We start from the raw sequence: 115,343 nt of genomic DNA, 5'->3' as shown, positions 1-115,343 counted from the left end.
CCGGCGGGGTGAACGTCATGGCTTGGAACACCTGTGCGATCACCGGCATCTCATACAACGCGGCGGGGTGGATTTGAACTTGGCCTTCGCCGGCAATTCGGTTTGGATCGTGTGTTTGATTCGACAGATTGATCCAACCATTCAACACGCCACGCAAACTTCGTACGCCGGGCAAATAGCGTTTGGAATACTGTTCCAGATCACCATTCCGCATGATTGCTCGCAGCCGCCATGCAACCGGGTCAACCACGTCGGCTTCGCCATCCAAGAGCAGCAAACCACCGATCGCTTTCGCGGTGAGGCGTTCCTCATCCGGCACATTCACCTCCGTCGACTGCAACAACGACGGCTTCCCAAAGGTGACTCGGTATCCGTTCACGCTAAACGGTCCTTTTGCCTCCATCAGTTGGTATCCCCAAACTTCACAGGAACACCGATCGATTCGGCCTTCGCTGAGAAGATCCTTCCCATTCCATTTACCACGGTAGTCGATTCGCCCGTAAAGTTTTTCGATGTCCACACCGACCGTCACACGATTACCGTTGAAGGCGAATTGAAGATCCCACCCCGACCTGATCACCGCGTCCGCTCCGCCGGCGCTTGCGAGCTGCACTTGCCCGGAAACGGAAACCAATCCTTGCGGATCCAGTTCCTCGACGACCGACCGCAAGTCCGGTGGCAACGCGCGGCGAAATTGGCGAGAGGGGTTGAGATCATCGACGTGCAAATCGTTCAACTGCAATCGCCACTCGCCTTGATCATTGATTTTTGCCCAACCCTCGCAGCGAACAAAGGTCTCGTCGTGCTTGCCGACGAAAGAGTCGATCGTTACCGATGTGCTTGTCGCGGAAAACTTCGTTTCGACGTCGGAAATCAAGTACGGAAACGCTTGGAGTTGCAGGGCTCCGCCATAGACTCGGGCGTAAGGCAGCTTGACGTCCATTTCGCCGTTGGGCACCCATTTCAGAGTCGCGTACGCTTCTGCCTGACCGTTGGGCCGGAGTTCGTCCCAAAGCGAACGGAGTTTCTCCGGCAGTGCTCGTCGGAGTGACTCATCCAACGGCACCTTGTCGGCTTGGAAGCTCATTTGCAAGAGTCCCGGATCATCGAGACTCTCGCGACCAAACGCCCCTTGGGCCGTCAACGTCATGGCACCATGTTCGCCGCGGAAATCGTCAAAACTCCAGCGGTCCGTACGGCTGTCATGGGTCAACTGGCCCGAAACTTCCGAAAGTCGATACGGAAAACACTCGGGTTGGATCTCGCAATGCGATAACCGGGCGTCGATCGTCAGTTCGAACTTTCGATCTCGACCTGGCGGGCGGTGCATCCGCAAATCGACGTCGGTCCAACCGGTGAGATGCAAACTCTCAACCATCTTCCGAAGACCATCGGGAGCCGCTTGCAGAAATCGATTGTCGATTGGAAATCGCTGAGCCCGCACATCGACAATGACTTCCGAATTCGCTGACGGGGAGCGAATGATCCCTGTGATGACCACCGGTTGCCGGGCCGCGTGGCCGACAAGATCGATCACCCAGTCCGAATTTTGTTGTCGCAGCGTGCCCGTGATCCGTTCCACCGGATACGGGAACTTCGCGTTCGTGATTTTGCATCCGCGAGCGGTCAACAGAAGTTGATCAATCCGCCACCGACGTCCGTCAAGCGTCCCGAGCGTGATTTCCGCATTGATTGGCCCTTCCGGATGAATCAGATCGTACTTGTCGCGATACTCCAACGGCAACCGAGACCGCAACCGTTCATCGAGCAGGAGATCCGTCAATCGGACTTCCATCCGTGCGGGTGTATTCATCGCCTGACGTTGAATGAGCCCGTCGATTTGCAATCGCGTTTCCCCATTCCGCGCCGACAAGTCACGAAGAATTACCTGTCGATTGTCCCAGTAGACTTCTCCCGACAAGTCATGCAGCGGGAACGGCAAAACCGGATTGGAAATCTGGCCCTGTTGGATTTCGATGAGCGTGCGAAATTCCATTTCCTCGATGCTGGAATCCTTCGCAAGATGGAACTCCATATCCAACGCACACTCCAAACCGAAATCCGGGACGGTCACGGGACGAGCGGCGGACATCGGCGGTGGCGTATCGGTGGAACTTCCGGCGTGCGGGATTGATTGAGCCGGTTCACGCGAGGCCACCTGGAACGGCTCGCGAACCGGCGACGGTGGCAACCCGGCCAACTTCGTGTAGGCGTCGGCAAGGTTCTTGTCGACCTGTGCCAGTTGCGTTCGTAGCTCCGGAGATGTTCCAGCGGCAAGATTCAGTAACGCACCATCCGCAACGAGGTTCTCCATCCGCCCCGTCACGGACCAACGATGTGCGTCGATATCGAGAAAACCTTTGGTCTTCAGCGTTCCAGCTTCATTGACGTTCGCTTCACTATGAAAGCGGAACTGACGTTTGCCGGAAGGGATCGCCTGGACGGCAATTTTCTCCAAACGGATGCGACCCGGTTGGGCACCGTCCGCTTGGTCGAGACGCACAAACACTTGCCCTTGTTCGATCGTCCATTCGGGCATGCTCTTTTCAGAAGGTGGCAATCGCAGCAATTCTTGCCAATTCCAAACGCCTTGGGCATCGCGAACCAGATCGAGTTGCGGGCGAATTAGCCGCACACGATCAACCACGATCTGCTGTCGTTTTTTGAAGACCTCGTGATTGATTGTGACAACGACTTCCGGCAGCCGAATCACGACTTCCTTTCGGCCGCGTGGACGAATCGACATATTGTGAATGCGAATTCGTCGATGCCAATCGAAGTGGGCACGATCGATTTCCACTTCCCAATCCGGCAGCACTTCCCGTTGTTTTTCCAGAATTTTCTGGACAAGAAGCTCGTCGGTCCGAGTGTACATCCAATAGGCGAATGCTCCGCCACTAAGTAGTGTGAGCAACAGCAGGCCGACAGCCCATTTCGCGGTTCGTCTCATTGGGCGACCTCCGGTTGTCTCTTTGGGAAGGAGCAATATACGGATTGCACTCCAATCGCTGCCAAGACGGCGAGGGGGAATTCCATCGGCAATCGATAGCGAACCGACCCCACAAAAAGCGTATGAACCGCAGTCAGGAATAGTGCCGGACCGACGGTGATGCCCAGGAGCAAAAGATTTCGCCGCTGATCCCAAAAACCGACCAGGCCGGAACCAAACAGGAACAGGGTAGTTAAGACGACCGGAACTTGCACAAACCAACGTTGTGCGGCTTCGGCGTTTAACCACGGACTCCAGAGTCGTCCCACTTTCCGAAACGCCAAAACAACGCTTCTGCCGGGATTCTCTTGCGCGTACTGCCAAGCAGCTTGCCAATAATGACGATTCAATTCGTCTTCGCTCAAACTCTCAAGCAAACCATCATCTTCGAGGAACCGCATATCACTTGCGCCGGTTGCATGCGGATTCAGCCCGTCATACAGACTCGGACCGGCCCAGAGTGTCGTCATGATGGGGCGACCAGTCACCTGCCAATTCCGGATCGTCCAGGGCAACAAAACCAACACGGTACTGCCGATGACGACAACGCCGTGAAGCAAGCTCGACGGCCGAAACCGTTTCGTCAGTACACAGACACCCGCGAACACCAACGCCATTGGCAACCACGTCGGACGAATCAACACCGCCAAACCGATTGAGATTCCGACTCCGGATGCGACGAAAATCCCCCGGACCGGTTGATCACTCCAGTCGGTCCGTAGCAGAATTGTGAATGCCCACAGACTGGCAATCATGGGGACGGCGAAGGTGGTTTCGCTGAGGATCAAAACACTGAACCCAACTTGCAGCGGAGAGAGCGCAACCAACAAACCCGCGAGAAGTCCGGTTGTGGCATTGGTGAGTTCTCGGCCCAAGCAGAACGTCAGACCGCACGCCGCCGTTCCAATCGCCGCTAATACGATCCGCACAAACAACGGACTTCCGCCGCCGAGTTTCATCGCCGCCGCTAAAATCACGGGGAATCCAGGCATCCGCAAGACTCGGCGTGGCGGATCGTAAATCTCGTAGGGCTCTCCATTGACGATGGTCTCCGCTAACTGCCAATAGCCGTCCGCATCTCCGGCGATGAGATAGGCTCTGTGTGCGACATCATCAAGATACCACTGCACGCCGAACGCCGCCGTTAGTCGCAGGCTGCCTGCAACTAACAACACCGTCAGCAATGGATGGCGTTCGACCCAACGCATGACGGACCTCGACCGAAACTGTCTGCCACGACGACCAGCGCGGGATGGTAAAGCGATCTTCGGCTTTTGGTCAAGATCGATGCAGCCGATGCCCAGGTGCAATGTGCTCAAACGTCACCGTCAATGCACTTTCGATGGATCGAGTTGCGGGAACTGTAGCAGTTATGACGTCTTTGACGAACAGTGCCTCTACGGAGATTACACAGTTGGAACAACCCGCAAAGAATGCATGAAATGAGGGCATTGGCTGGAATGAGGCGTTTTCGCAACATTGCTCCCCGCCCGTTCAAAATAGGGTGATATGGTTGTCTCGACGGATCTATCGAATTTGCACTCAGGAAGAGTTTGTTTCGTCTTTGCATCGAGAGTCTTCGGACCATGCCGGCGTACTTGGTTGTCTTCCTGATCGCGGTTGCGGGGTTCACGCTGTTGACCACGTATTGGGACATCTTTCATCTCAAGATCCCGAACAAGTTTACCCTTCCGATGTTTGCAGCCGGGTTGGTATTTCAACTCATCTTCAACGGATGGAGCGGGCGTGAACCGGAAATCGGTCGGGTGGTGGTCGGCGGAGCCGGCTTGGGAAGTGCGTTGCTGGCGTTCGTGATCGGCTTCGGCATCATCTTCGTACTATGGATGATCGGCGGTGGCGGTGGCGGTGACGTGAAACTCATGGGTGCGTTGAGTGTCTGGCTAGGTTTCTGGATGACACTCCATGTGCTGGCCGTTGGAACGGCTGTTGTGATGGTCCTCTCCGTGCTGAAGCTGGTGTGGAGCGTGCTCCGTCGCGGACCACGCAAGACAAAAGAGAAATACATCGCCACCGGAAAAACCAGCAAACGGGAAGCGGCCAAACGCAAGCTGGAAACAATCAGCGAAAAGCAAGGTCGTCGCCTCATGACTTTCGCCGGTGCGACGGCCATCGCAACTTGGATTGTGGTGGGATGGCATCTGTACCGGACCAATCCCTTCGCTTGAGCGTCGTCAGCAGAAGCAATCACGATGCGAGCGAGTGAAGAAAAGAATCAAACCATGAACGTCCAAACTCTCAAACTCAACGATGGAAAACCGAAGCGGCGTCGCGGTGTGATGAGCATGGAACTGGCAATGTTGTTGCCGATTCTCATGGTCATCCTTGCGGGCATGTTCGAGTTCTCGCTGCTGTTTTACGCACGCGGCGATGCCATCGAAGCCGTTCGTTTGGGAGCTCGTTTCGCGGCCATGCCCGGAGCGACGGAAGAAGAAGTGAATGAAGTCGTCAAACGATCTCTCAAACCGCGACTGGCGGCGAACGCGATCGTGGGCGTCGATTGGGGCGAGTTCACCGGCGAACCGGTGGCCGTTGGCGTATGGATTCCATCTGCGGACATTGCCCCGAACCTACTTTGGCCGATCGGTTTCGACCTGGACGACCAACGTCCGCTGTATGCCGAAGCCCATGCGGTTATGGAATAACTTTCAAGCACTCAATAAGGAGCTTCAACTCGGAATTGTGCGGGTTGATCACGTTGCAGGGAGCGACACCGGAGCGGCTACGCCAACACGTAGCGGCAATCAAAGCCTGAGAAGGCATCTGTGCAAAACAACCGTCCGATGGCGGTTGAATTTTACCGACACCCCGGGGACCCCGGGACACTCGATGATGGCCCGAACACGATCTCGTTTCGGTTCGTCATTGCCAACCGGAGAAGCTGACCGTGAAAAAACTCACCCCAGCACTTGTGACCCTGCTCATGCTCGGCGTCGTCGGGCTGTTGATCGGGGTGTACATCTTTAAGAAACTCACCGCCGGTGATGATGTCGCCGAAGCCCCACGCACCCGCAACGTGCCAATGGCCATTGCCGACATCGAGTCGGGAACACTCATCACCGAAGCCCACTTGGGCCAAGGCCCCGTCCTGACAGATGAAATGGAACGCGACACACTGTTGAACAATCGCGTGATTGTCGGCCGCGTTGCGAAAACGGAAATCAAGCGAGCCACCGCGATTCGCTCTGGCAACTTGTTTCCGCCGAACGAAGGTCCGGCACTCGAAGTCGCCGATGGCATGCGAGCCGTCACCGTGGTCGTCGGACCGAACGATGACTTGGTCGATGGCTTGGTCCGCGTCGGAACGTACGTCGACATGCTGTTCTCTCCTGACAACACCAACGATCCACGGATGCAAGGTGGAACGACTTTGACGCTGCTCAAGGGAATCAAGGTGTTGGCTCTCAACCGCACGATGCGAAGCACTAACCGTGTGGACCGAGGCGGCAACACAGCCACTCTCGAAGTCACCCCGCAACAGGCCATCATCCTGACGGAAGTTCAACGTGGTGGAAACATCACGCTGGCTCTCAATCCAGACGGCCGCAACGGAACTGGTGTCAGCGTCAGCAGTGACGATCGGGCTTCGCTCGAGGAAATTCTCGATCTGGAACCAATCCCGGAACCGACTCCCCCATTCGCCACGGAAATCTTCAAAGGCGGAGCACGCGATGTCTTGCGATTTCGTGAAGGGGAACGAACGGATGTAAACCCGGTGGACCCACGAGACACCCAACCGATGCCACAAGACACACCACTAACGGTCAAGAACGAGCAACCCGAAACCAAACCGGCCGAGAAACCGGTCAGTCAAACCGTCGCGTTGCAACGCTTCGTTCGATCCCGCTAATGGAAGCGATCTGAAATCGTATCGTCAGAGACAACATCGGTCAGTGATCAATCGTCGCACAGGACTGCAATAATGATTTCCCTTCGTTCGAATCCGAAAACCCAAAGGCCAGCACGGCGGACCCATCACCGGTCCGGCTTGCTGACGCCGGCGGTCGGAATCGTGTTGCTCATCCTGATGATCGTCTTTGCTTTGCTCATCGACAGCATTTGGTTGGACAACGCGCAGTTGGAACTGCAACAGTCCACCGATGCGGCAGCTTTGGCCGCAGCCGCGGAGTTGGCTCATGATGATCTCCTTCGGGACGATCCCAATTGGGTCACGCGGTTGGAAGCAGCAAGGCAGTCGGCCGCGGAAATTGCTCGGTTGAATCTGGTTGGTGGCCGATCACTTCGATTGGATACGAGTGAAGACGGCGACCTTTGGTTCGGTCGGCTTGTCACGAATGACGAAGGCCGAACGACTTTCATCAGCACGGACACCGCACCGCGGACCGTCGTGGTGAATGGTCGGCAGTCACTCAAGAAGGGCAACCCAATTGGTTTGCTGCTGCAAGATGCGGTTGGCAATGCAACGGGCGAACTGAAAATCCGGTCCGAGGCGAGCATCGACAACTTCGTAATCGGTGTTCGACCGCTCCCCGCGACTACAGTGCCGGGGCTGCCATTGGCGATCAATTTGAATGCGGAATACGACGACCGACTCAGCTGGGAATCGGCAATTGATCTCGGTCTGGGTGAAGACAATTGGAGTTACGACCCGGTCACGCGGTCGGTCTCCAACACACCGGACGGCATCAAGGAAATCATCATCCGCAGCAAAGCCAACGATGAAGATGCCACCGAAGCCAACCTTCAACTCGTTGACTTGAACACCGAACTGAGCGACCTTCCGCTGTACCACCAAATTCAAGATGGTTGGACGGCGAAGGCGCTGGAACAGTTCGGCGGTCAGTTGGTCCTCGCGGACGATACAATTGAAGCCGTTTCCAGCGCAGTCATCAACGATGATGTGCAAGAGTCGCTCGATCTGGTGAAGGGAGAAGCCCGGATCGTGCTGCTCTACGACCAAATCACCCCATCCGGCAGCAATGGATTCGGAACCGTTCGCATCGCCGGTTTTGCCGCCGGGCGAATCGTGGCGATCATCCGGAAACCAGACGACAGCTGTGAAATCACCTTTCAACCCGCCGTCATCGCAACCCGAACCGCCGTTCGCGCGGACGGCGTTTACTCGGTCGGCGAACTGACCGACGCGGAACGCGCTGCGTTGGAAAACCCGTACATCTACAAAATTTCTCTCACTCACTGAGTTGGAAACAAGACCATGGTGACTGACGTCAAAACGCCGACCAATGGCGAAACTCGTTCGAGTGCGGACAATCGTCGCGAGTTCCAAAAACTGAAAACGCGATTGCACAGCCGCATGGTGGATGCGATCGATCTATCCAAAGCGGGCGAACTCGAAGAAGAGAAGCTTCGTGAGCAACTCCGCAATTTGGCGTCGCATCTGTGTTCGCTGGAGCAGGTGCATCTGCCGGCGAAACAAAGAGAGTCGATGGTCCGCGAGATCATGGACGAAATCTACGGATTCGGCCCGTTGGAATCCCTGATGACCGACCCGGACGTGACCGATGTGTTGGTCAACGGACCGGACCGGGTGTTTGTCGAACGACGCGGGATGCTCGAGCCGACCGATGTGCGGTTCGCCGACGAAGCCCACTTGCTGCAAGTCATCCAACGACTCGTCTCTCGTGCCGGGCGACGAATCGACGAAGTCTCGCCGATGGTCGACGCGAAACTCCCCGATGGCTCGCGATTGAATGCCGTGATCCCGCCGCTGGCGCTCGCCGGTCCCACGGTTTCGATTCGTCGATTCGCCAGTCGCGGAATCCTGTTCGAAGACATGGTCGAGAAACACTCACTCGCCCAGGAGATGGCTGACTTCCTGTCGGCAATCGTAAAAGGCCGCCTGAATGTGCTGATCAGCGGTGGTACCGGGGCCGGGAAAACCACGTTGCTCAATAACCTCAGCCGATTCGTTCCCGTTACCGAACGGGTCATTACGATCGAGCAAACGGCCGAACTGCAACTTCAACAACCGGACGTCGTTTCACTCGAAATGCGACCGGCTAACGTTGAAGGACGCGGCGAAATTGATCAGCGGGAACTGCTCAAGAACAGCCTGCGGATGCGACCGGATCGCATCATCGTGGGGGAAGCTCGGGGCGGCGAAGTCTTGGACTTACTCCAGGCAATGAACACCGGTCACGACGGTTCCATGAGTACCGTTCACGCGAATGATACCCGTGACGCTCTCGACCGTTTGGAATTGATGATCGCGTTGTCCGGGGTCGAGTTGCCGACGAATGTGGCTCGCCAGTACATCGCATCCGCGATTCAGATCCTCGTGCATATCACACGATTGGCGTCTGGGGAGCGGAAAGTCATGCGGATTTCCGAACTCGCGAAATCACGTGACGGCATCTACAACATCGAAGACATTTTCGTCTACCGCATGGCTGGTTATGACGACGACGGCCGGGCTCAAGGTGCGTTTTACGCGACCGGCTACGAACCCGACTGCCTGCGACGATTGGCCGCCGCCGGGATCGAACTGCCGACCGAAATGTTCTCGCCGCGGGAACTTCGGAATGAGTCCATGGATTCATTCGATTCGGACTCCGGCGATAGCGACTCGGTCATCGAATCCGACTTCGGCGACGGTGTCGAGTAACTCACAGCGAGTCAACCACGTTGGTGATTGCACGGAAACAATCCGATCCCCCATTCAAATTGATCGTTCGAGGAGCCAGGCATGGCGACTGACACAATTCATTATCCGCCAATCACTCCGCAGCCCGGTTTTGCCGACATCGTGCGGGATGACGTGACGTACACCACTGGCGAGACACACACGACTAGCGATCGGGTCAACGGTTGGTTTGAACGACTGGTGATTCAATCGGGGCTGGAAATGTCACCGATGATGCTCCTCGCGTTGTGTGCCTTGTCCGGCTTGGCCTTAGGCGGAGCGATGTTCGTCTTCCAAGAGAACATCCTCAGCACTACGTTCGCGACGATCATCGGGCTGATCGTTCCAGTGTTAGTCACCATGTTTCTGCGTAGCCGACGCCAGTCACAAATCCTTCGACAGATGCCGGAAATGATCGGCGAGTTGGCCCGAGCGGCTCGAACGGGGCGAAGTCTGGAACAGTGTTTCGAGATCGTCGCCGACGACACGCCCGCGCCGCTGGGAACGGAAATGCGACTGTGCGACCGCCGAATGCGAATGGGGATTTCCCTGCCAAAAGCCATCGAGCCACTGCCGGAACGAACCGGTGTGGTCAGTTTGAACGTTCTGGTGACCGCCCTTTCGGTGCACCATCAAACCGGCGGTGACTTGATCACTGTACTCGAACGACTGCAAGCGACCATTCGCGACCGGATCACATTCCTCGGCCGACTGAAGACCGCGACGTCCGCTAGTCGGGCAACCGCGATTCTCATGCTGATTCTGCCTCCGGCGATCCTGATGTTCTTCATCATCCGAGATGCGGAATACTTCACCAACTTGATGGCCTCGGGCTGGGGTTGGTGGATGACTTTGGCCGCCGTCGTGTTGCAATTGCTCGGCACGATTTGGGTATTGCGAATTCTGCAATCGAGTAAACGAACGTAGTCACAACTTATACAGACTCCATGGGGGCCTTCGGTGACGCCGATGCTCCCCAAGGTGAACACTGAATATCGCCTTCAAAGGGATTTGCCATGTTACCTCCCTGGATGCTTATCGCCTTCTACGTCGTTCTCGGTTTGGCGATCGTCCTGCTGCTCGCTCGCTATTTTCGCAAACGAAAATTGCGAACGGAATCTGATTCGGCAAGCACGACCGAAGAGGTTCCCGCCGACGCAATCCAATTCGACGATCCAAACATCTCCTACGCGCCGGCTGGTCCGGTGACGTGGAACGATCGGCATTTGTTCCGAGATGGATCGACTGGAACAAAGCGAGATCGCACGGAAAATCCGCTGCCCCGACTCGAAGCCGGCGACGTACCGACATCCGATCAATCCGACTACATGCTCGGCCCGGTTACGCCCGTTTTCGCGGCCATGCTCCCCGAGAGTGATGCCAAGAAACGCACGATCAAACGGGAACTGCTCAACGCCGGACAATACAATCCGCACGCTTACGAGAACTTGGCTGCGTTACGATACTTGGGAATCATGCTGCCGCTCATCGGCATCGGGATTCTGCTCATTGTTCTGCCGACTCAGTTGGAAGTCTTCGCAATCGCGATGTTGCTCGTGATCCCATTGATGGGTTGGGCCATTCCGCGATTAGTGATTCGTGGCCAAGCTCGTGACCGCATGAGCGAAATCGCTCGTGGGATGCCGGACATGCTCGACATGCTCAATATGTGCGTGAGTCAGGGAATGACCGTGCCGGCGGCTCTCAAGCGAATTAGCCAGGAAATTCGCCCCGTGTATCCCGCCTTGTCACGGGAACTTCAGATCGTCGTGGAGCAAGCTCACCTCGGATCGCTTGAGCAAGCCCTCCGAAACTTTTCCGAACGTGTCGATCTTCCGGAAGTCCACTCTTTCGCGACGCTCTTGATTCAAACCGAGCGAATGGGAAGCAGCGTCTCGGCGGCACTCACCGACTACAGTGACAACATGCGGGAAACACTCCGCCAGCGAGCGGACGAAAAAGCCAATCAGGCGACGTTCAAGTTACTGTTTCCGACCGTGCTCTGTCTGATGCCAGCCGTGTTTCTGTTCCTGCTCGGACCGGCGATGATTTCACTCAACGACTTCTTCCAAGGCGATGGAGCCGACCTTCTCAACAATTCCTCGCAGCAACTTCAAGAGTTCCGCGAAGGTGAATAATCGCAACAGGCGATCCCAACTAACAACAGAGCCCCGCGACAACAATCGCGGGGCTTTTTCGTATTCAACCTGTCTCTCTTCCCATTCACACCTGCTCTAGTCGATCGTCCAAGACTTTCCCCGATTTCGGGAATCGTTGACTTTCGGTCGTGGTCCACGTGACTGGAACGCTTCGTAATCCGGTAGTTTATACTCGTTGAGCAATTGATTAACACGCACTTCAATGCTCGTGAGCTGACCACCTTGTTCGCGTGTAACCAGCGTGATGGCCCGACCGCGTTCCGAAGAGGATAATCGCCCCGTACGTCCGATGCGGTGCACGTAGTCGTCGTGATACTCGGGAATGTCGTAGTTGACGATATGCGAGATTCCGCTGATGTCGATTCCCCGGCCAACGACATCGGTCGCGATCAGCAACCGGACACTGCCCTCACGAAATCGCTTCATCACACGATCACGTTTCGACTGTTGCAGATCGCCCGTCATCATCGCCACGCCGGGAAGTTTGTCGGCGAAGTGCTTGTAGATTCGCTCGGTACCACGTTTCGTGCGAGCAAACACAATGGCTTGCTGCGGACGTTCCTTCAACAACAGCCGCACCAAAAACCCAAGTTTCCGTTCCTCGTCGACAGTTGCGTAGAACTGCTCGATCGTTTCGGAAGCCGAAATTCCATCCTGCGAGAGATCGACTCGCTGTGGGTCCTGCATGTATCGTAGAGCAAGTCGCTCGACTGATGGCGGCATGGTTGCCGAAAGCAAGAGTGTTTGCCGATCCGTCGGACATTGCCGAAGGATTTTCTCGATGTCTGGCCGAAAACCGATGTCGAGCATTCGGTCGGCTTCATCGAGGACCACGAATTCGATATCTCGGAGATTGAGATTGCCACGCCGCATGAGATCGATGACACGTCCCGGTGTGCCAACGACGACTTGGGCGCCACGTTGAATAGCATTGATCTGCGGCCCCATTGAACGTCCGCCCACGACGGTCACGACTTCGCAATCAAAGTCTTGAGCGAATCGCCGGAATTCCTCCGCGACTTGCTCACTGAGTTCCCGCGTGGGAGCGAGCACGATCGCTTGGACGCCTTTGAAGTCGAGGTCCAACTGTTCCAGAATGGGAATCGCAAATGCGGCGGTCTTGCCAGTACCAGTTCGGGCCTGACCAGTGCAATCGGCACCAGTCAGAGCGATGGGAATCACAGCTTTCTGAACTGGGCTGGGTTCTTCGTATCCAATCTTTGCCAATGTCTTGAGCATCGTTTTGCTCAACCCCAAAGCGGCAAACCCTGATTTGGGTGGTTTTGAAGCCGAACGGCTTTTTGGGGAGCGAGTCTTTCGCGATTTTTTGACTGTACTCACAGTGCCCTTCAAATAAACAGATGTCGGCGGTTTTACGCCATATTAAATGTAGTCTTGCAGAATAAAGAATAGAAAACATCGGTCTTGACGTCAATCGGACTTGACCGCAACGCGAAGAACGCCACCGGTCATCCGTTCACACGTTGTCTACAGGCAACACAACGTCGAAACCCAAATTATCGGAATTGTGGGATGGTTCCGCATCCAGCTTCGAGTGACTTGAGCGTTCCGAGGCGTTTTCCCGTCCCGTGTCGTCTGCCAGATCCCATCAATTGAAGGATGGAAGGCATGCGGGATCGTCGTTTTCGGTCATGAGCCCCAATTACTCATGGGTTTATGTCCGACCGCGTCACCAGACAAGTTCCGACGAATCGAATTCCATTCGAGCAAATTGATCTCCCACGATCTCTTACGATGTGAGTCTTGAAATGCTTCTTGATAGTCATCAATCAGTGCTGGTCCCCTGCCCGAGCTGTCAAAACGGTGTGGATTTCGGAACGTCCGCGGCGGCTTCGACAACCTGCGGGAATTGTGGCCATACGTTCGTCAACTCGGTTGAGAAATCGGCCGGATGCACTGGTCAGGAAACGGTTGCCGTGAGTCTTTCCAACGGCGCCGGTTTGCTCGACTCCAAAACTGCTGCCGCAGATGACCCGATCATCGATCCAGCTGCAACGAAGCACTCATCCGGTTCGGAAACGACACGTCTTGGGCACTTTGTGTTAGAGAAACTTCTGGGGGAAGGCGGTTTCGGTTGCGTTTATCAAGCTCGCGATTTGAAACTTGACCGTGCGGTAGCCATCAAGTTACCCCGCAGCGGACAACTGACCGAGAAAGAAACGTCGCAGTTCTTGAAAGAGGCACGAGCTGCGGCCCAACTTCGACATCCGAATATCGTCGGCGTGCACGAAGTCGGGATGAGCGACGGTTCGGTTTATATCGCGACTGACTTCATTAACGGCCAACCAATGGACGACTGGCTGGAGAGTTACCAACCGACTCATCAAGAGAGTGCCGAACTGTGCCGCACACTTGCGGAGGCATTGCATCACGCTCACCAACGCGGCGTGATTCATCGCGATCTTAAACCGGCGAACATCTTACTCGATGAAGACGGACAACCGCACATTGCCGACTTCGGTCTGGCGAAACGAGAGTTTGGTGAAACCTCGATGACAGCAGCCGGTGTGGTCATGGGCACGCCGGCATACATGGCTCCCGAGCAGGCAACCGGCCAGTCACACGAGGCGGACGCCCGCGCCGACATTTACGCACTCGGCACGATGCTGTTCGAAATGTTGACCGGCGAACGACCGTTCCGTGGCTCGACACAGGCGTTGTTGTATCAGGTCGTCAACGCCGAACCGCCACTGCCACGAACGATTGACGAAACCATCCCCGAAGGCTTGGAAGCGATCTGCATCTGCTGCTTGGCGAAAGATCCGGACCACCGATTCGCCTCCGCCCAAGACTTAGCCGATGCATTGACGGAGTATTTGGAAGAACGACAAACCTCGGTCTCGCTGCCAACAGCATTGACCGAGACTAAGCCGAATGCATGGATCCAATTTTGGAATCGACATCCATTCGCCGTTGCCGTTGGTGTGGGAATCAGCGTCATGTTGGCGGCGGGTGGAATCGCGGTGGCCTACAAATCGGACGCTGTTCCCCCGTCACGAACCGTCATCACGTCAACACCACAGTCCACTGTGACGCCAAGCCAATCATTGTTGCCCCAAGTTCGCCAGCAACTGCGGGAACAATCCCCAGCCAACGTCGAACTTGATCCCGAACTCGAGGCGGCCCTCCAAACGGTCGAGCAGCAGCACGCTGAGATCGGCTCGCAAACCGCTCCCGAGTTGGGAGCGGTCGGCTCATTGATCATGGGAGAAATGACCGGCGACCCCGATGGCAATTCCCTGCGTGATCAACGAATCCTGCTGCAACGCCTCAAAGGACGACTGGGGAATCTCAATCAATCGCTGAAGTGATTTCTCACTTGGACTCGATTTCCATTCCGAGGTTCTTCACGAGAAACGCCCATTGGTCAGCGATTTCCTCGATGATTTTGGAAGTCGGCTTGCCAGATCCGTGTCCCGCTTTCGTCTCGATACGAATCAACACCGGTGCATCACCTTCGTGATATTCCTGTAAACGGGCGGCGAACTTGAAGCTGTGTCCGGGCACGACGCGGTCGTCGGTATCGGCGGTTGTCACGAGGGTTGGTGGGTATTCGATTCCCGCTTTCAGGTTGTGGTACGGCGAATACTTGTACAACGCCTGGAATTCTTCGGGATTATCAGCGGAGCCGTAATCGTCGACCCAAAACCGACCGGCCGTGAATTTGTGAAACCGCAGCATGTCCATCACGCCCACTGCCGGAAGTGCTGCTCCGAAAAGGTCGGGGCGTTGCGTGATGGCTGCACCGACGAGCAACCCTCCGTTGGATCCCCCTTGGATCGCAAGCTTCGAGGACTTGGTATAGTCGTTATCGATCAACCATTCCGCCGCCGCAATGAAATCGTCGAAGACATTTTGTTTCGTCAATTTCGTTCCAGCTTTATGCCATTCCTCGCCGTATTCGCCGCCGCCCCGCAGGTTGGCCATTGCGAACACGCCGCCCATTTCCATCCAAGCGAGTCGGCTGATCGAAAAGCTCGGCGTGAGCGGAATCGAAAACCCGCCGTAACCGTAGAGCAGCGTTGGATTGTTATCGTCGAGCTCCAGTCCCTTCTTGTGAGCAATGAACATCGGGACTTTGGTTCCGTCTTTGCTTTTGTAAAAGACTTGTTTGACTTCGTACAGCTCGGGATCGAAGTCGACTTCTGCTTGCCGAAGTTTGGTGCTCTTTCCCGTGATCAAGTCGTAGCGGTACGTGCTCGGCGGAGTCGCGAAACTGGAGAACGAATAGAACGTCTCCGTGTCTCCGCGGCGTCCGCTGAATCCGCGTGCCGTCCCGATGCCGGGGAACTCCACATCACGCACATGCTCTCCTTGCATATCGTAAATCTTGACAGCGGTTTTCGCATCCTGCAGATAACTGGCGACGAACAAATTGCCGACGAGATTCACGTCATTCAGGGCATTGTCCGACTCGGGAATGATGACTTGCCAATTCTCGCGAGCCGGTTTGCGAATGTCGATTGCGATCAACCGTTTGCGGGGTGCTTCCCAATCGGTCACGAAGTAGAAGACGTGTCCGTCGTTGCCGACAAAACTAAACTCCTGCTCAAAATTATCAATCAGGTCCACCGGGGCTGCATACGGTTCGGTGAGATCCCGATACAAAATGCGATAGCGATCGTCAGTGCCTTTCCAAACGGTGAGGACAAGAAATTGACCATCTTGCGTCACCGACGTTCCAAATCCCCAAGTCGGTTCATCCGGGCGATGGTACACCAACACGTCTTGATCTTGCGACGTGCCAATTCGGTGATAGTAGATTTTTTGGTTCAGATTCAGCGATTGAAATGCTTCGCCCTCTTCCGGTGCATCAAAGCGACCATAGAAGAACCCTTTGGAATCCCGCGTCCAAGTCGCACTACTAAATTTGACCCATTGGATTCCTTCTTCCAGCACCTTCCTGGTGGCGATCTCCATGACTCGCCAGGTTCGCCAGTCGCTACCGGCTTCCTGAATACCGTAGGCGAGATACCGACCATCATCGCTAAACGCCAATCCCGCCAGTGCGACCGTGCCGTCTTCAGACCATTCATTGGGATCGATCAAGACCGTGGCTTCCGCATCAAGACGGTCTTGCATGAACAGCACGTCTTGGTTTTGTAGCCCGTTGTTCTTGAAGTAGTAATACCGTCCACCACGTTTGAAGGGTGCAGAGTATTTCTCGTAATTCCAGAGCTTCGTCAATCGGCTCTCAATGGCATCCCGCTGAGGAATCGCTTTGAGATATCCGAACGATACTTTGTTTTGTGCCTCGACCCAATCGTGCACATCTTCAGACGTCCGAACGTCGTCCTCGAGCCAACGATACGGATCGGATACCGTCACACCGTGATAAACATCAGTCTGGTCGACTTTTCGAGTTTCCGGATAACGCAACGATTCCGCAGAGGATGGGTGATTTGTCATCAAGCAAGCCACAAAAAGCCACGACGAACACAAATTACGAACAGCCACGGTGAATCCTTCCCGACGGCGATGGCAAAGACTGAACGACGCTGAGTACGACCTCAGCAAGCACCTCAGCATTCTACGAGATCCGTCCCGATTCAGCGAGCGAACCAAAATTCCCACGCGGATGGCGTGTCGTCGATCGTCTTTTAACATTCCCCCTGAAATTTCGATTCTGAAAAAATTCCAAAAACGTACCGCAAATTACTCTTGCCGACGCCGAAAGATTTGTAATTATGAAGGTGTTGGGCGTGCGAACGCAGCACGCAGGACTATCGCCCGTGAGGTGGTCAGACATGGCGAGCTGATCGAAACGGGGTGTCTATATAGAAAGGAGGTGATCGAGTGACTTGTGATTGTAGTAGCCAACCTGGAGGTGGCGCCGCTTGAACGCCGGTAACCGGCGGGTTGCCGTTCGGCAGCCACCATTCACTCGCATCCGGATCGTCTCCTTTTGTTTCCGATTCCGCGTTTTTCCTGCTGGCTTGACCAGGGAAATGGAATCGAAGACATCTCGATCTTGATACGAGACACACAAAGGCTCGGCTTTCGGTTCCAACCGGAGGCCGAGTTCTTTTTTTGCGCTAAACTCGACAATCAAAAGTCCATGGCCACGATGGACACCGTCCACACTCGTCAGTAGCCTACGCAACTAGCAGCGTGAGGTTGTGAATGAACCTCGTGTACTTCATTTCGTAGTTTGACACACTTTCTGTGAGTGGATAATGGACTGGCTCAAACGCGTCGGTTGGCTCAATGTGATGCTGGTTTTCGTTCCTGTGGCCCTGGTGCTGCACTGGGTGGGAGGGTCCGGAACTTGGGTGTTCGTGACCGCGGCACTTGGCATCATTCCGTTAGCTGGCCTCATGGGCAAGAGCACCGAGATGCTCGCGGAACGGTTCGGTCCCGGTATCGGTGGCTTGATGAACGCGTCGTTCGGGAACGCGGCGGAATTGATCATCGCTGTCATTGCCCTTCGCGCCGGGAAAATCGAAGTTGTGCGGGCCTCACTCACGGGGAGTATTCTGGGCAATATCCTGCTTGTGTTGGGGGCGAGCCTCTTCGCCGGCGGTCTGAAATACAATCGGCAGAAGTTCAATGCGACTGCGGCCGGTATGTCAGCAACGCTGCTGGTGCTTGCTGCCATCGGCCTGATTGTTCCTGCCGTCTTCCATGGCATTCTCGTCGGACAAGGCGCGGAACACCTCGATGCACTTGAACGGGATTTGAGCCTAGAAATCGCGATCGTGCTGTTTGTTGTCTACGGATTGAATCTGGTATTCAGTCTGAAAACGCACAAGCATCTTTACTCCGCGGGAGCGCACTCACCGAGCGAAGCTTCATCGGATCATCCCACCGAAGAAGATTCCGCGAACCCTGCGATTCCACATGAAGCCGACGAACATTGGTCGCAATCGGTTGCTGTCACGGTGTTGCTCGTGTCGACGCTGGCCGTTGCGATCGTCAGTGAAGCGATGATCGGAGCCATCGAAGACGCTCGGGAGGCGTTCGGATGGACGAAGTTGTTCGTCGGTGTCATCGTCATCGCGATCGTCGGGAACGCGGCGGAACACTCGTCCGCAATTCTCATGGCGATGAAGAACCGGATGGATTTGGCGGTTCAGATCGCCATCGGTTCGTCATTGCAGATTGCATTGTTCGTGGCACCAGTGCTCGTTTTGGTGAGTTATCTACCAGGCTTCCCCGCGTTGAACCTGATTTTCGCACCGTTGGAAGTTGTTGCGGTCACACTCTCGGTGCTGGTGGTGGCGTTGGTGGCGTTCGATGGACGATCAAACTGGTTTGAAGGGCTGCTGTTACTTGCGGTATATGTGATTCTTGGAATCGCGTTCTTCAATTTGCCCGAAAGTGAAGAGCATCATTCCGCCCCAACTCATACGGAGGAATCTGCAAACACGGACTCGTCTGGCAACCTCGCAACTCAAAATGTCGGCTTGGTTTCCAACTTTGACTGGGCCGTTTGTGGGTCAGGTGTGGACGGTTCGGAATCTGTGAGAACCAAACTCACCTGATCCGATTCTTGGGGCATGAATGTGGCTCGGGCGGTTGTCCAGGCCTCTTCGTTGCCGTCGTCGTAGCCAGCTTGATAACCGCTGGACCACGCCGAATATCCTGCCCAAACAAATCCAAACAGAGCAAATGCCACCAAGTTAAATCGGCTCATTGTCGCAACCTTTCAGCCCACCACGCCCCCGAAACGCTTTCTGTTAATTTCATATTAACATAGTGCCAAAAAAGTGTGGATATTGAAATTGTAGACCCAGTCGCGGCGTTCGGTCAACATAGATCGGCGTGTGCTGATCAATTCGGCGGAGGTGCATGAGCATCGAGTCCGAAAGCCCGCTTTTTCATGGTTGGTCGGGCAATGCGATACCGCGAGACAGCAGGGATTCGCCGTGGAGGCGGGCATGGCGGGAGCCAAGAACGGCAGTCACGCCCAGAGAACGGAAAATCGAAGGACAGCCGCTATCCGATTGTGGCTAGACCGTCTTCGTTACGGTCTTCGTCATCGAGTCGAGGCCAAGCCAAGACGAATTGGCACCCCTCGTTTGGTTTGCTTTGCACCGTGATTTCTCCACCGTGTTCGCGGAGAATCTTCTGGGAGACGGCCAACCCCAAGCCGGTCCCACGCGAGCCTTTGGTCGATTCAAAGAGTTGGAAAATCTTTTCGAGTTGGTCCGCCGGAATCCCCGGACCATTATCCGCAATGGCGATGAATACCGACTCACTATCTGCATCAAAACCTGTCTGCACCCGAATTGCGGCGCCGGGGCGATCTTCGACTGCATCAATTGCATTGATCACGATATTCAGCACCGCTCGATGAATGCCTTCGGCGTCGAACATGGCATTCGGCAGGGATTCGTCGAGATGAACGTCGAACTTCACACCAACTTCGTCGGCTCTCGCCTGCATGAGTTCGAGGACATCGGCCACCGTCTCGTTGACATTGGCCAATTCGAGTGCCGGTTGCCGATCCTTGCTGAACGTCAACATATCCATCACGAGGTGATAGATCTTGTTTTGGTTCTTTTCGACGATCCCCCAGCCTTTGCGGACCAAGTCCTCGTTGTGATCGTTGAGGCCGGTATCAATCAAATAACTTCCACCACGCACACCTTGCAGAATGTTTTTGATGTGGTGACTCAGCATCGCGATCGTCTGGCCCATCGCCCCCAGACGCTCGGCTTTCAACAACGCAGTTTGATACCGATTGTTCTCGACCGTCAACGCCACCTGACGACCAACAGCCGCCAATAACCGAAGCTGATCTTCGGAAAACTGGTCGCCATCGTCATAGAGAACGTGCTCGTCCGTCGACGTAATATCCACGTAGACAACACCATGCGTCGCATGATGACCAGGAACCGGCACACACATGGCTTCACGAATACCGGCTCGGACAATGCTTTCACCACGTGGAAAACGGCGATCGCGGCGGGCATCGGAGGTGCGAACGCTTTGACCTTTGCGGAGCACGTAATCAACAATACTCCGGGACACCGGCATTCTACTGGGATCAGCGGATTGCGAGCGGTAACTCAGGGCTTGTGGCTCGAGTTTCCCATTTTCAGTGGGCGAGTCGAGCAGAATACAGCCGCGATCGGCTCCGACGGCTTCCAAGGTCAGATCGAGCATCCGCCGCAACAACTGACTGAGCGACATAGAAGACTGAACGGCTTCTTCGCTAATGCGGTAGAGCGTCCGCAGATTTTGTAGCGACCGAGCCACCGTTCGGCTGTCTGACCCGCGTGCCTGCCGGAGCAATGTGTCTCCGGCATTCTGCTCCAACTCCGAAACGATACTCGATTGCGGTTCCGGCTCAGCGCGGAGATCGACCTTGAACGCACTTTCGTCAGCGGTTGTGTCTCGGAAGGCCAGTTGTGTGCGACCGATCTGCACACGGTCCCCGTTTCGTAGTGTCTTCCGTCGGATCGGCGTGCCGTTAACTAGTGTTCCATTGGAACTGCCAAGATCCTCCACCACGCACTTTTCCCCGTCGTACAGGAATTGGGCGTGCGAACGCGAGACTTCCGTATCGAGAATGCGGATTCCACTTCGGGTGCCCCGACCGACCACGATTGGTTCACGACCAACCTCAAATCGAGCCCCCTGGTCGACTCCTTGGACAACCAGTAATGTCGCTTTGGTCACGACACGATCCCTCGGTACGTTGCGATCAGCACCCCAATACGCGTCTTAGGGGATGCGAACGGCAATTCTTCGGTGTTACGAATCATCACGGTGTGACAAGTCCGAGATCGGAAGCCATGCTGGCCCAATGCATGGTGACCCATTGATGTTGTACAACTTTTGAGCAATCTCGGGGATGTAATGACTCTCTAACTGTACCAAGGTGGCCCCATGACCGCAGCGCAAGGGCGGGAAAAATACGAATTTGCCGATGAATTCGTCAATCGCCCCAATCCGCTCCGATTGGTCCCTAAGCCGCCCGTTGTTGGTCTGTGTCCGCGTCCGCGAGCAGATCCTCAATGGCTTGAACCAACTCGCCATAGTGGAACGGTTCCGAGAGGTATCGTTCTGACGAACCCGATTCCGGAGTTGGCTTCGATGCCTGTCGAGGTTGCGAACGTTCCATGCGACCGATGATCACCCGTGGCACAGCGGACCGTTGGTCATCAGACTTCGATGAGGCATCGGTCTGTTCGTGGAGCACAATTAGGTTGGCTTCTTGGTCGTTGCCGCTTACGCGGTTTGTCTCCGCCTTAACCCGGTCAATTTCCATCCCGCGTGGCTCGAAAATCGCGCGTAGAACCTCGGTGGTTTCGGCCTGTCCATCAACCACGAGAAGTCGTTTCCGCCGGTCGGCAGACATAGGGAGGGATTCTGGGGGTGGGGAGATTGCTTGCGATTCCGAAATCACAAATGACACCTTCATCATGAAGTTTCGGTTGACCACTGTTCAAGACAGCGGTGCACCATGGTGGAACCAATCCATGTTCCATGTCGCTCGCCGGTCCGGCCCCCCAGTCGTCGAGCGAGGCGGAAGATAGCGTGAAAACAAAGTTGGCTCAAGCCGAATGTTGCACCGACTCACTGCAAGAACGAACACTCAGGTTGGAACCGCAGATATCGAGCCGACGTTGACGACTTCGCAGGTGTGCTGAGTTGTTCATTGCCTTTCAACGCATTAGTCTACGTTGATGGCTGCACTCTCCCATCTTTAAGGCCTCGTGTGCGATGTTTCGAATCACTCTTCTCTCGCTGATCTTTCCCATCTCGGTCTGGTCGGCGGAACCCGCCGACTTGGTCATTCGTGGGGGGCGCATCGTTACCGTTGATGATGAATTTCGAGTCGTCAACGCGCTCGCTGTGCGAGATGGCCGCATCATTGGCGTGGGAACCAATGACGACATCGAATCCGCAATTGAACCATCGACAAAGGTGATTGACCTTGATGGTCGAATGGTGTTGCCTGGTTTGATTGACTCGCACACGCACCCGGTGTCTGCAAGCCAATTCGAGGCCGATCACGAGATCCCCACGTTCGAGACCATCGCCGATGTACTCGCATACGTGCGGCAACGAACACGTGTGGTTCCGAAGGGCGAATGGATTCGGTTATCACAGGTGTTTATTACTCGACTTCGCGAACAGAGGTACCCCACGCGGTGGGAACTCGATTCCGTCGCACCCGAGCACCCGGTTGTTTTCCGCACGGGTCCAGATGGGAGCGCAAACTCGTTGGCCCTTGCCGAAAACGGGATCAACAAGGAATTCGCAGCCGAGCACCCGGAAAACGTGATGGTCGACCCGAAGACGGGCGAACCCAACGGCATTCTGCGGCGGCTCTCTTCAGTGTTGAAATCGAAAGCAAACTCCAATCGAAAAAGGCTTTCCGAAGCCGACCGTGATGATCGGCTCGTGCAATTATTTTCCGACTACAACCGTTCCGGCATCACTGGCGTGATTGACCGGAACTGTAACGACTCTTCACGAACACAATACGAACGATTGTGGCAAGCCGACCGCCTGACAGTTCGCGTGCGGATGTCTCGCGGACTGAGTCCGAACGGAAAGCTGGATGCGATCGAAAAACGTCTCGATGAATTCGCATCCGATCCGCTGTTCCAGAAGCCCCACCCGATGCTGGGCGTGATTGGTGTCAAAGTTTTTCAAGATGGCGGCATGCTGACTGGGAGTGCATTCTTTCGTCGACCATGGGGGATCAGCACCATCTACGGCATTGAAGACCCAGCGTACCGAGGTATGCGGTACATCGAATCGCAACGACTCGAAACCCTTGTGCGAGCCTGTGCCAAACGTGGATTGGCCTTCACGGCTCATTGTCAGGGAGACGCCGCTGTGGAGGCGTTGGTGGATGCCTACGAGAAGGTGAACGCCGACATTCCGATTGCTCCAACTCACTCGTCAATCACACATTCGAGTTTCATGAGTCGCAAGGCCATTGATATGGCTGCGAAACTAGGCATTGGCGTCGACTTGCAGCCAGCGTGGTTGTATCTCGATGCCCGCACATTGGTTAATCAATTTGGTTCGGAACGGTTGTCGTACTTTATTCCGTTGCGGAGTCTATTCGATGCGAACGTCATCGCTGGTGGTGGCAGTGATCACATGCAGAAAATCGGTTCGCTCCGCAGCGTGAACCCCTACAACCCGTTCCTGGGAATGTGGGTCGCCGTCACGCGAAAAGCCCGTTGGCATGACTCTCCGATCCACCCCGAACAAGCTCTGAGCCGCGAACAGATGATCCGGTTTTACACCAGCAACAACGCTTGGTTGATGCGAGCAGAGGAAGAAATCGGTTCCCTCGAAGTCGGCAAGCGGGCGGACTTTATCCTCGTCGATCGCAACTTGCTCACGTGTTCTGCTGACGACATCCGTGACACGCAGGTTGAGCAAACTTGGCTGGATGGCAAGAAAGTCTACGACCGTCGTGCACGTTGATGGAATCAACCGGCGGAGAACATCCGCGAGTTGGAACCACTCCCATCGTTGCTGATCTCCACCCGTACGGGACGTGCACACCGCGGACACCAACCGGCGAACGCATCCTTTTGGGCATTGATGTAGATACGGGTGTAGACGTTGCAGCACCGCAAGTGCAGCCCAAGAAACGGTTTTCCATTCGCGTTTGGCTGTCGGGATGAATTCGTCATCCGGCAATCTCACTCGTCCATTGAATCCACGTCGATCGGCTCTAACAATCGAGTTTTATGCGGAGACCAATATCGCTGCAAGATGAATACCACAGCCGCGGCGAGTGTATTCTCACAATCAATTCACGACGGTGGAGCGTATCATCATGCATTAACGAATATACCGGTCGAACCAACCGACACGCGTGCCATCGACCGGGTTGAGTTGCTGGACTTGGACAACCTTCCATTGGCCGTCGGATTGCTTTTCCCACGTCAGTTCCCAACGTGTCGGACCGCTCCGCATCGCGACTTCACCACGACCACCGACAGAACCGTTCGCACGAAAATGGGCCACGGCCTCTTTCTCCTGTTCATCCGTCGTCACATAGAAATCGGTGATGGCCAAATCGTTCTCGATGTCGTAACTCGACAGCAATCGATCGAGCGCAATCTTGATTGCTGTGCCGTAAGGGTTGTCCGCAAAATACGATTGAGCCTTCTCAATGTCGCCGTCAACGACGGCTCCCGTCAAACCTTGGACATGTCCCTCGACAACCTCCCCTTCCGTGACAACAGACAATTCGACCCCGTAGATAACCAGACAACTCACCAAAAACAGGCCACCGGTGATCAGATAGATGGGTCTCTGCACGGAATACCACTTCAGTAGAAACGCAACCCCAATGGTGGCGGCAATCATAATCGGCGGCCAAGCCGTTTCGGTGAACCACATATCAGTCTTCTTTTGGATTTGGGAAAGTGCTCTTCGACGAGTAAACGGATTCTAGACGCTTCTTCAACAAATTACGTTAGGAATTCTCGTCATCCGGATTGAGTTGCTTGGCGTTTTCACATCTTCCGCCTAGAATCGGACGATCAAACAATTGGAATTTGACGTTTCTGCAATTTGCCCCAAACGGTTTATTCATGTCCACAAGTAGCGTTCCCCTCAGCCAAGTGCCCGATGCCGCTGGGCGATTCGGTGAATTCGGTCGGCGTTTCGTTCCCGAGACGCTGATGCACGCCCTTGAGGAACTGACGGAAGCTTACGCCTCCGCGAAAGCAGATCCTGAATTCAATCGGCAGTTGGATGACTTGCTGATGAATTACGTGGGGCGGCCGAATCCGCTGTACCACGCGGAGCGGTTGAGCGAGCAAGCCGGTTGCAACGTCTACCTCAAACGGGAAGACCTCAATCATACCGGTGCACACAAGATCAACAACAGTTTGGGCCAGGCGTTGTTGTGTTTGCGGATGGGCAAAAAACGTGTCATCGCAGAAACCGGTGCCGGCCAGCACGGTGTAGCGACCGCGACCGCGTGTGCCCGATTCGGGCTTGAGTGTTGTGTTTTCATGGGTGAGGAAGACATTCGACGTCAACGGTTGAACGTCTTCAAAATGAAAACCATGGGAGCAGAAGTTCGGCCGGTCACGTCCGGTTCGCGAACCCTACGAGATGCCACCAACGAAGCCATGCGAGATTGGATGGCCACCGTCGAAAACACCCATTACATCCTGGGTTCCGTGGTTGGTCCGCATCCGTTTCCGTTGATCGTTCGGGACTTCCAATCGGTCATCGGCAAAGAAGCGAAAAAGCAATGTGAGGCGGCGTTCGGCAAGTTGCCGGATGAGATCGTCGCCTGTGTCGGTGGCGGTTCGAACGCAGCGGGCATGTTCTACCCATTCATTGATGACGACGTCAAACTCACCGGAATCGAGCCCGGCGGTCGTGGACCGAACGCGGGAGACCATGCAGCTTCGTTGTCGCATGGGGAGAAAGGTGTCCTGCACGGAAGTTACAGTTACGTGCTCCAAGACGATGACGGTCAAACACTCGATGTTCATTCCGTTTCCGCCGGTCTGGACTACCCCGGTGTGGGCCCGGAGCACAGCTATTGGAAAGATGCCGGACGAGTCCAATACCTGAGCGTTTCCGATGATGCCGCCCTTGATGCGTTCCGAACGATGGCAACTCTCGAAGGGATTCTTCCCGCGCTCGAAAGTTCTCATGCAATCGCGCATCTCTTGGCGACCAAAGACCAACGATCGGGCAGTGAGAACGTCGTGATTTGTCTCTCGGGTCGAGGTGACAAAGACGTACAAGAAGTGGCCCGCGTCTTGGGACAAGAAATTTAGCGTCGTCCGAAACTCGTTTGCATCTGCTTCTATTTGTTTCCAGCGAGAGATCAATTCGTGTCATCTTCAGCGATCAGCCAGGTCTTCGAAACAACGCGATCCGAGGGACGCATGGCGTTCATGCCGTTTGTGACGGCCGGTGATCCCGACATCCAAATGACGGGAGAATTGATTCAAGAACTTTCCCGTCAAAAGGTAGATTTGATCGAAGTCGGCTTTCCGTACAGCGATCCGATAGCGGACGGTCCGGTGATCCAAGCCTCGTACACGCGAGCACTCCAAAAGGGTATTCGTGTCGGTGACATCTTCGACATGGTCTCCGCGCAAACCAAAAATGGATCAGCTCCGTTGGTGGCAATGGTTGCTTATTCGCTCGTTTTTCGGGTAGGTGTGGAACGGTTTCTCGCCGATGCCAAGTCCGCCGGGTTTGCAGGGTTGATCGTCCCAGACTTACCCGGTGATGAAGCAAGCGAGTTCGCCGAACGAACCCGTCAACACGGCTTGGATTTGGTGCAACTGATCGCACCCACTACGCCGGTCCACCGTGCTGAGAAGATCATCGAGGCAGCGAGCGGCTTCCTGTATTGCATTTCCATTGCTGGCACCACAGGGGCACGCGATCAACTTCCACCGGAGCTGACCGAGCATCTCGATCGGTTGCGTGAGAAAACGGATCTGCCGTTGGCGGTTGGTTTTGGTGTGAGCGGCCCTGAGCAAGTTGACATTCTCCGAGGGCATGCGGACGGTGTGATCGTTGGCTCAAGAATCGTGCGGTACTTGGAAAAACTGAGCGACAAATTCACGAGTCGAGACGATGTCATTCGCGAGGTCGGAGAGTTTGCGGCCGGAATGGTGAAAGCGGTCCGGCAAGTCGCGAGCCAAGCGTAATTTTTTGCGTTCAGATAATCGAAGTGACATTAGTCAATCAAAATCGAAGGGAACAACGTTGACGGAATTTGTCGAACCATTGGGGAATCGCGTTCTGATCCGTAAAGACGAAGCGAAGCAAACCACCAAAGGGGGCATTGTTCTCCCCGATGACGCGGAGATCCCCACGATTACCGGTCGAATTGTCGAAATTAGCGTGCAAATTGATCGTGACGAGGACTTTCCAATCCGAAAATACGACAAGGTCCTGTTCCACCCCAAGAACGCGATTCCTGTCGACTTGGAACCGGACAACGTGCTATTCGTGGTCCCGATTGCAGACGTTTGCGCGGTGTTCCGTCGCAACAGTGCGGAAACCCCTTCGGCGACTGCGGACGATGAACACGAGTCAAACGACGATCTTTGAGACTTGAATTTTTCTCCTGCAGAAATGGAAAGCTCGCCAATGCAAATTCAGCCGAATCGCCGTCAATTCTTGCGAACCGCTGGGCAGGGTTTCCTGGCCGCCGCTGCGATTGGAAACGGGTTGTGTCCGACGTGGGCAGACTCGAAGGAATCGGCCGGCGGTGGGCTCATCTATCACACGGAAGTGCCGCCCAACGCGGAACCGCCGATCGAAGAGTTGGTCAAGACGTGGATCACGCCAGAGAAGTTCTTCTACGTTCGAAGTCATGCGGCGTCGCCACAAATTGATGCGGATCAGTTCCGTTTGAAAATCGAAGGGATGGTGAATCACCCCGGCGAGATTTCGCTCAAAGAGTTGATGGACAAGTACCCGTCCAAGACGGTGATTGCTTCAATGACCTGTGCCGGGAATCGACGAAACGAACACAGTGCGGTCCGTGCCGTCGACGGCGTACAATGGCAATCGCAGGCGATTGGAAATGCCTCATGGACGGGAATTCCGTTGTCCGAAGTTCTCAAGGCCGTTGGCGTGCAACCCGACGCCAAACACGTCTGGTTCGAAGGTCTTGATGAGATCAAGAAAAAAGGCAAGACCATCGGTTTCGGCGGATCAATTCCGTTGTCGAAAGCGATGGACGACACCGAAGCCATGCCGGGCGCGCTGCTCACTCACAAAATGAATGGCTTGCCGCTCACGCCAGATCACGGGTATCCGCTTCGCACGGTTGTGCCGGGCTACATCGGCGCTCGTAGTGTGAAATGGTTGGGCAAGATCGTGGTTAGCAATCGGACCATGCCGAATCATTACGTCCAGGACGCTTACAAACTGGTCGAAGAGAACACGCCAACCGCATGGGCAGAAGCGGGCCCACTGTACCGCTATCCGATGAACTGCGGCATTGCTCGGATCGCATCTCGTTCCACCGACACGCAAGAGTTGATGGAGGTCACGGGATACGCATTGCCGCCCGGAAATGGCCGAACACTGAAGCGAGTGGAAGTTTCCGTCAACGGCGGAAGGTCCTGGCAGGTGGCCAAATTCGAGCGGGAACCGGACCCGTATGTATGGTCTTTGTGGAAACTGGAAATCCCGGTTCGTAGCATTCGCGGCATTGTTTACGCAAGAGCCGTCGATTCCGCCGGTGAAGCCATGCCCGAACGAGTCGACTGGAACATGAAGGGTTACATGTTCAACTCATGGTATCGCAAGGCATACAATCTTCGCTCGCTGTAATCGACTGCAATTCAGCTCGATCAAAAAAGAACGCCTCTGGAATCTCCAGAGGCGTTCTTCGTTTATTGCATCAATTGATCAACTACTTCGCGTCCCACCACCATCGACCGTCAGGAATGGCGTTGGTGTCGACTTTGGAAGTCATGCCGCTGAGTCGCTCGGCGACTCGGTAGACCGATTGGTCACGAAGAACCGATGCCAAGTCTGCTCGCACACCGCCAGCGACCTGGACGATCACATCACGTCCGCCGTACACTCGGTGATTAACGACCGTATCGACGGTTTTCGGCACGGCGAATTCTTCCGGCTGGTATTGGCCGTTGGGTGCAAACACACCGTAGCCTTGGGGGTAGCTCACCAAGTTCTCATGCTGAACCAGAGCAGCGACCAATGCCAAGTCGAAGATGTTTTGCAGGTCCGCGAAAACTGGCTCCCGTTGAGCGAGTTCCGAATAGTTGGCCGTGAATTTTTGAGCGAACTGAGAGTTCGTCGTCGTTGATTCACCCGTGTGAATTCGTTCGCCCGTCGCGGTCACGAGTTCATTTTCGGATCGGCACAACACGGACGAGCCTTGGATTTCAAAAACTTGACGATTTGGATCGTGCAAGACGGAATCGTATTTCATCGTCAGCCACCATCGCAAAGCATCCAGTGATGGGGGATTTTGCTTGACGGTCTTGGCGTCGAGCAGATCGAAGAACGATGGAATCTGCGAGCCAGCGTCCAACTTATCGATTCCGATGAGCTTCATCTTGTAGTCGGCTTCCAACATCACGCGAGCCACGCGAGAGTTGTCTGGCACACCTGCGAAGACAGCATCTTGCTGGCCGAGGGCTTCGCCACACTTGCGAACGAAGCTGCGTGTACCGGCACCTGCCGAGAGTGAACCCCGTGCGTTGGACCGTTCCACAACTTCCTTGAGCTTTTGCATGCCTTCCGCTCGCGGATCGATCGAGCATCGAAAAATGCTGCTGCCCGCTGGCGAGAACACACGAAGAACCGTAACCAAGTCGTCGAGATGCATCATCGGTCGACCGGAATCGACACCGACCGGTCGGCCGAGTTGATCGTATTCCCACGCCTCAGCTGGGCCACCGATGAGAACATCCTGGTTTTTGGAATCGACAAACACAAACTGAACCCGGGACAAACCGGCCAAGTGTTGCATCGTCTTGAGAACAGGCTCCGAGCGGTTCAAACGCCCCGCCACTTCGCGTTCCAAACGCTTCAGCGAAACGATTCGCAAGTTGCTGGCTTGAGCCATGTCGTCGTTCAAATCGGCACGGCGAGCGCGACGACCAATCTGAGCCAACCGGTTATTCGTGTCGGCCTTGCTGACCAACGCGAGCTGACCGAGCGGATCGACAGAAATCCCGCCGGAAACCATACCGAATGGTGTGACGGTTTTTTCGGGATCGTCTGGTGCCCAGGGGCCGGAAGTCGCGGTTTGGATCAACTGCAAGATTTCGCTGAAGTTCGCCTGCGAACCACCACCGGCCAAAGTTTGTTCGGTTTGCCGAGCGGTTTCCGCTTGGCCTCGAACTTGTGGCAGGGTGATGCGTCCGATGGCATCGCCTGCGGCTGCGAATTCGCCCGCTTCAAGTTGCACGTCCGCGATGCGTCGCAGTAGCAAGTCTCGCGACTTGATCTCGGCAATCGTTTGAGCGACCTCGGTGGCCAATCCGAACTCACCGGCGGCCAAATGAGCTTCAACTTGCTCGGCAGCAGTCGGTGCTTGCGGTTTGACCTCGGCGGGTACTTCGGTTTCAACGACCGCAACCGGTTGACTCACTGGTTCGGCTGGGACATCCGGTGTCGATTGTCGGGTGGCTGGAATCACTTCCGAAGCCATTGGTTTTGATTCGTCGGTGTTGCTCGGTTGCACTTGTGTGACGACTGGCTTGCTGGGAGCCATCACGAACCAAGCCGCTCCGAGAACGACCGAAAACGCCGCAACCGTTCCCAGGACGGTCAAAACGGTGTTTCCACCGCGAATCGTCCCAAGTTGGGGTCGCGGTTTTGCTTGCTGAATTTTGAACATTCTCCACTCCCATCGGGGAAAATTGGTCGAGCGGAAACTCCGCACGTCGGCGACATTTCGATTCATACGTTGATTCTCTCTCCAAGAGAATGCGGCTCAGACGCAAGATCGCGCAGCGAATTGTCGGAACACGACAAACTTGGAGAGTTTGGTCTATGATCGAGCATCCCTCGGGAATCGGGCGGCGTCAAGTGGGCCGTGAAATGGATACCGGTTTCCCAGAGAACCTGTTTTCCCGGAACTGTGACATCGTAATGAAACGTGGAGACCGTAAAATCCGCGGAATCGCTGATTTCATTACGACCACGATTTACAAGACCGACCTTCAGAAAACTTGGACTCAAACACCATGCCGGAATTGCCGGAAGTCGAAACGATGGTTCGCGGAATTCGTCCACACGTCGCAGGAAAGATCATCCGCACGGTTTCGGAATGTCGGTGTCCTTGTAAGCCCATCAGCATCACGCCGACCGTTCGAACGATGCAGCGTCGCGCCCGTGAGCAGACAATCACCAGCGTAGATCGGCTGGCGAAACGCGTTGTTTTGCACCTTTCATCCGGTGACGCCTTCGTCATCGAACCTCGCATGACCGGCCTGATGTTGCTTGCCGACCCGCCCAGCACGGAACACTTGCGAATTTGTTGGACGCTTTCGGACGGCGAATCCGAATCGAAACTTTGGTTTTGGGATCGGCGTGGCTTGGGCACGGTGCGGTTGTATCGTCCGGCGGAATTCGATGAGTTGCGTACCGTCAAACTCGGCCCGGATGCCCTGACGATCGATCGTGAGGAATGGACTCAACGTCTCCAGAAAACCAACCGTGCCATCAAGGTCGCCATGCTCGATCAGAAGATTGTTGCGGGGATCGGCAATCTCTACGCGAGTGAAATCCTTCATCTGTCCGGCATTTCGCCGTTTACATTGTGTTCGAGTTTGACCGAAACCGAGATTGATCGGCTCCACGATGCTGTTCGACAGATACTCTCCGACGCCATTCGCTACGAAGGTTCAACACTCTCCGATGGCACATATCGAAATGCATTGAACAAGGCAGGCGGGTATCAAAACGAACACCGAGTCTACGCTCGTGCCGAGGAACTTTGCCCGACCTGCCAGGAAACACCGATCCAGCGAGTCGTGCAAGCCCAGCGATCAACCTTTTACTGCCCGATCTGCCAATCATCCCCGCCGGAATCCGCTTGACCACAAATGCTATTTCGCAGCCGACAACTCCAAGCAGACGAGGTAATCTTCGCTACGCAAATAAAGCCGCCCGCGTGACAATACGGGAGCCGGCCAGGCGGGGTAATGGATCTCTGGATAATAGGTTCGTTCAAGTTCCACGTATTTCTTTGGATTGACCTCGGCTAACGAAAGCGTGCCGTATTCACCAAGGATGATAAATCGGTTCCCTACCCGAATATGTGAACCACGACCGAAGAACGGCGGGGTCACACGTTCGTTCGTGGTTCGGTTAATGACCTCACCTGTGCGACGATTGAGTGCGAGAATCGGTAGTTTGTCGAGATCACCTTCGTATCCGCTCGTGGACCATTCGACTTTCCCAGTCTTGACGGAGACGCACCGGAATTCGCCTTCATGTTCGTGTCGGCCAGAGAAGCCGTAGATGTAGCCATCGACTTCAATCGGTGTCGACCAGTGTCCTTGAAGGTTGTCGCGATCTTTCCAAAGTTCGCTGACAGATTTTCCATCCGCTGCAACTTTCAGCAAAACGGAACCGGCTTTATAGGCGGCCGTCAGAAAAATCTTGTCGCCATCAATGACAACCGGACGGACCGCGTTGACAGATTCATGATTGCGGACGCGGAACCAGTGTTTGAAGCGAAGTTCACCATTTTCAGGATCGAGCGATACCAGACCATGCCGCAACAAGCACAACACATGACGCTTCCCGTGAATCGTGGCGGCAATGGGTGAGGAGTAACTCACGATTTGTTCTTCACCGGTCCACTTGTAAGTATCGCCATCACGATAACCGGTCTCAACGCCGTCCCAAGTCGACTTGCCGACGTTCTCCCACAGCGTCTTTCCGGTCTTGGAATCAAATGCGACCACGCCGGAATTTGGCTGTCCACCGACCAAGACGATTAACCGGTCGCCTTCTAAAATCGGCGTGCAACCGATTCCAAAGAACGCCTGGGGCAATTTCCAATCCGCTTTGACATCCCGCTTCCAGAGTTGCTTGCCAGTTTGCAGGTCGGTACAGACCAGCTTGCCTTCGGCCCCGTAGGTGAAACACCGTTCCTCAGTGAGCAACGGTGTGCAACGTGGACCATTGTTGTAGCCGTAGGGGTCGGAGTACGTTGACGGATAGCTCGTCTTCCAGATTGATTCCCCAGTCGCTGCGTTCTGGCACTCGATGATTTCCTCGTCTTCTAGCCGATGGAAAATGACGAGCCGACCATTCCGAACCGAAGGCGCACTGTAGCCCGTGCCGATCTGTTGCTTCCAGACCACTTTGGGACCGCCCTCCGGCCACTCACTGAGGAGGTTCGTTTCCTGCGAAACCCCGGTGCCGTCGGGACCGAGGAATTTCGGCCAATCGTGACCGGGTCGCAGGTTCGTTGTTGCTTGCGGAGACGACGTCGCGGACGGCTCAGCAGCCTCACTCACGGAGGCAATCCCGCAAACCATCACAGCCCAGCAGAGACCGGCTCCGGCAATCAATCGGCGTCCCATGCAATGAATCCTTCCCACTCTGAAAAAACAATATCCGGTTGAAGCATCAGTGTATCCAAGTGGGTTCGGGATGTCGAAGCGATGGCGAATGAATTGTCACAACTTCCGTTGTCACGATTTGACCTGCTACGATGTTGTGAGTCCAAAACACGCCATTCACGTACAAAAAAATTAGATCTTTACGCTGATGCCAAATGTCTTACAGGATGTGCCGGAGTTGTCGCAGAGTGGGGATGATCGCGGATTGGTGCGAATTCCCGTGGAACAAGACGTCCCGTTCACGCCGCGTGTTCGAGCGCTCGTGGATACTCCGCAATTCCAACGGCTTCGGCAGATCTCCCAACTCGGACTGACCTCGCTGGTTTATCCGGGAGCCACGCATACACGGTTCGAACATGCGTTGGGTGTGTTTCACAACGCGATTCGATACCTTCGCCAACTCGGCAAAGATCCCCGATTCGAGGCCATCGCGGACCGGCACACAATCGACGTGCTGCTGGCTTCCGCCCTGTTGCATGACCTGGGGCATTGGCCGTTCTGCCATCCGATCGAGGACATGGCTCTCCCGAATCTGCCGCCGCACGAGGCCTTCGCGCGGGAATTCCTATTGGAACCGGAACTGTCGACGGTGTTGCGGGAGCGGTGGGAGATCGAACCGGAGGAAGTGTTGTCCGTGCTGACACACTCGGCGACGTCGCCCGGCTTGCGGTTGGCGGATTCCGTGTTGTCCGGTCCCATTGACATCGACAAGATGGATTATCTTCATCGAGACAGCCTGCATTGCGGCGTACCGTATGGACGGAACTTCGACCGCAACCGATTAATGCAATCACTGATGCTCGATTCCGACGGAACCGGGCTGGCGATCAGTGAGAAAGGTCGCACTGCCGCTGAGATGATGGTGTTCGCTCGATACGTGATGTTCAGCGAAGTCTATTGGCATCACACGGTGCGAGCGGCGACGTGTCAATTCGCGCGAATTTTTTATGAGCTGTCGCCACGACTCGATCTGCAGTCCTTCTTCCGCATGGGCGATGCGGAGGCCATCGAGGAACTGAAACGACACGCGAGCGAGCTTCCGAAAAACGAAATGATCGACGAACTGTTCGGCTCGCAACGCGTCCTCTACAAGCTCGTGCACGAACTCAGCATTTTCCAGCACGAGGATTTATATCGGTTGCTCGCTGGCAGACCGTTTGGCGACTTGGTCGCGGTGTGCTCGCAGGTGGCGAACGAGGCATCGAAGCAATTGGGGTGTGAAGTTCGGAAAACGGATATCGTGATCGATGCTCCGCCTGTGCATCGAGAAGTGCAATTCCGCGTGCAAATCCATTATCCGAAGGAAGAACGCGCACGATGGCTGGCCGACGTGTCTCCCGTGGTCGCATCGTTAGCACGGGAGCAGTTCGATGACTTTGTGAAACGTGTCCGTGTCTTCGTCCATCCGCGGCTACGGGACCGCTTGCGAAATTGGACGGGATTCCTTCCCTGCATACGTGTGGCGATCGAAAGTCGGATTGCGGCGAATCACTCCTGATGAATGTTGCCGATCTGCAACAAAACATCGCAACAGTTGGCTCGCGACGCGAATTTCTCACAGTCCTTGCAAAACGGGGGAAACGAACTTTTCAGTAGTCATTCTCCCTCCGTATGTTGAGTGACATTCCACGGGGACCTTGGTCTCATGTCGCTCGCGCAAACTGTGAGGAGGAAGTGATCAATGCAAATCTGCGAACCGATTGCGGATCGATCGTTGGAGGTCCGACCGACTCATCCCGAGGTCCAGTGGCTCCGTCGAATCGATACCGATCGACCACGTCGACACCTCGACGAGATCTCGACCACGACTCGTTTCTTCAAACGTGCAATTGACATTGTCCTGGCGTCAAGCATGTTGGTCGTTCTTTCGCCTGTGTTGCTTCTCGTCGCGGTTTTGATTCGACTGACCTCACCAGGGCCGGTACTGTTTCGGCAAGTGCGGGTGGGCTTGAATTCGCGTCGAGCAAGCCGGCGTGGAGCGACAACGGGCCCCGTGCCATACGAACGTCGCCGCACGGACCGTCGGCAACAATTCGGTTACGGTCGCCCTTTTACCATGTACAAGTTTCGCACGATGCGAACCGATGCCGAGCGAAATGGTGCCCAATTCGCCACCAAAGGCGACCCTCGTGTGACTCGGATTGGTCGCTTCCTTCGCCGAACTCGATTGGATGAACTTCCGCAACTCTGGAACATTCTCCGCGGCGATATGTCCATGGTGGGTCCACGTCCGGAGCGTCCGGAATTTGTTGGAAAACTGACCGCCGATATTCCCGACTATCCACAACGACTGGGACTGAAACCCGGGTTGACGGGCTTGGCTCAGGTCGTCAATGGATACGACAACGACTTGGACGGTTTTCGCCGCAAGATTCGTTACGATTTGATCTACATGGAAAATTGCTCGCCCGGCAACGATGCTCGGATTTTGCTGCGAACATTCGGGGTGGTCATCTCTGGTAAAGGGGCCGTGTAGACCGTTGGATTCCGATGCGATGAGACCTGCGTGACTCTCGCCTCGCCCCTTGGCAGTTGCTAAACTACCGGTCGTTCAGGGATGAATCCGATAGGCAACAAGTCGCAAGGGATCTGAGACGATGCTACATGCAGTAATTATGGCGGGAGGCAGTGGAACTCGGTTTTGGCCGCAAAGTCGTCACGAGCGTCCGAAGCAACTGCTGAAGTTGGCGGGTGAACGGACGATGATTCAAGGCACGCTCGACCGTGTCACGCCTTGGATTCCCAGTGAAAATGCCTGGGTGGTGACGAATCGCAGCCAGGCCGTCGAAACATCTCGGCAGCTTTCTGATGTTCCGGCATCGCAAATTCTCGTGGAACCGTGCGGACGCAATACCGCCCCGTGTATCGGATTGGCGGCGATTCAACTGCTCGCGAAAGATCCCGATGCCGTCATGCTGGTCATGCCTGCGGACCATGTCATCGGCCCTGTCGAGGTCTTCCAAGATGCCGCTCGCCGTGCGGTCTCGATCGTCGAAGCGAACCCCGACGCTTTCGTGCTGTTTGGTGTCCCCCCCACATATCCAGCGACCGGCTTTGGTTACATTGAACGTGGTGAAAGTATTCCCGCGGCCGAAGGGGCGTTCCAAGTAGCCGGTTTCAAAGAAAAACCGGATGCCGAACGGGCTGCTGAACTCGTCGCGGCGGGCAAATACTATTGGAATTGTGGCATTTTTGTCTGGCGTGCTCAGGCAATTCTCGATGCGTTGAAAGAATACGAGCCAACGATTCACACCACGTTGATGGAACTCGCCCACGCAATCGAAGGGGGCTTCGATGAAGCCTTGGAACGACTCTTCCCAGAGATGAAATCCATCTCCGTCGATCATGCTGTGCTCGAACGCACCGCTCATGCGGCTGTCATCGAAGCGCCGTTTCAATGGGACGACGTTGGCAGTTGGGAAGCATTGCCGCGATTGCTCTCGCAAGACGAAAACGACAACACCATCGACGGCCAACACTGCGGACTCAAGACGACCGGGTGCATCATTCGTTCGCTGGACCCCGATCACCTCATCGGTACCGCAGGCATCGAAGACTGCATCATCGTGCACACACCGGATGCCACACTCGTCGCGAAGAAAGACGATCCCGGTGCCGTCAAGGAATTAGTCGGCAAACTTAAGGAACTCGGTTTCGAGGGGTACTTGTAAGGATGAATTCCGAAGTCGAGACTCCCACCCCCGCTGAATTTCCCACCAACGGTCGTCTGTTAGGTGTTGACTACGGAACAAAACGCGTGGGCTTGGCGGTTTCGTCTCCGGATCAGAAATTCGCCGGTCCTCTGGAAAACTACAACCGACGCACTGAACCGCTCGATGCGAAACACTTCTTGCAAGTCGTTTCGGAGAATCGGATCAAGGCGTTGGTTGTTGGTTTGCCGGTTCATCTCAGTGGCGATGAAGGTCAAAAAGCGAAGGAATCTCGCGAGTTCGGGCAATGGCTCGCCGACCTCACTGGCTTGCCGATCCGCTATTGGGACGAGCGGTATACGTCCGCTCGTGCGGAGGAAGCGTTGTTGGAAGCCGGGTTGAGTAAGAAGAAGCGTCAGGCCCGTCTCGACAAGCTGGCGGCTCAATTCATGTTGCAGGCTTACCTGGACGCCCCCGATCGCGAGAAATCTCCGGAATCGATGTAGTCTTACGGTCGGCGGCAATCGAATGAGAGCACTTGAAACTCAATTCCCCCGGTATTGGATCGCACTAGGATCGTGTTTGATCGTGTTCGGCTGTGGAAACGGTGACGTCGCGGAATCGGTCGAGCAATTGAAGTCCCATGAGACTCAAACTCGGCAATCTGGTGCACGAACATTGGCGGAGATGAAGGGGGAACGGAAGGAATCAATTCCCGCCCTTGTTGAGTCGCTGAACGACACTGACGCAGACGTTCGGCGACTTTCCGCGGCCGCACTCGGACGACAAGGTACAACCGCAATCCAAGCAGTTCCCGAGTTGATCGAACGACTGAACCGCGAGGACGATCGATCGGCACGACTGGCAGTGGCTTACGCGATCGTGCAAATCGATCCCAGCCGAGTGGAACCTCTGGAAGTATTGATGGAGTCTGTCCGGCGTCGCGAAGTCGGTTCTCTGGTCAAACTGCAACAGATGGGGCCGACCGCGAAACAGGCCGTTCCATTGCTCACGGATGTGCTCCGAGATCCTCGCAGCATCATCCGGTTGCAAGCCGTGAAAGCCCTCGGGGCGATTGGGTCCGACGCCCAACCTGCGTTGCCGACCTTGCGTCGTTTGGCGAACGATCCCGACGTTAGTATCCGCGACGCTACAACCGCAGCGATTCAGTCCATCGAACAATCCGGTGGAGAGGAATAAGATGACGGCCCCGAATTCCGATCCCGAAACCTTCGCCGGACATCTCGAAAACGCAGTTCAAGCGGGGACTCTCATCAGTGCCGTGCTGAGTCGGCCCAAGAATCGGCAGGAATCCGCCCGCAAGATCACGGTGTCTCCGTTGAAGATCCGCGGCGAGCTGCTTTACCAATTCGCTCACCGATATGACCGTGAAGAAACTCATGAGAATGTGACGGCGGAAGCGGTTTCCGAGCGGTTGCAAGAATTGATCGGCACCCGGTATCGGGACTGTCATCTTATGACGACCACTGCCGACTACCAATTGCGTTTGAACAAGAAAGGGCATGCGAAGCTCAGTCAGTCGCCGCCGTCCCACACGAGTTCGCTGGTCACGGATCACAACCGACGCAAACAACACCTGATCCCCGATGGTGAACCATGCGACTTTCTCGCCGCCATTGGAGTCATGACCGCCGAAGGTCGAGTGAAGGCGAACCGACAACGCAAATTCCGACAAATCAATCGGTATCTGGAACTCGTCGAACATATCATTCCAAGCCTGCCAAAAGATGGTCCGTTAAATGTGGTCGACTTCGGATGCGGGAAAAGCTATCTCACATTCGCGTTACATCACCTTTTGACGAAAATTCACGGACGTGTTGTTTCCATCGTGGGCCTGGATCGCAAGACGGCTGTTCTGGCGGATTGTCAACGAATTGCCAGTCGGCTTGGACTTCGTGGGCTTCGTTTTGAAGAAGGGGACATCGCCGCGTTCGATACCAACGAACCCGTCCACCTGGCCGTTTCGCTCCACGCTTGCGACACCGCAACGGACGATGCCATCGCACAAGCCGTGCGGTGGAATGCCAACGTGATCCTCGCGGTTCCGTGCTGTCAGCACGAGTTGGCCCGAAAGATCACACCAGATTGGCTCGCGGGCATGCAACAACACGGCATTCTTCAAGAGCGTCTTGCGACCCTGTTGACCGATTCACTGCGTGCCAAAGCGTTGGAGGCAGTCGGCTATCGCACGCAGGTGGTCGAATTCATCGACATGGAACATACAGCGAAGAACGTGCTGATCCGTGCGGTGCGTCGAGAGCCGACGAGCGAGAATCAACAAGAAGCATTCCGTGAATATCAACAATTGAAGCAGACAGCGGGTCTCGACGAAATCTATTTGGACTCTGTGTTGGACTGGGCCTCTTTGTCGCTGGACTGACGATTCGGGCGGTTCGTGTTAGAACCGATTGGCTCTGCGGTTTCCCATGCGTGACGTAGAAGTTCGATGAACTCGGCACTCATCCCGGCCGCCAATCGCGGTGCGGAGTTGAAATGATTGCCAACCGATTTCTCCGGACGCAACGGCCAATTGAGATGTTCCTCGAACGCGGTCCACTCGGTTTGATCATCAGTTTTCAACTGCCGCAGCCACTCCATCCCAAAACGAACATGCTCGATTTCGTCGTCGTGAATCACTTGCATGCAGGCCGCACTCTTTTTGTCGCCCGCGACGTCGAACGCGGTCTTCCACTCCAAAGAATGGTCTAAATTCGCTCCTTCGAACGTCAATGGAATTCCGGCGAGGTAGTCCAACACGCTGCTGAACTCCAGCGACTTCTTCCAAATGTAACAGTTCACCGGCAGGGAACCGAATTCAACGCCGCACCGTTCGGCATGCCGGGCATGCATTCTGGTGTGTCGTTGTTCGTCTTGGACCACTTTCGCAAGCCCCATGCGAAATTCCGTTGGGGCGTGGGGAAACGCCACCAAAGTGCGAGCCATCACCTCACACGCTTGCAGTTCGTGGTTGGCCATGATGTGATGAGCCACTCCACGACGCTGCGGGTCACGTAACGTGTTCGGATGCGGCATCTTTGGAGCAGTCCGAGCCGGTGCGAACTGAAGATTCGCAGGGCGAACCGGCTCCGTCGGGAACCATGGTTCACCGGGTTCGCGGTCCGACAAGGGTGAATCGGGAACAGCGAGTTTTTTCTCAAGGGACGCGGACTTTAAGATCCGCTCCGCAAAATGGCGGAGTTCCATTTCAACATCTCAATTCAGTTCGTTGCATCGGGCTTCGGCGCAGAATAGCAACTTGCCAGCCGGAAACCCACGGTATGCGTTTCCAATCGACTTGAATTCTCGCCTTCGATTGAGCCTTTGTATATAATCACTCGGCAAAGCACCGTCGGAATGCCAATCTGAGAGTGAGCAGACACGATGAATCAATTGCAAGAACGCACACGACGACACTTCTTCGCGGAATGCGGAGTCGGTTTAGGCTCGGTGGCATTGGCACAGCTTCTGGGACGAGACGCCGTTGCGGATCGGTTGACGGAACCGATGGCCACACAACCCACGCATTTCCCGGCCCGTGCGAAAAACGTGATCTTTCTTTTCATGGCGGGCGGCCCCAGTCATCTAGACCTGTTCGACTTCAAGCCGGAATTGCAGAAACATGATGGGGAAGTCATTCCCGACAGCTACACGGAAGGCAAACGGTTCGCGTTTCTGAAGAAGAATGCGAAACTGCTGGGCACACGCCGGAAATTCCATCGAGCGGGGGAATGCGGCATGGAGCTATCCGAACTGCTACCGCATACAGCCTCCATCGCAGACGATATCTGCTTGATCCGCTCGATGAAGACGGACGTGTTCAACCATGGGCCCGCGAAATTATTTACCAACACGGGATCGTCACGGTTCGGCCGCCCGAGTATGGGCGCGTGGGTGACGTATGGAATCGGAAGCGAATCCAGCAATCTTCCCGGTTTCGTCGTCTTGCAATCCGGCCCGCGTGGCCCCCGAGGTGGTGCACCACTCTGGGGAAGCGGATTTCTTCCCACAACCTACCAGGGTGTTCCGTTTTTGAATGGGGCGGATCCCATTCTGAATCTTTCAAACCCGGCTGGTTTTGATGCTTCGGCTCAGGGGAAATTTGTGCAAACGGTGAATCAGATGAATTCGCTGCGTCACGAAACCGTCAACGATCCGGAAATCCGCACCCGAATCGCTGCCTACGAAATGGCTTATCGAATGCAGTCCAGCGCCCCCGAGCTGATGGACCTGCGTGGCGAAACCGAGACCACCCTCAATTCATACGGCGTCGATCCTGCGAAGCCATCTTTCGCGCGAAACTGTTTGCTCGCAAGACGTTTAGTCGAACAAGGTACGCGGTTCGTGCAACTGTATCACACCGACTGGGATCACCACGGCAATCCCGGAACCGATCTTGGTAAGTCATTGGATGCGCGATGTCGAGAGACGGATCAGGCTTCCGCTGCATTGGTCAAAGACTTGAAACAACGAGGATTGCTGGAGGACACATTGGTCATTTGGGGCGGCGAGTTTGGACGGACACCGCAAGGCGAACCACGAGACAGTCTTGGTCGTGACCATCACATCGATGCTTACTCACTCTGGATGGCGGGTGGTGGCGTGCAAGGTGGTCAAGTCATCGGAAGAACCGATGATCTCGGATATTTCGCGGTCGAGAATCCGGTGCATGTCCACGACTTCCAGGCAACAGTGCTCCATCTCCTGGGATTGGATCACGAACGGTTGACCTACCGCTTCCAAGGGCGTGATTTCCGTCTCACCGATGTAGCCGGTCACGTTGTCACGCAGGCTCTCCGTGCCAACGCGAAAACCTCGTAATTTTGAGAAACTTCAGCAACTGCCCAGATCCCCACCTACAAATTTCGATGTCGGCGGTATGATTCAAAGATTCTGAATAACCGTCGGAATCTTCGCCTCCCACTCGGTGTGGCGTGTCTCCTCTGATCAGCAGTTGCGATCGCAAAATTATGAAGGACCTCATCGATTCTATCTATCGAACAGAGTTCGAGCATTCGCAACACCCGCTGCTTGTTGTCGATTGTGCGACCAACCGAGTCGTACATTTTAACTTGCAAGCGATGATGCTCCTGCGTTATCCGGCAGGCATCCTCGTGGAAACACCCTGGGACACCCTTGCAGAATTTCCATCGAAGAGGACCAAACAATTCCCGTTGCAGCAAAGTCCCGACAGCGAATTTCAACCGGCGACAATCCGGTGTGGAGACGGCTCTCAGGTTGATGTCCAAGTCCGTTCCGAGTCCATCAGCTTTTTCAGTCGAGACTGTGAGCTCGTCCACTTTCGCTTGGGAAATGAAACCGCAATTCCGCCGATGGTCCGGGATTTGGAGCTTCCTTCGGACGAGGACCGAATCCAATTTGAGAACCTGCAAGCCGAGGAGCGTTGGCAACTACTTTCGACTGAAGTGCCCGGTCTGATCTACCAAACATGCGGACCGACCGATCGGATTGAGTTCCGTGTCCCATATATCAATGACCGAGTTGACGACTATCTCGGCTGGTCTGCGGCCGAGATTTACGAGTCGCCGCTGCGATTATTGCAGGGAATTTATCCGGAGGATTGGTCCCGATATTGCGACACGGCCCTCGCAGCGATGGGAAAACTCTCCCCCTTCGAGATTGAGCTGCGATTGTTCTCCAGACAGACCGGTGCGGTGCGGTGGTTTCGTGTTTGCTCGCGTCCTCGCGTCCTTGATAATGGTGATCAACTTTGGTCGGGATTGGCTTTGGACATCAGCGAGCAACGTTCCTCTCGCGAGTCGCTCCAATTGCTCAATCGGAAACTCGAGGCCCGAGTTGAAGAACGGTCTCGCGAGTTGGTGGAAGCGCAAACCAAGCTGATCGATCTTCAGGCGACGATGTGTCGGGCGAGCCGTTTCAATTTGATTCGGCAACTCGCCGCCGGTTGGGCACACCAGGTTCACCAACCACTGGCAGCCATCGCAAACTATGCAGCTGTCGGAAAACGGAACGAAGAGACAGGTAGTTCCCAACTGAGGCTCTTTGAAGAAATCCAGAGCGAAGCGTTGCGTGCCGGCGAGTTACTACGGGAGATTCGATCGTTTGTCTCCGAGCAACTTCGGGAACCCGGTGATCACAATCTTTCGGAGATTGTGAACCGAGCATTGGAACTTGCCCGCGTAGTCTTCCAGGAGAACAACATTGATTTCCAAGTTGATTTGCCGACACATGCCCCCACCGTCAAAGTCGATGAGAATCATTTGATTCAGGTGATTTTCGACCTGTTCATGAATTCTGTCGAAGCGATGACGGCCGCCGAAATTGAAAACCCTCGAATTTGGATCCGGCTCGAATCACTCGAGAACCGTGTGGAGTTGACCATCGAAGATGTCGGGCCCGGGGTCCCCGAGCAGGGTCACGCCCAAGTCTTCGATGAATTCTACACCACTAAAGAAAACTCATTGGGATTGGGTCTGCCGATGAGCCGAGCGGTTGTCGAGACATACGGGGGAACGCTTAAACTCATCCCGGATGCAGAACACACCGCTTTTCAATTAGTTCTTCCTCGAATTCCCACTGGTCAATCCATCGTGCCTAGCGAATGAGCCATGCGAACGCAGATTCGCATGGCTCAAGCTTCGTTTGGCATAGGCTTCTAAAGAACGCCCTCACCAAAACCAAGCCCGTCGTCGTTCGAGACTGTGTCGAGGTAGTTGCCAGACACCGCTGTTTTCTCGTGACCGTTACTCGAAGAATTCCCAAATCGAGGCCCTCCACGGTGAGGGGCATTTGGCGTGGTCTGAGCCGGTTCAATGCGGTGACGCACGTCACGGTCATCTTGAAAAGTACGAGTCGGTGTCGTTGGTCGGAAGTCTTCCGAGGTGTCCGATTCGTACTCGTAATCTTCGTAGGACTCTTCGCCGTAATCGTCGTAGGTACAAATGTAGTCCGGCGATTTCGACAGCTCAAGCTCTTCCTCAAAAGCGGTCAACACACGTTCTTGGATCAGCTCCCGACAGGCGGAATTGATCGGATGAGCAATATCGGCGTAGAGTTTCGCTCGACCTTCGGTGTTGCGAGTCGCTCGTTCTTCGTCGAGCTTGAGACCGCAATGATTGCAGTATTGGGAACGCAGATGGTTCTTGCACTGACAACGCGGGCAACGGTCCGTTAGTTTTCGGCTAGGCATCGCAACGAACGACCCCTTGGACCCTTGGATGATTTTCAAATCTCGAATGACAAAGCAACTATCGAACGTGATCGAGCAGAAAGCCTGCAAGCGATCGTTCGGGTCATCCATGAGTTTGATGCGGACTTCAGTGATCTCCACAGCCGTCCTCCTTCTCCGGTGTTCTAAAACAAGGTGCGTGCCACAAAAACGCGTCCGATGCGTTTTGCTCTGAGTCGGGCGGCCACCGTTCGAGCTTGCCGATGAGATCGGCAAATCGCGAAGCAGCTGGACCCGCTGCCACTCATCAGGTGGCCAATGACGGACTCTCGATCCAATGTTGATGATACGTCGTTGATGTCTGCATTCATCGCCCGCGCTGGGGTTTCCAGCGTGTTGTAAAGATGCGATGAAAACACAACCTCTGGTTGTTTTTTAAGTTGCGTCACAAATTCCGATGCGGATGGGCCATCTGGGTTCGGTGTGCATTGCTGAAAGACCTTCGCGGTCGACAATCCGGTTGGCGGATGGATGACGACGACCGGCCGACCACCAACTGACGGAACCGGTTGAATGACTTCGCCCCGCCCACTGCACAAAGCTGTTGATGTCGGTCCAAGAAAGAAATTGACGTCACTGCCAAGTTCGCCGCCAAGTTCGAGCAAGCGGTCCCTCGACCATCCAAGTTCCCAGATTCGATTCAGAGACCCCAGCGTTGCGGCTGCATTGCTCGACCCACCCGCAAGCCCCGCTTGCATCGGGATTCGCTTGGTCACACGAATTCCGATCGGCTCGGACCGTCCAGATTGCTCCCGAACGAGGTCGACAGCTTTGCGAATAAGGTTCCGAGAATCCGTGGGAAGCGGGTCGCCACCGATCTGAGATTGATCAACGCTAAGACGAGTTTCTCCGCTCGGAGCCGAATCGATTCTCTCGAAAACCATCGCATCAAAGAGATCGATTGCGACCATGACAGTTTCAAGGTCGTGAAACCCATCGCTTCGTCGTCCAATGACGCGAAGAAAGAGGTTGAGCTTGGCGGGTGTATCGACCGCCAATGCATGGCCAATCGACCGAAACCGCATGGCTACATCATCCTGTTGACTGCATCGATTCGCGAGATTGACTGTGGGTGTCAAAAACTAGCGTTCTGATTGAGATCGATTCATCTCCTGTGAATCAATTCAGTTTGTCTGAAAATTGATGCTATCTCCATTTGAAAATTCCGTCAAGACGGCTTCAAGACCGGACGCGGTGATCAAAGGGCCACAACCACTGTTTGTTCGCGCGGGATTGACAGAATTCGGCACACCTCGTAGAACTCGCGCCACTTCTCTCTCAATACATTCTCTCAATCTCCGCAGCTCACACCGCGTCCCGAACGTTAGTGTTCGTGGGATGTTGCGCAGTCCACCGTACTGCCAAATCCGATGAACTTGAATGTGTTTGGGCACGGCCTGAGATGCGTTAACTGTTCAGTAGGTAATACCATGCGGCAATCCGCGAGACTGCTGATCATCGCCCACGTCTTGACCTATGCGGCCACAACCTACGCGGCCGATGAATTGTTTCGCTCTCCTACGGACTTGGCAGAGGTATTCCGGCCGACCGACGAACCTTTCTGCCGATTCGACACGTCATCTCATACCGACTTGCTAGACACCGAGTCTACGATTGCCGATTCCGGCGATGAGTCGGCTCGTCGAAATCCAACGCCGCGGTTCGACAGTGCTACTCAGACAGAGATTGATTTTATCCAGGCCACGGAGCCAATCGTCATTCGCGCCCAGAATGGCAGCATGTTCGGTGCAGGAACACGTTTACGGTTCGACTACTCAGAAGATTACAACGACGAAGTCCGAATTCACGGTCAATTAATGACCCAACTGACCGGGCAATTCGGTCTCGATGCGGAATCAACGTGGTACGACAAAACACGAAACTCCGACATCGATGGCGAACTGTGGACCGGGGATGCAAACCTCGTCTACAAAATGGACGTCAGCCGGATAACGCTTCGCTTCGGTGGGGGAGCCGCGTACGCACTCAAAGATGGTCGTGCGGACGTTGGTTACAACATGACTTACGGAACCGACTTCTACATTCGCCGACCATTCCTGGTTTCCGGGGAGATCGACTGGGGAGAAATCTCAGGCGATCAACTTTTCCATTGGCGGGTCACCACTGGTTTTGTTTACGGATCGCTCGAGATTTTCGCAGGGTACGATTCTTACGAACTCGGGGAATTCGATATCAACGGGCCGGTCGCGGGTCTAGGGATTGTCTTCTGATTCGTCCGTGTTTCGAACTTGCGGCAATCGCCAACCGCTGTTGAAGATGTTCGCCCAGGCGATTTCTTCCTTGTAGCTGTCCGTTGTCTTCTCAAATTTGACGACAGCCACATCCCCAAGTCGGGGGAACAGCCACGAGTTCGACGCTTTGAAATCCTTTTCATGAAACGTGTGACCGCTGTTGATGACCACGTACCGATTCGGATTGAGCGGATTGGGGAAGATCATGCAAAGACCGTGCGTGGTCGCATTGAACGTTTGATCGGCGATTTGAATTTTCTCATCGGTCCATCGAACTGGTAGGTCCGGCAGAATTTTCGCCAGCACGGAATTCGAGCCAGGATCACCGAACAGCACGATGTTCTTCTCTTGGATCATTTCCGGCGTGAGTTCGTCATCGTTGACGGTCGGAATCTCCGCCCGCATCCACTGATCGAATTCCCGCTGGAAGCGTTCGAAAGTCCAGTTGGCCCATGCGTTCTGTGCCTGATTCCGTGGTGTTCCTGTTCCACGGACACAGACAAACGGTTGCATGAACGCATCGTCAATCGGCCCTTGTAGATCGCGGCGTTTCATCAAGTCGGTGTTCGAGTCGAAGTTGCGAGATTCGTCGTAATTCAACACTCGCCATCCTCGACCGCGATGCACATAGTACACGTCTGGCAGCAGGCCATCGGCCGCAAAACTGAGCGGCAGGGGTTGGCCGTCGATCTCGATTTGAGCCGCAACTTCCCGTGCGATTTTCAAAGCGACAACGTTCTTCGTTTTGAGCGACAGAATTCCTTCGCTATTGCGACCGCCTTCCACAATGGCCGGTTCATACATTCGCCCGAGTTGGCTGACCTCAAGCCAATCACAACGATTGTACTTCGGCGTGTAGGTGATAAAGCGAAGTTCCTGCTGCCCCGGATATCCGGGGCGTCCGGTCGCGTTTTTCTCTGCCAAGAACGCCATGAATTTCTCGCGGCTATCCTCGTCGAATTTGTGTCCCATGTTCTTGCCAACAAGAAGGTCAATTTCGATGCCGACCGACTTCGCCGCCTCCGCGACACTTTCGGCTGCTGCTCGCTGAGGATCTTTCTCGCCGCCGTAACCGATCATTGGCACATTGAAAGCATTCATGGAATAGTCGACAGCATCGTAAATGTGCAAAGTTGAATGCTGCCAAGGAGGAAGTTTTTCGGACTGTTTTTGGTACTTGTAGAAATCGACGAAACCGGCTCCCGCTCCGACGGATGCCCATTTGCCGGGATGATGCAAACCGAGATGCCAAGCCCCCGCTCCGCCCATCGAGAACCCCCACAGAGAGATTCGGCGATGATCAATGCGGTATCGTCGGCGGACATCTTCGATCGCTTCAAACACATCCGTTTCACCAGCCCATCGGTAGGCATTGTTTCCACGGCCGTAGACATCGAGCTGAATCCACGATTGCCCGTCTGGCGTGGGTTTGCCGTCATGCCGTGCAATGAAGTTGACTTCGTTCATTTGGTTGGCCCGTCCATGCAAGACAACATACAACGGCCAACGCTTCGTGCTTTCAGGGTCGAAATCGTTGGGCAGTGTCAGTGCATATGGTTGAACGGACTGATCGATCTTGGAGTAATAGCCGCGAATGGTTTTGGCTTTCACGCCATTCCAAACCGGCTTGTCGACCTTCAACCGTTCGGCCCGCATCAAGCCGGTGTGCAATGCTTTTGAAGCATCACCGAAGTAATTCTTCTTCGGAAACTCATTCCACCGCAACGCCCATTCGACGGCCTTGGCATACACTTCGACATCCGCGACAGACCGAAGATCCAATCGGGTCCCATCTTTCTCGGCAGCTTCGATGCGGCGTGCCTTTTCGGCGTCCAACACCGTCCGCAGAGTCGTCAGATGCTTACGCAGTGAATGTTCCTGCTCGGCAGTGATCTCCTGAGACCACAATGGAGCTGAGGCGACACCGAGCCAAACAGCCAGGCAGACCGGAAACGCAGTGGACGACTTCATAACTCTGAAACTCCCGAAAAAGGCGGACGTTGCAAACCAGAACCAGTCTCAGCCTTCATTCGGTGCCAGGTGTTTTGCCTCGAACCCACATGCCTTGTGAGCCCCGTCACAAAACGGCATGCGTTCCGACTTCGTGCAGCGGCAAAGCGCGAATTTTTCTTTCTCACCCAGGTTGTACGTATTTCCAAGATGATCTTTCAGCGTGACCGGTCCGGTGATCAAAATTGGACCGTTCTCGCGGGTCATCACTTCGACTTGGGCATCCGACATTGGCGTCTTCTCTGTCATTGAGTTTTGTTCTGAGGAATGATTGACGCGAGGATACCGTTCAGTCCGTTCGGACGCAAACATACGCCACGCGAAGCGACCCGCCGTCCACGTGGAAAGCATCAACCGTTAGTCGGCCCACTCTGCCGGGAATACGATGTATTGGGGCGGAACGTGGTCGGTCAGCCAGACGCCGTTCTTTGTGCGATAGAACAAGTGACCGTGCTGGCCCATCTCACGGGATGCAATCCGCAGCAACACGGGTTCTCCACGACGCGCTCCCACGATGGACGCCGTTTGTTCGTCAGCTGAAAGATGGACATGATGCCGCTGTCCTTTGAGCAGTCCATGAACGCGAATCGAATCCAGAAAACGTTCGACGGTCCCGTGAAAGAGCATCTCGGGCGCGGGCACGCTGTTGAGATCGAGGTCGACTTTCACGGAATGCCCTTGATTGGCTCGCAGACGTTGGGAATCTTCACTGACCGCGAACCGCTGCTTGTCCGACTCAGAAACAATCCGGATCACATCGTCCCGTGTGATCCGTGTCCCATGCCGGTTTGCGTGGTCAAGTAAGGTGTCGATCTCCACCCACCCATTGGCATCCAGTTCAATCCCAATCGAGCCAGGATTGTGACGGAGAACATAACTGAGAAACTTGCTCAGTCGCTTATCTGTATTCTTCATTTTCATCTCTCTAAAACAATCGGTTTGAATTGCTATACGCTTCCGACCACGGATCGATTCACCACGTCAGGCGAATTGAATGGCCAAACTCACTATGATGCGGGCGTTGTCCGTCCCGATTTCCCAACTGGCCTTGCTATGCACACTTTGAGAATTTTCACGATTGGATTCGTTGTCGCTTTTGGATGTCCGCTCTTCGGGCAAGATTCGAAAAGCACCGAACAACCACGGCGGTTGTACTTGGATGAATTCCGTCCACAGCCGTCATTGCAAGTTGAGGAACACATTCTCACGAAAGCCAAGTTCCCCTGCGTGAATGTACACACGCATCCCAAGAAGCTCACCGATGCGGAGCTGGACGCCATGGTCGATGCGATGACAGAGGCGAACATCCCGGTTTCGGTTTCGCTCGATGGCGTTGTCGGACCGGAATTCCGGCCGCATTATCGCCGACTCACGGAACGATATCCCAATCGGTTCGTGGTGTTCGCCCGCATGGATTTCATTGGCGATGGCGACAAAGACAAACCGGAAACATGGGCCGTGAACCAACCCGGCTTCGGACTCAAAACTGCGGATGCCCTCTCCGAAGCCGTCAAACTCGGTGCGTCCGGATTGAAGCTGACGAAAATGCTAGGGCTGTATCTGCGAGACGGTGATGGCAAATTACTCGTGCCCGACGATCCCCGGTTCGATCCCGTTTGGCAACGCGCTGGTGAATTGAATATTCCGATCCTATGGCACGTGGCTGATCCGATTGCGTTTTTCCGACCGACGAATGAATACAACGAACGCTGGGAGGAATTGTTTCGGCATCCCGAGTGGAGTTTCCACGGGAAGGATTTTCCGGAGCATCAAGAATTGATCGATGCCCGCAACCGCGTGATTGCCAAGCACAAACAGACGACATTCATTTGTGCTCACATGGCGGATGTGCCGGAGGATTTGAAGAAGCTGGGTTCGTATCTCGATCGGTATCCAAACATGAATGTCGAAATTGCCGCCCGCGTCGCGGAACTCGGTCGCCAACCCTACACCGCTCGCAAGTTCTTCTTAAAATACGGCGATCGCATTCTCTTCGGTACCGATGGCGTCCCGCCGATGTCCGAACTCATCCCACATTTTCGATTCCTCGAAACCTATGACGAGAATTTTCCATACGAAGACAACCCGTTTCCACCGCAGGGTCTGTGGAACATCTACGGCCTCGGCTTGCCGGATTCGGTGTTACGAATGATCTATCATCGCAACGCCGAGCGGTTGATCCCAGGCGTGAAGGAAAAAGTCGCGGCGTGGCGAAAACGCAATTAGGAGTCGATGCATCAGAGCGTTACTAAACGCAATCTACCGGTCGAACATCCGTTCCATGACGAGATATCCTGGTCGACGCCAACCGAGTTTCTCGTAAACCGTTTGGGCGGTTTGGTTGTCTTTCTCGACGTACAAACGCAAGCCGACGGCATGTGGATTAGCTTTTGCCTCGGCTTCTGCGTACTCGCATAACGCACGAAACACACCTTGCCGACGATGTTCCGGAGCGACGTACACGCTTTGCACCCACCAGATGTTGCCGTTCCGCCAGTCGCTCCATTCGTACGTAATCAGCAGACATCCCACAACCACGCCGTCCCGCTCGGCAACGAAATACTGACCGTGTCGATCGTCAGCAAGCACTGCCTGCACGCCCGGTTCGACCAACTCGCGTTTCAATTGGTGGTCCTCGGTCTCAAGAGCCATCCGGATATTGAAGTCGGCGATGGTGGAAAAATCTTCGGCGGCACCAGGACGAATCGTATAGGACATTGTTTTCGAGATGTTGGTCGTTCGGAGGATGTGGGTCAGTACAGACACCATTATGCATCGGAGCCTGAATTACCATACTGAGCCCGCAAAATCGGCAGAAATTACTTGCTCTCTCAGAAACGCCCACTTTTCACAACAGGCCGACTTGGCATTTTGGCGATACTGGGTGTGTGAGACGGAGTTTGAGAATCAGGCAATTCATCCACGCTAGATCAAGTCTAGTTGGAACATGGCGATTGGCGATGTGTCTTCGCTGAGATGACGGCTTTGGAACGCGACTGATCGATCCAATGGCCTTGAGTTGCCGATTCCTTTCCACCGACTTTTTGACCCCCTCAAGAACGGCGTTCAATTTTGAACGCCCGCCGATCCCAAGGAGGAATCGCGTGCAGTACACAGACGGAACCCGCATGACGGGAAGCGAAGAACCCAAACACCACTGGGGCATGCTGGCATTTGGCTTGTTCGCTGGTTTGCTAGGCGTGTATGTGTTGATCGTTGAGCCAATGAATCAACGGCTCGAATCGGTCAATCGTGAATTGATCCGCATGAAACGCAACATGGATTCGCTCGTCGGAGTGGCCGGCGAAACGTCGCGGACAAACAGCCTATTGTCCTCATTGAAAGAGCAAGCCGTTCGAGTCAGTCAAGCCGAACGCATCGTTCCCACGATCGCTCGCTTCCGCAAAGACGTCGAAGCCGAAGCCGCAAAAACACCAGCGGCGTTCGCGTCACTCGATCGGTTGGCGGCCTTGCAGACTTCGGTGGCCGGTCAATCCCGTATTACCGAATCCGCCGTGGAAACGCTGCGATTGATCCAGAAACTCCACGAGCAACTTCTCGCGGAAGGTGAATTCGACGAGCGAGCGACAACCGGACTGAACGAACTGATTTCGTTCAAACGCCGAGCCATGACCGCTGGCGAAGACATGAGTGAAGCCAAAGCAACATTGGCCGAACTGGTCAGCCTGAAGGATACGGTCCGCAAGCAAGCCGACAGTTTGGCTCCGACGCAGTCGGCGTTGAACGGCATGCAACGGTTGCAACTTGAAACCATCCGTGCCGGCCGAAATACCGAAGCCGCTGCAAAGTCGGCCGACGCATTGATCGAACTGAAAGACACGATCATCGTGCAATCGGTCGGAACCGACGCTGCTCAAGAACAAGCCGCCAACTTGGTCGACTTGAAAGACAATGTCATCGCGGGTTCGATCGACACGAAGGACGCGATTGGTTTTGTCGGCGAAATGGTGAAACTTCAAGACCAAGTCATCGCAAGCCAAGACGGTATCGATGCCGCTGCCGCCACACACGATGAATACGTGGCTTTGAAGAATCAAATCAACATGCAATCGAAGAACATTCCGACCGCTGCCGATTCGGTGCAGAAGTTGGTCAAAATCAAAGACACTCTGGTTTCCCAAGGCGGCGACAACGATCTCGCCGGAACCAATGCCGAAGAGTTGATCTCGCTCCGCGACACGCTCAACTATGACGGCAAAAGCAACATCGTTGCCGACCGGAACTTGAAATCGCTGATCGAGATTCAATCCGATCTGGCATCGCGATCCGAAGAAGTGATCACCGCCGTGCAGTCTCTCGAAATCCTCTCGGACTTGCGAGACGAGCTCGATGGCCAACTCCGCACGCTCACAGACCTTCGTCGCAAATTCGTCGACTTGGCTCTGAACGAAAATGCGATTAGCCGAGCAATGAACGTCATCAAACCGCTCGTCGAAGTGAGCAACCTCCGCTACATGAACGAATCCCAAGTTCGCGAAGCGGCCCGGCGTTACCTGGATCAAAAGAACGAACGAATCGCCGTCGAAGCTAACACCGTCAACGCCGTGCCAGTTCGGAATGCTTCCAGCACACGAGTGATTGAGTAGATCGACGCAAATAATTTGACATACCGGTGAGCAACCAGTATCAGAAACAGCCCCGGGGTTTTCACCCTGGGGCTGTTTTCGTTTCGTTCTTAGCCGTTACAGTATCCTTTGGCGACGGATCAATAGGTGAGAATCAACTCAACAAAGTTCGAGTACTGATTCGCAACCTTCTCTTCCCCAGCACCGGCCAGAGCATTTTGCGTGTCGGCTCGTCCGAAGAGATCGTCGAAACCGGCTCCCGGAATCAAACTCGCCAAACCCGCGACGACAATAATGTTGTCGTTGAGTAGCGGTCGATATTCGATCCCCATGCTGAGGTCGACCCCAATTTCGGGATCAATGTTGTCCTGGAAGGCGACCACTTCCAACACCTCGGTCGTATCAAACCAGAGGTAGTTGTAGTTGGTAATCACTTTCAGTTTCGGCGTGACTTCGAAATCCATCCCGAAGTTGACAATGTCGATCCCTGGATTGACGAAGTTCGTCTGCCCTTGGAATTTACTCGACCGCATGTTGGCAACCAAGCTGTTCACGTTGGTCACGTTCACGCCGAACAGTCGGATAGCCTGACGTTGCCAATAGCTGAATTCCCCCCCGACAAAGTTAGGATTGTCGAAGATCGCATCGAAACCACGAGCTTCGTCATCGAATGGATCATCGTCACCGCTCGCCCGGAAGAACGACGTACGGAACCGGACCCAGTCTCGGTCGATCGAAAGTTCGATCGCCTGCATATTGGCATTGATGTCCTGTTTCTCACCCGCAATCGGGTTGCGAGAGTCTTCCCCTGTCACCCAGTAGAACGCATTCGATACGTTGATCCGGCCGATGTGCCCATCACCCGCGAAACCCAGGTAGTGAGACGTCACGCGGTGAGGTTGGAACACCCCGATTGGGTCGGGACGCACGAGGAAGTTGTTCTTGTCGAATTCGGTGCTCGGTTGGTCGTCATTGAAGTGATAACTGAACTGAGCAGTGTAGCCGGGGAACACGAAGTCTTGTCGATAGTAGTTAGCAATCAGAGTGTTTTGATGCCGGTCTTCAAACGTGTTCAACAACGTGTTCGTGTCTTTTTCCGTTTGGTCGAACAAGATCAGGTTAAACTGATCGCGGTTCCCAAAGTTCGTCCCAAACAAGCGGACCGATCGGTTGATGTCCGCGAAGATCAAGCCACGGAAGTCTGAGTTGAAGAACTGGGAACCCGCTCGCACGGAGAGGAAGTCATAGTCGGGACTCAAGTCGGCGAGTTTGACTTCACCGAACCATTCCTCGAGTGCGAAGTCCGTCCGGATTCGCTTGCGTCCTTTGCGAACATCTGGATTCACACCGGCAAGTTCGCCCACGAACAAGTTACTTTCAGCCACCACCGGCGTGACACGCAACTGCCAATCCAACGGTTTGAAGACTGCCGTGTTACCGTGGAACAATGTGATTTGAGCCGAGGTCGTATTCAGGATGAAATCGAAATTTCCGTCACCGAAGAATTCTTCCTGACCACTCGCTCGCGTGCTTTCAAACGGTGTGGTAGCCGTCGGCACGTTGGCGAAGTTCATGATCAACCGGTTTTGCAGCGTGACATTCATGAAGGTGTGCTGCCCCATAATCGGGTAGTCGCCCTTCAGCACGTTCTGATTGTACGGGTCCCACCAGTGACCTTTCACGAATGGATAGTCGTCGGTCGTGGGATGGTTGCGTCCATAGCGGTCCCATTCGGGATACCCAAGACGCCAACGGTCTTCGACGGGCACGAAGTGGTTGCTTGATTGTCCTTCTCGTGGCAACACACTCGACGGGCCGGAGAAACCGTTTGGCGGCTCGAACGCGGTCTGCAAGAATGGAGGTTCGTCGGCGTAGACCGGATCGTAGTAGGGAATTTCGTCATCTTGAAATGGTGGAGTCAGCGGACGACCGAGCAAGTCGTCTCCGTCTCCATCGGCGAATCCGGGTGGTGGATCCGTTGCGGCGAATCCATTCGGAGCCATCAACGGATTGCCGTCGTAGTTGGAGATCGGCGACGCCTCGGCTGGATCCCAGTAACTGCCGATCCGAACCGGGCTACCATCCGCCGGACGTGCAACGCGTGGATCGTGACCGTCGGCGGAATCCATGTGCCAGAACGGTTGAACGGGCGACAACACGGATTCTTGTCGCATCGTTGGCAGATGATCGTTCTCAGCCGGGGCCACGAAACGAGGATCGATCGGAGCTGGTGCCAAAACCGCATCAGGTTGTGGAATTTCGTCCGACACCGGACGTACACTTGCGGCACCAAACGGTGACTCTTCGGGTTTATCGATGAATCGGGCCATTGGCTGGGATGCGGTCGAGCTTCCCGTGAGACCGTGTTTCATCTCCGTTGCCAGCAACCGGGCATTTCCTTTGACGAGCGGATCGGCATCCTGCATCGCCATGTGCTCGATTTGCAACTGCAACTGAGAATCCGGATGGGCCGCTCGTGCCGCTTCAATGGCCGCCAACCGTACTCGACGATCGGGATCCCGAAGCAGTTCGAGAAGCGTGGACGTTTCTTGTCCCGCAGTCAGTCCGGAGCCCGAGATGGTCTCGTTCCGGTCTGGCGATGCTGGCCATCGGTCTTCCGCGACCGCACCAGTCACGCTACCGATCGCTAGCAATCCTGCCGTGGCAGACGCAAGCCACTGACGTCGGAAGCGATTGTCTTCGGAATATGGAAGTCGGTTTGTCCGTCGCGTCTCGAAAACGCGATTTAGGAATGCTCGGATCACTGCTCGGCCCCACGAATTGCCGTTGCTTGAACGCAGACTCACATCACGTATCCGAACGGATGGGTGCAACGTTTCTCACGAACGGAGAGTGGTAGAAAAACATCTAGGAGACGAGTGGAGAGCAACGAATGCAGTTGGAAACGACGTTTCCAACCGATCCGCCTACGGAAATCTTCAAAACCCCACCAGACCATCAGTCTCAGCCGATTGCCCTGCTAAACAGGTCTTGGATCATGCCCGCAACATATTGATCGTCCGACCACGTTGATAAACTGGAGAGATTTTACCGGTTTTTCGGATTAATCCGGTTTTTTCGTTCAGTTCGACTAATCTGATCATGTCATCTGTTCCGATTACTGATCATGGGTTTTCATTTCATCCCTACGATGAGTGGACCACCAGTCGATTTCGTCACAACTGTCATTCGGGCCGCGGTTGGAGAGCCTGCGGTTTGACTCCACTTGATTGTCGAAACGATTGATTCCGAGGCGACGCGTGTCGACGTTGCCACATACTCTCTGCCGCAATCGGGAGCTTGACTCGTGAAGTGGTTGAAGAAGACGTTGAACCGCCTTGCGGCGCAGAAAACAGCCGAGGCACGACCGGACCGCGAATCGTCCTTGTCGCAAATCGAACACCTGGAACCACGTCTTTGTCTCGGAGCATTCGACGCTCCAGAGATGGGCAGTTGGACTCCACAAGAACCCGCGATGATCGCCCCGGCGAATACCAACGCGGGTGTCTCGACAACCCAACCGCCATTGAATCCCTATGGTGCGTCGCACGCATATGGCTACCCAGCGGTCGGGAACTCGGAACCAATTGCTCTGCAACCATCGACCCCGATGGTTCCCGAAACGCCGAATCCGACACCGCCTAGCGGTGCGATTGGCAGCCAAATCAACGGTGGTCTCAGCGAATCCGTCTTGCCACCGGCGATCGGTGACAACAACGGCCAATCCGAGGGGAACACGCCCAGCGGATTCGTAACTCCCGAAACGAACTCCTCCGCTGCATCGCCATCGAGCGCTGATCAGCTTGGTGCGTTTGGCGGAAACATCGGTGCGGCTTCAAACGGAGTCGCGGTCAGCGGTGGTGCCACGGGAACCGGAATCGAGAATGTCACCACGATCGACACCGAATCCGCCAACGGTGCCGGTGCCGAAGGCAGCACGGAAACCGAAGTCCGGTATCCTGCGTGGTGGGAAGACTTGGAAGAACCCGTCACCATCAAATATGACTTCCGAAGCATCGGCGATTATGAAAACTACATCACCGATGAGGAAATTGCCGTCGCCGAGCAAGCCCTAACTGACTGGAGTTCCGCGACCGGCGGAATTTTGCAGTTCGAACGCGATATCTACGCAGAGAACTACGAAATAATGAATATTGGAACCGGAGCGTTGGAAGCCTTCGGTCACAATAGCGGGCAAGGTGGAACGCTGGGTCTGGGTGGCGGTGCCATCACTCAAGTCAATGCGGATGCCGACATCAACGTGGCCGGTGTCGCTTGGCTCGATGTCACAGAGAATTGGGACACCGAAATCGGCAATGGCGATGTTGCGGAGACCGTGGACTATTACACGGTTCTCTCTCACGAAATCGGTCACGTCATCGGGCTGGAAGATGGTGGCAGCCTGTCAAACCCTGATATCATGCGGGGATATTACAACAACGAACTGACGTCGAACGCCATCGACTATGCCGCCGTCAACGGTTCGTACCACACGACAATCGAGCAGTTGGCCGCACAGGATGCGAGTTTCGAAGTCTACGCAATGTCGCTGACGCAACTGTCGGCCGAGGAAGTGGAACGACTACTCCGTCGTGCGTCGGCCGCAACTGCCAGCGATGACGCCGTGATTGCCGTGGTGGACCGTGCCGGAAGCATTCTGGGCGTGTTGGCGGAAGATGGTGTGCTGCGAAACATCAACGACTCGCAGAACACCGCGTCGTTCGGCAACGGGAACATGGTAATCGACACCCAAACCGAACGCGAAGCATTTTCCTTCTTCGTCGAAGGTGCGGTTGCGAAAGCTCGAACAGCGGCGATCTTCTCCAACGGCGATCCCAATAACACGGACTCATTCAGTCCCGGCGGAACACTGGCACCACTGACGAGTCGGCTGGTTCGATTCATCAGTCAGACCACAATCACAGAACGCGAAGTCGAAGGCCGACCAACCGTACGCGACGACTTTGATCAAACCCTCGTTGGCCCCGGTTACGTCGCTCCGATCGGTGTCGGTGGTCACTTCCCTCCTGAAGTGAACTTCACACCACCGGTCGATTTGTTCGCGATTGAACACACGAACCGCGATCGTGTTGCTGACCGAACGGACGTAAATCCGAATCAAGATGTGAACAACGCACCTGGTGCAGGAGACATTCTTCGGTTCAACATTCCTTTCGAGGCCGTCGACCCAAATTTGGTTGCTGCCCTTCGTGAACCGCTTTCCTTCGGCGAACTCAGCGGACTGGATCCGAATGCCCGTTCGCGTGGTGTGGCCACATTGCCCGGCGGGATTCCCATTTTCCGCGACACCAATGGGGACGGCGTTGGTGAAACGCTTGTCGGTGGCATCGGAGTGTTTTTCCCCGGCCGTGATGGATTTGCCACGTTTGAGCAAAACTTCATTCCCGGAATCGGTCAAACCGAGGAACAACGCACAAATGCACCGAAAGTGCTCGAAGCGGAATACATGGCTTTGATGGCACTTGGCGGTAGTCAACTGGCGGCAGCCGTCGGCATCCCATTGGCCAGCACGGATATTTTCGCAGCTGATCCCGGATTGGAAAACATCGAAAGCCTGGACTTGCCCTTTGGTCGACTGGACCTTGTCGGAATCACCCTGCAAGTCGTTGGACCGATCGCGAATCGACAAGGCGTCGGTGAAGTGATCGCTCACGGAATGTCCATCGGACGAGGTGAAGTCAACGGGACCTTTGCCGCGCCGGACGGCACACTGACCCAAGTCGACACAACACAGGAAACCAACGCTGCCAACTTTGTCGATGGTCGTGAAGTTCCTCATGGATTCATCGTGCCACCGCGGGACGGTTCTACGGCTGGTTCTGTCACTGCGGACGAAGTGCAACAGATCATCGAGCAAGCCATTGCGGCCGCCGAGCAAGTGCGGGCCGCTGTCCGATTGCGAGCAGACACCGGCGATCCGAGCAGTCGGACGCGGATGGTGTTCTCGGTCACAGACCTGGACGGCAACGTCGTTGGTTTGTTCCGGATGCAAGATGCCACGATCTTTTCAATTGATGTGGCCGTCGCGAAGGCTCGAAACGTCACTTATTACGCTTCGGACGAGTTGGTCGAAGCCGATCAACTCGAAGGGGTTCCCGAGGGAACGGCCTTCACGAACCGGACGTTCCGCTTCTTGGCCGAGGGTCGTTTCCCATCGGGCATCGATCAGTCACCCCCCGGACCGTTCTCGACGTTGAACAACTCGTTCATCAATCCCTACACCGCAGAAAACAACGGGGCTGCTCAAGCGGCGGAGGCGTACCAAGACACGGTGCTTGGGCGAAACTCGTTCGACCCCAGCGTGATCGATCAGACGACCAACTTCAATTTCGCCGATGTCCCCGGCAACGATCCGGACAACCAAAACGGCATCGTCTTCTTCCCGGGAAGCACACCGTTGTACCGGGATGGCGTACTGATCGGTGGATTCGGCGTCAGTGGTGACGGTGTGGACCAGGACGACGTGGTCACATTCCTTGGAGCTCAAGGATTCTTGCCACAACAGAACGGCGTCTTGAAGGCTGACCAAGTCAAATTCCGAGACGTCAGATTGCCCTATCAAAAGTTCCTACGAAACCCGTTTGGCTGATCCGGCCATCCGCTTCTACAACAAACAAAGCCCAAGGAGTGCACTCCTTGGGCTTTGTTCATTGAACACCTGCTTTTACTTCCGTGATGCCGTTCGTGAGTTTAACAACCGCTGAGTAATCTCCTGCCAATGACGAATGTCGATTTCGAGAGGTCCACTCGGATGCACGAAACTGCCATAGTCAGCGAGATACTGTCGCAACCGGCCGATTTTCTGTTCGGCAGAGAGTTCACCGGGATGTCCTGTTCCCGGTGCCCGACCCCAAAGGATTTCCGACCCCTGTGCCGTTGTCAGTGAGAAGCTGACGTCGTCAATCGTTCGTTCCGGTAACGGTTCGTCGGGGCAATTGACGGCGGTGAGGCCAAACGCTTCCCAGTGACAGCGATCGTGATCGTGCGACCGCATCAAATGCTCGGCCAGACGTGCAGCACCGACAACAGTTGGATCACCCCACGCCGTACCGGCTGGTCCTGCGGGCACCGATTCCACACCACGCACAATGGGGTACCGTCCAAAGTCAGCTCGTGAAAAGTCCGCGGGCGGCAGCAACACCGCATCGGAGGAAATCGGATAGTACAACCCCTGCCCAATCTCAACTAACCCGACCGGCTGACGATAGCTCAAATCGATCTCGACCACATTCGGCGGTCGTTTGCGAACCTCATTGACACGACTCACCCACGGATGACCGCCGAACGCCTTGGCAACTTCCTCAGCAAGATCGTTCTCAAGAACACTGACCTCATTTTCCTCCCAACCTTGGGCGTCCACTACTTGTCGCACGAGATCGTGAGGCACCCAATGCGGTGGTGGCGTGATGTCGATTTTCGATGCCCGCAGTTTGTACTCACTTTGCTCGGTCAGCTCTGGCAAATGACGAATCAAGCGTGGGCCGAACACCACTAACATCACCAACGACGCAGTCGCAAACAACGTTTGCGGTCGAAAGACCCGTTGGCGTAGCCGAAGCGCACCGCGACTGATTTGTCCCGATGAAGATGCAGACATATTGTTTGCGACCGAAGAAGGAATTGCAGAAAGGACCGGCACTCGAAATCGACCATCATCCATGTGATACGCACCAACGCCACAAAATACCCATCGATAACACGGGATCTTTGGAGAAGATTAGGATCTATCACGAGGACTCAATCGGTATCGGCGAATAGCCCGACTGCCGATGATGCGCAAGCGGTGAATGCTTGGCGTTCCGGGGAAGTTGGCGGTGAATCGCTCGGTTGTATGGATTACTCAACCACAACGCAGAAGGCCGGAATACCGTCTATGCCGTGTCTCTTCGGCCGGGAGCAATCCAATACAATTGTTTGTGCCCGTGCGATTCAAGTTCGTCGGCTTGCTGCTGGGCCGCGTCGTGTGGCAGATTTGATGACACAAGAAACTGGTTGCCGTTGTCGTCTTGTCGCCAAACGTCCCATCGGTCGAACGCTCCAGACAGTTCCTTTCTGTGACCATCCACTGACTCTGAACTCATCGTGCTGGAATCCAAAATGAAAAGCCCGTGGAGATCGACAATCTCCACGGGCTCGGTGCGAATCACGTCCTGATTAAAGACGACGCAGTCGAATTTTGAACGTCGCTGCTTCGGTCTTTTAATGATTGGAAAATGCAAGCTGTCTCGCGTCCAACACGGAGACAGAAAACTTTCACTTGTTTTAGCTATACAAGCTCGTCACGGCCTGGGCTTTGACGAGTTCGCGTGGTTGGTTCAGGTGATTGTAAACGATCGTTTCGGGATCGATTCCAAACGCGTGGTAAATCGTCGCCAACAGTTCCCCAGGATGGACCGGATCTTTGAGCGGAGCCGACGCTGTTTTGTCGCTTTCGCCGTAAACGTGACCGCGTCCGATGCCAGCTCCGGCGATTGCCGCAGTGTAGCAATAAGGCCAGTGATCGCGACCGTCGGCACTGTTGCCATTGCCACTGGTTGACACACCGCGTTGCGGCGACCGACCAAATTCACCCACACCGACAACAAGCGTATCTTCCAACATTCCCCGCTCGTCGAGGTCGGCAATCAATGTAGAAAAGCCAGCATCGAACATCGGAGCAGACTGCTCCTTCATCCGTTTGGGAAGCCCGGTGTGTTGGTCCCAAGAATGGTTGTTACTGTTGGCAACTTTCGGCCAAACGACCTCGACAACTCGGGTACCGGCCTCGACCAAACGTCGCGCGAGCAAACAACTTTGACCGAAGGTGTTGCGACCGTACCGCTCGTGCGTTTCGTGACTTTCGGCTTCCAGATCGAATGCCTCCCGAGCGCGTCCGGAAACAATCAGGTTCAACGCACGATCGTAATACGTGTCGAGATTGTACGAAGCGACCGCGTTGTCAATTGAAGGCATTCCCGCGTTAATCACGTCTCGCAAACGAGCGCGACGTTGAAGTCGAGTTGCGAAAACATCCGGTCGGAGTTTCAAGTCGTCCACGCGAATTTTGGACATCTTCGTCATGTCCATGTCGTCGCCTGGCGGATAGAGCGTGTAGGGATCGTAGGCTTTGCCGAGGAACCCCGCCGTTCCTCCTTTGCCGACGACATTCGACTCTTGCAACGGTCGTGGCAGCATCACGAACGGCAGCATGGGTTCGGATGTCGGTTTGAGCCGAATGATGTTCGAACCGAAGTTTGGAAAATCCTTCGGACTGGGCGGCTCCAACTGTCCCGACGGACTCACTTTGTCCGTCGTGTAACCGGTCATCATCTGGTAAATCGCGGCAGTGTGATTGAACAAACCGTTCGGCGTGTAACTCATCGACCGGATCAGGGTCATCTTATCGGTTTGCTGCGCGAGCTTCGGGAGATTCTCCGTAAATTTCACGCCAGGCGTTTTCGTGGAGATCGGTGCAAATGGACTTTTGACGTTTTCTGGAACGTTTTCTTTGGGGTCCCACAGATCCAGATGACTCGGTCCGCCTTGCAAGTAAACCAGGATAATGCTCTTGGCTTTCCCCCACCCCGGACGACCCGATGCGGGTTTCTCTTTCGCCATCGCTTCGAGTTTCATCAGCGATGCCAGCGACAACCCCAACATTCCCGAACCACCGACCCGAATGAGGTCCCGCCGCGTGAGGCCAAGCCCGTCATCACATAGGTCTTTGCCGCTAGGGCCCTGAATGGTCAACATGATTTCGCCTTCCGAAGTAAAATAAGAGAATCGGATGAGGTGTTTCCGCGGGCCGCATCTTGATCGACACCAAGACGCGGCCAGTATGCTTGACTAATGGTTGAACAAGAACGCCGGGGTGTTGATTAGCACCCAAGTCAGATCTTGTGCGGCGGTTAAACGTCTGTTTTCGAGTTGTTGACGACTCGTTTCCACAATTCGACGCAACTCGACGAGCTTCTTGTCATCTTGAACGGCCGTTTGAGCTTTCGTCAGTTGGTCACGCAACTTCTGAAGTTCGGGATCGACCGGCAACGGTTTCTTGGCCGCTTTGACAGCAGCGAGACGACTTTGATAACCGGACTCTTCCTTCTTGTAGTAGGCGAGTAGCTGGTCGGATTGCTTCTTCGACCGCTTGTCCTCCGCGACGGCCAGAATCTTTTTGATGTCATCGGGCAGACCGAAGGACAACGGTGATGGTGCCGACGTCACCGACCAACGGAATCGCCCTAACGTATGTTTCCCGTCGGAGTAGTTTTGAACCATTTTGATCGTCATCACGAATTCGCCGTCCGGGAGTTGGTCCTGGAATTCGAAGACCGCGGTATGGTTTTTTCCAGTTTGCGGTGAAATGGCCCAGCCGTTTCCGCTCGCTGCAATTTTACCATCAATGGCGGTCGCCACGTCGTAATTTCCTTGGCTAAAGTCCGCCTTCGCATTCCGTAACCGAATTTTCTTCGACTTTGTCGGATCGGATTTCGGAGCCACTGACACTTCCAATTCCGTCAGCACGAAGTTGCCGTTCGGGGGTCGGCCCGGTCCTTTGTTGGGCAGCCGATCATCCGTCAATGCTTCAAGCTGAAGCCCCGTGAGTCCGGCAGCCGGGATTTCGGCGGTGAGGGTGTACGTCGCTCTTCCTTCCGGTCCAGACGCAATAATTGCAGCGTCGTTTTCCTGTACTAATTTCGCTTTGTTGGATGACTTGGCATCTCGGAAAGCCAACGGTTGCCAACCCAGTTCGGCGGAATGGCTCTTTTGCCAAGTCGCGAACCGCTCGGGCAAGTCGGCTTCGTAACTTTTCAACTCCGCTTCGGCCTTTTGAATCCGCGTCTTCCGAGCGGCTTCGTTTTTGGCGATGGTTGGGGCAAGCCGATCCGCGACGGGCTTGAGTGCCGCTTCCGCCTTGGCGATGCGTTCGGCTCGTTCGGCATCGAGTTTCTCACGGATTGGTTTCCACTCCGCTTCCTTCTTCTCAAGCTGGGCGACCAGCGCCTGATGGTCCATGGCAATCTCATCGAGGAGCTTGATGGTCGCGGAGATCTCTTGGTCCGACGCATGACGATTCAACACTCGAAGAAAGAGCCGATTGATCAGCAATTTGTTGTCGGGATATTTCTTGACCAATTCTGGCAACGCATTGTTCGGGTCACTGATTGCGGTGGAGACGGTGGGCCCACTGATAAATGCCATCACGGGGCCCAGTTGCATGTCGCTGTTCCGTTCGCATTCGCAAGAGCTTTCACGGTTTGGCCGACCGAGGTTCGCCAAGAAACCATCAGGTAGCGACACTCCCACATCGGGAAGTGCTGCGGCCCGCGTGCCGGGAGCAACACCGGGAATCTTTGATTGCGAGCCTGTCACACGATGGATGGCATCGTAAAGAACTTCCGCGGGCAGCCGGCGAGCCGTCGCATGCGAGAAGTTCATGGTGTCGTCTTGGTTCCACCGGTTTGTCGCGACCGAAAGCTGATATGTTCGTGATTGACAAATCAGCCGCAGCACATGCCGCATGTCGAAACCACTTTCGATAAATTCCTTCTCAAGATATGAAAGTAGCTCCGGATTCGAAGGCGGGTTCCCGGCTCGAATATCATCGATGGGTTCGATCAAACCGCGACCATATAGATAGCCCCACAACCGATTCACATAACTCATCGCAAAGTATTTGTTATCGGGGGAGGTGATCCAAGCTGCGAGTTTCTCACGTCGCGTCTGTTCACCAGACGACGAGTATTCCGCTTCAAACGGGAATTCCGGTGGGGTGACTTCCCCCGTGCGGTCATGAATAACTTCGCCATCGTCTTTGTCGAATACTTCCTCGTAGAACGGCTTCGCACCTTCAACCGCCGTTCCACCGATCCGGCGTTTACCGCTCTTTGGATCGGCTTTCAGGCTGACTTGGGCAAAGTACGCGGCCGTTTCGTAGTATTGGTCCTGCGTCCATTTTTCAAAGGGGTGATCATGACATTTATTGCAGTTGAACCGCACACCCAAAAACAGGTGCGTTGTGTTCTCCATAATGTCCACGGGTTCCCGCAGAATCTTAAAATACGATGCCGCCGGGTTTTCACGGTTTGAGCCGCTCGCGGTAAGGATTTCACGGGCGAATTGGTCGTAGGGCATGTTTTTCTCAACACGCTCACGAATCCACTTTCGGAATGCCGTCGCACCTTCACGACCGAGGAACTTCCCGTTGACCTGCAACAAGTCCGCCCACTTGTTCGTCCAATACTCGACGAACTCTTCGCTCCCGATCAGCGTGTCAACGAGATCGTTACGTTTCTCCTGGGTCGGTCGTTTGTCGGCCAAGAACGTTTCGACCTGTTTGGGTGTCGGGGGCAATCCGGTCAGGTCGAGGTAAACTCGGCGAAGGAATTCTTCATCGGTGCAAAGCCCCGAAGGCTGAATCTTCATTCGTTGCCATTTGGCGCTGGTGAGTTTGTCGACCTCGTTAAATGTCGGAGGCTCGTTCCATACAAAGCCCGTGCGATCGCCCATGACGGTCAACGTTGTGGCGGCGTAGGCGCCTTCGTATCGAGCGAGAATCGGAGCTTCGCCGCGACGCAATGCGGACATCAGTCCGTTCTTGTTCGCGGTCGCAATTTCCGTATCGCCACTTTCGAGAAACGCTTCACGAGTGACATCTTTCTTGGAACCATCGCTGTATGTCGCCACGACGCGAATTTGTTGCCGTCCACCAATCGGGCCAACTGTTGGATTCTGTGGCAGAACCTCGATACCAGTCACGCGAGCAACATCGAGATCAAGTTTCGCACCGCCGGCAATCCAATTGCGAATAGTCAGATAGTGAGCATTTCCCGGTTCGATAAGGCGTCCACCGACATGTGGGACCGCGCCGGTCGCTTTTTGCAGCATCAAACTGTTATCTGGCGAAGCCACATTCACACGCCGGCCGGACAAGTCGTCCGTCAATGCACGCACATCGTACAAGGCATCGTATCCCCGAAGGGAAAGTTTGAACCCGTTCTTGCCTTTGAGCGAACCGTGACAAGTCCCCTGATTACACCCTAAGCGGGACAACACCGGGTTCACGTCACGAATGTAATCACTTGCGGTGGCATTCAACTCGATATCACGAACCTGGACCGGCACGGTGACAGAGAGAGCGCCGAGCGAAAGTTTCAAAAAGCCGTCACCTTCGGCGATCGGTTGCACGAATCCGGAAGCATCGATTTGCACCAATGGCTTCGTCAGTTTCGAGTTGACGAGTCGTGTGACATCCACACGGTCTCCATTTGTCGAGATCCCTGTTACTAGCAACTGTGTGTAAGCAAATGGATCGGTCAAGGAAATCGCAAGGGGTTCGACTTCCAAAGATTTCAGTCGGATGTCTTTGGGCAGCGGTTTTGGTTCCGTCGTCTCTGTGGGACGGATGCGGTTCGGTTCCACGCCGTTGGCCATCATGGTCACGGCATTCGTCGTCAGTGGAGCGGCGGGAAAATTCGATTCGATCTGACCGGTCTCGGTTTGTATTCGTCGAATAGTCCCATCACCACCTGCGACCGCGAGCGTCTGTCCATCCGGACTAAACGCCAACGCATAAATGCCCGACGGCACCTTGAGTTCTGCTTGCCGAGAAACATCTTTCGTCCAGTAGGCTTCGGCTTTCTTTTTCTCGTCGGCGTTCCACTGTTGGGCCCGCTTCTCCATGATCTTCTTGATGTCCGCGGGCAGCGTTCCATCGAATGAGTATGGATAAATACTCACCTCGCCCGCACCATCGAGACTACTTCCGGCCGCGATCCACTTCCCATCATCACTGATGACGACATCGAAGATTCGCCCCGTCATTCCTGGTAGTCGGCGGAACAAGTTGGCATCGTCACCGATGACGCGTTTGGTCAACCGTTGCATGCGATACAGCTTCGGCACACCGTCACTGCCACCGATGACGATCTCATCACGCTCGGGATGACGGGCGATGCTGGTGACGCCTCCCTTCAACGCGCCCGGAGTGATGGACGTAATGTTGTCCACAAACCGCTCGGTCGCGACTTCCGTTAATTTGACGGTCATGTCACGGCCAACCGAGGCCAAATACTTCCCATCAGCGGAGAACACGGTATCACGGACCCAATCAGCGTGAGCCCCTTGGTAAACGACTTGCTCTCCCGTGTCCGCTTTGATTACTCGGACCGTATTGTCGGCACAACCAAACGCGATGAGTTGGCCATCCGGAGACCAACTGCCGCCGTAAACGGTATCGAAAGTGACGGGCTTCGAGAGCAGAAGTTCCTGCTTGGCGACATCCCAAACCTGTACTTCACCGGTCAATCCGGGACGACCACCAGTCGCGAGCAATTTCTTGCCATCTGGTGAAAAGGCCACAGACTGAATGCGATCCGAAAGACCGATCAGTCGCCCGACAATTTTCGATCCATCGGCCTGATGCAGCAACACTTCATGAAAGCCAGCAACGGCCAATAATTCACCGTCCGGCGAATAATCCATTGCCGTCACAACGGGCAATCGCGTGTAGACTGGCGGATGGTCGCGGTCGTATCGTTCACGGGCGTTGTCTGGGGTGTCATCGACTGCCCCCTGCTCGATCCAGCGACGAATAAGATCAATATGCACTTCGGCGAGAGCCGGTTTGCCTTTGGGCATCAAGGCTTCGCCGTCGGCATCGGGAACGATCTGCTCCATCAAGTAGCTATCGTCGGGTTTCCCCGGCACCACGGCTTCCAATGTGCTTTCGCCGCCCGCGACCATTTTCGCGAAGTCGGTCATCACATAGCTGCCGTTCGCTTTCGCTGGCTGATGACATCCCTGACAATGAGCCTGTAGAATGGGCCGAATGTCTTTGTAGTAACTCACCTCCGGCGAGTCTTCTGCCGCATCGGCTTGAAGACTGAATGGTATCGACAGGCCAACCAGAAGGCCGGACATAGAAAGAAAACGAGCCAGCATCGAGAGAACTCCCAGGGCATTTGAAGCGTCAGTCGAAGCGGAAGAATAGACGTTGTTCTACAATGAGAATCAATAATCTACCAAGTCAAATATCTTCCGGATCGACACGATGACTATTCAAACAATATGAATGCGTTAATGTCGAAGGTACGCGGAAGACAAGGCCGCGCATTGTAGAAATTCCGCAAGTTCTGGTACTATTTCCGCATGGCCGATCTACGCGAGTTCCAACAGAGCTTCCTTGAACGGTTGGATAACCAGCTGCATTTAACGGAGCTTTTTGACTATCTGCCCGAGGTGTACTTCTACGCCAAGGACAATCAGAGTCGCTTCGTAAAGGCGAATAAGGCTTCGGTCGCCATGCACGGTTGCACGTCCGAACTGCAAATGATTGGCAAGTCCGACCACGACTTTCACCCAAGGCATTTAGCCGAGCAGTATATCTCGGAAGATCAACGGGTGATGAAGGCACGTCAACCGATTCCCAACCAGGTGTGGTTGGTACCGGTCCATGATGGCACGCTAAAATGGTTCGTGTCCACCAAAATCCCGCTCTTCGGCGATGGCGGTCAAGTGATTGGGATCGCAGGAGCCATGAGGGACTTTGAAAAAGCCGAGTCGCTGGTGCAGCCCTATCAGCAAATGGAGCAAGTTCTCGCATTCGTGGTTCAGCACTACGCCGAGAAGATCGAAGTGAAGCAGCTTGCGTCGCTCGTCCATTTATCCGTGAGTCAATTCGATCGCCGCTTCAAGAGCATCTTTCAGATGACTCCTCAGAAATACGTTTTGCGAGTGCGAATCAATGCGGCTTGCCAGGCGTTGACGACAACAAATCAGAGCGTCGCCAACATTGCTCAGTCCACTGGCTTCTACGATCAAAGTTACTTTACCAAACAGTTTCGCCGGCACATGGGGCTGACGCCGCTCGCGTACCGGCGAAAATACGCCGACCAAGACCAAATCGAATAACCGGCAACTATTTCGAGACTCGATAGAGATGCGTGAACGTCCGTAGGATCAAGTCGTTCTCAATCACTGCCGGAGACGCGTTGAAACCGGCATCGAGTTTGTTTTCCGTGATCAGTTCGTATTCCGAACTTGCAGCCAACACGGGAGACAACCCGGTCTTGCTGGAGAAGTAAAGTCGGTCTTCCGCAAGCAATGGCGATGCCCAATATTCGCCCTCAAGACGTTTCATCCAATGCACATCGCCGGCTTTGGCATCGCGACACGACACAACGCCGGAGTCGTTGGTCATGAACAGCAAGTCGCCCTTCAAGATCAGCGAGGAACGCTTCGGCACACTCTTGCCGCTACTCCAAACGACGTGGGTATCGGTGACATCGCCATGCCCATCCGGGCGAACAGCCACGAGCGAAGTGCCACCATCGCCAGCGGTAATGTAGAGCATGCCGTGCCCGTAAATCGGACGACACGCGGCATTCATTCCCCCGTGCCGGACTCGCCAGATTTCTTTCCCGGTCAGCGGTTCGTAGGCGACAGTTGCGGTCGCACTTGGCAAAATTACCTGTGGTTTGCCATCCACCTCGATGACCAAACCTGTCGCGTAGGCTTTCTTTCGATCCCCATTGTCGGTGTTGTAATCGATGTCACGCGGTGTCCGCCAACGCGTCTCGCCGGTTTGTTTGTCGAAGCCAACGACATACTGCACATCGAACCCGTCGTAAGCGACGATCAGGACGTCTTCGTACAGAATCGGTGATGACGCGGGAGCACGGAAGTGATCACATTCCAGGTCCCGACGTTCCCAAAGGACTTTGCCGGTGGTCGTGTCAATCGCAGCTGTCCCATAACTGCCGAAGTGCACGTACAGTCGGCCTTCTTCGATGACGGGAGTACACGAGGCGTAACTGTTCGACGGGTGACAAAAGCGAGGGTTTTCGTTCTCGAAGACGACCATGTCGTGCAGAATTTTGCCGGTCGTGGCATCGACACAAATCACGGACTGTTTCTTTCCGTCCTCGGTCGCCGTCGTCAGCCAAATCTGATCATCCCAGATCACCGGACTGGACCAACCTCGTCCGTGAATGGCCTGCTTCCAAACAATGTTCTTGGTCTCACTCCATTCGACCGGCACACCGGTCGCAGGTGTGATGCCATCGCCCCGTGGCCCCCGAAATGCAGACCAGTTTTCAGCCGATACCGACTGTCCAAGCACCACAAGAGAAAGGCAAAATAGACCCAGTATCCGCATTAGATTCCTCGATTGAACAAGCCTGCCGGAAACGCTGATGATTCGTTGAGTGCGTCTCGTCCTCGTGTGGCGATGGGAGTCTATCGTCCGCCAGTACAGACGTCTCACCGCTCGCGACGTCAAAACAAGACGTAATCTAGGATAAACGTCCGCCGATCGGTTGGCAATGTCATGCCCCTTCGGTTTGCGAAAGTTGAACCTGACTGATTGCCGTGTCGATCGCCTCGATTGTGACGTCTACCAGTCGGTCAATGAGTTCAACCGGCATCGCCGGAGCGGGCATGAGCACGATGACATCGCCAAGAGGTCGCACGATCACGCCACGCTCACGAGCCGCCACAGTGACTTGATGCCCCATCCGCAGTTCTTTCGGAAATGGTGTGAGCATCGGCCGATTCGCGACCAATTCGATCCCCACCATGATTCCCTTTTGACGGACTTCCGCGACATGCGGATGATCGGCCAGAACTCCCAATCGGCTTTTCAATCGTTCCGTGTTCTCCGCGATGCGTTTCAGCAAGTTGGATTCTTCGAACAGCTGCAAATTCGCCAAAGCCGCCGCGCAACCGAGTGGGTTACCGGTGAACGTGTGACCGTGAAAGAATGTCCGGCCTTCCGATGGTTCCCCGAGAAAAGCATCGTAGATTTCATCAGTCGCCAGCGTTGCCGCCAACGGCAAATATCCCCCCGATAACCCTTTGGCGACGCAGAGCAGATCGGGGAAGACGTCTTCTTGCTCGCAGGCGAACATTGTCCCCGTCCGACCGAAACCAACCGCAACCTCATCGGCAATGAGCGGAATTCCGTGCTTCTCGGTCAGGTTTCGCAGGTGCTTGAGATAACCCGGTGGGTGAACCCAAATCCCGGCGGCACCTTGCACAAGTGGTTCCATGACCACGCCGGCAATCCGGTCGGCATGTTCGTTGATGACGTCCTCGGCTTCCTGAAAACACCACGCCAAATACGCTTCTTTGGAAAGTTCCGGGGGGTGATGCAACGCGACCGGTGCCGGAATACGGAGCGTTTCAAACAACATGTTGCGATAGATGCCATGAAACAAAGGCATCCCGCCGACACTCACCGAGCCAACGGTATCTCCGTGGTAAGCATCACTCAGACAAACGAATAAATCCCGTTGGGGCTCCGGATTCGATTTCTGACGGTGATACTGATACGCGATTTTCAAAGCGGCTTCGACGGCTGTGGAACCGCTATCGGAATAAAAGACTTTCGACAAACTGGCCGGAGCCAGATCGACTAACCGCTTGGCGAGTTCAATCGAAGGAGTGTTCGAAAGCCCCAACAATGTCGAATGGGACATGCGGTCGATTTGCTCTTTGACGGCCGCATCAATTTTCGGAACACCATGCCCGTGCACGTTGCACCACAGCGACGAAATGCCGTCGAGATATCGTCGCCCTTCGGCATCAATTAAATCGAAACCATCGGCTCGTTCAATGATCGGAACTTCCTCGGTGCGGAAGGCCGACATCGGAGCAAAAGGGTGCCAAACGTGTTCGTTGTCCCAGTTTCGAAGCGTCTGCGGGTCGGTCATGGATTTTTCTGAAAAGCTCGGAGCGTGATTGATATACGACGGTCTTTGGCTCGCGTCGACTTGGGAACTTCGTGCGTCCAGGCCAAGTTCGTGGCATAGGGGATGATGATCACCGTTCCATCCGGCATGGCGAAATCGTGGAAGCCCTTTCCGCCATAAGGACGCATGCGGAACGTTCGCTCCTCACCCAACGAGACCGTCACGATTGGTGCGTGTTCGATCATCTGTGAGGTGGAATCGCGATGTTTCCCGATGTAATGTCCCAGTCGAGCGTCGTACCAGTTTAGCAACAAACCGTTCAATCGAGAATCGATCGTCTCACAAGCCCAATTCCAGACTGGCATGAGTTCCGTCGGAACCGGCAAACCGTGACTGACCTTGCCCGAAAAGTGGTAGTCCTCGCCGTACGCTTGCTGCCATCGTGGAATTTTTACGGTTCGACCGTGAAGAAAGATCTCCGAGTATTCCTCTGGATGCAAGTTCCACAGGGTCTCGAAATCAGCCAACTGCTCCCGAACGCTGACCGGCAAATCGGTCACAAACACACCGTGTTCATCATCGAGCTGATGAAATTGAGACGCCTCATCGAAGCCTTGCATCGTGATCAGCTTTGCAGATGGAGCCGACTGATGATTTCGTCGACGATCTCCGGAATCGATGGTGTGACATCGACTTGCACGGCGTCTTCCGGGAGTTCCAAGGTGTCGAATTGACTTTGCAGGAGAGCCGCTGGCATGAAGTGCCCCCGACGTTGCTCAATCCGCGACTGAATCAACTCGAACGATCCGTGCAGTAGTACGAATTGCACGCAATCGTCCGAGGTTTGCAGCAACTCTTGGTAATCGTGTTTCAATGCCGAACAGGCGAGCACAACTTGAATGTGCTTCGTGCACAGTTCGTCGATCGTTTGTGACAAAGCCGTCAACCATGGACGCCGATCGTCATCGTTCAACGGCTCGCCGCTAGACATTTTTTCGATATTGGATTCCGGGTGGAAGTCGTCCGCGTCTACGAACGGGCAAGCCAATCGCTCGGCTAATGCCCGTCCCACAGCGGTTTTTCCGGATCCGGATACGCCGATGAGCGCAATGATCAAAACGGCACTCCAAGTCCTGAGTTGATTCGTTTACGGCAACAAGTCTTTGACGGTATCGCGTTCTTCTCTGAGTTCCGCGATGGTCGCGTCAATTTTGGCTTGGGCGAACTCGTTGTGGTTCTGCCCTTGCACGATGCTCCAAGTGGAGCCATCGCTCGTCAGAGGGAAGGAACTGATCAAACCTTCGTCCACACCATAACTTCCATCAGAGCAAATGGCGGCGCTGAACGACTCGCCGGCAGGAGTCGGACGCACCACGCTTTTGACCGTGTCCAGACAGGCGTTTGCAGCGGATGCCGCACTGGAAGCACCGCGTGCTTGAATCACGGCAGCTCCCCGTTTTTGGACGGTCGTGATGAATTCGCCTTTGAGCCACTCGTGATCCGTGATGACATCGGTCGCCGGTTTTCCACCGATTTCCGCATGATAGAAATCCGGATACTGAGTCGCGGAGTGGTTACCCCAAATCGTGACGTTCTTGACACTCGAGACCGGTTGGCCGGCCTTCTGTGCGAGTTGCGTCATGGCCCGATTTTGGTCGAGGCGGGTCATGGCGTACCAACGATCGCGGGGAACATCCGGAGCGTTGGCCATCGCGATCAAACAGTTCGTATTGCAAGGGTTTCCGACGACAACCACACGGACATCATCCGCTGCGGCTGATGCGATCGCCTTGCCTGTGCTTGTGAAGATCGGGCCATTCACTCGGATCAAATCGCCACGTTCCATGCCTTTCTTTCGAGGCACACTGCCCACGCACAGAACCCAGTTGCAGTTGGCAAAGCCCTTTTCCAAATCATCGCTGCTGTGCTTTTCCACGCCTGCCAAGGTCGGGAATGCACAGTCGTCAAGTTCCATTTCCACGCCATCCAAAGCCGGAAGCGCGGGTGGAATTTCGACGAGATGCAAGATCACAGGTTGGTCCGGGCCAAACACTTCACCGGATGCCAAACGAAACGCCAATGCATACCCGATATTGCCGGCGGCACCGGTGACTGCGACACGGATGGGACTCGACATGAAACGACACTCCTTGGTTTTTTCGCGATTGTGGTCTAATTCTCTGGGGACTTGCCTGTCCTTTTACCCCGTTGACTGTCGGCAAGCAAGCGTCGTCGCTTGGCGTCTGACCGATTTAGTGATCATGAAGGCATGTCAACGCCAACCCCTGCAACGCCAAATGCGGAGTTGAAATCGCTGCGGGAAAGTGCGGACGCAACAACTCCGCACCGCCGCCTGTCAAAATCATGTCCGTATTTGGTTCCACAGACGGTTTCTGAGACCGAGTCATCTGTGCAACAAGTTCTCGGATCGCTCCGACTTGTCCCCAGTAGAGTCCGCTCTGAAGTGCTCCGCGAGTTTCCTTGCCGATCGGTGACGGTTCAGCTTCATGAAGTTCGTCGATCGAGATGAGCGGAAGCAACGCGGTGTAACGGTGCAACGACCGAGCGGCCAATTCAAACCCGGCCAAAATTGCACCACCGGCAAACACGCCATCCGCGGTAACGACATCGACCGTGGTCGCGGTGCCGGAATCGACAATCACGATCGGCCGCCCTGGCACACGAACCCGGTTAGCCGCCACCGCATTTAGAACGCGATCAATCCCGACCCGGTTGGGCTCCAGCAAGTCGATCGTCAACGGCAACGCTTCGGGAGAGGATACCTCAAGCGGAGGTTTCCGGTCGGTTGGCCAAGAATTCAGCACGTTCGCTAAGTGCGTGGGATTGGTTGCAGCGATCACGCTCGTGAGATTCAGATCGTGTGACCAGTCCTGCCAGTGTTCCATGTCTCTCCACGGAAACGGTTGGTCCGCCGAAAACGTTATCGCCTGCTTACACGTCGGCAAAACGTGGTCGGCATCGACTTTGAACAAGCCAACCTTGATTCGGCTATTGCCCACATCAATCGCTAGGACATTTGACATCACTCATTTCCTACAATCCAGACGGTACGAGGCGAAGTCTAGTCTTTGTGTCATGGAGCACGCTATGTCCGGACAGAAAATCCCAACAACCGCGAACTGCGCATCAACGAACTTCATCATTGGCCTCGAAGAACGACCGCGATTGCCGAAATGAGCCAATTCAACGTCAGCGAGTCAAGATCAGTCATATTCAGGACTAACAGAATGGTTAGTAAAAACCGGTAGTCTACGGGGAGTTCTCTGGAGGTTTTCCGGGTCTCCTAATCTAACCAATTTCCGTAACCGGACCCCGAAAGTCCGAACACAACGATTTCAATGAGTGCCCGCCCAGTTCGGCAAAAGACGCCGTTGACACTCTTTCCAGTCACCGGTAGATTCCAACTCGTCTTCGGCTCACGTAAAGCCAGGGCAATTGAAGAGTTTAGGGAGTATAACGATCAGGCGGACCAGGCGATTCAAACAAGTTGCGATGGTCTGGCCGGTGACGTTGAGTTTGACGATGCGAAGTCTTGTTCTCATTGCGACATTTTCACTTCCCTCAATGGGCTGCCAAGCAGAACCCAACGAAGTGGTTTCGTCATCTTCTCAGCACACTGATTCGAACGAGCAGACGGCAACAATAGAGGCAACAGCCTCTCAATCGATCGAGCCGAAAGTGTCAGTCCGAATTACCCAACCTGATCCCAAGAAGACGGATTTGGAAACGGTCCTCAATCCGAGTGAATCCGCTCGTGACTGGACAGCGATTGTGGTGCATCATACGGCAACGGATCGCGGGAGCGTGGAAAGCATCCACCAAACGCACTTGAATCGAAAGTGGCTCGGGATCGGTTATCACTTCGTGATTGGCAACGGCCAAGGCATGGAAGACGGGCTGATTGAAGAAACGTTCCGCTGGCGTGGGCAATTGCATGGCGCTCATGCGGGACAGAATGAATACAACCGACATGGAATTGGGATTGCGTTGATCGGAAACTTCGAAAAGACTCCGCCCACACCAGCCCAAGTAGATTCGCTTACCGAATTGGTGCTGCGACTCCAACAGAAATATCAAATATCGCCAGACCGAATCTTTGGTCACGGCGAACTCAAGACGACCGCCTGCCCCGGACGGTTTTTCCCTCTCGCGGAACTTCGCTTGGCTTGCCAGGCGATACCGCGAACGACTGATCGGCCTGAATACGCATTCGAAGGATCTGCACGATGAACTCCCGCTTCTCCGATCAATTTTGGCTTCATCATTCCATGGAAGCGGATGCGACCGATGCCTCGGTCCCGGCTCCGCAATTCTGGGAAGCTCTACGTCCGGTTGGGGAGACACCCCGACCGAGCACGCCCACTTTTGATTCCACGGTGGCCGAAGACTGTCTCGGTCTGGCCGACGAGCTGAACACCGACGATGGTCCGTGTCGTTGCGTCGTCCGAAACTTACACCCCCGACGACGCCCCACCGGATTGTTCCTGCCGGAACATTACGAAGCGAACTACGCCTATCCATTGGTGCTCTGGTTGCACGGCGAAGGCGGCACGGAATTCGAAATGTTCTCCGCGATTTCCGGCATCAGCACACGGAACTACATCGGGCTTTCACTACGAGCCCCCGAGAAGTCGGAATCGGGCGGATATTGCTGGGACCGCTCCCCGGATGGACTCGCGAAACTCGAATCCGATATCTACGCCACGGTGTGTCAACTCCGTCGAGTCTTCAACGTTCACAGCGAGCGAGTGATTCTCGCCGGGTTCGATTCTGGTGCCACAACCGCGATGCAACTGATTCTGCGTCGTCCGGATTGGTACGGTGGCGTAGTGTCGATGTGCGGCAACCTTCCAACACTCGCAGAGTTGCAGGACCAAATTGGTCTCGAGGGTTCGGAAACGGAGCGTCGCCGAGCCTTGTTCATCGCCGGTGATGCCGACGAGGAGTGCTCCGCCATGGATGTGTTGAATGCCAAACGTTCGCTGCAAGGCACTCCGCTCGATGTTTCGATCGCTATTGAATCGGCCGGACACGAAGTCACCCGCCCGATGCTTCGGAACATCGATCACTGGATCATGAACGGACTCTACGCAACGGTGTAATACTGGCGTGTTTAGTGGCATCACGACCAACAGCCGAGCACCTTTCGCACGATGACCAGCTGACCGATATGATACGCATTGTGATCCGCAACGAGCATGGCTTCTCGCAGAATCGTTTGGCCGTCACCGTGGGGAATGGGCTTGAACAGGTCAGTGGATGGGTCACGAATCAGATCGACCATTACTTGACGATCCGCAAGAAACGCCGTGATACTCTTCTCCCAAGCCTCAGGCTCGGGAGGACCGATTGATGTCGGCCAGTAGCCGTGGGGGAATTTGGGCGAAACGTGTCCCGCATCACGGCTGAATTCCAAGATATCCCACTGGCAAATTCGCAAATGCTCCAAGAGTTGCCAAGGCGAATGTCCGACATTCGGTGGAACTTGGCTCCGAAACTCCGTCGGCAAATCCGCGATTGCATCCTCAAACGAGATGTGTGCGTGTCCTTTTTCGATCAACCAAACTAATTGCTCTCGCAGTTGCTCGATTTGATCCATTGCGTCTCCTCCGACCTATTCTTTGTGACGTCAGTCGACCACGCTGCTTTTGATGGCTTCATCTGCCGGAACCGCTCTGGGGAGTCGAATTTTGAATGTTGTCCCTTTGCCGACTTCGCTGGACAGCCCGACGCTACCACCAAAGACTTGCGCCAGGTGTTTCACGATCGACAATCCCAGCCCGGTACCGCCCAACTCGCGTGAACGTGCTTTGTCGACTCGATAGAAACGTTCGAAAATCCGCTGGTGATCTTGAGGCGGGATTCCGCATCCCGTGTCTTGCACTAAAATGACCACCTGATTGGACTCAACGTACCAACCGATCGTGATGTCTCCGTCACTCGGCGTGTATTTCAGAGCGTTGTCGACGAGGTTATCCAAAATCGTCCGCAATCCCTCCGCGTCGGCGTTCACATACAGGCGACGATCGGCAGCCTCAAGGTTCAGCCGCACGCCGTTTGCATCGGCTCGTTGATGCACACCCGCGATCACCGACTCAGCTAAATCGTCGAGCGAGACAGGTACAAGGTCGAACATCTCGCGACCCGATTCGATCTTTCCGAGACTGAGAAGATCCAGAATCAGTGTGTGCAGACGATCAACCTGCTCTTCGATCTGCTCCAGGAACCGGCGGTTGACGGTTTCGTCTTCCAAAGCACCGTTGAGTAAAGTGCTGGCGTACGCCTGAATCGAAGCCAACGGTGTCTTCAACTCGTGCGAGACATTAGAAACGAAGTCACGCCGCAAACCTTCCAAACGACGGAGTTCCGTGACATCGTGAAACACAAGAACAACACCGGGGCAGGGTGTGCCCGGTAAGGAGTTGGCGAAAAGCTTGACAACCTGATGGCTTCGCGGAAGTTGAATTTCTGTGGACTTGGACGATCCGCCGCGGAGCGTCTCACGGACAAGTTCAATGACCTCCGACTTCCGTAGGACTTCGAACACGGGGCGTCCAACCACATCGGATTGCGAGGTATCGAAGTAACGATGAACCGATTGATTCGCGAAAAGAATTCGCAATGACTCATCGACAGCCAACACTCCTTCGACCATCCCCGCGAGAACGGTTCGTAGCCGCTCGCTGTTTTCGGCGACTTCACGGTTTTTGCGTTGCATCTCCGCCACCCGGTCAGCCAACTGATCGCTCATGGAATTAAAGGCCTTGGTGAGCGTACCGACTTCGTCGATCGTCGTGACGGGAACCTTCTGCGATAAATCGCCCTTGGCCATTCCATCGGCGGCCTTCGTGAGACTGGTCAGCGGACGGATAACCTGCGATACCGCGACCCCTAACACTCCCAAGGCACCTAACGCCGCGATCGCTGCCACCAACCAAACCCGTCCCGAAATCAGGGCCACTTCGTCGCGGATCGAACGCAAATCGGTACTGACCTGAACATACCCGACAACGTCGTCCGAACCGAGTCGGCTGGCAACCAACATTCGCGCAGTCCCATACTGACTGTCGTTTGAGGGAAAAACAGCGTCACCAGTTCGAGCCGCTTCTCGGAGTTGCCGGATCGACAACGGCGTAATGTGGGAATGCTTTCCGTGAAATAGCTGGACGATCGGCGTTCCATCCTCGTCGAGCAGACACAGCCCCAAATCCCGCTCTCTCGAAAGTTCTACGAGTTGGTCGAGTTGACCAGTGGGAATATTGCCATTCCAATTGTCGCCGATCAGCAGGCGAACGGTGGTTGTGGTATCGAGCAGACGTTGGTGACACTGCTCTTCGGAAACGGAATGTTGAGTCGAAGTCGCGACGTATGCGATGAGGACGGTCGACACCGTTGTCAAAACCGCATAACGCAAGAACAGCTTCCAGAACAACGACGATTTGAACACAAGAAAATCTCGGAAGGCTTGAAGGGAATGGCCGGCGAGAAGCAACGGCAAAGTGGATCACGTCAATGTACGAAACTGTAAAAGCGATCGACAATGGTTCGACGGCCTTTGTGAATCATTCTTTAAAATAATGACGAAAGTTCGTCGGCAGCAGGCTCGCCGAATCGAGAAATTTCGCCGGTCCGATTTCCCTTCCCTCGGAAATTCGTATAATCGGACGAAGTCTCTTTCCCGGACGGGAGCTTGATAATGAACCGGATCATTGTCGAACGTGATCTTGGTGGTTTGTGGACGGCTTGGTTCTCCGAGACGCCCGAAGATATTCAGATCGGCCGTTCGCAAGGCGAAGCTGTCCGACGGCTTTTGTATCGAACGCGTGACCGTCGTGAACCGGCCCGTGACATCGTGATCGACTCTTCCGCGTGTCACGATGGACACCTGGAGTTCATCGTTTACACGTCCGCTAAACCTAGCGAATGCCCTGATTGTGGCGGCAGTGGAAGCTACGTCGGTTTGAACATCATCGAAGAATGTCAAACCTGTTCGGGCACCGGCGCGGTTATGTCAAAGTAGGCTTTTGCGTCACAGCCAGAATTACTTCGAGTAGTCGATGATCCATCGCTAGTTTCGGGACAACAGCGGCGAAACCTTTCGCTTTCAACTCCTGAGTCCGTTCGAATGTCGTCATCGACTGCACACCGATCACCGGAATCCTCGACGGACGGTCTTGAAGTTCCGTAGGAATCCGATCACCTCCGTTGTCCACATCCACCACCATTGCATCGGCTTCCGTGACGGAGCCAACAACTTCGGCCCCTCGCTGGGCTAGCAGGTCCGACAGCGAGTTCGCCATGGCCGGATCAGGACTTCGCACGGCCACCCGTCGCGTGCAGCCTTCGATCGGAACTGCAGGAACATTGAATTCGAAGGCTTCGTCACGTCCGGCCGTCGCGGCCAATGCAGTCTTCTCCCCAGCGATGACTGCCAATTCGCTCGCTAGGCGAGAGTGCAACAACCGAAGCGGAACTTGGAACGCCAATGGCCAGGTGGTTTCCGTACGAGCGACGGATTCACACCAGACCCCGTTAACGACCAACCAGCGAGTGAGCGGTGCCGTCGAGAGCAGGTGCAAGACCTCGATTGATTGATGCTCCCCCGGCACCGTATGCAGTACGAGTCCTAAATCACAGACCACGCCATCCTTCTCGAACCCATCAATAGCATCTCGGAGACATGAATACGCAAGAACGGAATGGTCTGGACACTCACTTTCGAGCGCTGTCAACAACTCGGCCATTTCCAGATCGTTTGGCGGCCCGATGACAACAATGGTGCTGCCATTTATTGAACTTCCCATGTATCGCCTTTGCGGAACAGGGCTTCGATGTCGCCCTCGCCTTCTTTCTCAACCGCCATCGTGACTTGATCTTCAACGGCCTCATTATAAGTCGGGCGGTCGATACAACGGAAGACACCGATTGGCTCCGGGAATTCCGGACGACGCATCCGTGCCAACATGAACGCCAAGCTCGGTTCCTCGGCTTTCTCGTCGTGGAAGAGAAGATCATCCTCGCGGATGTTGTCGCCGAGTGTCACAACCTCGGGCGTCAACAAACCGGTGACTCGGATTCCTTTGTCTCGGTTCTTGCCGAAAATCAGCGGACGTCCCTGTTCCAAAACGACCACGTTGTCCGCTTTCTCGGCCTTGCTCTGCGCATATTTGAATGCCCCCGAGTTGAACACGTTGCAGTCTTGGTAGACCTCGACGAATGCGGTCCCCTTGTGTTCCGCCGCCCGTTTGAGTGTCGCTTGCAAATGTTTGATGTCCACATCGACCGACCGTGCGACGAACGAGGCTTCAGAACCGATCGCCACACACAGCGGGTTCAAAGGCGTATCGAGCGAACCATACGGAGTGCTTTTCGTGCGGGAACCTGTGGGGCTGGTGGGCGAATACTGTCCTTTGGTCAGGCCGTAGATCTGATTGTTGAATAGGATAATTTTCAGATCGACATTCCGACGAATCGCATGCATGAGGTGGTTGCCACCGATCGACAAGGAATCTCCGTCGCCGGTAATCACCCACACTTGCAAATCGGGATTGGCCAGTTTGACGCCTGTTGCAATCGCGGGAGCGCGTCCGTGGATGCTGTGGAAACCGTAGGTGTTCATGTAGTAAGGGAATCGGCTGGAACAACCAATTCCCGAGACAAACACAAAGTTTTCCTTCGGAATTCCCAATCCGGGGAGGACTTTTTGCATTTGTTTGAGAATCGAGTAATCACCACAACGCGGACACCAGCGGACTTCTTGATCGCTGGCGAAATCTTTGTCCGTGAGGACGGGAAGCTCGGTCGACATAGCTACGGTTCCCTATTTGAGCGCTTGAATTGTAAGTTTCGGTTGGATGTGACCGACTGATGCGGTCACTGGAATGGTTGCCTGATGAGCGAAGCGGGTTCCGACTTGTGGTAGACAGGAAACAACGACGTTCCTCGTCCACCACGAGTATCAAAGACCGGATAGGGCCTAAAGCAATTCTCGAATGGATTTGACAACTTCTTGAACAAGGAACGGCTTGCCTTGAATCTTGTTTAGCCCCACAGTCTCGGTCAAAAATTGCGACCGGAGCAGGACACTCAGTTGGCCGTTGTTAAGTTCGGGAACCAAGATCCGATCATACTGTGAGAACAGCGATTCCAAGTTTCTCGGGAAGGGATTGAGATACCGTAAGTGGGCGTGAGCGACCGCTTCGCCTTCTCGAATCAATTGACGAACCGCCGTGCGAACGGCTCCGTAAGTCCCTCCCCAACTCACAACAAGAACCTTGCCATGATCGGGGCCTTCGACGTCTTGTTCGGGGATATGATCTGCAATGCCGGCAACCTTTTCCGCCCGCGTCGCGGTCATGTGAGCGTGATTGTCGGGGTCGTAATCGACGTTGCCACTCCCGTCGGATTTCTCCAATCCACCGATCCGGTGTTCCAATCCTGTGGTGCCCGGCTTGGCCCATGGTCGAACCAAACGTTCGTCTCGTTCGTAGGCGTGGAAGCCTTTTTCAGCTTGCCCATTCGTCAATGGTTGCGGATGGCGTTTCCGGAGCGGTTTGAGATCACTCAGTTCGGGGATTCTCCACGGTTCGGCACCATTGGCGACATAGCCGTCGGAAAGCAGAATCACCGGCACCATGAACTCGATGGCAATTCTTAGAGCCTCCTGCATCATAAAGAAACAATCGCCGGGTGTAGCAGGTGCGACGATCGGTAATGGGCTTTCGCCGTTGCGTCCGAACATCGCCATCAGCAAATCGGATTGTTCGGTCTTCGTCGGCAGCCCCGTACTCGGACCGCCGCGTTGAACATCGATAATGACCATCGGCAATTCCGTGATCATGCCCAGCCCCATGGCCTCACCTTTGAGGCAAATGCCAGGACCGCTGCTCGCCGTCACCGCAAGCACACCACCGAACGCCGCCCCGACCGTCGCGGACATGGCCGCGATTTCGTCTTCCGCTTGAAAGGTTCGCACGCCGAAATGTTTCAGCTTTGACAATTCATGGAGAATGTCACTTGCCGGGGTGATGGGGTAACCCGAGTACAGCAATTCGGCGTTCGCGAGTTTCGCTGCCGTTGCCATTCCGACGGCGAGGGCCTCGTTGCCCGTAATTTTTCGATAGGTGCCTGGGGGAAGTTCCGCCGGTGGAACTTGGAAGTGCGTCGCGAAGGACTCAGTCACTTCGCCATATACGCTTCCCGCCTTGAGAGCGTTGAGGTTCGCTTCGATGAGCGACGGTGTGCGGGCGAATTTCTTTTCGACCCATTCCCGTGTCGGTGTGGCATCGCGACCGTACAGCCAGTAGACCAACCCCAATGCGAAGAAGTTCTTGCAGCGTTCGGCTTCTTTCGGGGAAAGTCCTAATCCATCAACCGCATCACGTGTCAGGCGAGTCATCGGCACGCGATGAACTTGAAACCCTTGCAGAGCGATTTCGTCGTCGAGTGGGTTCGACGCGTAACCGGCTTTCTCGACGTTTTTTTGGTCGTAGGAATCTTCGTTGACGATCAACAAACCGCCGCGTTTAAGATCCGCAACGTTCGCTTTGAGAGCCGCGGGGTTCATAGCGACAAGCGTGTCGACCGCATCGCCGGGGGTGAAAATATCGTGACTGGAGAAGTGCAGTTGGAATCCGCTGACACCGCTAAGAGTTCCGGCGGGAGCCCGAATTTCGGCGGGAAAATCAGGAAACGTACTGACGTCATTTCCGAAGACGGCGGAGACGTTCGTGAACTGCGTCCCTACAAGTTGCATTCCATCGCCACTGTCACCGCAAAAACGAATGACGACCTGGTCGAGTTGCTCGACCGGCTTTCCGTCAAACGGTGAATCGGTCTCGGGTGCGATTTCGTCGATCGATGCCATGAATGTACCTCCTCGGATGGTACTCTTCGAACCGTTGTGGTGGTTCGGTTTCAAAGAGTCGATCACAAGAAACGTGATCGAATTGGTTGTCAATCCGAGAGAAAAGGCGAGGCAATCGGAAACTTTACTCCAATCAATGAAATTTGAATGGCACGTGAGAACAGCCGGCCATGAGTTTTACTGCAAACCACCTGATTGGTTTGAGCGCCGATCCAGTGGTTAGTTGGTGAAATGGTTTTAGTTGTGATGAGAGTTGTGGTTTCAGCATCATCAACCATCCAAGTCCTATACGACTCATTGGCCTCCGCCGAAGTGCGACTGCTTCGAATGTTCAAAGTCGACTCATTCGAAGGGCCGCGCTGTCGGCATCGTGCCGAACTCAAAACGCAAGTTTTCGAATCGGAAGCCTTGTCCATACTCTCCGCTAACATTGTGGCATTGTCATCACGGAATGGAAAGTGTTGATTTATCGAAAACGCCATTCGGCTCAAGAATTCATCGGCCTTCCGCAACCGTCGCAAGCTCGGTTGAACGGTCATGAGTGCCTCTGAATTTCGTCTCGGATCCATACCAAGAGCAATGGTCATGACTCGGTAAAATCCGTTGCCAGGTAGGAAACGCACGAAGACACAGGAACTCAGTTGTGACCTCCAACGCTGGTCACTAATCGTCGATTCCTAGCCGTGTTTCCTCGACGAGATGATCAATCACGTCTTCAAAGCGGTGAGTCTTTTCATAGACTTTTCGCTGACGCATGGCACTGTTGCCGTTGGCGAGAGTTTGATGCACCAGTCGAGAGACTTCACTCCAAGTCCCAAGCTCTTCCAACGCAGGTCGGAGTTCTTCGAGGAACTGTTCGATGTGCTTCTCTGCGGGAATCGCTTTTGCCGAACGAACATCCACAAGCGTTTTCGAGAGCCCGTACCGTGCGGCATGCCAGTGAGCCGTTCGGACGATTTCCGGACGAGCGTCCCGTGACGGCATGTCCGCTTCCACCTCTCGGACAGCCGTTCGTGCCAACCCCTGAATCAAACCGGCGATCATGACGGCTTCGTCGATGGTCGTGCACACATCGGCAATTCGGAACTCGACAGTTGGCAATCGTGCGGGAATTCGAATGTCCCAATAGACTTTGGTTTCGTCTTCAATGACTTCGGCATCTACGAGCGACTGCACGACCTGTCGGTATTCCGAATGAGACGAGAAACTGTATGGCGGGCCAGCCAATGGCCAGCGAATCCAAATATTGGTTCGGAAACTCGCGTATCCGGTATCCTCGCTCAACCAGAAAGGCGAACTCGCCGACAACGCAAGTAAACTGCCCAACCATTCGCGGGAACGATTCAGAATTTGAACGGACATTTCCCGATCACTCGAACCGACATGCACATGGCATCCAAAAATGACTTGTTCCCGTGCCAGTTGTTGGAAGTCATCGGCAAGCTTGCCGTAACGTTTTTGCGGTGTGAAGGGTTGCTCTTCCCAGTGGGAAAACGGGTGCGTCCCTGCTGCGACCAAATGGGCATCGGCGTGTTCCGTAGCGACGACAGTCTCCGTACGGAGCCGGACCAATTCTCGACGAACATCGTCAAGTCCGTCACAAATTTGCGAGGCGGTCTCGATTTGCGACAGACGCAACTCGTGTTGGATGTCATCCGACCGATCTGGATGACTTTCGGTCATCACCCGCTTCGCCCGAGGTCGGAGTTCCCGCGTAACGGGATGGACGAGTTGATATTCTTCTTCAATTCCGAGCGATAACTTGGCCGTTTCTGTGCCCATGATGATTCCTGTTTGTGGTCGCATCAGTCGTGTGGTGCTGGGTCCTATTGAGAGATTTCCCGAGAAGCAAATACCGAACCATTTCGTAACTTTCCCAAGTTGAGCCGGTCGCGAAGGATCCAATTTGTCTGATTGACGATCGCGAAACTGGCTTCAAGGACAGGCTTCATCGTTGTGTCTAGCTGGCAAGAATCGCGTTCACACCAAGTCCCACCATTCGCAATGCCAACTCCAAGCTGGTAAAATGTGACCGCACTTCGAATCTCTTGGAGCATGAAAGGATCGCGACATGGCCGACCAACCGACGACTCGGAGAGAATTCTTGCAGACCGGCGTAGTGGCGGGAGCGGCTGTCAGTTTGGCAAAGACGCTGTTCGCTGCTCAGGAGCAACGGGAAGGGGGCATTCCGACACGTCCGCTCGGGAACACTGGCGAGAACGTCTCCATCCTTTCGCTGGGAGGTTGGCACATCGGTCAAGCCGCCAAAGACAACGGCGAGGAATTCGCGACCAAGTTGATGCACGAGGCGATCGACAACGGTCTGAACTTCTTCGACAACGCCTGGGACTACCACAATGGTTACAGTGAAGAAGTGATGGGCAAAGCCTTGAAAGGCGGCAAACGCGATGATGTCTTTCTCATGACGAAGATTTGTGAGCGCGACTACAAAGGCGCGATGGCGAATCTTGATGAGAGCCTCAAGCGATTGCAGACCGACCATCTCGATCTCTGGCAGTTCCATGAAATGGTCTACGACAACGACCCAGACTGGGTTTTCGAGAAGGGCGGAATCAAAGCCGCGATTGAGGCTCAAAAAGCCGGCAAAGTTCGGCACATCGGATTTACAGGACACAAGGATCCGAGCATCCACCTGAAAATGCTCGGAAAGCCCCATACATGGGCGAGCGCTCAAATGCCGATCAATGCTTGCGACTGGCACTTCCGCAGTTTCGCAAAAGAAGTCGTCCCGGTGTGTTTGGAGAAAGGGGTCGGCGTCATTGGCATGAAGAGTCTCGGTGGCGGAAGCGGAATCCTGGTTCAGGAAGGCGTTCTCACAGGGCCCGAGTGTCTGAAGTATGCATTATCGCAGCCGATTGCATCACTGGTGACGGGTATCATCAACCAGCGTGATCTTGATCAGGCGATCAAAGTCGGGCGGGATTTCAAGCCGTTGACTGACGACGAACTCGACCGCATTCTGCAGAAAGTTGCACCGGTCGCCGGAGATGGACGGCACGAACTCTTCAAAACCAGCAAGCGTTTCGACGGTCCCCACCATCGCAAGCAACATGGTTTTCCGTTGGACGTCAATTCCTAAGACGTAACTTCAGCGAATTAATCGTCGGCCTTGGCGGCAGCGAGAAGTTCTTGGACCAATTGCGCCGCTTTCCGACTTTCGGTTTCCAGCGTAGCACAGATCGAAGCGAACTTCTCCTGATCGACCGACGAGCTCTTGAGAAGTGTAGACGCCATATTGATCACATGCAAACTGGCGTTCGCATCGTGTGCAAGCTGGTTGAGTCGCTCGTTCCGTCTTGAGGAATTTGGTGTCGTCATTCGCGGTGCCTTGATTCACATCGGTGCCGAAGTACTCAACAAGATAGTGGCAACAACGCAAACATCATAGGGACGGGCACCATCCATCTTCGCTCTTGGTCCGCAGATTGTGAATGAGGGATTTCGGTTTCCGTGGCAGATGCAATCGACGGCAATGGCCGCTACGCCGCTTGTTTCGGGGCTTTCGGTCCGATCCGCTCGACATCCGAACCCGATTGCCGCTTCAGGTCAAAGAGTCCGAAGATTTCCGACGCATTCAACGACAGGGAAACATCAGAATTATCGCCATCGCCAAGAATGCGGGCGAATAGTTCCCGCTTCTCTTGGAGGATCTTGTCGATGCGTTCTTCGATCGTATTCTGACAGATGAATTTCGTGACTACGATCTGAGCCGCCGTACAACCAATGCGATGAGCCCGATTGATTGCCTGATCTTCAATGGCCGGATTCCACCACCGATCGTACAAGAACACGTAACCGGCGAACTGCAGATTCAACCCCACCGCTCCCGTGCCATAACTCATGAGAAGCAGATTGGAGTTGGGGTCTTCTTTGAACTGCTTCAAAATCGGTTCGCGTTTCTTCGTCGGCACGCCACCATGATAGACCAGCGTTCCGCATTGATCACCGAGTTTCTCATCAAGTCGATCTTTCAGCCAATCAATGGTTTTCGTCCATTGGCTAAACAAAATCGCTTTGCCACCACTGGCGGAAATTTCTTCCATGTCGGCCGCGAGCCGATCGAGTTTGCTCGACTCGCCTGTTAACGGATCGTAATTCGTGATCTGCTTGAGCCGCATGACCAGCTCGAACACGTGTTGCACGGTAATTTCGTCGCCCATTTCATTGAGCTGAATCACACCGTCTTTCTCAGCGGTTTTGTAGGCGAAATCTTGTGCAGGTGCGAGCGGAATGAGTTCATCACGGTCCAGACGTGGCGGCAAGTCCGTCATCACGAGGTCTTTGGTGCGACGCAGGATATACTCCTCGGAGAGTTGGCCGAGTCGTCGCAGGTCCGGTGTGGCTCGCGGCGGGACCACTTTCAGAAACTCGAACAACGCAGCCAGTTCTTCGGGACGATTCTCGATCGGCGTTCCCGTCAATGCCCAACTTCGTTTACGTTTGACCGAACGGATTGTGGTCGCTGTTCGGCTATCACGGTTCTTGATCCGTTGGGCTTCGTCAAGCACCATCAAATCGAACTGAGGCCGTTCGTCTTCTGGGAGCGATTCGTAATCGCGGATAAAGCTTTCATAGTTGATCAGGAAAATTCCCGCACTGGGCATTTGCCAGATCAGCATGCGACGCCGACTGTTCCCCTCGACGACGGTCAGCGGAAGTTCGCTGGCCCAGAATTGAAATTCGCGTTGCCAGTTGGGCATTAGGGGTTTGGGACAGACCAACAGGATCCGCCGAGCTTGGCCGCTCCGTAATAACAGACGGACCGCCGTAATCGTTTGCATGGTTTTCCCGAGGCCCATCTCGTCGGCCAACAACGCACATCGTTGTTTGAACAACCAAGCAATTCCTTCGTACTGGTAGGGAAACGGCTCGAACGGCATGATCAATTCTTGACCGGCCAACCACGTTTCCAATGGCGGTTGCAACACATAGAAGAGACGATCTTCTAACGAGAGCGCATCGCTAGGCGGTTGCAATCGCGTTCGTTTCTTGGGGCGGTCCTTTGATTCGGCTGGCTTCTTTTTGGGTTTCGGCTCGGAAGTCTCAGACGACTCTTCTTCGTTCGACTTCTTCGTCGGAAGAAACTCGATTCCTGCCGGGAATGTCAGACCGAATGTCCGGACATTCGATCGATGCGGTCGCCAAGTGAATCCGATTCCCGCATCCGTCAAGAACTCCGTGGACTCGGGTTCAATTTTGAACTCGCGGGTCAACGCCGCATTGATACCGGACTGGTAGACCGTCGCATCCGTCGATTCGAAAGGAATGACATGACACTCGGGTTTCGGAAAGGCAGGACGATTGGTCTCGGGCGTCGGCGAATCGGCGGACATCGTGAACTCCAGTCATCGGACACAATTGGCGACGGCGGCACACGGAATTACGCCGCTTCTCGAGTTGGAGCAGCCGCCTTTCCAAGAGCTTCGTTCAGAGCATCCTGAATCCGTTGGAACGGTTCGGCAAGTTCCGATTCCGCCGCTAGCGTGCCTTCCAGCTTTTGGAGCGTGGCTCGATCGTCCTCGTGCCCGTCTGCCAATCGAAGATTCTGATCGGCGATAACCAAGTCATTCTCGTCTTGGGGTGTTTTGCTAGAAATCAGGCAGGCCGCCGCCATCGAGATGTGATCTCGAACGCTCAGTAGTTCCAGGTCATCGACCAGCACCACCGTGGGCTTGAGCCGCATTTTCTCGACGAGCGTGCGACCAATGAGCTCACCACGCAAATATGGCAGCAATGTTGGGCCGTAGAGAATCTCCTGCGTGCGATTCGCTTGTACGGGTGTGGTGCATTGGAATTCGAGTGGTCGCCCTTGGCGATTGGTAATTAGCATCCCACCGACATGGCCGCGATCCTTGAGTGAAATCGTCGTGAGAAACCCCAATCGGAAATCATTCGCCGTTTTCGCCGACATACAGCATCCCTGCGTTGAATATTCTCGACTTGTTCTTCCGTCAGACTCTGTTCCATCGGCTCCCGTTCGCGATCATGTCGAGCCGAATTTCGAGGGGCATCGAATGGATTGGTCCCCCGCAAATCGTTTCCCTCATCGACGCCGCCCCCATGCGGACTTCAGTCGAGTGATCCATTCCCGCCATGAATCGGGTGATTTTTCTCAGCGCGCCGTATATTTCCTGCAGCCGTCACACAAGAATTCCGATTTTAACGATCGGGTGAGTTTTGTAAGATGCGGAAATTTCTTTCTGTGACCGCAAGTTCTTTGTGGAGCAACGCAGCTCAGACATGCTCACATCCGCAGCGAATCACGACTCACATTTCCGGGCCAATTTTGCAGACTGAGGCAGAACGATGCGCCAAACCAATATGCTGGCAAAGTTGATGGTTGCCTCACGCATAGTTCGCGTGCTTGCCTGCGTTCCCTGTCTTGTCATCATGCCGACGGCAAGCGGAGCAGAGTTTGTCGACGCCAGTTCTCGGCCAGTCTCACACATTGGCGTCATCGGAGAAACGGCGCGTCCCGGTGTTTACCAAGTCGGCCATTCCAAACCCACACTCGGCGAAGTTGTCGAACGTGCTGGTGGCATGACGCGACGGGCAAGTGGCAGCGTGCGAATTGTTCGCGGAAATCGTTTGTCGCACATGATTTACATTGGGCAGGACGGAGATGGACAAGGCCGATTCGCGGAACTTCGAGACGGTGATGTGCTGATCGTCGACGGTTTTGCGTCCCGGACTGCGAAGGCATCCGACGTTCGAGGAACCGATGTTGAAGCCGAACCGGTTCCAGTCGCCTTGGTTGGATTGAAACCGCATCCCATCGTGATTCCTGTTCCGGAAGCCTATGCCTACCCGGAAGCCATCTTGTCCTACTTGGGTCAGAATCCACAAATGGCGTCACGGCTTCAGATTACGTCAACTTCTCCGGGACGAATCCGCACGGTCCACAATTCAACTCACCTGGCTGGTCCCACTGTGATCTCCTTCGAGAGCTTTCCGGTCCAAACCGATTCCTTGCCAAAACTCCCGGCTGTCTTCACCGAAACCGCAGCCGAGCCCAACTCACTACACTCACGCGAAATCAACGAGCTGATTCCCGCGGAACCGTCGACAACGCCGATGCTCAGTCGAATCGATCAAAAAACGGAGCCACCGCGTTTGATTGCTCCGCAAACACTCAGTCCGCAATCGCATGATGCCGTTCCGGTCGCGAACGGGCCCGCGTTGCCTACGCTTACGCCACCGCAGGAACCGACACTGATCCGGCAGATTCGGGAAATCGAATCGGCTCAAGCCGCACGGGAAGCCAGCAACGCTGACCAAAATGTTGCTGAGGCACCAGTCGCGGAACCAGAGCACAATGGAAATTCGTCGATCGTCGGTCAACAAGCTCTCAAGCAAGCTGCTGCAACAGAAAGCATCCCGAAAGATTCCTGGCAGATCTGGAAATGGGCCGCTGGGATCGCGGGCGTATTCCTAACCATCACCGTTGTGCTGGTGCGTGCATCCCAACGTTGGAACGCCACCCGCACCGCTGCGAAAACACAGGTGCGTTTCGATCGACCACACCAAACGGTTGAGGAATTGCTTCGCGGACCGCATTTCGCACCATCTGCAGCGCAAAATAGTCAACCGGCTACCAAGACCGAAGCCCAAACTGGTACCGAACCGAAAACAGCAACTCCGACCACGCAGCCAAAATCAACGGGTCCCACGAATGCTCCGTTGCCGAAGCCGAAGTTCGCAACTCCTCGGACCGCTCATACCACGGGCAAGAAATCCAACGGGGAACAAGCGTCGCCGTCTTCAGACCGAAGCCGCTTCGACGACGCCTTGGCAAACCTTTCGGACGCTGCCTGAACGAGTTCAATTCACGCTCAAGCGTCGCATGAACCGCAAGAAATTGGCCTCGAACAAACGCAAATCTTGTCCGAACGCCTCGCGAAAGTCGTCAACACGCTGCGATGATGTCGCTTTTGATTCGCTCGCCCGTTTTGTGACCGTCTGTAAATAACGGGCATATTCGACCGGTCGCGTCTCGATGAGATAGAAACTCAAAGCCCATGCTTGGCTGTAGGCATCGAGTGTCGCGGTCTGAAAGAGTTGGTCGCTCTGCAAGAATGCTTCCAAAGAATTCTCCGGGCGACGCTCCACCAGGTAATTGCGGAACCAAATCAAACGCTCACGATTGATCCGGCGGCTGACTTCGTGTCTGGTTGACCGATCTAGAATTCCCGGTGCTTCAAAGACCGTGGCCAACCCTTCAACCACCCACCGAGGATTCATGCCCAACCGTGCGTGCAATCCGGTGTTGAATGCGACCTGGTGAGTGGCTTCGTGAACGAGGGTGTCGCGAAGGTTGCCAGCGACCGTCGCGAATAAATCACCATGCTGATCAGCGCGTGTTTTGGTATCGCTGACACGGGAATGTTCCGAGTCGATGATCGCCACACGATTCGTCTTCATCGAATAATACCCACGCAATCCTCGCACTGCTCGCAAGCCATCTTGTGCACAGTAATCCGCGAAGGCTTTGGGATCTGTGAAGACGATTGCAATCAGAGGAAACTCGGGTGAGTTGATCCGAAACCCGCGCGTAGCGAAGTAGTTTTGAAATCCGCTGTGGACGTCGTCCAGCAACTCCACGTAATCGTGGGCACGTCCGGGTGGACCAACAACGACGTAGTGTCGCCCGGTCGAGACCTGATAACCCCGCCCATACTGTCTCTGCAATCGGGCTCGTATTGTCATTGCCGAGTCCGCTCGGAATGGCTTCTTGGTACGTTCGACGCGACTGATCGACTTCATTGGAACGGTCTTCATCCAACCATCGGGCTGCATCAACCAGCATCGTTGGGAATCCATCTGAAGCAGTTTGCCGGTCAGAATTGGCTCCTGCTTTAAATGCAAACGCAAGAGCATCGGTTCCCCAGCAAACACGTCGCTCGTCTGGCTGAGGATTCCAAGAACAATCAGGAGTTTGAGGCAGAAATTCATGGGCTCGATTGGAAAGCGTGATCTCGAAGGTGTCGCAATCGATTCTGCTCAACTTTAGCTTCCAATTGCTTCCGCACTGCGGGTTTTCGCGAGAATTCCCCGGACCGCCACTTCCTAGCCGTCATCAATCCCCGTAAACTCAGGGATGTGCTGTCGAGCCAAGTTTCTCAAGGAGCGGTGATGCGGATACTAGCACTGAGCTTGGTGATTGGGTTCGTAACGGTCTCACAAACCGATGTTATTGCCGACGATGAAGTCGTGAATCGCGTCAGTGTGGAAGAGTGGGTGGAACAACTCACCGACGGTTCCCGCGCCGAACGTGTCAGTGCCCAACGATCGCTGCTTGAAGCCGGTCCAGGGGTTCTGCCGTGGCTCCCTTCGATTGAGTCCGTTCGCGATCTCGCTGGACGAGAACAGTTGCGACGGATTCGGATCGAGTTGGAGCGTCGTGCCGCTAAACAGTCTCTACAACCGAGTTTAGTGACGTTGCCGTCCACCACACGGCTGGAAGATGCGTTGCGTTCAATTGTCTCGCAAACTGGCAACCAATTGGATTGGGAGCGATTGCCTTCCGAACGGCTGACAGAATCGGTTGAGACGGGTTTTGACTCCGCCCCATTTTGGGAAGTGATGAATTCGCTGGCGGATCAATTCGAGTTCCATTGGCGACGGACGGAATTCGCTCGACACCTCGAATTGCATGATGGCAACGATGAGTCCATCGCCACGGCTCAGGTACTCGGGTCCGCACAGTTGACACTTGAACCAGTCAAAACAAAGGAGATCGGTTCTGATCCGTCCCGACGGTTGGTGCGTCTGCGGTGTCGCCTTGCCGTTGAACCGCGATTGCGACCGCTGTTCCTGCAAATGTCCGCGCGGAACCTTCAACTTCGTGACGCTACCGGGACCGCGTTGCCTTCGTTCAATCCTCAGGCGCAATACGAACTCGCCTTGGGCGATTCCGGCGAGGTGGCGTTCGATGCCGATTTCATCGCTCAAGACGACTCCGTCGATCTCGAGAAGTGCTTGTTTCAAGGGAAACTCCAGCTCACGCTTGCCGCCGGCACAGAGGAAATACGGTTCCGGAACCTCGCGAAATCGCAAGGGGCCTCTCGACGGCGTGGCGGTGTGACGGTGACATTACGTGAGATTTCCGAGTTGCGAGCCGGGAACGATCGAGTCTTCAAGACCCGATTGGCCGTCGCCTACGAAACCGGCGGTCCGGCATTTGAGTCGCATCGGACTTGGATTTTTCACAATCAAGCGTTTCTCGAAGGTCCGGACAGCCAGAAACAACACCGGGAGTCGGGGTTCTCGACAGAACTGGCAACTGACGGCGGTGTGGTCTTGGAGTACACCTTCCGGAATCCAACGTTTGAACTCGGGGAGACTAACTTCGTCTATGTGGCCCCGACCCTCATTACAAAACGACCGATCGAATTTCGTTTCAGTTCATTGACGAAAATGCATTCGTCGGTGAACACCAAACTGAAGAATGGAAAGAACTGATGAACGCCGCGAAAGCTTTAAAAGCTGGATTTCACACGCCGGACATCGCCTGGAAGATGTATCTGGAGGACCTCACCGAAGAAGAAATGATGCTCCGCCCGTGTGAAGGTGCCAACCATATCAAATGGCAAATCGGCCACCTGATTTGCTCGGATCACCGGATGGGTTCAGTGGCTTTTCCGGGGCAGATTCCGGATTTACCGGACGGGTTCGCAGACCGCTACACCAAAGAAACGGCGTCTGTTGACGATGGAACCGCCTTCGATAGCAAGATCGAGTTGCTCCGCGTCGCCGAGGAACAGCGATCCGCGTTGTTCGCAGCCTTGGAACAAGCGACCGATGCGGAACTCGATCGAGCAACTCCCGAAGATTGGCAGTTCTTCGGTCCGACCGTGGGCTATGTTATTGCAATGATTCCTGCTCACTGGATGATGCACTCGGGTCAATGGGCCATCCTTCGCCGCCAGCAAGGACGAAAGCCCCTGTTTTAACGATTCTCCGGACGGAATAACCGGTGATTTCATGAGAAACAGCAAGACATGATTGACACGAACTTCACTGGATTACCCAATGAGCCGACCTTGCCGAAACCGAAAAATCATTACAGCGCGCAGGAAACATGATTGACAGAAACTTTGACGAAGATCGATAATGTACAGCCCGTCAGACGGTCTCCGTTCGTGACTGAGAACGAATCGGAAGCCGTCTGATTATGTGGCTAATTGACAACACGGACGTGGTGAAAACGCAACGCGGGCCTATGTACATTTCATCGCGATAGGAAGTGAATACCGAATTTGCAGGCAAAGTCGTGAAACCGCTGCATTATTGCTCAGTGGTACAACGGTTGCTTGTGAGTTCAAGCGGATGGTTGACGAACCGAGTCTCTCAACTTGTTGGGGCCTTCCCCACCACGATGCCCGCATTCGAAACCTTTTCATTGTCATTCGACGCAAACTGTCTGCCGGACAGTTGCGTTTTTTGGCTGCGCGGTTGCGAATGCTGTTTCCACCGCCTGACATTGTTTGACGCAACGAAGGACAAACCATGGGCCTGACCCACTGGATTCAAAATCTCCTTGGCCAGAAACCTGCCAAGACTCGCCAACCCGAAGACGAGTACGTCCAGCTCTTCATGAGCCGGCTCGAAGATCGTCGCGTGCTCAACGCAGACTTCGGCGTCGTTGGTACCGAGTTGGTGATCAACGATTTCACCGAAACCGCCGACGAAAATCTCACGATCCAAGAGAACACCGGAGCCGGAACGTTCGAGTTCATCCTCTCGGAAGGTCTCTGGGCTGAAGATCCGGCCAATGCCTTTGCCGGCACGGAGATCAGCGGGGAAGGTACGAACACACTTTCGGTCGAACGATCGTTGTTCCAAGGGGCGACACCGACTCTCGAAAGCATCTTGATTGACGACACCATCGTGGGAGCCGGCATTGATCCGGATGTGACATTCAACAGCGCCGATTTCAGCGATTTGGACGGCGATTTGGAGTTGGACGGTGTCGGCAACGTCACCCTCACACCCTTGGAAACGTTGACCGTATCGACCTTCAATGTCGATGCGAACACGATTCAGTTCGAGGGTATTTTGAACGGATCGGGGCTGGTGACGTTGGAGACGGATTCCGTGACCACCGGCGGCACGATTACGCTCAACGGGGCGATTGACGGTGTCGGGCTCACTGCATCATCAGGCGATCAAGCACTAACGGTCGCGGGCGACTTGGGAACGAATTCCGCGTTGTCGTCACTTACGCTGAATAACGTGACGCAAACAGGGGCCGTCAGTGTGGACGATATCGGTACGTCTTCAGCGGTCGGGGTTTCCGGCAACATTACGATCGGAAATACTTCACTGTCGAGTCTCACATTTACCGGAACGGAGTACCAAAGCACGGGGAGCCAATTCTATCGTGTGGCTGCGGGACAGGAGTACCTTTTCAACGCAGGGAGTGACGTCTCCATTGGCACAACGGCGGTCGCCAATTTTAGTTTGGACGCAGGTGAACCGGCGATCCGACTTGCGGATGGTTCCAATCTCGATATCGATGCTGGGACTGGAAACGTCTTGATCGGTGGCGGGATCCGCGGCACAAGTGATGAAACCATTTCCATCAACGCTGGAATCATTCGACTAGGAAACGTCGGCAGTGCGGATGAGGTTCTCTCCCTGAGCACAAGCGGCAACACGCTTGACTTGCGCGGGAGTATCACAACCAGTAGTACGTCCGCCGGGAACTCGGTGTCGATCGCATCCGTGTTCACGCAACTGCAAGTTGGTGGAAACGATGTCGTCATTGATACATCCGCCGGCGACGGAAACATCAGCGTCAACAGTGTGCAAGGGAGTGGTCGTGATTTTACTCTGAATGCAGGCACTGGCACGGTTTCCACAAGCGGAAGCCTGGGATTTCCAGGAGGTGAAATCCATGACCTCGACATCACCGCAGGTACGCTGAATCTCGCAAGCAACATCCGAACCCGCGCCCGTGAAGAATCGTTGGTGGATACCGCGGGTGATGTATTTCTGAACGCATCGACGATCAATGTCTTGACGACAATCGAAATCGATACCACCGCCGACAGCGGCGGGAACGTAGCAGACGGTTTCTTGAGCGTCTCTGGTCCCATCTCCGCCGCCGGACATAATTTGACCATCAACGTTGGAACAACCGATCTCTTTCTGACCGACTCCAACAACAATTTCGGTGGATTGGGAATTACGGCGAACAGTGCGTTTGTGATCGAAAACAATTCCCTGTCACTCGGGAATGTCACAACTCAAAACGGCCTCGACTTGGTCCTTGGCTCAGGAACCTCGACGCAGCAACCTGGGACCAGCATCAGCGGTGCGAGCGATTTGACCAAAGCCGGTGCTGGGACACTCGCATTTTCGCAAACTAATACCTACTCCGGGGCAACCGTGGTTTCCGACGGGACACTGACGGTGTCTGGTGGGTCGGCGATTGCTGACACGAGCGATGTCAGCCTCGCGGCATCCGGTGCAACGCTGCGATTGGGGGCAGACGAGACCATCGGTGTCATCAGTGGAGTTGCCGGCACGACGATCGATTTGAATGGAGACAATGCGTTGACAACCGGCGGATCCGCCAACTCGGAATTCGCGGGAACGATCACTGGCACCAATTCGCTTGCCCAATTCATCAAGGTTGGCACCGGCACGTTGACGCTCTCCGGAACCAACACGTCGACGGGAACGACTGTTGTCTCTGAGGGTGTCGTGCGAGTTCAGGGAGACGCGGCCATTGCGGATAATGCGACGGTGTCTGTCGGAAGCAGCGGTACGTTCGATCTTGATGACTCGAACGAAACGATTGGATTGCTCAGCGGTAGCGGTTCGACGACTCTCGGCAGTGGGACTTTGACCGTCGCACTGACCGGCGGCAACGGCGACTATGGGGGTGTCATCAGTGGGAGTGGCAACTTGGTCGTTGCTGCGGGAGCAGCCGCATCGTTCAACCTCCAAGGCAATAACACATACACCGGCACGACGACCGTCACGAGCGGAACGCTTCGCGTCAATGGTTCGATCGTTAGTGACACGACTGTCACCGGTGGGACGTTGGATGGAACGGGCACTGTCGGGGCGGTCACCGTGCAGTCCGGCGGAACGCTCGCCCCGGGGAATAGTCCTGGAGTATTGAGCACCAATGACCTGAATCTCGACGATGGTTCGACGTTTGAAGTTGAACTCGATGACGATACCGCAGGCGTACCGACACCCGGCACCGACTACGACCAGGCAGACGTAACGGGGTCCGTCACCATTGGGAACAACGTCACACTGGCGTTGAGCGATCTTGGCTCCACCGCGATTCAAACGGGCGATGTGTATGTCCTCATCAACAACGACAGTGCTGACCCCATTTCCGGGACAATCGCCAACGTAACTTTTGGTGGCGTCGCGCTCACGGACACGGACTTACAGGACGGCACACTCGATGAAGGTGACACATTCACCAACAACTCCATCACTTACCAAGCCTCTTACGCCGGCGGAAGTGGGAATGACCTGACGTTGACGGTTCTTTCCGCACCCGCGATTGTCTTCGGAACCGCGAATGCGGATGATTTTCGCGTTTTTCGAGTCGATGGCACCGACAATACAGCCGACACGGCAGACGACCGCTTGATCGTGGAACGCACGACCGGCGGCACAACAACTGTTGTCTTCGATCAACTGCTTTCCGACGTCGACTTACTCACAATCCGAGGTGGTGACGATGATGACACGTTGACGGTCGACTACACGAGTGGCACCGCCACGGCTGGTGGTAACACGACAAACGGCTATTTCGTGCTCCCCGGTTCCGCAGCGATTGTGTTTGACGGCGAAGGCCAAACGACTGGCGATTCGTTGATCATCACCGAGACTGCGACCGCAATCGACACGGTGACACACTCCTTCACGAATGCCAATGATGGGGAGATCGCAATCACGCCGTCTGTCGGTTCCGTAGCAAACATTTCCTACACCGGTCTGGAACCGATTACCGACAACCTGGACGCCGCCAATCGGGTCTTCACGTTCAACGGGGGAGCCGAGACGATCACGCTGACCGACACGACCAATGCCGGGGAATTACAGATTGATTCCACGCTTGGTGAATCCGTCACGTTCAACGATCCGACCAACACTCTGACCATCAATGCGGGGACCGGCAACGACATTATCATCCTCGAGGACACGATCAACGGCGATACCGACCTCGACAACTTGACGGCTGCCCTCACGATCAACGGCGACGCGGGTGCCGACGAAATTCAACTTAACGCGAATCTCACTGTGGGCTCCGCTACTTCCACCGGTGATATCGTTTTCAACACGGAAGAAACGACACTCGGCCAAAACGTGACCCTCGACACGACCGGCGGCGGATCGAACGGCAACGTGACATTCGGCGGTACCGTGGACTCCGACGGCACGCCACGTTCGCTTTCGCTCACGGCCGGCACTGGCAATGTCGTCCTGAGCGGCAATGTGGGAACGACATCGAGTCTATCGAGTTTGACCACCGACGCTGGCGGCACCACACGGATTGACGGTGATGTTTCGACAACGGGCGACCAAACCTATGGCAACCTGGTTGGCATCACGGGCACGACCGTCCTGACAGGAACCAACGTGACGTTCAGCGATCGAGTCGCCGGTGGAGACCCAACGGCAGCAACAGATGGGCAGGGCGATCTCACCATCACAGCGTCTGGCACGACGACTTTCACGAGCCAAGTTGGGCACGATGGTTCGGCAATAGCTCGACTCGTCAACCTGACGAGCAACGGCGGCGGTACAACGATCTCGAACTACGCGTCAGGCAGCAGCAGCGACCGTGCAATCGATGTTACGGGCACGTTGCAATTCGATGACGAATACACTGCGGTTGGCAATAAAGCGTTCCGAGCCGACACCATCATCTTCAATGGAATTGTCGAAGGACAAGTCGATGGCGCCGGGGCATTCATCCTGAATGCAGGCACATCGATTGAGTTCAATGCCAATGTCGGTGAAACCAATCGGATCGCGTCCGTCAGTACCATTGGTGCTGGCACGACGTTCCTGAACACGACACTGATTCATTCCACGAACGTCCAAAACTACGGCACTGCGGTGGAAATCAACCCTGATGGGTCGGGGTCCGCAGGGACAGTTCGGCTGGACTCCGATGGCAATGGTATCATCTTCGGTGACACGCTTCGTAGTACTGTCGATGGAGAAGATTCCCTCGTCCTCACTGCGAACAACATCACGTTCGACGGAGCCATTGGTGATAACAGCCAACGGGTGAACAATCTCACGATTGATGACGTCAACGACGACGGCGTGTCTCAAGTCGTCGGGAATGTGAGTTTCAACAGCACAGTTACGCTCGCCGGTAATCTCACTCAGGACGACGGCACCGGCACGACCACGTTGAACGGCGGCACGATCGGTGGCAATCTAGATATCACCGCAAACGCCGTCACATTCGCCTCCGGCACGCTGGCAGTGACAGGCAATGTTGATGTGAACGCGGCCGACGATGTCGCGATCGACGCCGCCGTGACAACGGAAGGGATCGTCTCCGTCTTGGCGGACGACGACATCGTATTTGGCGCAGCTGGTTCCGTCACGGCAACTGCGGGAACTGGCGCGTTCACATTCACTGCGGACGCGGACGGAGACGCGAACGGCGCAGGCGGTGCCTTCACACAAACAGACGGCGCGGTGGTTGCCTCTGGTGGTGTCGTCACAATCGATGCCGACGAAGACATCACCCTCGCCAGCGTGCAGACGACGCTCGCTGGCTTGAATCAAATCAATATCACAAGCGGAAGCGGGGCGATTCTCGACGGCGGAGATACGGATGTGGATCTCGTCGCGGATTCCGCCTCGGCAAATCTATCCGCAGCGACGTCGATCGGTGGGCTTGGCGCGGGGGAAGAACTCGAGACCGAGCTCTCACAACTCTCGAATGTCACCGCAACGGCGGGCGTCATTGCAATTCTGGAAAGTACCGGAATCGACCTCGCCAATGTCACGGCATTGGGCACGGGCGGAGTGGTCGAGATTGCCAGCACGACCTTCAATATCCAGGCCGGGAACGTTCAGGCGACCGACCGGGTGACGCTGAATGCCCTCAGCGCAATGAATGGCAACATTCGGGAATTTGGTAATGACGCCGCAGCGGACATTACGGCTGCCAGTGTCTCTTTGCTATCAGGACAGAACGTTGGCATCGGCGGTCCCGGAACCACTCTGGAACTCGACACCGACACCCTCGCGTTCGCGACCGGCGGGGGAATCTTCGTCACGAATGACGGAGCGCTCAGCATTAACACCGTGAACACACTGACCGCATCTTCGGCGGGTACTGGCGGTTCGATCGTGGCGAGTAGCCCGTTGACGATCGCGCACGATGTCACCGTTGGAAATGCCGTCAGTGACGCGACCGCCGCGGACATGACGTTCGAAGCGGCCGGTTCGACGAACATTAACGATGACCTGACGATTGCAGATACCGCGACGGTCAGCCTCGTCGATGCCGACGCATCCACAATCACGTTTCTCGCAGGTGACGATGTCATCCTTGTTTCAGACGCCGATCCAAGAATCGAAACATCGAACAACACCAGTCACGCTGTCGTCATCACCGCCGATACCGAAGGCGACAACGGAGTGAACAACGATCGTGGTTCGATCACGCAGTCGGGCACGGACGTCACGATCGTTGCCGCGAATCTCACGCTTTCCGCGTTCGACGGGATCGGCGACGCAACTCCCGATGCCGATGCCACCCCGGCGGTGAACGAAGCCGACGGCAATACGTCGCCCGACAACGCTCTGCGGATCAATGTCGACTTGCTTTCGGCCACAAACTCCGGCCAGAACGATATCTTGATCGATGAGACAGACGGCGTTTCCATCGGGGCTATCACACAATCATCTAGCGGTGCGGTTTCGCTGACGGCGGGCGGTACGATCACGCTGACATCGGCCGGTGGCGGAATCGTCGCTCAGGACGGAACGGTCACCCTGACCGCGAACGGCGCAGCTAGCGACGTTGAACTGGAAGACGATATCTCGACTCAAGGTGGTGACGTCGTGATTACCGCCGGTGACGATGTTACGAGTACCTTGGTAGGGACCGTGATCGACACCCGACGAATCTCGGCCAGTATTGATCCCGGGTCCGTGACCATTACCGCGAACAACGGTTCCGTTAACGATCGTGTCGGGGCATTGCCAGACGGGATTGATATCGCAGGAACGATTGATGCGGCTGCTGCACCAGTACAGGGTCTTGGAAATCCCGGCGGTGATGTCACGCTTTCCGCAACGACAACGGGAGGCAATGTCCAGGTCGGTTCTATCTTTACAACCGGCGATCGAAGTGCAGCTGTTACCGCACCAGCGGGAACGGGAGGTACGGTCGATGTCGATGCGGCGGACACGGTCACGATCGGAACAATATCGGCCAATGGCGGTCCCAATACTTCGGCCGACGGTGGGATTGTGACTATTGATGCTGGCGGCGCAATCGATCTCGGCGACATCAACGTGAGCGGAACATCATCGGCTACCATTTTTACAGCAACACTCGACGGTGGTGACGGTGGAACCGTGACGATCAACAGCACTAACGGTGCCGTTTCGGTGACGAATATTTTTGCGAATGCCGGTAACGGAGATGACGCCACAGACGGTGGCGATGCGGGAACGATCACGATTCAATCCGGCGGCACCGGCGATGTCACGATTCGCGGCACTATTTCGTCCACCGCAGGTGTTGGAGGTGGCGGAGGCGGCATCAATGGAACCGACGGGACCGTTCTCATTACCGCTGCGGGAGCCATTGTTGACGGGTCCGCCAACGACGACAACGACATCGTCGCGGGTTTCGCGATGCTTGATGCGACAACGGGGATCGGTACCGATGCCGAAGAAATCAATACCGCAGTCGGCACGAGTGGTACCTTCATGCTGGCAGCGGTCACTGACTCCGGTGATATCAATGTCCGAAACCTTGGCAGTTTCATCATCGATACTGTCAACGGATTGTCTGGTGTAACGATCACCGACACCGCCGATGACAACTCCGAGGCGGATAATATCACCCTCATCGCGGCGAGCCCGTTGATCGTCAATGATGACATCGTCAACAACGATGGCGGTGACATTCTGCTTGCGGCACAAGGGAATGTGAACGGCACCGTTGGTGCATTCTCCGTCGCCGATGACGACATTCAGATCAATAATCAAATCACGGCGACCGGTGGAAACGGCAACATCAGCCTGTTTGCCGGTGGTGACATCATTCAGACGACCGGTCCCATCTCGACCGTCGGCACCGGGGCCATCAATCTATCCGCCGGTGAAGACTTCAACGACGGCATGAACCAAGCTGGCAACGCAGCCGCCGATGTCGTCATGACCGACGGCGTGTTGATCGACGCCACCGGCACCGGTCTGGTCGAAATCGAAGCTACCCGCCACGTGAACCTCAGCCGGGTGCGAACCGGAGGCGACGCGATTGTGTCCGCCGACGACAACGACTTCGGCCTCTCGGACGGCACCGGTGAAATCACTGATATCTTGACCGGCGAAGGCAACACCAACGAAAACATCATCGCGGGGACCGTCTCCCTCTTTGCGGCCTCCGGTATCGGAAGTGGCACCGGGGTGCTTGGCGAAGATGAGGACATCGACATCAATGCCGTCTCACTCACAGCGGTGAACACCGGCACTGGCAATGTGCAAATCTTCGAAGTCGACAATGTCGCCCTTCGCGACGGCGGTGCGACTGACACCATCTCCAACGGTACGAATGTCGTTATTGATGCGGACGGCGCGATTACGGACTTCCAGCCAGGAACCGACGACAACACCAACATCACCGCCACGACCGCCGTTCTGCGGACCAGCACGGGCATCGGTGATGCGGCCATCGATCGAGCCGATATTGATATCGATGTCACCACCCTTGCCGCATTCACCGACACCGGCGACATCGCCATTCAAGACATCTCCAATCTCACACTCGCCGCAGCAGGTGGACTGACGAACGCGATTGAGATCGGCACCGGTGGCGCGAACGACGACATCTTCATCCGCGAAGGCGGACCGCTCTCAGGGAATGCTCAGAATTCTGGTGAAGACCTGACGATCAATTCGCTCGTCACCAACGCCGGAACGGGGGACATCACGATTTCCTCCGCCGGTGATGCCACGGACGACGATTTGCTCGTCAACGCGAACATCACGAACTCCAGCGCCACCGGCGGGTTGATTCGCCTGTTCGCTCACGACGATGTCGAACTTGCCAATGGCGTGACCGTCGACTCGAACGGTGGACAGATCGAAGTCTACGCGGGGCGGACGTCGTCATTCAATAGCAGCGTCAGCGGCGATTCTGACGGCTCTCTGATTGGCGATACGGCGTACTCGATTCTGTCAGATGATGGGAACGTCTACATTCACGCCCGCCGCGATATTGACCTTTCAGAGATTAATGCGGGAATGGGCACGGTCATTCTTGATGCCGGTTTTAACTCGAACAACGGGGCAATCGACGACCTTTCCAGCGATGCCACCATCGATGTCACAGCGGGCAACATTCGATTCGGTGCTGGGAGTGGTGTTGGTTCCGACACCGATGACCTGAACATTCAGTTGGGTTCCGGCGGTCGTTTCGCCGCCTTCACACAGAATGGTGACATCAATGTCACGCATACGGGAGCGGCTGCCACCGATCCGTTCACGATCGGTGAAGTCACCGGTTTTAGCGTGACGGGTTTTTCCTCGTTCGATATCTCGGGAGTCACCATCACAGATGCCGCGTCCATAACGACGATGGACGGCACCGATGCCAATCCCGACAGCGGGAATGACAACTTCACATTGACGTCCACCAATGCCCCGATCGTCATCGAAGCGGGTGCTCCCGTTGCGAACCTCGATGGCGGCAATATTAACCTCAATGCCGTCGGCAACACCATCACCGTGAATGCGCACGTAGCCGTCATCGGCAACACTGGAGACATCGTCACTAATGCGGCCACGGTCAACCTAAATGCCCCGGAAGCGAACGTCACGATCAATCCGACCGGTTCCAATGTCATAGCGACACTGAACAACCTCGCCACCTTGCAAACGGATGGCGGGAACATCGATTTCAGTACGCCGGGCACAACGAATATCGTGTTCCAAAACGATACCAAGCTCGACACCGACTTTACCGAAGACGGAACACAGGCCGGAGACATTCTCTTCCCAGCGGCGGCTGCGCTCAGTGCAGATTCGCCGAATCTAATCCTCGAACTCGACGTGCGCGGAACTGGTGCGGACGATGGCGGCATCATTGATATCCTTAGTCCAGTTGGCATGCTGGGTGGCAACTTCCTCGGAGCATTCATCGCCCGTACCAATGGCACGGGACAGATCAACCTCGATGCGGATATCACGACCGATCACACATTGAACGACCAAGACGCCGTCGGAGTCACAAATCTCTCGGCTGCCGAAGGCGGGATTGTGCTGGAAGGCCGGGTCGATGTGAACGGCTCGCGTGTACTAACCACAAATGGTCTTGCCGCCGGGGACGCCGGTGATATTGATCTCTCGGCTGCCACCGTCTTCGCAACAAATGCTGGTGACGATCTGACGCTCAATGTCAGTTCCACCGCTGCCGACGCGGGGGATGTGTTCCTTGGTCTGTTCGACAATGATGGCGGAGTCGCCGAGTTCCTGCATAACTTGATCGTCACTGCCCTCGGCAGCAATGCAGGCGCCCGCACCGACGATGGCGCACTCATTCTTAACGGCGATGTCTCGTTGGATGCAGATGGTGGCGGGGTGGCCTCACTGTTCTCGTTTGACGGGACCGCTGTGCTGCTCAGTTCTTCGTCGACAATTGATACTGCCCAAAGCAATAACGCAGGTGGTGAAGTCGATTTTGGACATGCCACGATTTCCGCAGACGCCCCCGGTTTTGACTTCACGGTGGACACCCGAAGTAACCTGGCCACCGCAGCGGCCGGAGATATTTCCTTCGGCAACGTGGATAACACCACGCCGCGTGTGCTCTTCGGTAGCACAGTTGCAAATGGAAGTTTTGTCAACGACCTGACGCTGAATTCCAACTCAGTCTCAGGAACCGATGGGATCATCATCGTTGACTCCGATCCCCTTTCAGCCACGCCCGACGAAACGGTTATCTTCACCGATGATGACGGAGCAACCGATTCCGGTGATGTCCGAATCGAAGGCAACTGGCGATTGGTGGAGATGACGACAATCGACACCAACCAACCGAACAACGGCACGCAAGACGATTTCTCAGCTGGGGGAGTGAACCTCGTCGATGCAATCATCTCTGCGACGGTTGCCGGCGTTGATTTGACGATTGACACCAGCATCACCGACAACGGTAGTTCGCCAAACTTCAATGCGGGAGAGATCCAACTCGGCGTATTCAACGCCACCGGCGGTAGCAACCTTCGAGATGTCAGCATTACGGCAACCGGCGGACCCGTTGCGGATTCCGGTCGGCTGTTCGTGAACAGTGACATCGTCGTCAACTCCGATTTCACCTTCCAAGGTGGTGCCGCAACGCTGGCCGCGAATATCACGTCAACCGGCATAACCAACGACGGCGATGGCGACAGCATCCGAATCGCTGCCACGGGCCGCACGGTAGACGCTCAAGCCGGTACGCGAGATCAAGGTGAGGATATCACCATGAACTCCGGCACGCAGATCACCACAACAGATGGTGATATCGTGCTGCTGGCGAACGATGATGTCTTGCTGTCGATGGTTGTCGTTGGAGGCACGAATCGATCTGCGATTGTCACCGCCGACTACGACAATCTCGTTGAAAATGGCGGTAGTGGAAGCGGTGAGATCATCGACAACTTGGCCGGTGAAACCGCAACCGATATTAACGTGACCGCCGAGAACCTCTCCTTGCGAGCAGGCAGCGGCATCGGCAACTTCGTCGCCTCGACTCTCGCGGATGAAGACAACGACATCGATATCGAAGTCACGAATCTCGCGGCTCGTACGGTTTCTGGAGACATATTCGTTTCCGATCTTGCGACACTCACGATCAATTCCACCGGCGTCGCGACGGAGCGAGAAAACGACGCGGACGGTTCAAACGTGGTTGAAATGCTGATCGGTGTGTCAATCACCACCGGCGGTATCAACAACGACATTTTGATTCGTGAAGGATCGGTCGATAACGCTCCCGACGAATTCACGGTCGACGCCGAAATTACAAACGCCGGGCAAGGGCATGTGACTCTCGCTGCCTTCGACGAGGATCGTCGAGGAGTGGACTTGGCCGCGAATGTCAGTGGTTTGACGATCAACGCCAATGTGACCAGCACTGGCGGCGACGTGCGGTTGTATAGCGAAACCGATGTCGATCTGACCGGCACAGCGACGGTGGACACCAATGGCGGTGGTGCGATCGTCCTCGCCGGAGTCGCGTTCAATTACTCGGGCAGCTTCATCAATACTGGTGATGCTCTGGCTGATGTTACGATGGCGAGTGGCACTTCGATTACAACGAACGGCACAAGCGATGGCGACGTAGTCGTCGCATCCCAGCACAATATTGCCGTTTCTCTGTTCGATGCTGGCACCGGCAATGTGGCGGTTCGGGCCGACACCAACAATGACCGTGACGGTGCAATCACCGACAACCAAGCGGGCGAAGCCTCCAACATCATCGCCGCGAATTTGCAACTTCGGTCCGGTGATGGAATTGGGACTGGAGTCGCTCCGTCAGACACCGATATTGACACCACCGTTGGAACTCTGGCGGCCATCACGAGCACCGGCAATGTGCATGTCCAAAACACAACGGACCTTATCATCGGATCGGTCCCCACAGTGAACATCGCGGCGAACGGATTTATCGGCATTGGGGTGGCAGGTTCTTCCGGTGTGGCGATTTTGGACGATGCCGCCGACGCCAACACGGGAGCATTCGCAATCGACGTGCGAGCGACGGGCTCACTCACGGTGAACGATACCGGTGTTGTGCGAAACGGCACGTCAGTCCATAGTCAAACTGTCGTTAATGCCGATGCCGGAAACATCACACTTTCAGCGGAAGGCACGTCCGCCGCATCCGACTTGATCATCAATGGCGACATTGCAGCTTTGGGAACATCGGCTGCCACTGTCGATAACACAACCGGCGGCAACATCCGTCTCTTCGCGGGCGATACAATTTCGCTGAACGGTGGAACGGGGCGAGTTATCTCGACCGAGAGCGACGGACGAATCTATCTATTCGCCGGATCGGATCGCTTCAACGCCGGGCCAATCGCAAACGCTGGTTCCGACACCGGTGATATCATCATGTCCGATGGCTCGTCGATCCAATCGGCTGACGGCGTGGTCGGGCTCGTTGCCGCTCGCGACATTCAGCTGAGCCGCGTTTCCGGTAGTACGGTTACCGTGTCCGCCGACTCACGAATGACGGTGAACGATCAAGATTTTGATCTCAACGGCGTCGGAACAATCTCGGATAACCTGACCGGCGAGGGGGCAGGCAACGAAAATATCGTCACGCAAACCCTGCAACTGCAAGCTGGGTCTGGCATCGGAGACGACACGGAGGACATCGACACCGCCGTTAGCAATCTCGTCGCGGAAACGGACTCGGGAGATATTCACGTCAAAAACCAAGGTAACTTGACGATTGCACTCAGTCAGGGTGTGACACTGTCAGCGTCTCCGAACACCACGTTTGTCGACACGACGCTCGGTGTGCAAATCCTCGACGATGCATCCTTGAAAATGGATGACCAGGACAGCACCGACGACAACATTACCTTGGTGACCTCCGGTACTTTCACCGTGGATGGAGACATCCTCAATGATGATGACGGAAACATCACGCTCGTTGCGCGTGGTTCCGTGGGTGTTGATCTGCTGACTATCAACCGGGATGTCATCACACGAACAGACATGGGAACCGGCGGTACTGGTCGGATCTTCTTGGATGGCGAAGGTATCAGTCTTTCGGCTGGTAGCGTCACCACTGAAACGGGCGACATCGCGATCGATGCGGGCATAAACACACTGACGACTGCAGCGGCAGCCAATGTTTCAACGACGTCGGGGAACGTCTACATCTCTGCGGATACCGCGGAATGGTTAGGCGAGATCTCGACGACCAACGGCAAAATCGTCATTGCACCGGACACCACAAATCGTCAAATCACCCTTGGAAGCGGAGCCGCGATCGGGTTGGCAATTGACGAAGCAGAGTTGAATTTGCTCTCCGCGCCAACAATTGTCATCGGCGTCAACTCCAATACTCCTAGCGACCTGTTTGGTGGCCAACCCTTCGATAGCCCAGACGGGTTGTTCCCGCATATCGACCCGCCAGCCACCACCGCGGGACCGGAAACCGATAATCCCTTCGGTGGCGTGACAACGGGCAATATTGTTTTCGGAGGCAACTTCACCGCAGATGCTGCATTTGCCACGACTGAACTCGAATTGTTCACCAGCGGCACCGGGAGCATCTCGATCCTTGGCAACATTGACCTAACGACTGGCAGCGATCGAACGCTCGATCTCATCAGTGGTTCACTTGGGGTCACGCAGGCCGTCGCGCCGGTTGCAGGCATTCAGGTGAGTCGATTGGCGGCCCGAAGCGTAGGTGGCAACATTGCTCTTGCAAGTGCGACGAACAACGTCGATGCCTTCGCAGCGACGACCGATGGCGGATCGATTTCCTTCAACGAAGCCGACGGCTTCATCGTGGATGTCACAGGGCTCGGCGGATGTACAATGTCGGCCGTCGTTGGGGTGACGTCGAACGGAGGAACGATCGATCTCCAAACCGGGGGCGACCTGACAATCGACGATGGTGGAAGCACGACCGCAACCGTTGCAAACGTCGATGCCGCCACTGGGAACGTTTCGCTAACTGCTGACGCCGATTTCACAATCATCGGTGGGGCCGCTAACGATGGCGTGGGTGCAATCATCGACGGTTCCGTCGGCGAAGCGACGGCGAACATCAATTCCGCCGACACAAACGTGATTGGAAACATGGTCACGCTGACCGCAGCCACCGGTATCGGGAGCGATAATACCGCTGGTGCCGACGCCAATACGATCCCTGAATTCGGCGATCCTGACGACCTCGACATCAACGTCACAGTGCTGACTGCGAGCAATACCGTCAGTGGTTCAATCCAGATTTTTGAGGTCGATGATCTGGATTTGAACACGGTCGTCAATACCGATCGAATTGTCGTCCTAGACGTCACCGGTGCCATCAGCGATGTCGATCCCGTCGTCGATGCGACTTCGAACATCACAGCGGCAGCAGCAGCTCTGCGGGCCGGAACGGGTATTGGGAACTTCGATTACGGAATGGCTGCGACGGAAGGCAACGATATTGATGTCAACGTCAACACACTGTCCGCCTTTGTGAATAGTGGCGACGTGTTTATCACTGATGTCGACAACCTGACCCTCGACGTAATGGACTCAGTGCTGGGACCGTTCGGCGGACTGACTGAGGCCGTCCGAATCGACGGTGGTTCCGGTGACTTGCTGATTCGCACCGAAGACGGAAACCTCAACGTTGACGACACGGTGACGAACAACGGGACTGGAACGCTCACGCTTGCTGCGGGGATCAGTGGTCCGCTTGCGGGTGGCGACTTGAACATCGATGCCGACATCACCACGACAACCGCATCCGGCGGTCATATCCGTTTGATCGCGAATGAGGATGTCAATTTCACAGGCACAGCAACCGTCGCTTCCAATGGGGATGACATCGAAGTTCACGCCGGTCGCATTTTCAACTTCGCTCAATCGCTGAGCATGGGAAATGCCGACGGCGACATTACCATGGCTTCGGCCGGAACGATGAACGAAACCAGCCTCGTCACCGGTGGTGGCGATGCGATTCTCACAGCGACGGACGACGTGTCCCTAAGCGTCGTCAATGCCGTTGGTCAGACGGTTTATGTCGTGGCCGATTCCGATTTCAGCGGAAACGGTGCAATTCTTGACACCCGTGATGGTGAAGGGAGCGGCCGCGAGAATATCATCGCCAACGCTGCATCGTTGCGTGCGGGTGACGGGATTGGATCATCCACGTCCGGCGGTACCGAAAACGCGATCGACACCGCCGTGACGACAATCGCAGCGATTAGCGATCGTGGTTCCATCCGGCTGGACGATGTCGATGCACTGACAATCGGCACTGTGACTGGCAACATGTTCTCCGTGGATCTCACCGTCGGGAGTTACGGGGAAACCAACGGAGGCGATGTGGCCGACCTCTCTGGTCTGACCATTTCCGATTCCGCCGATGACAACAGCGGACTCGATGAAATCCGCGTACAAGCAGATTCGCTCATCGTCAACGACACCATCGCGAACCTGGACGTCGGCAATATCACCCTGAACGCCCTCAGTGGTGCGGTGACTTTGAACGCAAGTGTCACCTCGGAACGAACGCTCGGTAGTGGCAATTTCTTGGACAACGGTAACAATCCGTCCGGAACGGTCCGTATCGGGGCGAACACCGATGTCACTCAAAGTGCGACAGCAGCGATAACGGCCAACGCTCTCGGCGTGCAATCGACGACCGGCGAAATCAACTTGCTTACTGCGGTTAACGACGTCGATAATCTCTCGGCTGCGACCGGTGGTGGCGACATCGGCTTCCGCGATGCGGATGGGTTCCGCCTCAATGAAGTTGCAATGCTGAACGACACCGCTTTTGACACCCCAATGTTGTACAACGCCACGAACGGCTTGAACGCAGGTCCGGGAACCGTCCGTCTGATCGGCTTGGGGATGGCGAACGATGCAACGCAGAACAGCCTGACGCAAGTCGGTGGCATGGCGGGAACGGGCGCGATCATCGCAGGAAGTTTGGGAATTCGATTGACCGGCGGTGATGTTCTCTTCGATCCCAACGGAGGGATGGGATCAGCAATCAACGATGTGGATATCTTCGCTGCGGAAGTCACACAACGCGACCTTGGTGGCATGATGTTTATCGGCGGGTCGCTGCAATATTCCGACACCGACGAGTTGACCATTGGAACGGTTGGAACTCGCGACAACTTCATGAGTTTGTCAGGACTTCGGACCGATGTCGATGCGCTGCTCTGCGTCGGCGAAGATTCGATGACATTCGAAGGTTTAATCATTTCGGAAGCGATCTCGGTTGGTCCACCGCCGTCAGGCATGGGCGGGATGGAGGGAACGCTCCGGATTCGCTCTGCCGGGACAATCACGCAAACGGCAACTCTGGAAGCTGTCAATCTGGGGATTATCGCTGACCGCGATGTCAACTTGAACCTCGGCAACGATGTCGACGTACTTGCCGCCAACGTGCCCACGAATTTCTTCTTCAACGACATTGACGAGGTCAGCACCGGGACTGTCACGGCCCTGGGTTGCTTCAACCAAGATGTCATCGGCGTCACGACCACCGTTGTCAACATCTGTGCTGACGAGGTGAACGTCGATGAAGTGATCACGGCGACCGACGCGGTTCGACTGCTCGCGTTCAATGGAAACATCACGCAGACGGCAGCCATCCGTTCCACACGACTCGGTGCTCGTACCGTAGCAAGTGGTGACATTCTGCTGACGAACGCTGGCAACGATGTCGACATCATTGCGATGCGAACTGAAGGCGGCCAAATCAACTACACTGACAGCGATGGAGTGATCGTCGACTTCATCGACGCGGACGACTGCTTCGTCAGCGATGTTGTTGGTGTCACCGCCCAAGGTGCGGACATCACGATCACAACCGGTAATACGAACGCTGGCGGCAATGACGCGAGTCTCGATTTGGTCATCGATGACGGTGGCACGACACCGGACATCGGTTTCATTAGTACCGGTGCCGGCGCAGGTTCGATCACGCTGACAACGCAAGGTGGAATCGTCGATAATTCACCGGGCGAAGCGAACGCAAATGACAGTGTTGACATTACGACTTTCGGAGCATTCACCGGTAATCAAAATGTCAACGTGACCGCTGCAACAATCTCACTCACCGCAGAATCGGGAATTGGCTCCAACCTTGGTCTCTTCGGGGATCTTGGTGACGTCGATCTCGATGCCGATGTGCTATACGCTGAAAATATCACGACCGGCAACATCCAGATTTTCGACGTCGATGAACTCGCACTGGGCCAACCACTTGACGGGACCGACAGCCAGGGCGGAATGGATCAGGCGGGAATCGAGAACCGTGGACGACTGGTGGTCATTGATGTCGCCGGCGAAATCACCGATGCCGATGCCGACGAGACCTACGACGATGCGATGAACGTGACTCGCGATGCCTTCAATGTGATCGCGGGAACCCTGGGGCTGCGGGCGGGCAGCGGCATTGGGAATTACGACTGCAACGCTCCGATCGAAACTCGCGACATTGATATTGACGTCGATCATCTTGCTGCGACGACACGAACCGGTGACATCTTCATCTCCGACCGAAGCCAGCTCACGATTTCAGCCCTGGGTGTGCAAGGTGTCACGGATGCCGACGACGTAGTTGGGCTGACGATTACAGCGGACGGTCCCGATCAAGAACTTTACGTCCGTGAAGGTCGTCTCAATACCGCAGATTCGATGAGTGGTGGAGACTTCGTTGTCGAAGCGCTCGTCGAGAACGTCGCCGCCCAGACCAATATGGAAGGTGGAAACATCACATTAGCAGCCTTCGGTACGAATGCTGCCGGAACCGAGGCTCTTGTGTTGAACGGGACCGGTGTCGATCGTGACGGGCGGGTTCGCACGACTGACGGCAACATTCGATTGATCAGCGAACAGGACGTGCTCATCAATAACACCATGGCGGGGTCGAATCCTGTGGTTTCGTCCGGCACAAATGGTGACATTGCGATCGCTGCCGGCTTCACGCTGCCGTTCGTTGGAAACCTGACCAATAGCGGAACCGTCGACTCGCCGGCGGCGGGTGCCGACATCGTGATGGCAACCGGTACGCAAGTCGTTACCAATGGAAACGCAACCAATGACGCCGTGTTGATCGCTCGTAGAAACATCGCATTGAGCCAAGTGAACGTCGACAGTGCGGACGCCTATATCGTTGCAGACGGCGATATGCTCGCCGCGACAGGCAATGGGATCGGTGCCATCACCGACGCCCAGGCGGATGGGAACGCGAACATCATCGCGAGCAACACCTTACTCCGTGCCGGTGATGGCATCGGAACGGAAGTCGATGATCTGGACCTGATGGTCAATCAACTCGCCGCAGTCACCGACTCGGGAGACATCATTCTTCAGAATGTGAACGGCGGGAGCGGTTTGACCATTGGCACGGTGAACGGCGATTCGTTCGCATTGAATTGTGTCAATCCGGCCGATTCCATCGACATCACCACGCTGAGCGGCGTCACGATTACCGACTCTGCGAACGACAATTCCACCAACGATCGCATCGAAATCCGGGCAACACGTGGTGCGAACGGAATGCTCACGGTTGCTTCCAGTGTCGTGAACAACGATGCCGGTGCCATTGTGCTGGCGGCTGAAGGAACCACCGGCGACGACGATTTGATCGTCAACGCCAACGTCACCTCAACCGGCGGTCCGATTCAATTGGTCGCAGGTGATTCAATTGCTCTGGGGCAATCGCAAGCTGTCACGGTTTCCACCGACGGCGGTGAGATCCTCATCACTGCGGGAACGAACTACAATGGTTTGAATAACGCAAACGGGTCCGACTCAGGTTCCAACAATGGCCCGGTAGCGGTTGGCACAACCGATGCCGACATCACGATGTTTGAGGATGGTGTTTCACAGAGTCTGGTTCAGTCGGTTGGCGGCAATATCGGTTTGCGGGCTCCGCGCGATGTGTACGTGACTCGTATTGATGCCGGCACACCGGGCAACAACGGAAATGTTGCCATCTTCGCCGATGCGAATCCTGGTGGATTGCGACAAGACGGCATCGGTCGGATTGTCGATCATTTGCAATCCGAGGATCCGAACGTCATCGCCGATTCGCTCGTGTTGGGTGCTGGTGATGGAATTGGGGTCGATGCCCCGACGAATCCACGCGATCGTGGTCAATCGCCAAGCACTCTGAACGCAATCGTCAATCTCAACACGAACGTCAGCGAGTTGGCCGGTTTCACCGATAGCGGTGACTTCCACGTCGACAACGAAGCTG

75 protein-coding genes (2 of these 75 only partly in view) are annotated in these 115,343 nt (G+C 55.2%); 36 read left to right on the top strand and 39 right to left on the bottom strand.

Annotation, left to right across the window (positions count from 1 at the left end; all coding sequences use genetic code 11):
• Both G6R38_RS11875 and G6R38_RS11870 read right to left on the bottom strand, forming a co-directional pair.
• Positions 1-2,950, bottom strand: the 5' portion of a protein-coding gene (locus tag G6R38_RS11875) for a hypothetical protein (protein ID WP_166825030.1). Its footprint begins 425 nt before the window's first position; 2,950 of the gene's 3,375 nt are visible here — the first part of the coding sequence; the start codon lies at positions 2,948-2,950; its stop codon lies beyond the left edge, outside the window.
• Positions 2,947-4,197 carry an ArnT family glycosyltransferase gene (locus G6R38_RS11870; protein ID WP_166825027.1) on the bottom strand — a complete coding sequence of 417 codons (1,251 nt, stop codon included), beginning with the start codon at positions 4,195-4,197 and terminating at the stop codon, positions 2,947-2,949. The genes G6R38_RS11875 and G6R38_RS11870 overlap by 4 nt, the downstream gene beginning before the upstream one ends.
• A 378-nt stretch (positions 4,198-4,575) precedes the next feature.
• Here G6R38_RS11870 and G6R38_RS11865 point away from each other — a divergent pair, with 378 nt between their 5' ends.
• From G6R38_RS11865 to G6R38_RS11835, 7 genes are all read left to right on the top strand, one after another.
• A complete protein-coding gene (locus G6R38_RS11865; RefSeq protein WP_166825024.1) occupies positions 4,576-5,175 on the top strand; it encodes an A24 family peptidase in 600 nt (199 codons plus the stop codon).
• A gap of 54 nt (positions 5,176-5,229) precedes the next feature.
• A complete protein-coding gene (locus G6R38_RS11860) occupies positions 5,230-5,652 on the top strand; it encodes a TadE/TadG family type IV pilus assembly protein (RefSeq protein ID WP_166825022.1) in 423 nt (140 codons plus the stop codon).
• 242 nt (positions 5,653-5,894) lie between these two features.
• Positions 5,895-6,857 carry a Flp pilus assembly protein CpaB gene (gene cpaB / locus G6R38_RS11855; protein WP_166825019.1) on the top strand — a complete coding sequence of 321 codons (963 nt, stop codon included), beginning with the start codon at positions 5,895-5,897 and terminating at the stop codon, positions 6,855-6,857.
• A 72-nt stretch (positions 6,858-6,929) separates the two neighbouring features.
• On the top strand, positions 6,930-8,168 hold the full coding sequence (locus tag G6R38_RS11850; RefSeq protein ID WP_166825017.1) for a pilus assembly protein TadG-related protein: 1,239 nt from the start codon (positions 6,930-6,932) through the stop codon (positions 8,166-8,168).
• A gap of 15 nt (positions 8,169-8,183) precedes the next feature.
• Entirely contained in the window at positions 8,184-9,593 is a 1,410-nt protein-coding gene (locus G6R38_RS11845) for a CpaF family protein (RefSeq protein WP_166825015.1), read from the top strand.
• Positions 9,594-9,674: 81 nt separating this feature from the next.
• Positions 9,675-10,538, top strand: coding sequence for a type II secretion system F family protein (locus G6R38_RS11840; RefSeq protein WP_166825013.1), 864 nt, complete (start codon positions 9,675-9,677; stop codon positions 10,536-10,538).
• An 89-nt stretch (positions 10,539-10,627) separates the two neighbouring features.
• On the top strand, positions 10,628-11,749 hold the full coding sequence (locus G6R38_RS11835) for a type II secretion system F family protein (RefSeq protein ID WP_166825011.1): 1,122 nt from the start codon (positions 10,628-10,630) through the stop codon (positions 11,747-11,749).
• Positions 11,750-11,845: 96 nt separating this feature from the next.
• On the opposite strand, the gene G6R38_RS11830 is transcribed toward G6R38_RS11835, so the two are convergent.
• Positions 11,846-13,009, bottom strand: a complete 1,164-nt coding sequence (locus G6R38_RS11830) for a DEAD/DEAH box helicase (protein ID WP_166825009.1) — start codon at positions 13,007-13,009, stop codon at positions 11,846-11,848.
• A gap of 530 nt (positions 13,010-13,539) precedes the next feature.
• Here G6R38_RS11830 and G6R38_RS11825 point away from each other — a divergent pair.
• Positions 13,540-15,102, top strand: a complete 1,563-nt coding sequence (locus tag G6R38_RS11825; RefSeq protein WP_166825007.1) for a serine/threonine-protein kinase — start codon at positions 13,540-13,542, stop codon at positions 15,100-15,102.
• 4 nt (positions 15,103-15,106) lie between these two features.
• Here the strand turns inward: G6R38_RS11825 and G6R38_RS11820 are convergent, their stop codons facing one another.
• Positions 15,107-17,200, bottom strand: a complete 2,094-nt coding sequence (locus G6R38_RS11820; protein WP_166825005.1) for a prolyl oligopeptidase family serine peptidase — start codon at positions 17,198-17,200, stop codon at positions 15,107-15,109.
• Between the two features lie 767 nt (positions 17,201-17,967).
• On the opposite strand from G6R38_RS11820, the gene cax reads away from it, so the two are divergent.
• The gene (gene cax, locus G6R38_RS11815) at positions 17,968-19,275 is read left to right on the top strand and encodes a calcium/proton exchanger (RefSeq protein WP_166825003.1); all 1,308 of its coding nucleotides are present in this window, start codon (positions 17,968-17,970) and stop codon (positions 19,273-19,275) included.
• 454 nt (positions 19,276-19,729) lie between these two features.
• Here the strand turns inward: cax and G6R38_RS11810 are convergent, their stop codons facing one another.
• Together G6R38_RS11810 and G6R38_RS11805 are read right to left on the bottom strand one after the other, a co-directional pair.
• Positions 19,730-21,418, bottom strand: coding sequence for an ATP-binding protein (locus G6R38_RS11810; protein WP_166825000.1), 1,689 nt, complete (start codon positions 21,416-21,418; stop codon positions 19,730-19,732).
• Between the two features lie 289 nt (positions 21,419-21,707).
• The gene (locus tag G6R38_RS11805; RefSeq protein WP_166824997.1) at positions 21,708-22,100 is read right to left on the bottom strand and encodes a hypothetical protein; all 393 of its coding nucleotides are present in this window, start codon (positions 22,098-22,100) and stop codon (positions 21,708-21,710) included.
• A 365-nt stretch (positions 22,101-22,465) separates the two neighbouring features.
• Here G6R38_RS11805 and G6R38_RS11800 point away from each other — a divergent pair, with 365 nt between their 5' ends.
• A complete protein-coding gene (locus G6R38_RS11800) occupies positions 22,466-24,193 on the top strand; it encodes an amidohydrolase (RefSeq protein ID WP_166824994.1) in 1,728 nt (575 codons plus the stop codon).
• 5 nt (positions 24,194-24,198) lie between these two features.
• Here G6R38_RS11800 and G6R38_RS11795 read toward each other — a convergent pair whose 3' ends face one another.
• Positions 24,199-24,405 (bottom strand): hypothetical protein, encoded by a 207-nt coding sequence (locus tag G6R38_RS11795; protein WP_166824991.1) that lies wholly within the window; start codon positions 24,403-24,405, stop codon positions 24,199-24,201.
• A gap of 151 nt (positions 24,406-24,556) precedes the next feature.
• Positions 24,557-25,120 carry a hypothetical protein gene (locus G6R38_RS11790; RefSeq protein WP_166824988.1) on the bottom strand — a complete coding sequence of 188 codons (564 nt, stop codon included), beginning with the start codon at positions 25,118-25,120 and terminating at the stop codon, positions 24,557-24,559.
• 194 nt (positions 25,121-25,314) lie between these two features.
• Here G6R38_RS11790 and trpB point away from each other — a divergent pair, with 194 nt between their 5' ends.
• From trpB to G6R38_RS11770, 4 genes are read left to right on the top strand one after another with little or no spacing between them, the layout of a single operon-like run.
• A complete protein-coding gene (gene trpB, locus G6R38_RS11785; protein ID WP_166824985.1) occupies positions 25,315-26,523 on the top strand; it encodes a tryptophan synthase subunit beta in 1,209 nt (402 codons plus the stop codon).
• 57 nt (positions 26,524-26,580) lie between these two features.
• Positions 26,581-27,411, top strand: a complete 831-nt coding sequence (gene trpA, locus G6R38_RS11780) for a tryptophan synthase subunit alpha (RefSeq protein ID WP_240928170.1) — start codon at positions 26,581-26,583, stop codon at positions 27,409-27,411.
• Positions 27,412-27,469: 58 nt separating this feature from the next.
• On the top strand, positions 27,470-27,817 hold the full coding sequence (locus G6R38_RS11775) for a co-chaperone GroES (RefSeq protein WP_166824982.1): 348 nt from the start codon (positions 27,470-27,472) through the stop codon (positions 27,815-27,817).
• Positions 27,818-27,856: 39 nt separating this feature from the next.
• Positions 27,857-29,050 carry a molybdopterin-dependent oxidoreductase gene (locus G6R38_RS11770; RefSeq protein WP_166824979.1) on the top strand — a complete coding sequence of 398 codons (1,194 nt, stop codon included), beginning with the start codon at positions 27,857-27,859 and terminating at the stop codon, positions 29,048-29,050.
• A gap of 82 nt (positions 29,051-29,132) precedes the next feature.
• On the opposite strand, the gene G6R38_RS11765 is transcribed toward G6R38_RS11770, so the two are convergent.
• Positions 29,133-31,091 carry a DUF1598 domain-containing protein gene (locus tag G6R38_RS11765; RefSeq protein WP_166824976.1) on the bottom strand — a complete coding sequence of 653 codons (1,959 nt, stop codon included), beginning with the start codon at positions 31,089-31,091 and terminating at the stop codon, positions 29,133-29,135.
• 349 nt (positions 31,092-31,440) lie between these two features.
• On the opposite strand from G6R38_RS11765, the gene mutM reads away from it, so the two are divergent.
• The gene (gene mutM / locus G6R38_RS11760) at positions 31,441-32,295 is read left to right on the top strand and encodes a bifunctional DNA-formamidopyrimidine glycosylase/DNA-(apurinic or apyrimidinic site) lyase (RefSeq protein WP_166824973.1); all 855 of its coding nucleotides are present in this window, start codon (positions 31,441-31,443) and stop codon (positions 32,293-32,295) included.
• Positions 32,296-32,304: 9 nt separating this feature from the next.
• On the opposite strand, the gene G6R38_RS11755 is transcribed toward mutM, so the two are convergent.
• Complete coding sequence (locus tag G6R38_RS11755; RefSeq protein ID WP_206028558.1) at positions 32,305-33,792, bottom strand: outer membrane protein assembly factor BamB family protein; 1,488 nt, start codon at positions 33,790-33,792, stop codon at positions 32,305-32,307.
• 187 nt (positions 33,793-33,979) lie between these two features.
• On the opposite strand from G6R38_RS11755, the gene G6R38_RS11750 reads away from it, so the two are divergent.
• The 6 genes from G6R38_RS11750 to G6R38_RS11725 all read left to right on the top strand — a co-directional run bounded on the left by G6R38_RS11750 (position 33,980) and on the right by G6R38_RS11725 (position 39,882).
• On the top strand, positions 33,980-35,329 hold the full coding sequence (locus G6R38_RS11750; RefSeq protein ID WP_166824970.1) for an HD domain-containing protein: 1,350 nt from the start codon (positions 33,980-33,982) through the stop codon (positions 35,327-35,329).
• A gap of 183 nt (positions 35,330-35,512) precedes the next feature.
• The gene (locus G6R38_RS11745) at positions 35,513-36,307 is read left to right on the top strand and encodes a sugar transferase (RefSeq protein WP_240928169.1); all 795 of its coding nucleotides are present in this window, start codon (positions 35,513-35,515) and stop codon (positions 36,305-36,307) included.
• Between the two features lie 121 nt (positions 36,308-36,428).
• Positions 36,429-37,502, top strand: a complete 1,074-nt coding sequence (locus tag G6R38_RS11740; protein WP_166824967.1) for a mannose-1-phosphate guanylyltransferase — start codon at positions 36,429-36,431, stop codon at positions 37,500-37,502.
• A 2-nt stretch (positions 37,503-37,504) separates the two neighbouring features.
• Positions 37,505-37,987 carry a Holliday junction resolvase RuvX gene (ruvX, locus tag G6R38_RS11735; protein WP_166824964.1) on the top strand — a complete coding sequence of 161 codons (483 nt, stop codon included), beginning with the start codon at positions 37,505-37,507 and terminating at the stop codon, positions 37,985-37,987.
• A 22-nt stretch (positions 37,988-38,009) separates the two neighbouring features.
• A complete protein-coding gene (locus G6R38_RS11730) occupies positions 38,010-38,681 on the top strand; it encodes a HEAT repeat domain-containing protein (protein ID WP_166824961.1) in 672 nt (223 codons plus the stop codon).
• A gap of 1 nt (position 38,682) precedes the next feature.
• Positions 38,683-39,882, top strand: coding sequence for a class I SAM-dependent methyltransferase (locus G6R38_RS11725; protein ID WP_166824958.1), 1,200 nt, complete (start codon positions 38,683-38,685; stop codon positions 39,880-39,882).
• On the opposite strand, the gene G6R38_RS11720 is transcribed toward G6R38_RS11725, so the two are convergent.
• Positions 39,837-40,706 carry a DUF455 family protein gene (locus tag G6R38_RS11720; RefSeq protein ID WP_166824955.1) on the bottom strand — a complete coding sequence of 290 codons (870 nt, stop codon included), beginning with the start codon at positions 40,704-40,706 and terminating at the stop codon, positions 39,837-39,839. The two genes, G6R38_RS11725 and G6R38_RS11720, sit on opposite strands and share 46 nt — an antisense overlap.
• 177 nt (positions 40,707-40,883) lie before the next feature.
• Between G6R38_RS11720 and G6R38_RS11715 the strand changes: the two genes are divergently transcribed.
• Complete coding sequence (locus G6R38_RS11715; RefSeq protein ID WP_166824952.1) at positions 40,884-42,320, top strand: DUF1501 domain-containing protein; 1,437 nt, start codon at positions 40,884-40,886, stop codon at positions 42,318-42,320.
• 149 nt (positions 42,321-42,469) lie between these two features.
• On the top strand, positions 42,470-44,086 hold the full coding sequence (locus G6R38_RS11710; protein WP_166824949.1) for a PAS domain-containing sensor histidine kinase: 1,617 nt from the start codon (positions 42,470-42,472) through the stop codon (positions 44,084-44,086).
• A gap of 50 nt (positions 44,087-44,136) precedes the next feature.
• Here G6R38_RS11710 and G6R38_RS11705 read toward each other — a convergent pair whose 3' ends face one another.
• Entirely contained in the window at positions 44,137-44,811 is a 675-nt protein-coding gene (locus G6R38_RS11705) for a SpoVG family protein (protein WP_166824946.1), read from the bottom strand.
• A 23-nt stretch (positions 44,812-44,834) separates the two neighbouring features.
• Complete coding sequence (ispE, locus tag G6R38_RS11700; RefSeq protein ID WP_166824942.1) at positions 44,835-45,734, bottom strand: 4-(cytidine 5'-diphospho)-2-C-methyl-D-erythritol kinase; 900 nt, start codon at positions 45,732-45,734, stop codon at positions 44,835-44,837.
• Positions 45,735-46,139: 405 nt separating this feature from the next.
• Between ispE and G6R38_RS11695 the strand changes: the two genes are divergently transcribed.
• Positions 46,140-46,940: a hypothetical protein gene (locus tag G6R38_RS11695; protein WP_166824939.1), complete on the top strand. Its 801-nt coding sequence runs from the start codon at positions 46,140-46,142 to the stop codon at positions 46,938-46,940.
• Here G6R38_RS11695 and G6R38_RS11690 read toward each other — a convergent pair.
• The 3 genes from G6R38_RS11690 to G6R38_RS11680 all read right to left on the bottom strand — a co-directional run bounded on the left by G6R38_RS11690 (position 46,923) and on the right by G6R38_RS11680 (position 49,886).
• Positions 46,923-48,932, bottom strand: a complete 2,010-nt coding sequence (locus tag G6R38_RS11690; RefSeq protein ID WP_166824936.1) for a prolyl oligopeptidase family serine peptidase — start codon at positions 48,930-48,932, stop codon at positions 46,923-46,925. The two genes, G6R38_RS11695 and G6R38_RS11690, sit on opposite strands and share 18 nt — an antisense overlap.
• 48 nt (positions 48,933-48,980) lie before the next feature.
• Positions 48,981-49,202: a CDGSH iron-sulfur domain-containing protein gene (locus tag G6R38_RS11685; protein ID WP_166824933.1), complete on the bottom strand. Its 222-nt coding sequence runs from the start codon at positions 49,200-49,202 to the stop codon at positions 48,981-48,983.
• 126 nt (positions 49,203-49,328) lie between these two features.
• A complete protein-coding gene (locus G6R38_RS11680) occupies positions 49,329-49,886 on the bottom strand; it encodes an RNA 2'-phosphotransferase (protein WP_166824930.1) in 558 nt (185 codons plus the stop codon).
• Between the two features lie 138 nt (positions 49,887-50,024).
• Here G6R38_RS11680 and G6R38_RS11675 point away from each other — a divergent pair, with 138 nt between their 5' ends.
• The gene (locus G6R38_RS11675) at positions 50,025-51,197 is read left to right on the top strand and encodes an amidohydrolase family protein (RefSeq protein WP_166824928.1); all 1,173 of its coding nucleotides are present in this window, start codon (positions 50,025-50,027) and stop codon (positions 51,195-51,197) included.
• A 33-nt stretch (positions 51,198-51,230) separates the two neighbouring features.
• Here G6R38_RS11675 and G6R38_RS11670 read toward each other — a convergent pair whose 3' ends face one another.
• Complete coding sequence (locus tag G6R38_RS11670) at positions 51,231-51,689, bottom strand: GNAT family N-acetyltransferase (protein WP_166824926.1); 459 nt, start codon at positions 51,687-51,689, stop codon at positions 51,231-51,233.
• Between the two features lie 386 nt (positions 51,690-52,075).
• On the opposite strand from G6R38_RS11670, the gene G6R38_RS11665 reads away from it, so the two are divergent.
• Positions 52,076-53,578: a hypothetical protein gene (locus tag G6R38_RS11665; RefSeq protein ID WP_166824923.1), complete on the top strand. Its 1,503-nt coding sequence runs from the start codon at positions 52,076-52,078 to the stop codon at positions 53,576-53,578.
• A gap of 119 nt (positions 53,579-53,697) precedes the next feature.
• On the opposite strand, the gene G6R38_RS11660 is transcribed toward G6R38_RS11665, so the two are convergent.
• Complete coding sequence (locus tag G6R38_RS11660) at positions 53,698-56,364, bottom strand: hypothetical protein (protein ID WP_166824921.1); 2,667 nt, start codon at positions 56,362-56,364, stop codon at positions 53,698-53,700.
• A gap of 500 nt (positions 56,365-56,864) precedes the next feature.
• Here G6R38_RS11660 and G6R38_RS11655 point away from each other — a divergent pair, with 500 nt between their 5' ends.
• A complete protein-coding gene (locus G6R38_RS11655; RefSeq protein ID WP_166824919.1) occupies positions 56,865-60,167 on the top strand; it encodes a matrixin family metalloprotease in 3,303 nt (1,100 codons plus the stop codon).
• Between the two features lie 75 nt (positions 60,168-60,242).
• Here the strand turns inward: G6R38_RS11655 and G6R38_RS11650 are convergent, their stop codons facing one another.
• From G6R38_RS11650 to G6R38_RS11635, 4 genes are all read right to left on the bottom strand, one after another.
• Positions 60,243-61,175 (bottom strand): cell division protein FtsQ/DivIB, encoded by a 933-nt coding sequence (locus G6R38_RS11650; RefSeq protein ID WP_166824917.1) that lies wholly within the window; start codon positions 61,173-61,175, stop codon positions 60,243-60,245.
• Positions 61,176-61,449: 274 nt separating this feature from the next.
• Entirely contained in the window at positions 61,450-61,659 is a 210-nt protein-coding gene (locus G6R38_RS11645) for a hypothetical protein (protein ID WP_166824914.1), read from the bottom strand.
• Positions 61,660-61,840: 181 nt separating this feature from the next.
• Positions 61,841-63,310 carry a DUF1501 domain-containing protein gene (locus G6R38_RS11640; protein WP_166824911.1) on the bottom strand — a complete coding sequence of 490 codons (1,470 nt, stop codon included), beginning with the start codon at positions 63,308-63,310 and terminating at the stop codon, positions 61,841-61,843.
• Between the two features lie 93 nt (positions 63,311-63,403).
• Entirely contained in the window at positions 63,404-68,500 is a 5,097-nt protein-coding gene (locus tag G6R38_RS11635) for a DUF1549 domain-containing protein (protein ID WP_166824908.1), read from the bottom strand.
• A gap of 207 nt (positions 68,501-68,707) precedes the next feature.
• On the opposite strand from G6R38_RS11635, the gene G6R38_RS11630 reads away from it, so the two are divergent.
• Positions 68,708-69,469, top strand: coding sequence for an AraC family transcriptional regulator (locus G6R38_RS11630; RefSeq protein ID WP_166824905.1), 762 nt, complete (start codon positions 68,708-68,710; stop codon positions 69,467-69,469).
• Between the two features lie 7 nt (positions 69,470-69,476).
• Here G6R38_RS11630 and G6R38_RS11625 read toward each other — a convergent pair whose 3' ends face one another.
• The 6 genes from G6R38_RS11625 to G6R38_RS11600 form a co-directional block, all read right to left on the bottom strand.
• Complete coding sequence (locus G6R38_RS11625; RefSeq protein WP_206028557.1) at positions 69,477-70,715, bottom strand: outer membrane protein assembly factor BamB family protein; 1,239 nt, start codon at positions 70,713-70,715, stop codon at positions 69,477-69,479.
• A gap of 169 nt (positions 70,716-70,884) precedes the next feature.
• Positions 70,885-72,270 carry an adenosylmethionine--8-amino-7-oxononanoate transaminase gene (bioA, locus tag G6R38_RS11620; protein ID WP_166824902.1) on the bottom strand — a complete coding sequence of 462 codons (1,386 nt, stop codon included), beginning with the start codon at positions 72,268-72,270 and terminating at the stop codon, positions 70,885-70,887.
• Positions 72,267-72,869, bottom strand: coding sequence for an alpha-ketoglutarate-dependent dioxygenase AlkB (locus G6R38_RS11615; RefSeq protein WP_166824898.1), 603 nt, complete (start codon positions 72,867-72,869; stop codon positions 72,267-72,269). Before G6R38_RS11615 ends, bioA begins: the two co-directional genes overlap by 4 nt.
• 5 nt (positions 72,870-72,874) lie before the next feature.
• Positions 72,875-73,366: a gluconokinase gene (locus G6R38_RS11610; RefSeq protein WP_206028556.1), complete on the bottom strand. Its 492-nt coding sequence runs from the start codon at positions 73,364-73,366 to the stop codon at positions 72,875-72,877.
• A 30-nt stretch (positions 73,367-73,396) separates the two neighbouring features.
• On the bottom strand, positions 73,397-74,386 hold the full coding sequence (locus tag G6R38_RS11605) for a malate dehydrogenase (RefSeq protein WP_166824895.1): 990 nt from the start codon (positions 74,384-74,386) through the stop codon (positions 73,397-73,399).
• A gap of 115 nt (positions 74,387-74,501) precedes the next feature.
• A complete protein-coding gene (locus G6R38_RS11600) occupies positions 74,502-75,293 on the bottom strand; it encodes a type III pantothenate kinase (RefSeq protein WP_166824892.1) in 792 nt (263 codons plus the stop codon).
• 655 nt (positions 75,294-75,948) lie between these two features.
• On the opposite strand from G6R38_RS11600, the gene G6R38_RS11595 reads away from it, so the two are divergent.
• The gene (locus G6R38_RS11595) at positions 75,949-76,500 is read left to right on the top strand and encodes a peptidoglycan recognition protein family protein (protein WP_240928168.1); all 552 of its coding nucleotides are present in this window, start codon (positions 75,949-75,951) and stop codon (positions 76,498-76,500) included.
• A complete protein-coding gene (locus G6R38_RS11590) occupies positions 76,497-77,372 on the top strand; it encodes an alpha/beta hydrolase (protein ID WP_166824886.1) in 876 nt (291 codons plus the stop codon). Before G6R38_RS11595 ends, G6R38_RS11590 begins: the two co-directional genes overlap by 4 nt.
• A gap of 20 nt (positions 77,373-77,392) precedes the next feature.
• Here G6R38_RS11590 and G6R38_RS11585 read toward each other — a convergent pair whose 3' ends face one another.
• Together G6R38_RS11585 and G6R38_RS11580 are read right to left on the bottom strand one after the other, a co-directional pair.
• Positions 77,393-77,869, bottom strand: coding sequence for a DinB family protein (locus tag G6R38_RS11585; RefSeq protein ID WP_166824883.1), 477 nt, complete (start codon positions 77,867-77,869; stop codon positions 77,393-77,395).
• A gap of 30 nt (positions 77,870-77,899) precedes the next feature.
• Positions 77,900-79,717 carry a HAMP domain-containing sensor histidine kinase gene (locus G6R38_RS11580; RefSeq protein WP_166824880.1) on the bottom strand — a complete coding sequence of 606 codons (1,818 nt, stop codon included), beginning with the start codon at positions 79,715-79,717 and terminating at the stop codon, positions 77,900-77,902.
• Positions 79,718-79,966: 249 nt separating this feature from the next.
• On the opposite strand from G6R38_RS11580, the gene G6R38_RS11575 reads away from it, so the two are divergent.
• On the top strand, positions 79,967-80,290 hold the full coding sequence (locus tag G6R38_RS11575) for a hypothetical protein (RefSeq protein WP_166824877.1): 324 nt from the start codon (positions 79,967-79,969) through the stop codon (positions 80,288-80,290).
• Here G6R38_RS11575 and G6R38_RS11570 read toward each other — a convergent pair.
• The 5 genes from G6R38_RS11570 to G6R38_RS11550 all read right to left on the bottom strand — a co-directional run bounded on the left by G6R38_RS11570 (position 80,277) and on the right by G6R38_RS11550 (position 85,918).
• Positions 80,277-81,014, bottom strand: a complete 738-nt coding sequence (locus tag G6R38_RS11570) for a hypothetical protein (RefSeq protein WP_166824874.1) — start codon at positions 81,012-81,014, stop codon at positions 80,277-80,279. The genes G6R38_RS11575 and G6R38_RS11570 overlap by 14 nt on opposite strands.
• Before the next feature lie 44 nt (positions 81,015-81,058).
• Positions 81,059-82,078 (bottom strand): 2-oxoacid:ferredoxin oxidoreductase subunit beta, encoded by a 1,020-nt coding sequence (locus G6R38_RS11565; RefSeq protein WP_166824871.1) that lies wholly within the window; start codon positions 82,076-82,078, stop codon positions 81,059-81,061.
• Positions 82,079-82,246: 168 nt separating this feature from the next.
• Positions 82,247-84,136: a 2-oxoacid:acceptor oxidoreductase subunit alpha gene (locus G6R38_RS11560; RefSeq protein ID WP_166824868.1), complete on the bottom strand. Its 1,890-nt coding sequence runs from the start codon at positions 84,134-84,136 to the stop codon at positions 82,247-82,249.
• Between the two features lie 89 nt (positions 84,137-84,225).
• The gene (locus tag G6R38_RS11555; RefSeq protein WP_166824865.1) at positions 84,226-84,723 is read right to left on the bottom strand and encodes a hypothetical protein; all 498 of its coding nucleotides are present in this window, start codon (positions 84,721-84,723) and stop codon (positions 84,226-84,228) included.
• A gap of 76 nt (positions 84,724-84,799) precedes the next feature.
• Complete coding sequence (locus G6R38_RS11550) at positions 84,800-85,918, bottom strand: carboxylate-amine ligase (RefSeq protein WP_166824862.1); 1,119 nt, start codon at positions 85,916-85,918, stop codon at positions 84,800-84,802.
• Between the two features lie 289 nt (positions 85,919-86,207).
• Between G6R38_RS11550 and G6R38_RS11545 the strand changes: the two genes are divergently transcribed.
• Positions 86,208-87,236 carry an aldo/keto reductase gene (locus G6R38_RS11545; RefSeq protein ID WP_166824859.1) on the top strand — a complete coding sequence of 343 codons (1,029 nt, stop codon included), beginning with the start codon at positions 86,208-86,210 and terminating at the stop codon, positions 87,234-87,236.
• A 17-nt stretch (positions 87,237-87,253) separates the two neighbouring features.
• Here G6R38_RS11545 and G6R38_RS11540 read toward each other — a convergent pair whose 3' ends face one another.
• The 3 genes from G6R38_RS11540 to G6R38_RS11530 all read right to left on the bottom strand — a co-directional run bounded on the left by G6R38_RS11540 (position 87,254) and on the right by G6R38_RS11530 (position 90,068).
• On the bottom strand, positions 87,254-87,475 hold the full coding sequence (locus tag G6R38_RS11540; protein WP_166824856.1) for a hypothetical protein: 222 nt from the start codon (positions 87,473-87,475) through the stop codon (positions 87,254-87,256).
• Positions 87,476-87,636: 161 nt separating this feature from the next.
• The gene (locus G6R38_RS11535) at positions 87,637-89,490 is read right to left on the bottom strand and encodes a DEAD/DEAH box helicase (protein ID WP_166824853.1); all 1,854 of its coding nucleotides are present in this window, start codon (positions 89,488-89,490) and stop codon (positions 87,637-87,639) included.
• A 47-nt stretch (positions 89,491-89,537) separates the two neighbouring features.
• Positions 89,538-90,068, bottom strand: a complete 531-nt coding sequence (locus G6R38_RS11530; protein WP_166824850.1) for a hypothetical protein — start codon at positions 90,066-90,068, stop codon at positions 89,538-89,540.
• A 395-nt stretch (positions 90,069-90,463) separates the two neighbouring features.
• Here G6R38_RS11530 and G6R38_RS11525 point away from each other — a divergent pair, with 395 nt between their 5' ends.
• The gene (locus G6R38_RS11525) at positions 90,464-91,972 is read left to right on the top strand and encodes a polysaccharide biosynthesis/export family protein (RefSeq protein ID WP_166824847.1); all 1,509 of its coding nucleotides are present in this window, start codon (positions 90,464-90,466) and stop codon (positions 91,970-91,972) included.
• A gap of 6 nt (positions 91,973-91,978) precedes the next feature.
• Here the strand turns inward: G6R38_RS11525 and G6R38_RS11520 are convergent, their stop codons facing one another.
• Entirely contained in the window at positions 91,979-93,109 is a 1,131-nt protein-coding gene (locus G6R38_RS11520) for a DUF1570 domain-containing protein (protein WP_166824844.1), read from the bottom strand.
• Between the two features lie 180 nt (positions 93,110-93,289).
• On the opposite strand from G6R38_RS11520, the gene G6R38_RS11515 reads away from it, so the two are divergent.
• The 3 genes from G6R38_RS11515 to G6R38_RS11505 all read left to right on the top strand — a co-directional run.
• Positions 93,290-94,618: a hypothetical protein gene (locus G6R38_RS11515; RefSeq protein ID WP_166824840.1), complete on the top strand. Its 1,329-nt coding sequence runs from the start codon at positions 93,290-93,292 to the stop codon at positions 94,616-94,618.
• Positions 94,618-95,109 carry a DinB family protein gene (locus G6R38_RS11510; protein WP_166824837.1) on the top strand — a complete coding sequence of 164 codons (492 nt, stop codon included), beginning with the start codon at positions 94,618-94,620 and terminating at the stop codon, positions 95,107-95,109. Before G6R38_RS11515 ends, G6R38_RS11510 begins: the two co-directional genes overlap by 1 nt.
• Before the next feature lie 556 nt (positions 95,110-95,665).
• Positions 95,666-115,343, top strand: the 5' portion of a protein-coding gene (locus G6R38_RS11505) for an autotransporter-associated beta strand repeat-containing protein (RefSeq protein ID WP_166824834.1). It continues 5,795 nt past the right edge of the window; the window shows 19,678 of its 25,473 coding nt (coding positions 1-19,678); the start codon lies at positions 95,666-95,668; its stop codon lies beyond the right edge, outside the window.

The organism is Thalassoroseus pseudoceratinae (assembly GCF_011634775.1).
Classification (GTDB): domain Bacteria; phylum Planctomycetota; class Planctomycetia; order Planctomycetales; family Planctomycetaceae; genus Thalassoroseus; species Thalassoroseus pseudoceratinae.
The sequence above is the reverse complement of the archived record's forward strand: the minus strand, read 5'-3'. Positions and strand labels throughout refer to the sequence as shown.

Coding starts and splice junctions, on each gene's coding strand:
- G6R38_RS11870 (WP_166825027.1), bottom strand. CDS start 4,197: ATGCGTTGGGTCGAACGCCATCCATTGCTGACGGTGTTGTTAGTTGCA.
- G6R38_RS11865 (WP_166825024.1), top strand. CDS start 4,576: ATGCCGGCGTACTTGGTTGTCTTCCTGATCGCGGTTGCGGGGTTCACG.
- G6R38_RS11860 (WP_166825022.1), top strand. CDS start 5,230: ATGAACGTCCAAACTCTCAAACTCAACGATGGAAAACCGAAGCGGCGT.
- G6R38_RS11850 (WP_166825017.1), top strand. CDS start 6,930: ATGATTTCCCTTCGTTCGAATCCGAAAACCCAAAGGCCAGCACGGCGG.
- G6R38_RS11845 (WP_166825015.1), top strand. CDS start 8,184: ATGGTGACTGACGTCAAAACGCCGACCAATGGCGAAACTCGTTCGAGT.
- G6R38_RS11840 (WP_166825013.1), top strand. CDS start 9,675: ATGGCGACTGACACAATTCATTATCCGCCAATCACTCCGCAGCCCGGT.
- G6R38_RS11835 (WP_166825011.1), top strand. CDS start 10,628: ATGTTACCTCCCTGGATGCTTATCGCCTTCTACGTCGTTCTCGGTTTG.
- G6R38_RS11830 (WP_166825009.1), bottom strand. CDS start 13,009: ATGCTCAAGACATTGGCAAAGATTGGATACGAAGAACCCAGCCCAGTT.
- G6R38_RS11825 (WP_166825007.1), top strand. CDS start 13,540: ATGCTTCTTGATAGTCATCAATCAGTGCTGGTCCCCTGCCCGAGCTGT.
- G6R38_RS11820 (WP_166825005.1), bottom strand. CDS start 17,200: ATGACAAATCACCCATCCTCTGCGGAATCGTTGCGTTATCCGGAAACT.
- cax (WP_166825003.1), top strand. CDS start 17,968: ATGGACTGGCTCAAACGCGTCGGTTGGCTCAATGTGATGCTGGTTTTC.
- G6R38_RS11805 (WP_166824997.1), bottom strand. CDS start 22,100: ATGTCTGCCGACCGGCGGAAACGACTTCTCGTGGTTGATGGACAGGCC.
- G6R38_RS11800 (WP_166824994.1), top strand. CDS start 22,466: ATGTTTCGAATCACTCTTCTCTCGCTGATCTTTCCCATCTCGGTCTGG.
- G6R38_RS11795 (WP_166824991.1), bottom strand. CDS start 24,405: ATGACGAATTCATCCCGACAGCCAAACGCGAATGGAAAACCGTTTCTT.
- G6R38_RS11790 (WP_166824988.1), bottom strand. CDS start 25,120: ATGTGGTTCACCGAAACGGCTTGGCCGCCGATTATGATTGCCGCCACC.
- trpB (WP_166824985.1), top strand. CDS start 25,315: ATGTCCACAAGTAGCGTTCCCCTCAGCCAAGTGCCCGATGCCGCTGGG.
- G6R38_RS11770 (WP_166824979.1), top strand. CDS start 27,857: ATGCAAATTCAGCCGAATCGCCGTCAATTCTTGCGAACCGCTGGGCAG.
- G6R38_RS11765 (WP_166824976.1), bottom strand. CDS start 31,091: ATGTTCAAAATTCAGCAAGCAAAACCGCGACCCCAACTTGGGACGATT.
- mutM (WP_166824973.1), top strand. CDS start 31,441: ATGCCGGAATTGCCGGAAGTCGAAACGATGGTTCGCGGAATTCGTCCA.
- G6R38_RS11755 (WP_206028558.1), bottom strand. CDS start 33,792: ATGGGACGCCGATTGATTGCCGGAGCCGGTCTCTGCTGGGCTGTGATG.
- G6R38_RS11750 (WP_166824970.1), top strand. CDS start 33,980: ATGCCAAATGTCTTACAGGATGTGCCGGAGTTGTCGCAGAGTGGGGAT.
- G6R38_RS11745 (WP_240928169.1), top strand. CDS start 35,513: ATGCAAATCTGCGAACCGATTGCGGATCGATCGTTGGAGGTCCGACCG.
- G6R38_RS11740 (WP_166824967.1), top strand. CDS start 36,429: ATGCTACATGCAGTAATTATGGCGGGAGGCAGTGGAACTCGGTTTTGG.
- ruvX (WP_166824964.1), top strand. CDS start 37,505: ATGAATTCCGAAGTCGAGACTCCCACCCCCGCTGAATTTCCCACCAAC.
- G6R38_RS11730 (WP_166824961.1), top strand. CDS start 38,010: ATGAGAGCACTTGAAACTCAATTCCCCCGGTATTGGATCGCACTAGGA.
- G6R38_RS11725 (WP_166824958.1), top strand. CDS start 38,683: ATGACGGCCCCGAATTCCGATCCCGAAACCTTCGCCGGACATCTCGAA.
- G6R38_RS11720 (WP_166824955.1), bottom strand. CDS start 40,706: ATGGAACTCCGCCATTTTGCGGAGCGGATCTTAAAGTCCGCGTCCCTT.
- G6R38_RS11715 (WP_166824952.1), top strand. CDS start 40,884: ATGAATCAATTGCAAGAACGCACACGACGACACTTCTTCGCGGAATGC.
- G6R38_RS11710 (WP_166824949.1), top strand. CDS start 42,470: ATGAAGGACCTCATCGATTCTATCTATCGAACAGAGTTCGAGCATTCG.
- ispE (WP_166824942.1), bottom strand. CDS start 45,734: ATGCGGTTTCGGTCGATTGGCCATGCATTGGCGGTCGATACACCCGCC.
- G6R38_RS11695 (WP_166824939.1), top strand. CDS start 46,140: ATGCGGCAATCCGCGAGACTGCTGATCATCGCCCACGTCTTGACCTAT.
- G6R38_RS11690 (WP_166824936.1), bottom strand. CDS start 48,932: ATGAAGTCGTCCACTGCGTTTCCGGTCTGCCTGGCTGTTTGGCTCGGT.
- G6R38_RS11685 (WP_166824933.1), bottom strand. CDS start 49,202: ATGTCGGATGCCCAAGTCGAAGTGATGACCCGCGAGAACGGTCCAATT.
- G6R38_RS11680 (WP_166824930.1), bottom strand. CDS start 49,886: ATGAAGAATACAGATAAGCGACTGAGCAAGTTTCTCAGTTATGTTCTC.
- G6R38_RS11675 (WP_166824928.1), top strand. CDS start 50,025: ATGCACACTTTGAGAATTTTCACGATTGGATTCGTTGTCGCTTTTGGA.
- G6R38_RS11670 (WP_166824926.1), bottom strand. CDS start 51,689: ATGTCCTATACGATTCGTCCTGGTGCCGCCGAAGATTTTTCCACCATC.
- G6R38_RS11650 (WP_166824917.1), bottom strand. CDS start 61,175: ATGTCTGCATCTTCATCGGGACAAATCAGTCGCGGTGCGCTTCGGCTA.
- G6R38_RS11645 (WP_166824914.1), bottom strand. CDS start 61,659: ATGAGTTCAGAGTCAGTGGATGGTCACAGAAAGGAACTGTCTGGAGCG.
- G6R38_RS11640 (WP_166824911.1), bottom strand. CDS start 63,310: ATGTTGACCATTCAGGGCCCTAGCGGCAAAGACCTATGTGATGACGGG.
- G6R38_RS11635 (WP_166824908.1), bottom strand. CDS start 68,500: ATGCTGGCTCGTTTTCTTTCTATGTCCGGCCTTCTGGTTGGCCTGTCG.
- G6R38_RS11630 (WP_166824905.1), top strand. CDS start 68,708: ATGGCCGATCTACGCGAGTTCCAACAGAGCTTCCTTGAACGGTTGGAT.
- G6R38_RS11625 (WP_206028557.1), bottom strand. CDS start 70,715: ATGCGGATACTGGGTCTATTTTGCCTTTCTCTTGTGGTGCTTGGACAG.
- bioA (WP_166824902.1), bottom strand. CDS start 72,270: ATGACCGACCCGCAGACGCTTCGAAACTGGGACAACGAACACGTTTGG.
- G6R38_RS11615 (WP_166824898.1), bottom strand. CDS start 72,869: ATGCAAGGCTTCGATGAGGCGTCTCAATTTCATCAGCTCGATGATGAA.
- G6R38_RS11605 (WP_166824895.1), bottom strand. CDS start 74,386: ATGTCGAGTCCCATCCGTGTCGCAGTCACCGGTGCCGCCGGCAATATC.
- G6R38_RS11600 (WP_166824892.1), bottom strand. CDS start 75,293: ATGTCAAATGTCCTAGCGATTGATGTGGGCAATAGCCGAATCAAGGTT.
- G6R38_RS11590 (WP_166824886.1), top strand. CDS start 76,497: ATGAACTCCCGCTTCTCCGATCAATTTTGGCTTCATCATTCCATGGAA.
- G6R38_RS11585 (WP_166824883.1), bottom strand. CDS start 77,869: ATGGATCAAATCGAGCAACTGCGAGAGCAATTAGTTTGGTTGATCGAA.
- G6R38_RS11575 (WP_166824877.1), top strand. CDS start 79,967: ATGAACCGGATCATTGTCGAACGTGATCTTGGTGGTTTGTGGACGGCT.
- G6R38_RS11570 (WP_166824874.1), bottom strand. CDS start 81,014: ATGGCCGAGTTGTTGACAGCGCTCGAAAGTGAGTGTCCAGACCATTCC.
- G6R38_RS11565 (WP_166824871.1), bottom strand. CDS start 82,078: ATGTCGACCGAGCTTCCCGTCCTCACGGACAAAGATTTCGCCAGCGAT.
- G6R38_RS11560 (WP_166824868.1), bottom strand. CDS start 84,136: ATGGCATCGATCGACGAAATCGCACCCGAGACCGATTCACCGTTTGAC.
- G6R38_RS11555 (WP_166824865.1), bottom strand. CDS start 84,723: ATGACCATTGCTCTTGGTATGGATCCGAGACGAAATTCAGAGGCACTC.
- G6R38_RS11550 (WP_166824862.1), bottom strand. CDS start 85,918: ATGGGCACAGAAACGGCCAAGTTATCGCTCGGAATTGAAGAAGAATAT.
- G6R38_RS11545 (WP_166824859.1), top strand. CDS start 86,208: ATGGCCGACCAACCGACGACTCGGAGAGAATTCTTGCAGACCGGCGTA.
- G6R38_RS11540 (WP_166824856.1), bottom strand. CDS start 87,475: ATGACGACACCAAATTCCTCAAGACGGAACGAGCGACTCAACCAGCTT.
- G6R38_RS11535 (WP_166824853.1), bottom strand. CDS start 89,490: ATGTCCGCCGATTCGCCGACGCCCGAGACCAATCGTCCTGCCTTTCCG.
- G6R38_RS11530 (WP_166824850.1), bottom strand. CDS start 90,068: ATGTCGGCGAAAACGGCGAATGATTTCCGATTGGGGTTTCTCACGACG.
- G6R38_RS11525 (WP_166824847.1), top strand. CDS start 90,464: ATGCGCCAAACCAATATGCTGGCAAAGTTGATGGTTGCCTCACGCATA.
- G6R38_RS11520 (WP_166824844.1), bottom strand. CDS start 93,109: ATGAATTTCTGCCTCAAACTCCTGATTGTTCTTGGAATCCTCAGCCAG.
- G6R38_RS11515 (WP_166824840.1), top strand. CDS start 93,290: ATGCGGATACTAGCACTGAGCTTGGTGATTGGGTTCGTAACGGTCTCA.
- G6R38_RS11510 (WP_166824837.1), top strand. CDS start 94,618: ATGAACGCCGCGAAAGCTTTAAAAGCTGGATTTCACACGCCGGACATC.